The following is a 108,776-nucleotide window of genomic DNA, read 5'->3' on the forward strand; positions in this document are numbered from 1 at the left end:
TATCAGGTGTAACCTGATTAAAAAGCATGTAGTCATAATGCACAGAACACGGTTCAAGAGACAATTAAATATTTACAAATTAAAAAAATATAATCATGGAAGGTATATTAGTCCCCATCTCACTTTTTTTAGGTGCATTCGCAATGGTATTTGGAATACGCTATTTATCAAATAAGGAGAAAATGGCAATGATCGAAAGGGGAATCGATCCTGGAATTCATAAGGCAACTCCAAAACCATTTTTAAGCTTAAAGTTCGGTTTATTATTGGTTGGTTTGGGCATAGGCTTGTTAGTGGCCCTGTTTATTGTAAGGTCTATGTTTGGCAGTAATATGGCGCATGGTGAAGAAGGACAGGCTGTAGCCGTCTATTTTGGCTGCATTGGTATCTTCGGTGGGTTAGGGCTTATCGTTTCTTACCTGGTAGAAAAGAAATGGCTGGATAACAACAAATCGTTTTAAAGATTAGAGAAATTGTGCCGTTGGATGTTACCATTTGATTGGAATAGAGAGAAGTCAGGTTTAATAACACAGTCGTTGTTAAAACCTGGCTTTTTTTGTGGTGTCAGATGGTAACATCTCACACCACATCGAAGCTAAGTTTCTTTTCTATTGCGGCTTATTAATAATCGCTACGGTTAAACGGCTAACACAGTTCATTTTTCCGCGTTCATCGTAAATCTTAATTTCCCATACCTGTGTTTTGGCGCCAATATGCAAAGGTTTACAAATGCCCTTTACCAGTCCGCTTTTTACCGGGCGCAAATGGTTCGCATTAACTTCTAAGCCTACGGCTACATATTTTTCCGGATCAATGCACATATAAGAAGCAATACTGCCCAATGTTTCAGCTAACACCACCGAGGCACCTCCGTGTAATATGCCGGCAGGTTGGTGTGTGCGTTCATCAACAGGCATGGTTCCTGTAATAAAATCTTCGCCAATTTCGGTAAACCGGATATCAAGCAAAGCCCCTAAATGGTTTTTTGGGCGGTTATTTAAATCGTCTACGGTAAAATCTTTAAACCACATGATAACGTTCTTTTAAAATGGAAACATGGTGGATAATATGTCCGCCAACAATAAACAGAATAGATTTTACATTAATTTCCCTGCCCGAAGCAATTCCTTTTCTTTCCAGTTCTTCTACATTTAAAGATTTAAAAAGAAATAAATTGGCTTTACGCAATGCGATAAATTCTTCTATTAAATCTTCCAGCTCACGTTCGGCAAAGCGGGCGTTCCGTACATATTCATCTTCCTCAAAACCAGGCAGATGTTGTTGCTCATTTCTGGCAAAACAGGTTATGCGGTAAGCAAATACACGTTCCGTATCGATAATATGACCCAGCATTTCCTTAAGCGTCCATTTGCCTTCTGCGTAAGCATAATCGGCTTTATCCGCATTTGCCCTAAATAAAGCAGGTAAGCTTTGTACCTGATCGTTTAAAATTTCAAAAATTTCTCTGTCAACTTTACTGATGTAGGCTTCACCCCAAATCGGATACTCGTTAGGCTGTGGTCGGTTCATATCTTAAACTGCTTTTTAATATTATTCTAAAGGTGGTGCCTTTGCCCAGCTCAGATTCTTTTACAAAAATTTCGCCGCTATGGTAATTTTCCACAATACGTTTGGTTAATGATAAACCGAGGCCCCAGCCACGTTTACGGGTGGTATATCCTGGTTGAAAAACCGCATCAAATTTAGATCTTGGAATGCCTTTTCCGGTATCGCTCACATCAATAAATACCTGCTCTTTGGCCAGGTTTTCGATGATATTGATTGAGATAGAACCTTCATTTTCGATGGCGTTGGCGGCATTTTTTAACAGGTTTTCAATTACCCAATCAAACAATGGTACATTAAGCATTGCCCTTACCTGTTCATCACCGGTAATGCTGAATTTAACCTTATCCGAAGTGCGGACTTTAAAATACCGGATAAAATCGCTGATCACAATATAAACCGTATGATCTTCGAGTATGGGTTTAGAACCAATTTTCGAGAAACGGTCGGTAATAATCTCTAACCGTTTAATATCATTTTCCATTTCCGCAATCAAAGGATCGTCCTCTGCATCGAATTTAGATTTCATTAACTCCGTCCAGGCCATAAGTGATGATATGGGCGTGCCTAATTGATGTGCCGTTTCTTTGGCCAAACCTACCCAAACATGGTCCTGTTCATCTCGCCGTGCCGAACTAAATGCAGCATAAGCCGTTAACAGGAAGAGAAAAATTACCCCCATTTGAATGTAAGGGAAATACCTCAACTGTGTTAAAATGAAAGAATCGCGGTAATAAGCTTTAAATTTCCGGCCAAAAATATTCATTTGATCGGGCGGATGTTGTGCTTTCATCTGCTTCAGTTGACGAACAAAGTACAAACTATCGTAAGTAAGCTTAGGATCGGAAATTGGATAGTTAGTTTTGTTACTGTCTAAACCATTGAACGAGGTAATAATTCCGGCAGAATCGGTCATGATCACCGGAGTTTTTGTGTTTTTTCTAACTGTTTCCACTACATCACGATAATCGTCGTTATCGTAAAGAAACATGGCCCTTTCCTGAATTCGTACCCAAAGGTGAAACTGGTCGGCCTCTTCGCGTTCCATTTTTTTTACAAAAGAATCGGTGTAAAATACTGATGCAATGCCAATTAGGATGGCAAAAATGAGAAGAAAAAACTTCCAGCGGCGTTTCTTTTGATAAGGGTTCATGCTTTAGCTAGGCAAATTACAATAACAAAACGAAAAAAACACAAAACCATTATGCTTTTTCATAAACCTTAAGGCAATCATTCAGAAAGCATAATAGCTTCATCATACATCAAAACAGTATAAAATGAATGAAAAACATATCTTTGCAACGTCTTGCGTTTTGCGCAGTGCGGTAAGCGTTTAATCGCCCAACGCCTAACGCCAATCGCTCAACAACCCAATTATGGATAAAAAAGTTAGAGTAAGATTTGCCCCAAGCCCAACCGGAGGTTTGCATTTAGGCGGTGTGCGCACTGCTTTGTTCAATTATTTGTTTGCCAAAAAAAATAACGGAACGTTCGTGCTTCGTGTAGAGGATACCGATCAGAACCGGTTTGTAGAAGGTGCTGAAGAATATATTGTGAATTGTTTAGATTGGTGTGGCATTACACCCGATGAAAGTCCGAACAAACCAGGTGCTTATGGCCCTTATCGCCAGAGCGAGCGTAAGCCAAGTTATGGCAAATTTGCCGAGCAACTCATTAGCGATGGTTATGCCTATTATGCTTTCGATACCCCGGAGGAATTGGATGCCAAACGTAAAGAAATCCCGAATTTTCAGTACGGACAGGCCACGCGTATGCAAATGCGGAACTCTTTAACCCTAACGGTGAGTGAGGTAGAAGATTTATTAGCCGCTAAAACCCCGCATGTGGTCCGCATTAAAGTACCTGCAGATGAAATCGTGCATTTTAACGATTTAATTCGTGGCGATGTGAGTTTCGAAACTTCGTTGGTTGATGATAAAGTATTATTAAAAGCAGATGGTATGCCAACCTATCATTTAGCCGTAGTGGTTGATGATAAGGCCATGGAAATTACTCACGCCTTTAGGGGAGAAGAATGGTTGCCATCAGCACCTGTTCATATTTTACTTTGGAAATATTTAGGCTGGGAAGCTGATATGCCTGCATGGGCGCATTTGCCTTTGATCTTAAAACCAGATGGACATGGAAAATTAAGCAAACGCGATGGCGATCGTTTAGGTTTTCCGGTTTATGCCATGAACTGGGCTGATCCTAAAACTGGCGATGTAACCAAAGGCTTTAAAGAAATGGGTTTTATGCCCGAAGCCTTTATTAATATGCTGGCCCTTTTAGGTTGGAATGATGGTACCGATCAGGAATTATTTTCGTTAAAAGAACTTGAAGAAAAATTTGCTATAGAAAGAATCAGTAAAGCTGGTGCTAAATTCGATTTCGAAAAAGCAAAATGGTATAACCATGAGTGGATTAAATCGCAAAGTGCCGAGCGCCTGGCACCTGGCGTTAAAGCTGAACTGGAAAAAGCCGGTATAGAAGTTAGCGACGATACCTTTTTAAATACAGTTATCGACTTAATTAAAGACCGGTGTACTTTATTGCCTGACTTCGTGGCCCAAAGCAGTTACTTTTTTGCTTCGCCGGCAGAATATGATGTAAACTCGGTTAAACCAAAATGGACAGCAGAAAAAGCAACGTTTTTTAATGTTTTTGCCGAAAATTTAACTTTGACTGATGCCCTGAGTGCTGAAGCTGCCTTTAAAAATTTGGCCGAAGAAAATGGATTTAAACCCGGCGAATTGATGTTGCCTTTCCGCATTATGCTGGTGGGCGGTAAATTTGGACCTGGCGTTTTTGATATTGCTTTATTATTGGGTGTAGCAGAAACCCAAGCAAGAATTGAAAAAGCAATTACTGTTTTTAACAGTTAATATATTTTGTAAGTAAAGAGGTGGTATCATAAATATGGATTTGTCATGTTGAACTGGAATTATCTTTATGATACCACCTCTTTCTTAATTTAATTCTGTTTTCTTGCATAAAATAGCTACAGTTATTCTTGTAGAAATAACAAAGCAGACTTATAATCAACAGGATTCCAGTTGCTGAATGTTTCGTTCGCGTTTATTCCCTTTCTATCTAATATCTCAATACTAATGTTTTTTAACAATTCAGGCTTTTTCTCGTCAAAAATGCGGGTTAGGGGAATTGTTTTTCCATTATCGTTAACATAGGTTGGATTGGCAATTCCATAACCTTTTTCATGTATTGATTTTATAAACTTGATAACCTGTTCTTTCTCATTTTTGCTGTCCTTTACATTTTTTAGCTAGTCCCATTGTGTATTAAAGGAAATATTTATGTTTTTATCAGATGCCATTGTTTTATCTTTATTTTGGTGACAAGACATATTCAGGAATAAAATTATAATGTAGAATATTTTTGCTTTCATGATTAGTGGATGTTTTTTTCTCTTAATGTTTTATTTAACCATGGCATATATATAGCCCGGTGCCTCTGTTTTATCGTTTCACCTGAGTTCATTATAGATTTAGATCTGAAACATAAACTCCCGAGTTGTATTCGTCGTTTAATCCTAACATGTGTCCAAATTCATGAACTGCACTCCTTTCATAAGTCGAGGCACTTTTTTTAACATAATCAAAATCATTTGTATCAAAATTGCCCGTTCTTAAACTGCTTGTAACAAAGCTTTGTGCCCATTCATCTTTTCTTAATTTCACCACATTTAATGTCCAGTGATTATAAGTAAATATGTTAATTTTATTAAGTGAAAATCTGAATTCTAATGAAATAGTTTTTCTACTACCCAGACTAGATAATATCTTAATATTTGATACACTCCACTTTTTATTTATCTTTTCCTTGAAATTTTTCTCAAAGCTATCTTTGTCTATGAAGCTCCAATATTGATTAACACGATCTGCATAATTATTTTTATTCTCATATAAATAATTAGTACATAATTACCGTTTGGACTTTGAACGAGGAGCATATCAAATGCTGGAGTTACCGCATGATTAAAAGATAAGTCTCTCGTTGTCGGCGGGTTTTCTATTGCCGAAATTAATCTTTCCCCATGTTTAAGTACTTCCAAAGTGTTAATCATAATCAAACTTGGTTAAATTACTACTGTATGCCTAGGTATATTTAAAATTAACCAATGCTTTTGATAGTAACCAATTTTTTTGCCACACCCCAAAAGAATAAATCCATCAAAATAATTTATACTTTAGTGCAACAATTGTCCCAAATTAAAGGTTATACATTAAATAAAAAAACTATGCAGTGGTTTGGTAAAGGCAGTAATAATGTAGAAGATGGCAGAAGCGGGGGCGGTGGCAGAACCGTTTTAGGTGGTGGCATCGGTATTATCATTGTAGTACTCGGATTAATTTTTGGGAAAGATTTAACAGGTGTGGTCAGCCAGATTCCGGCAACAACCGGTACCGAAGAAGTAAAACAAGGTGTGCCCGCCAACGATCCACAGGCACAGTTTGTTTCGGGGGTTTTAGAATCTACCGAGCAGGTTTGGGATAAAGAATTTCAGGCCATGGGCAAACAATACGAATATCCAAAATTAAGGTTGTTCCGTAATGCCGTTCAAACTGCGTGTGGCAATGCCAGCGCTAATGTTGGCCCGTTTTATTGCCCTGGCGATCGTAAAGTATATATCGACCTTTCCTTTTATGATGAGTTAAAAAACCGTTTTGGTGCTGCAGGCGATTTTGCGCAGGCTTATGTAATTGCACATGAAGTTGGTCACCACGTACAGAATTTATTGGGCATATCAGAAAAACTTGATCAGGCCCGCGGGCAGGTGAGTGAAAAAGAGTATAACCGTTTATCTGTTAAATTAGAGCTCCAGGCCGATTTCTTTGCCGGCATTTGGGCACACAATGCACAAAACCTTAAAGATTTTAAATTAGACGAAGGCGATATAGAAGAAGCACTTAATGCTGCCAATGCCATTGGTGATGATAAGCTGCAAAAACAGGCTACAGGTGATGTACAGCCTGATTCTTTTACTCATGGTACTTCTGCACAACGCATGTATTGGTTTAAAAAAGGTTTCGAAACTGGCGACATTAAGCAGGGCGATACCTTTAATTCAAATAATTTATAAAAAATTAAAACTTTTTTAAAACACTGTTGTTTGTTTACAGTTAATGAGAATTTTTTCTCAAAACCAAACATAATTATCCCGGCTTCTTATTTGTTTTAATAAAGATGATCCTTATAGTTGATGACAGGCCCGAAAACCTGATCTCGTTACAGAAAGTACTCCAGGCACACAATTTTGAGGTTGATACCGCATCATCCGGCGAAGAAGCGCTGAAAAAAGTTCTTAAAAATAATTACGTCCTGATTATTCTCGATGTACAAATGCCTGATATGGATGGCTTCGAAGTGGCAGAGGCCATTTCGGGTTTCAGTAAGGCAAAAGATACCGCCATTATTTTTCTTTCGGCCGTAAATACCGAGTTGAAATTTATTACAAAAGGCTATCTGAGCGGTGGGCTCGATTATATTACCAAACCTGTTGATATTAATGTTTTATTGCTCAAAATAAAAACATTTTACCGCATTTACGAACAGAACAGAAAGCTGAACGAAGTACAGGAAAAACTGCTGGAGGAAATCGAATTCCGAAAGCAGGCCGAACATAAAAAGGACGAATTTATCAGTATTGCCAGCCACGAATTAAAAACCCCTTTAACCAGTGTAAAGGGCTACATCCAATTGCTGCAAAGGAGTTTGAACAGGGATGATAAAACCATGGCGCAAAACCACCTCGAAAAAGCCAGTATCCAGCTCGAAAAATTAAACGAACTGATTGTTGATCTGCTTGACATTTCTAAAATAGAAAGCGGTAAGATGAAGTTTAATATGAAAAGCTTCTGTGCTGATAACATGGTAAACAACGCCATCGAAATGTTACAGCATGCTAATCCTGATTTTAAAATCACCAAACTCGGCAAAACAGATGAAATGATTTTTGGCGATGAAATGCGCCTCGAACAGGTGGTGATCAATTTTATAACCAATGCCATTAAATATGCCCCAGGCACCAACCAGGTAAATGTTACCATCAATATTAAAGATGAAAAACTCTACCTGGCCGTGAAAGATTTTGGGATCGGCATTTCTAAAGAGCAGCAACATAAAATATTCGATAAATTTTACCGGGTAGAAGAAAACAGCAACCGTTTTAATGGCCTGGGCATCGGTTTATACATCTGTTCCGAAATTATTAACCGGCATGGTGGTACAATCGGCGTAAACAGTGTGCCTGATGAAGGATCGGAATTCTACTTTATCGTTCCCATCACCGAAGAAGAAATCCTTAAAAACCAGATCTAATTATCCTTAGTTAATATAATGAAAACAACTCTTAAAAATAATTTACGTTTGGGCCTCGGCTTATCGCTAATTATTCTGTTTATCAGTTCACTGGCTTCGTACATAAGCATTAGCAACCTGATTAAAAGTACCGAACTGGTAAAACACAGTGATGAAGTAATTCTGAATAGTGAAAGTGTACTTTCTACTTTAAAGGATGCCGAAACCGGTCAACGGGGCTACCTTTTAACCGGGAATAAAATCTTTTTGCAGCCCTACTACGGATCAACGGATACCGCTATGGCAACGCTTAACCGGATTGAGACGCAAACTAAAGATAATGCCCTTCAGCAAAAAAATGTTGCAGAACTCAGAAATATACTCGCCCGAAGGTTAAATATCATCACCTCAACAATAGAAATTAAATCCTTAGGCGGACAGATAGACCCCACGGTACTTCTTGAGGGTAAAACCTATATGGACCAAGCCCGTGATGTGGTTAACCGGATGGTTAAAGAGGAAAAAAGATTGCTCGAAAGCCGTACCGCTGATCTTAATAAACTTACGGCCTATACACCAATCCTGATTTTAATTGCTGCCGTTCTGGCCATACTCATTACCCTGTTTTTTTATCGGAAAGTATCAATCGATTTTGATGAACGGGTTAAACTTCAGAAAGAGATTGAGGATAAAAAGTATGAAATGGAAAAACGCATTGTGGCCATTAAAGAAATTGCACATCAGATTTCTAATGGTAACTATGGCGTAAAACTCGATAGCCAAACCCAGGATGATATTGGCGAACTCTCCGAATCGTTAAATACCATGTCGTCATCTTTGAAAAAATCATTTGATACTTTGGAAGAAAATGAGTGGATACAAACGGGTGTGGCTAACTTAAATGTAAATATGGTTGGCGAAAAAGATGTTTTCCATTTAGCAGAAGATATAATCGAATTTTTAGCCAATTATACCAAAAGCCAGATTGGTGCTTTATATTTATTTAAAGACGATGGATACCTGCATTTAAAAGGTCAATATGCCTTAAAAGGGCAAAACCTGACAGAAACTTTGGAAATTGGACAAGGGCTAATCGGGCAGGTGGTAAAAACAGGCAAATCTATTTTATTGGATGATGTACCTCAAAATGAATTATCCATTACACATGCTACCGGTAGTATTAAACCTGCGCAGTTGATTGTGCTGCCGATTATAAGAAACGAAATTTCTATTGGCGGCCTGGAGCTGGGAACCATTGGTAAATACAGCGATCTGCAACTTCATTTTTTAAACCTCGTATTATCTGATATCGGCACCGCATTATTAGGTGCGCAAAACAGGCAGAAACTGCAGCAGTTGCTGGAAGAAACCCAGGCTCAATCAGAAGAGTTACAGGTTCAGCATAACGAACTGGAGGGATTAAATGCAGAGCTGGAGGCGCAGGCACAGAAACTTCAGGCCAGCGAAGAAGAATTGCGGGTACAACAGGAAGAACTGTTGCAAAGCAACCAGGAGCTTGAAGAAAGAAGTAGTTTGCTGGAGGAGAAAAATGAGCTTATTGAAGAAAGAAATATCGAAATACAGCAAAAAGCAGAAGCTTTAGAACTCAGCACAAGATATAAATCGGAGTTTTTGGCCAACATGTCTCACGAGCTGAGAACACCGCTTAATTCCATCTTGCTGTTATCGCGTTTAATGGCCGAAAATGAAGCGATGGACCGCGAACATCAGGAATATGCAGAAGTGATCCAAAGCTCTGGCCAGGGTTTGTTAAGCTTAATTGATGAGATTTTAGATCTTTCTAAAATTGAAGCGGGTAAAATGGAATTGGATAGGATGAACATTAAGGTTGACGACATCGTTTTCAACATGCGATCGTTATTTAATCCATTGGCAAAAGAGCGGAACCTCAATTTTGTGATCGATAAATCGGCCGAAGTACCTGAGTTTTTCCATACCGATAAAATGCGGTTAGAGCAGATTATTAAAAACCTGTTATCAAATGCCATTAAATTTACAACTGTTGGTTCTGTAACCCTGAATATTAGCAAAAACGAGAAACTGGGTGCCCTTGTATTTAAAGTTACCGATACAGGTGTGGGTATTGCGCCAGAGAAACAAGGTATGGTATTCGAGGCTTTCCAGCAGGCCGATGGATCTACCCGTCGTAAATTCGGGGGTACAGGTTTAGGCCTTTCCATCAGTAGGGAGCTTGCCAAATTATTGGGCGGTTATATTGATTTAAAAAGTACAGAAGGCGAAGGAAGTATTTTTACTTTAACATTGCCTATTGATAAAAACAAAGGTTTTGATGGCGTTATTGCCAATTTCGATAAACCTGTTGTGATTGCCCCCGCTGAGCCTGTTATCAAAAAAGTAAGCCACTTAACCGTTGATAATATTCCACAGGAAATCGAAGACGACCGTGATAACATCCAGCCGGATGATAAGGTAATTTTGATTGTAGAAGATGATACCCCTTTTGCCAAAACACTTTTAGATTTTACCCGCAAACGGAATTACAAAGGTTTGGTTGCTGTTCGTGGCGATGTGGGGATTGAAATGGCCAAAACATTTAAACCACTTGCCATTTTACTCGATATCCAGTTACCGGTTAAAGATGGCTGGCAGGTAATGGAAGAACTCAAATCAGATCCTTCTACCCGCCCGATTCCGGTACATATTATGTCGTCGTTACAGGTTAAAAAAGAGAGTTTGTTAAAAGGTGCGGTAGATTTTATCAACAAACCATTTGCTTTTGAGCACATGCAGGAGATATTTTCGAAACTGGAACATGCCTTAAGCCGTCACCCTAAAAAAGTGCTCATTGTTGAAGAAAACGAGCAACATGCCAAAGCGTTAAGTTACTTTTTAAGCAACTTCAATATCCAGACGGAAATTGTTAACCAGGTAAACGAAAGTGTTTCGGCATTGCACAAACCTGAGGTTAACTGCGTGATTCTGGACATGGGCATTCCGGATAAACATGCTTACGAAACCCTGGAGGTGGTAAAGAAAACTCCCGGACTGGAAAACCTTCCGATTATTATCTTTACTGGTAAAAATCTTTCAAAAGGAGAGGAGAACCGGATTAAACAATACGCAGATTCTATTGTGGTAAAAACAGCGCATTCTTATCAGCGTATTTTAGACGAAGCCGGTTTATTTTTGCACCTGGTGGAAGAAAAGAGCAAGGAAAAAAATAAGGCCCCTAAAAAATTCTCCGAATTGCAGGATGTATTGGTAGGTAAAACCGTTTTGGTTGCTGATGATGATGTACGCAATATTTTCTCTTTAACCAAAATGCTCGAGCAGCACCAAATGAAGGTAATCGCTGCTACTGATGGTAAAGAAGCCCTAAAATTATTGAATGAAAACCCGGAAGTTGATGTGGTTTTAATGGATATGATGATGCCCGAACTCGATGGTTACGAAACCACAACGGCCATCAGACAAGATATTAAATACCGGAACCTGCCTGTTTTGGCGGTTACTGCCAAAGCCATGATGGGCGACAGGGAAAAATGCATTGCTGCGGGTGCTTCTGATTACATCAGCAAACCTGTAGATATGGACCAGCTGATTTCGTTATTACGTGTTTGGCTTTACGAAAACCACCATAAATCATAACCCATTTTTATTAAAATATGCCTCAAAAATTAATTCTCATAATTGATGATGATAACCGAAACATTTTTGCTTTAAAAGCTGTTTTAAAGGCCAAAGGTTTTGATTGTTTATCTGCTATAAGTGCCCAGGAAGGTTTTTCCATTATGGAAAAACATGATGTTTCCATTGTTTTAATGGATATGATGATGCCCGATATGGATGGTTACCAGGCCATTGCTGCCATGAAAAAATCGGCTAAAATGCAGAATATACCTGTATTGGCTGTAACTGCACAGGCTATGGTTGGCGATAAGGAACGTTGCTTATCTGCCGGAGCCTCGGGTTATGTTTCGAAACCGATAAATGTTGATGAATTATTGTTACAGATAGAAAATTTTACAAAATAGCAGGTGATAAGTGATGCGATAGATAACGATCAGGTTGAACTCCTGTTAAATGATGTTTTGGAAACTCACGGTTACGATTTTCTGGAGTATTCGCACGCATCAATAAAACGAAGGATTACCCGCCTTTACGCCCTTGATAATTTTGTGAGTTTTGCCGAATTCCGTTACACCATAAAATCAGATAAACAGTATTTTAAACGATTTTTGGAGGAAATTACCGTTAATGTGACCGAGATGTTCCGCGATCCTTCTTTTTATAAGGCTTTGCGGCATGATGTGCTTCCTGTTTTGGGCACTTACCCTTTTATCAGGATCTGGGTTGCAGGCTGCTCTACCGGAGAAGAAGCTTATTCGCTTGCCATCGTTTTAAAAGAACTTAACCTGCTAGGCAAATCGCTTATTTATGCTACCGATATTAATCCTTCTGTTTTAGATAAGGCAAAAAAAGGAATGTTTCCGCTAAACTATTTAAAGCAGTATTCTGAAAATTACCTGCAATCGGGTGGTTTGAAAGATTTTTCTACCTATTATACCGCAAATTATTCGTTGGCGAAATTTGATGAGAGTTTAAATACTAAGATGATTTTTTCTACCCATAACCTCGTTTCTGATCATTCTTTTAACGAGTTTCAGCTTATTTTGTGTAGAAACGTACTTATTTACTTCGATAAAGAGCTTCAGCATAAAGTATTTAACCTGTTTGATGGAAGCATCGAAAAATTGGGCTATCTTGCCCTGGGTAGTAAAGAGAGTTTAGAGTTTTGGCCGAAAGCCAAAGAGTACAAAAGGGTAAAAATGGAGAAAATATGGCGGAAACTGTAAATTCTATACCTTGCTCTGCATTAATTATTGGTGGCTCTGCCGGCAGTTTAGATGTGCTCCTCGAAATTTTTCCTGCACTACGGAGTGATATCAGTTTTCCAATTGTAGTGATTGTTCACCGCAAGGCCAGCAACGAATCGCTTTTAACCGATTTATTGCAAAGCCGTACCGCATTAAAAGTAAGTGAGGCAGAAGAAAAAGAATTGTTAACAGCCGGAAAAGTTTTTATAGCCCCGGCAGATTACCACATGCTGATAGAAGATAACCACAGCATATCTTTAGATTATTCGGAAAAAGTAAATTATTCCAGACCATCTATCGATGTTACCTTTCAATCAGCAGCTGAGGTGTTTAAGGAGCATGTAGTGTGTGTTTTGCTTTCCGGATCTAATGCGGATGGGGTAGAAGGATTAAAAATTGTAAACAATTATGGGGGTAAAGTGGTTATACAAAATCCAAATACAGCCATAATGCCGTATATGCCCCAGCAAGCGGTACTTAATGTAAAACCGCATATGATATTGAATAGTTATGGTATGGCTGATTTTATAAATAATTTAAATAATTAATTTGCTTTCGGAGGTTAATATGACAGTTGCGAAAAAAGTATTTGTTTTTGATGATAACAGGGATATCCTTGATCTATGTACATTTATTTTGGAAGATGCCGGGTACGAGATCAAAACATCTGAAAATGCCAATAATATAGAAAAACAGGTGGCAGAATACATGCCCGACCTGATTTTTATGGATAACTGGCTGCCTGATTTGGGAGGTATACAGGCTACAAAGGCATTAAAAAACCATCCTGATTTAAAACATATCCCTGTAATCTATTTTTCAGCCAATAATGATATCTCTTCATTAGCCGATGAGGCTGGTGCAGATAGTTATTTATCGAAACCTTTTGATATTGCCGCATTGGAAGAAATTGTAAAAAAACACTTGAGTTAGCCGCAAGGCTCACGGAATTTAATGGCATCTGCCATAGAGAAAGTCTAAGCGTGGGCACTTACTTATGGCTGGTTAAACTTGCAAAGTTTTCACAGGGATAGGCCAGGGCCCAGCTTCGCAAGTTGGCCAACAGCTTATTCCTTCCCCCAAATTCTCGTATTCAGGTCAAGCTCTTTAACAATATCGTACATAAATTTAATTGCAGTAATATCTTCATCAATAATTGCAGGATCAAGCAATGATTTAAAAACAGGGGCTTCAAAATAATTTCTTTGAAGTGGGAAACCGATGTACATTCTTGATTCAATAAACGATAAACTGATGGTATATTTCGACTGTTGATTAAGGTTTAAAATCCTCTCCATCATTGCTGGGGTAAGGATATACCTCGCTTCAACCTGGTTTGAGCCGTAGGTTACAAACGTTTTATCAAAATCGGTATTCTCCAGTTTAACTACATCATTGCTTCCGATTGAAAACAGGTTTTTTGAAAACCACGCACCAAAAGCGGCACCAAAATCTTTTGGCCTTACGATGGTGATGCCGTTAAAGTTTTTATTAAAATCAGCTACAAAAATAATTCCTTTAAAAATTTCGTGCCACTCGGTTCTGGTTCCATCTTTTGTACGTTCAACCGTTTTATATTCAGCGTGTACTTCTGCAAAGTAAAAACCTGTTTTACCAGCCCTTCCCATCACTAAATCTTCCGTTTTATAACGATCAGGATCGGAGTTAAAAAGCTGGCAATGCCTAAACTCATTTTCGCCAATGCCCTTATTGGGTTCAAGGGTAAGGCTGGGATCTAGAAATTTAAGTGCAGTGCCAATCACGTCACGCTTGTACTTATCGCTATAAAAACGCTGTTCAGAATAAGCATTAGAAAGTTTTACCCCTCCAAATATGCCTAAAGCTAAAACGCCAATAAAACCGGGAATAGGAAAACCCAAAACGCAGGCAAGAATTAGTATGGCTATTCCGCCTGCAATAATCAAGTAGCCTTTTTTCTGTCCTGAGGCAATGTTTTTTCGTTGCCCTTCCAATGCAGCCAAAACTTGCTGTAGTGCGGCATTGTTTTCAGTATTTAAAAGCATTAATTGTTGAAAAGTTCTTTAGCGCTTATATTTTTCCGTTCTTCTGTAGTGGTTTCTAATACAGCAATAGGCTGATAGTTTAACATTCCGGCAAATAACCTACCCGGAAACATCATAATCGAATTGTTATAATCTGTTACCGATGAATTGTAAGTTCTTCTTGCTGCTGCAATCTGTTCTTCACTTTCTGTCCAGGTAGTTTGCAGGTTGATAAAGTTGGTATTGGCTTTTAAATCGGGATAATTTTCTACATTTACCATTAAGCCTTTCACACTGCTACTCAATTGAGCATCCAGTTCTGCCTTTTCTGCAGTGCTTACAGTTCCTGAGGTTGCTTTTGCCCTCAGCTCAACAATCTTAGTCAATGTACCTTGTTCGTAAGTGGTATATTGTTTTACTACTTCTACAAGGTTCGGAATAAGATCAAAACGTTTTTTAAGCATTACATCTATAGCCGAGAAGGAGTTGGTAACCTGATTTTTTTTCGCAATTAGCGAGTTGTAGAAAAAAACGCCAATTAGGAGTACAACTACAATAATAATAATAACGATGATCATAATTTAGATTTAGGGTTTAAACAATAAATATAAGAAAAGCTTACAAAAGCTAGCGTTTTTCATTTTCTTCGCGCTCTTTTTTCAAACGGCGCTCTAATCGTTTTTGTTTCCTTAAATTATGACTGGCACGCATAGCTTTAAAGTTAGCAATGTGCTGGCGTACTTCTTTTTGTTTTTCTTCGGTAATGCCGATACTGTATTTTATGCCTGTAAAAAGACTCCTCCAGATCAGGTTAAAAAATGAAGTATTTGATGGCCTGCTGTAATTAACAGCTACGGCAAGCAATTTGCCATCGGCCCCAGGATTTTCGGATTTAATGATGAGTGCATTGGCTAAAAAGGAGAGGAAACCTCTTGTAACCAGATGATCTTTTGTGGGGTCGTTTTTCATCAGCGCCACAGAAAGATCGTAATAAGAAAAAGCAACCGTTCCTTTTGCGCCTAAATCATTCGCTTTAAAATCGAATTTCAATTTATCAACGCTGCCGCGGTTAATGCGTACCAGGCCGAGTGGTTTGGTAATCTGGTTTAAAACCCGTGCATTAAAATTATGCAAAACCCCGTTGTAAGAAAATTCACCATCTTTAGCCCTAAGGTTAAATTTGAAATTTAAATCGAGTTTTCCCTGTCCAAAAAGGTAAGTATTCAGGCTAACCTCCATAATGGGATTTATGGCCTTTATTTTATCGAGGTTGGTGGCATTTTTTATAATCCCTGAAGTATTTTCAAAACTAATCCGCCCCCGCTGGTTACTTGCACTGTTATAAACCGCATAATTAATATTTACATCTTTCAGCTGGATTTTTTGCACCAATATTGGCGCCTTAAGCAATTGTAAAAGCTGGTGTGGGAATTTCCCGATTTTATTTTCCTGTGGTTTGCTTTTGATCCCATTTTGATTAAAAACGGAAATAAAACCATTAGAAATGGCCATTTCCTTTGCCCAAAGCTCTTGTTTGCTAATGTAAAGGGGTAAGTCAATCCCGTTCAGCAAGATATCCCTCATGCCGATATCAAACCGCTCGCGGGCATAACCAGCAACTTTACCAAAGTTCATTTCATCGTAAAGCGGAACCAATGCAAAACTATTAATCCTCAATTTGCCTGTTGTGGCCCTAAAATCCAATTTGTCCAGTTTAATGTCGTACATTTTATCTGGCGTATGATATACATAGTTATTCAGGTTGATTACAATATCCTTAAGCAGGTAAAAACGGTTTGGATCATCAGCAGAGGTAGAATCAACCAGCAAATCCGTTAACGTAATGTTGAGGTCGTCAATATCAAAGGGAATGGAATTGGGAACGTTTTTGTTAATGTATTTAAAACTCACATCTCTAAAACGAATGGTTTTGATGCTAAACTCCTTCAGGTTTTTGGAGATGATATCATAAGGCGATTTAATTGGCCTTGGCGCACGCCCCTCATTAAAGGCAAATTGCTGGTTAACCATGGTTACCTCTGGTTTATCAAAAATGATCTCTTCAAGCTGGAGCTTTTTTTCGCGATATAAGGTTAAAGGATGAAAATGCCTGACCACCAGTTTTTTTAGCGAAACAGTATAAAGGTTGTTTGGCGCCCTTTTTAAAGCAATAAGTTGTTTAAAACGATTGGTATCGGGTGTAATTTTTACATTTTGTAGAGTGGCATTGCCCGTAATAATATTGGTAGAAACCTGGGTAAAGCTTATAGAATATAAACTATCAGTTGATTTATAAAGCAGTGTTTTTATCCTGTCTGTTAGTATTGGCCGCGATTTTACGTTCAGAAACCATGCTAAACCGGCAAGTACAATAAAAATACCGAGCAATATGCCCGCTATCCATTTAAAAGCTTTATAACGGTGTCTCTTAGTATCAGGCATTAAAAAGGGGGAGGCTGTGTTTTATCAGCAATATACGGTTATCGGCTATATTTTAGAAATGTGCTGCTAATTTTTTTCTCTTCGCGCCTTTCTGGCGGCTTTCCGGTCTGCACGTTTTTGTTCCCTTATTTTTTTTGCGATCACTTTTTGTTGCTTTACCGGGTTCTTTTCAGGTACAATGCCAACCCCAACAATATCTTTTATGCCTACAAAAACCGTTTTCCACATCAGGTTAAAAAACGAAGCCGAATTAATCCGGTTATTGGTCATGTTTGCCGTTCTTGGGGCTTCTCCCTGCTTCGGATTTTCATTTTTAACCAGGATGGTATTGGCCAGAAAAGATAAAAACCCTTTTTCTTTGGTGCCTTCACCATCAATGTTATCCGATAACAGCTTTACCTTCAAATTGGTGTATAACATGTTCATCGATCCTGTTGCCGATCTTAAATTTCCGTTTGCCTTAAAATCGATGTGCTGTATATCGCCGCTTTCAATTTCTATCAGTCCCAATGATTTTGAGAGTGGATTTAAGTTTTTAAGGTCAAATTTGCCCATATTCCCACTGTAGGTAAAGGCGCCATTATGATCCGTAAGGTTAAAATCGATTTTCACATTCAGTTCTCCTGCGCCCATTAAAAGTGTGTTTAAATCAGCTATTGCATGGTTCTTTTTGGTGAGCTGCAGGCTATCGTTGGTTACATTTAAAATATTCCCGGTTAGCGCCTTAAAATCAACCGAGCCGATTTTTTTGCTGGCAGGGTTAAACTCCGAATATTTTACGTTTACGCTTCTTAACTTCACCGTATCAATCAGCATCGGGATATTTAACCTTTTAAGCGCCATGTGTGGAAAATTTTGGCCTTTATCAAAACCCGGAGGCGGAGGCGATTCGCGACTCATAAATACTTCAACATTGGCCGGGCCGATCCTTAACGATTTTGCATGCAGTTTCTGGTCGGTATTTAAGCCGATAAAATCTACCCCGTTAAACTCTATTTTTTTGAATGCCAAATTGTAGCGGTCCTTCTGGATCTTGTATTTACGGGCAAAAGTCAGCTCATCGTACAATGGTGTCAGTTTAAAACCTTTAACCGTTATCTTTTTCGATGCGGCAGAGCCTTTAATCGTATCAACCTTCATCGAGTACATTTTGTCTTTAGTAACTGATTTATAACCCGCGAGTTGAAAAGAAATATCTTTAGTATAATAGAAACGGGTAGTATCGTTTCCAGAAAGCGAATCCAGTAAAAAATCATTAACCGTAATATCAAGGTGTTTAATGGAGTTTTTGGTCTTTTTAGCAGCTGTTTTATTAATGTAATCGAAATCGGCATCTACAATTTTAATACTTCTAATACGTACTGATTTAAAGGCTTTCGAAATCTGCTCATAAAGTGATTTTTCGTCTTTCACCGTATCAGGTTTTTTGCTCACCTTATTAAAAACCATATTAATAGAGGGTTGCTGCAAAAGGATTTCGCTTACATCTACACGTTTTTTAAAATAGGCCGTTAATATCCCAACCCTTGTAATCTGTAGTTTCTTTAGTTTAAGTTCGAAAGTATGGGCAGGCGCCAGTTGTTTTTTCTTTAAACTGTCGAAAACTGAAGTATCTGGTGTTAAAGTTACATCACGTAGTGCCAAGCTACCTGTAATTACATTAAGGTTAATGCTTTTAAAATCAATGCGGTACAAATGATGGGAGCCATTATAAACACCGTCTTTTATTTTTTCTGTGAGAATGGGTTTCCAGCGGGCACTTAAAAACATGGCGCCAAAGGCAATAATTAATACCAGTATACCAAGGATACTTCCTATCCAGGTCCAGATTTTGTTTTTACGCTGCGTATTCATAAGAGGGATGGCTTATCGATAGGTAACAGATGGGAGCGCGAAAGGTTTTTTGATAAAAAACGGAAGACCAAAGTAGAAAGGCCAAAGATGGATATTTTTAAAGTGTTTTTGGAGCGCAGGGGGGCAGTACAAGAAACATCATTTGTTCCTTTGCTTCGCTTGTACACTTTGGCCGTCGTTCCTCCTGGCCTGCAGGGTACCGCTTTGCCAGGGGCTAGTTGGCAGGTTGTTGCTAAAATTTTGTTGCTGTGCCGGCGTTTGATAACTACCTCTTGTTGCTAAACCCGATAGGACGAATGCCGGTTTTTTCTGTCGGCAGCAGGGATAGCGGGGCTGAAGCTCGCCACAAGCGCTGAACCATACATTTCCAAAAACTTTTTATTCATCTTCATAAATACAAATCTTAAAAGGATTACTATAATCCATAGTGGTAAGATTGCTTCGTGCCTCGCAATTGATGTGAATGATTGCAGGATCATAATCCCACTGTAAACATTTAAACAAAATATGTCAAATTGTCACTTTTAATTAAATTTATGTATTTTTGCAATCCCCAAAAGTTTTTAAATAATGATTGATTTACAAGTTCCAGATAAGACGCACGATGAGGCCAGGCAAGGTGAAGCTTTAATTTTAGATGCACCAGTAAAAGCCGATGCCCGTAAATTATACATCGAAAGTTATGGTTGCGCCATGAATTTTGCTGATAGCGAGATTGTTGCTTCTATTCTTTCAGAAACAGGATTTGAAACCACCGGGGATTATCATCAGGCAGATGTGATCTTCATTAACACCTGCTCTATCCGCGAAAATGCCGAAACCAGGGTAAGAAACCGGTTATCGCAGTTTGGGGTAGAAAAACGCCGTAACCCGAAACTAATTGTGGGGGTATTGGGCTGTATGGCCGAGCGCTTAAAATCTAAATTTTTAGAAGAAGAACGTTTGGTTGATGTGGTGGTTGGGCCTGATGCTTACCGCGACCTGCCTAATTTAATTGAACAGGTAGAAAGTGGACATAAGGCAGTAAACGTGTTATTATCCCGCGAAGAAACCTATGCAGATATTAGCCCGGTGCGTTTAAACAGCAACGGAATTACCGCTTTTATTTCCATCACCCGTGGTTGCAATAACATGTGTTCTTTCTGTGTGGTGCCTTTTACCCGTGGCCGCGAACGTAGCCGCGATGCCCATTCGATTATTGAAGAAGCAAAAGGATTGTTCGAAGCAGGTTACCGCGAAGTGACGCTTTTGGGGCAGAACGTAGATTCTTATACCTGGACTTCAGAAGACGGTACCGAAACGGTAAATTTTGCAAAACTTTTAGCGCAAACTGCTTTGGTTAGTCCTGATTTAAGGGTGCGTTTCTCTACTTCGCACCCAAAAGATATTACTGACGAGGTTTTATATACCATTGCCAAATACGATAACATCTGTAATTATATCCACCTGCCCGTTCAATCAGGAAATACCCGTATCTTGGAACTGATGAACAGGACTTATACCCGCGAATGGTATATTAACCGCATTGATGCCATCCGGAACATTATTCCGGGTTGTGCAATTTCTACCGATATTATCGCGGGTTTCTGTACCGAAACAGAAGAGGAACACGAAGAAACGCTGAGTATGATGGATTATGTGGAATACGATTTTGCTTATAACTTCACCTACTCAGAAAGACCGGGGACTTTAGCTGCCCGTAAACTGGAAGATGATATTCCTGAGGATGTAAAAAAACGCCGTTTAGCCGAAATTCTGGCCAAACAACAGGCACATTCATTAATGCGTTTGCAAGAGTGGGTGGGTAAAACTGTTCGTGTTTTAATTGAAGGCACTTCAAAAAAATCCGATCTTGATTATTGCGGAAGAGGAGATAGTGGAGCGATGGCCATTTTTCCTGCAATTGAAGGCGTTAAACCTGGCGAATATGCCAATGTGCTGATCGAAAAATGTACTTCGGCCACACTGATCGGTAAAATAGTTTAAAAATGGTTGAGGGTAGAAGGTAAAGGGTGTAAGGTCTAATATCTCAAATCTCAATACTCAGATCTAAAGAATGGATACACAAAATATTAAACAACGGTTCGGTATTATTGGCAATTCGCCTTTGCTTAACCGTGCCATAGATATTGCAAGCCAGGTAGCACCAACCGATATGTCGGTATTGATTACCGGCGAAAGTGGTAGCGGTAAAGAGGTTTTCTCGCAAATTATCCATCAAATGAGCGCCCGTAAACACGGTGCTTTTATTGCCGTAAACTGTGGCGCTATCCCCGAAGGAACCATAGATTCGGAACTTTTCGGTCACGAAAAAGGATCTTTTACCGGTGCCCACGAAGCCCGGAAAGGTTATTTCGAAGTGGCTAACGGCGGTACCATTTTTTTAGATGAGGTTGCTGAGTTGCCTTTAGGCACACAGGCGCGTTTATTGCGTATTTTAGAAAGTGGCGAATATTTACGCGTAGGTTCATCTAAAGTTCAGAAAACAGATGTTCGTATTATTGCTGCCACCAACGTAGATGTATATAACCGTGTTAAAAACGGAAAATTCCGCGAGGATTTATATTACAGGTTAAATACAGTTCCGTTGCGCATACCAGCGCTGCAAGAACGTAAAGAAGATATTTATTTATTGTTCAGGAAGTTTTCTGCCGATTTTAGCGATAAATACCGTAGTCCGGCATTACACCTTGAGCCAGATGCCATTCAGATTTTAACCAATTATAGCTGGCCGGGAAATGTGCGTCAGTTAAAAAATATTGCTGAGCAGATTTGTGTATTAGAAAAAGACCGTAATGTTACCGGACAGGCCATTTTAAACTATATTCCTAACGAGGCTGGTAGTAACCTGCCCATGACCATCAATTCTCAATCAAAAGAAGACTTTACAGAGCGCGATATTTTGTATAAGGTGCTTTTTGATATGAAGAAAGACATGGTTGAACTTAAAAAACTGGTTGCAGAAATTATTCAGCATGGTGGTAATACGGCTACCGTTTTGGCTGATAATCCGCAGTACATCAATCAATTGTATCGTGATGTGGAGCTTCCGGCAGGACAGGAGCACGCTTTTACAATACAACATCCTACACAGGCAAATAATAACGTAAACAATAATAATAATACCGATTATTTTGCACACGAGGCAGAAGAGGTTGAAGAATCGTTGTCGCTGGTTGATAAGGAATCTGATCTGATTAAAAAAGCACTAAAAAAGCATAAAGGCAAGCGCAAATTTGCGGCGCAGGAACTTGGTATATCAGAACGTACACTGTACAGGAAGATTAAGGAATTAAATTTATAATTTATTCAATAACAACAATTCTGAGCTAAATTACGTTTCCTATAATTTTAGAAACCATTTTCGATAATGATGAAAATTAAAATATTTGCCTTAATCCTGCTTACTTCAGTATTAAGTGCCTGCTCATATAAATTTAGCGGGGCTTCTACAACAGGGTTAAAAACAGTGGTTGTTCGTGTATTTGAGAATAATGCACCACTTGTAGTGCCTACATTAAGTAACCAGATTACCGAGTCGTTAAAAACCCGTATCCGTAACCAAACCAAACTGATTATTTCTCCAACAGGCGAGGGAGATGCCTCATTTGAAGGCAAAATAACCGGTTACGATATCAAACCCGTTGCCCTTCAAAACAGCGCTACACCTACATCGGGCGCAAACAGGTTAACCATAACCGTTTCTGTAAAGTATAAAAACAACTTGAAAGAACACGAAAAAGAAAGTTTTGAAGAAAGCTTCACCAAATTTTTCGATTTTCCTATAAATGGTGCGCCAATTCAAACCCTGTTACCCGGTGCTATTGAGAACATTAACAAACAATTATCAGAAGATATTTTTAACCGTGCCTTTGCGCAATGGTAAATAAAGCAGGATTGTAAGAGACAAAATTTTAAAAACCCGTCTACATTTTTTTAACTTAGCGGCAAACCTCGATAATGGATAACAAAAAGCTACTGGCAGATTTACTTGCGCAACCTGGAAAGGTTAGGCCAGAGCATGCGTCCATGTTACAGGAAATGGCGCAGCAATTTCCATATTCACAACCCATTCATTTATTACTGGCAAAGGCTAATGCATCATTTGTACCCAAGGCTGCATTATACGGTCAGGGCCATGTATTGTTCCATGTATTAAATATGGTGCCTGTAGGTGTTGATGAAGAGCAACAAGAAAATGCTGCATCACATATTTCTGATGAACAAGAACTTTTTGAAGAGATAAGCACCCTAACAAGCGAAACCCCAGCACCATTAAAAGAAGAAATTGCCGAAACCGGGTTTAATGCCGCGGTTGCTGAAGATAATCGTGATGAACAAGAGGTTTTTGAAGAGATTGGTGAAATTGACGCTATTGATGCCCCTCTAAATCAAACGGTTGAAGTAGAAACGCCGGATAACCTGCCAGGAGCGGATCATTTAACGGGTTTACCTGCCGTAGATGATTCATTTATCGAAAGCGTAGCTGCCGTTGATTTTTTTGCCTTTGAGCAGAAAATGAGCACTGATTTGGTAACAGAAGCACCTAAAGTCGAAACGGTAGTTCCCGACGATCCGGAACAGCATTTTGTTTCTCAATATAACGACGATAAACTTCCTTATACCTTTTTATGGTGGCTGGCCAAAACCCGTAAAGAGCACGAACAGATTTTTCAGCCTTATGCACCAACAAAACCTGGTACATTAAAGCCACAGCCTCAAAACGTCCAACAGCAGGAGCGGGCTGAGTTTCAGCAGCAATATGTAGAGCATATTTTCCATATTCAAACCCCTTTCGAGGTAGCCGATCACCTGGCCGAATATCCAGCTGCCGAAGTGAAAGATGCTAAAGGTGCTGAAATTATTGAACGCTTTTTGAAAGAAGACCCAACAATTAAGCCGCCCAAGCCAGAGCAGATCGACAATGAAAACAAGGCAAAGAGGAGCGCAGAAGATAATTACGACCTTGTTTCGGAGACTTTAGCCAAAATTTATATCGAACAGATGCTTTATCACAAAGCCATAGATACTTATAAAAAATTAAGTTTGAAATATCCGGAAAAAAGCCGTTACTTTGCCGACCTTATCCAATCTATAGAAAAGAAATTTTAAAAAATATAATATTACCATGGTAACCTTTTTAATCATTTTATTAATTATTGCGTGTGTAGCCTTAGGCTTGTTTGTTTTAATACAAAATCCTAAAGGTGGAGGTTTAGCTACAGGCGGTGGCACCAGTAACATGTTTGGTGTACAACGTACTGGCGATGTTTTGGAAAAAGGATCGTGGGTATTGCTAACCCTGATTGTGGTATTAACTCTTGCTGTTACTACAATTGCTAAAACCAGTGGTGGTTCTGCAGCAGTTGGAAATTCTGCTATACAGGAGCGTTTAGATAAAACACCTGCTCCGTCTCCAATAGGTGGAGGTTTAAACAGCACTAAACCAGCTGCAACACCTGCTCCGGCTAAAAGCGATTCAACAAAAAAATAATTTATAGTTAACTTATTTTAAAAGCTTTCTCCAAAAGGGAAAGCTTTTTTGTTTTAGTAAAATTTGCGCCTACACTTCTGATAATCAGTATATATACGTAATCTATGTCATCAGTTAACACGCATTTAACATAAAAAACTTTAAATTGCAGCATGAAATTAAGTGTGCTGGTTTTGTTTACTGCTCTTGCCGTTGGTGTTTCCATCGGTATGGTTAATTTTTACTTTCAGCATAGTTTGTATTACCTGGCCATTTCTTTTGGCGTATCGTTTCTGTGCAGTTTCCTGGTTTTTTACTACCTGCTCGAAAAATACATTTATACTAAAATCAAACTCATTTACAAACTGATCCATAACCTTAAACTGGGTAAAGATTTAAAGGATGCATTGGGTGAGTATGTAAGTTCTGATCCGATTAATGATGTAGAAAATGAAGTAAAGGAATGGGCGGGGGCAAAGAAAAAAGAGATAGATCTGTTGAAAAAACAGGAACAGTTCAGAAGAGAATTTCTTTCCAATGTTTCGCACGAGTTTAAAACCCCTTTATTCGCGATTCAGGGCTATATTGAAACTTTGCAGGATTGTTTGGTAGACGATCCTGATCAGGCCGTTCTGTTTTTAAAAAAAGCAGAGAACAATGTAGAGCGATTAAGCTACCTGATTAACGACCTGGATGTGATTTCTAAACTTGAAACCGGCGAATCGCCGATTAACTATCAAAAATTCGACTTTGTGCAACTGGCGAAAGAGGTGATGGAAAACCTGGAAGACCGTGCGCAGAGCAAACACCTTAAACTTTTTTTTAAGGATAAATATACTGCAATAACGCCCGTTTTAGCCGACAGGGAAAAGGTAAGACAGGTGCTGATTAATTTGATTGTAAACAGCATTAAATATGGCGTTGATGGAGGTGAAACGGCAATCAAAATTTTCGAACTGCACGATCAGGTTTTAGTGGAGGTTACCGACAATGGAATAGGCATTGAAGAAAAACACCTGTTGCGGTTATTTGAACGTTTTTACCGCATTGATACACACCGTGCAAGAGAGGTGGGGGGTACAGGTTTGGGATTAGCCATTGTAAAACACATTTTAGAGGCGCATCAGCAGACGATCTCGGTAAGAAGTACACCAGGCATTGGTACTACCTTTGCATTTACGCTGCAAAAAGGGGGATAGACCGGGTTTTACCACAAAGCATGCGAACAATCCGTCATTCCCTTGCGCCGTGGTTCGTTTCTCCACAAACCATTATTGTGAAATGTACTTTTCTTTTAATAAAAGGTAAAAGCGCTATGCCGGTAAAAAATCTGTGTACCTGTGGTTAATATTCCAAGCCGTGGTTGTATCCTGTTTCCGTAGTTCGCGCCTCTATGATCCACCTTTGCTTGTCAAAGCCCTGCGTCACCATTACTATTTTCCTAAACCTTTATCCATTTCATTATCAAACACCTAAAAGAAAGTTGAAATGAATAAAATGTGACGAAAAGAGGTAATAATTTCTTAATATAATTAATGAATTAACATTAACTTAACATTGGGCTTGTAGCTTTGCAACATATTAAAAATTAACATGAACAATATTTTTAAGTTCTTTACACCTCAAGACAGAAAGTTTCACCCACTTTTCGAACAAGCTGGTAGCAATGCATTAAAGATTGCAGAAACCCTTTTAGAAATGGTTAGCACGGGTGATGCTGAAAGCAGAAAAACAATTTTTAAAGAAATTGAACGCTTAGAGCATGTTGGTGATGATATTACCCATTCGATCTTTCTTGAATTGAGCAGGAACTTCATTACGCCGTTTGATCGCGAAGACATTCACCAATTGGCTACCGCTGTTGATGATGTTGCCGATTATATTTACGGAACTGCAAACCGCATGCAAATGTATAACATGAACACCATTAACGAACCGATTGTTAAAATCGCTGAGCTTTTGGTAGAAATGTGTACCGATATTGATAAAGCCATCAAAGAATTGCGCAGTTTTAAAAACATCCGTGTAATTGCTGATGCCTGTATCCGGATTAACAGTGGCGAAAATCAGGCTGATTATGTATTTACATTGGCGGTTGCCCGTTTATTTGAATACGAAACCAATGCGATTGAATTAATTAAACAAAAAGAGGTTTTACAAACGATAGAAAAAGCGACAGATAAATGTGAGGATGTGGCGAATGTGCTTGAAACTATCTTGGTTAAAAACGCTTAATAAAAAACAAACATGGTAACTACCTTATTGGTTGTTGTTGTAATTCTGGCTATTGCTTTCGATTACATTAACGGCTTTCACGATGCCGCTAACTCGATTGCAACAGTTGTTTCTACAAAAGTGCTTACGCCTTTTCAGGCAGTTTTGTGGGCTGCGTTGTTCAACTTCGCTGCTTACTTTTATTTTACCGACCACAAAGTGGCCAACACGGTTGCTAAAACCGTAATCGAAAACTACATCACTTTAGAAGTGATTCTTGCAGGTTTAATTGCTGCCATTATCTGGAACCTTTTAACCTGGTGGTATGGTATCCCTTCAAGTTCATCACATACCCTGATCGGCGGTTTTGCTGGTGCCGGTATGACACATGCCTTATTAATTGGTGCAAGCCCTCTTGCAGCTGTTGAAATGGGCTATGTTGTTAAAATTGTTTCATTTATAGTGCTTGCGCCAATCATTGGTATGGTAATTTCAGTGGTGTTAACGCTGATTATTATCAATATTTGTCGCCATGCTAAACCTGCAACGGCTGAGAAATGGTTTAAACGCCTGCAATTATTATCATCTGCAGCATTGAGTTTTTTCCACGGTGGTAACGATGCTCAAAAAGTAATGGGTATTATAGCCACAGCTTTAATTGCAGCTAAAGTTATTCCAAACTTCGAAGCAATGCCTGCCTGGGTGCCAATATGCTGTTATTCGGCGATATCTTTAGGTACCATGAGTGGTGGCTGGAAAATTGTAAAAACCATGGGATCGAAAATCACAAAAGTAACAGCCTTAGAAGGTGTTGCCGCTGAAGGTGCCGGTGCCATTACATTGGGTATTACCGAACATTTTGGTATTCCGGTTTCTACTACGCATACCATTACAGGATCTATCGTTGGTGTTGGGGTGGTAAAAAGTGTATCGGCAGTACGCTGGGGTGTTACCATCAACTTAATCTGGGCATGGATTTTAACCATTCCGGTTTCGGCAACATTAGCAGCCATTATTTATGCTATAATCTACTACTTAAAGTAAAAACAAAATCCTTAATATACTCAAAAGACCAGGGCATTAGCTTTGGTCTTTTTTATTTGGGTGCGCCGGGCATGGCAATCGACTATAGGGTTAGAGTCCCGAACACGCTTAGCAGTAGGAAGTGTTAGCTAGAGACAAGGGTGTCGTGGGTGACTGCGAATCTGAAGGAAGTCCGCGGCAAATATGGGGGCTTACGAACAGAAACTGTATATGAGGCGGATCTAGTCCGGGTGATGTTGCCCAACAAACAGAAGCCCAATACTGCACAGGGACTATTACGTAAATACAGAGGCCACATCCATAGGAAGTAGATTGTCTTACCCCGGGAGATCTGAATGAGTTCTGTCAAGTGTAAGCGCGATTACAGGAGAAGAAACACTTAGCGGGGACGCTAAATGACTCAATCAGAAGTCAGCTGAGGTAGTAGTACTGCATTGCTAATGCAGGAAGGACCAAATGTTAGGATGGCAAAGGAAACAGGAAGTTTATGGCAGAGCGTTTACAGTGGAACCACATTAGAGAACTGCTTATATGAGGGTAGGACGGAATCCGAGAGTAAATTATAAGAGGAGCTGAGCCGAGCCGTGCAACCAATGTGCACAATGCCTGGGAAGGAGTTTTTTTTTAGTATTATGCTTGAAGAAATATTAGACATCCGAAATGTACAAAGAGCCTTTAGGCAGGTTACTGCCAATAAGGGTGCTGGTGGTATTGATGGTATGCAGACCGATGAACTTCGGGACTACCTCAATGCTAACTGGCAGGCATTACGGAGTGATATTTTAGCAGGCCATTACCGACCGAACGCTGTAAGAAAGGTAGAGATACCCAAAAGCAGTGGAGGCGTGAGGATGCTTGGCATCCCAACGGTCATTGACCGGTTGATCCAGCAGGCCATCTCTCAATGGCTGAGCCCCAAGTACGAGGGCGACTTTTCCTCTGATAGTTATGGTTTCCGACCAGATCGCAATGCCCGTCAGGCAGTGCTAAAGGCTCAGGAATATCTTAACACAGGTTACACCTGGATTGTAGAACTTGATCTGGACAAATTTTTTGACCGGGTAAACCATGATAAACTTATGCATCTGCTGTCAGTATAGATAAAGGATAAGCGGACATTGAAGCTTATTCGTCTTTATTTGAGTGGGGGAATCATGGAGAATGGATTGGTAAGCCCAAGAAAAGAAGGAACGCCACAAGGCAGTCCATTAAGTCCGTTACTATCAAATGTTATCCTTCACGAACTCGATGTTAAGCTCGAAGAGCGTGGGCATAGGTTCGTACGTTATGCTGATGATTGCAGTATCTATTTAAGAAGCAGGAAATCGGCACAGCGGGTAATGGCAGGTATTTCAGTATATCTGGAAGACGGGCTGAAACTGAAGGTTAACAGGATGAAGAGTAAGATCAGCAGGCCGAGCCAAAGTAGTCTGCTTGGGTTTTCATTCTATGGTAGCAAAGAGGGATGGAAGATGCGTATTGCATCCAAAGCTTTACGGGCAATCAAATAGAAAATAAGAGAGCAGACCAAAGGCAGCCAACCCGTTCCATTACACCAGCGGATATCGAAGCTAAAGGAGATTATTCACGGTTGGGTAAACTATTTCTCTATTGCCGAGGCAAAGGGTCAAATGTTAAGACTGGACGAACTGATGAGAACCAGACTGCGGATTGTTCTTTGGAAACAATGGAAGAGTATAACGGGCAGAGCTCGGAATTTAATGAAGATGGGGGTGGTAAATCAAGGGCCTATCAGTTAGCCAATACCCGTAAGGGGTACTGTAGGACTGCAAACAGCCCGACATTACTTACAACACTTGACAAGAAGTTCTTTTTGAGGCTTGGACTTGATGGATTTGCCAATTATTACTATTGGAAAACGACACACCAAACGAAGTTATTCTAGCAAACCGCTGTATACCGAACGGTACGTACAGTGGTGTGAGAGGACAGATAGGGAACTAATCCCTATCTTCCTACTCGATTGTTTTTACCACAGAGAATATGGAGTTTTTCACCGGGTTAATACAGAGAAAAATCATCATACTATAGCGTAATCCCGAACTTTTGGATAAAGAAATCTATAAGCGAAAAGTGCTCTGTGTTTCCGTGGCTAGTCTTCGACTCCATCCGGGATGACTATTTAACAAAACTGGCGTCATCTCGACTGAAACGCAGTGGAATGGAGAGATCTATCTTTATAGATCTCCCGGAATACTTTATACTCCGCTCAGCCTGACTAAGCCCCTCTGCGTTCTCTCTGTGTTTTTCCGCGGTGAACTCGGAGGTAAAAAGTGCGGATACTTACAAATTCTTCTTCATCTCTTTCGCTACTGCCTGATCTAAGGCATCATTGCTTTTCTCCAGGTTGGCTACAATACTATCCTGGTTTTTCGCTGAATGGTTCTGGCTCATTTTAAAAACATGATCGATATGGTTTACTAAAACTTCAAAGCCCGTAATCGCTTTTAAATGTTTCTGAATATAGGCTTCATCCATTTTATTAAATGCGGCCGGGCTTGTCTCTGGATTTTCATACTTATTGGTCAGTTCTTTAATTACCTGGTAGGTTTCTTCCGAATCCATGAGTCTCATAATACCTTTAGCCTGAACCGTTTTATAATTCCAGGTAGATGCTACTGCAGGAGTCTCATAAACAGCGGCGCTGATATAAGCATGTGCACCGGTAAAAATGGCCATTACATTCGGATTTCGTCCAAAAGCTTTACAATGGTCTGTTTTGGACATGATATGGCCAATAAGTTTGATTGATTCGCCATTTACTACGGTTTTAACGGGTACTTGTGTAGCAACCGGGTATTCGCCATCAAAGCCAATTAAGGTTACAAAAGTATTTTGGTGCATAAAATCAAGAATTTCATCCTGATTATTGGCTGTAAAGTGTGAGATTTTGTACATGATTGTATTTTTACCACAAAGGCCATTGAGTTTTACACAGGGTAACACTGAGGGGTTTTAACTGTGCTTTTACACCGATCCCAGTGACCACTGTGCTTTTTCTTCGCGTACTCGGTGGTTAATAAAGGAAATTAAAACTTAACGCTGATTTCTACTAAATCAGTTCCTTTTTTGGGTAATACCCAATCCGGACCATTTTGGATAAGCCGCATGGCTTCCGCATCGGCTTTTTTGTTCAGCGATTTTATAACGGAGATGTTGGTGGGGCGTCCGTTCTTTTTAACCTTGAAACTTAAAATAACAAATTGCTCCGGACCTTTTGGGTTATAAAGTTTATTGTTGTTTTCTAAGTATTGTGTGTAATTAATCGTCGAAACCGGAACAGGTTTAGTAATTTCATCTGCTGCCTTTCCATCCAGGTTTTGTTCTGCACGTAAGGTAATTTTCGGTGCGGGGATATTTTCTTTCTTCTGCCCGTTAGAGCCTGTAATCAAAGCAATCTCACTTAATGTTTTATTTCCGCTTAAAGCGCTTTTAATGGCGTTAGGGTCTTGTATGCCAACTACAGGAGCTTCTTTAAAGCCAATGGCATTAATCAGCAGATCTTTATCTTTAGCATTGCTGTCAGCAGGTAAATAAAAATAACCTTTGGCATCTGTTGCGGTTACATTTTTAGAACCAGCCAATTTTACCACAGCACCCTGAATGGGTTGGCCATTGCTCTGATCGACTACGTTTCCGCTAAATGCAATTTTGCTCGAGCCAAATGCTGGTGCAGGTGCTGCTGCTACCACTATTTCATTTAATGCATTTTCTTCTGCCTTTGCTTTATATCGGGCTCCAATGTTTGCAGATTTTGCTACAATTGCCTGATTATAACCTAAAACTGCTTTTTGTTCGGCAACTTCCTTTTCTGAAGGTTGAACAACTGCTTCCGTTCTGGTGTTTTTGGCCAGATCGCCGGTTTTTGCAGCGGCAATTGCCTGATCTACTAAAGCAGATTTGGCAGCGCTTAGAACAGGGGTATCTGCTTTTGGTTTACTAGCAGCAACTGCTGTTGCACTATCTAATCTAACCATTACGCCACCCTGTTTGCGTGCTGCATTTTCTACATTTCTGCGGTTGGTTTCGCGCATAAAGAATAAGATACTCACTGCAATAAAGGCTACTGTAGCGGTTGCGGCAATACTTAATCTTTGCGTAGTAATGCCCCACAGTTTACGTTTTATCGGTTTTTCGGAAACGCGATCGTAGAGTTGCTTTTGTAAAATAGAAAGTGTTTGTTTGCGCTTTGGCGATTGCTTTAATCCTTCCAGTGCTTCGGCTACAAAAGGGTCTTCCAAAGCCTGCCTTTCTACAAAGTGCATGGCTTTGGCATCAAGCTTACCATCAAGGTAATCTTCCAGCACATCAATATCTAACCAATCGTTATTCACTACTGTTTTTCTCTATACAAATCTTTAAATTCCGCTTACCGTTTTGAATGTAACTCTTTACCTTAAGCATGTCGTAACCAGTTATATCGGCTACTTCTTTATAGCATTTTTCCTGTAGATAAAATAAATCTACGCTTTTTCGCTGTTCTTCGGGCAAAGTTTCCATACACTTTTCCATGATGGTAAGCTGGGTTTCTTTCGTGTTGTCTATATCCAGATGCACAAACTCGCTATTTTCCACAAAAGTATCGTCTATTGAAACGTTATTTTGCTTTGCCGATTTCCGGAGCGCCATTAAACAGTGGTTCCGGGTTAACACATGAAGCCAGCTTTTAAAATTCTGTACCTCGTGTACTTTAAGTTTTGTTACCAATTCTTCGAAAATTTGCATCACTGCATCCTTGCTCTGCTCTTCATCTTTAAAGTAATTGAGGCAAACCCCGAAAACCAGGTGCATATATTTGTTATAAAGCGTACCCAATGCATCCAAATCGCCGGTATTTTTATACTGGGCAATCAGTTTGGCATCATCTTGCTGGTTATTTCCAGCTGTATTCTTTATAAATCTCAAAAAATATGGCAGCTATTCGAATTATCTTTCAAGTATAAAAAATATTTCTGAGTGATGGCACATAAACTAATATTTTAGGGGTGATTGCTGGTCAATAATTGTAAATTGACAGCAGATAAACACTTATATTTGAGCTATCAATTTAAATTATGGCAGTTGTTTTGCTAAGCCCAATTAAACACACAATGAAAAAAATCAATATTTTGGCTATATCGATAGTGTTGCTATCTGCGAGCCTTAACGTAAATGCCCAGATTAAACTGAGCGATATTTTTAAAAAAGTGACCGAGAAACAAGGCACAGCCGCAACAAGTGCAACCGGAACGCCATCCACTTTGGAAATTGGGCAGGGGATAAAGGAGGCTTTGCAAATTGGTGTTTCTGCCGGGGTAGACCGACTTTCGGTTAAAGATGGATTTTTGGGCAACCTTGCCGTTAAAATATTAATGCCGCCTGAAGCACAGAAGGTAGAAAAAACGTTACGTGGTATTGGATTAAACAAACTTTGCGATAATGTAATTGTAAGCTTAAATCGTGCTGCAGAAGATGCTGCTACAGAAGCTAAACCTATTTTTATCTCCGCCATTAAACAAATGACTTTAACGGATGCTACTAATATTTTACTGGGCAACAATAACGCGGCGACCGAATATTTTAAAAGGGTAACTACTTCGCAATTGATGGAAAAATTCAGTCCGATTGTAACCACCAGTTTAAGTAAGGTAAATGCTACCAAATATTACAGCGATTTAACTACACAGTATAACCGTTTGCCATTGGTAAAACCGGTAAATACAAACTTAACAGAATATGTTACGCAGAAAGCGATAGATGGTTTATTTGTGGAAGTAGCCAAAGAAGAATTGAAAATCAGGGGCAATTTAAGCTCAAGAAGTTCGACATTGCTGCAGAAGGTATTTGGTTACGCGGATAAGAAAAAGATTTAATATCGTATTGTTCGTGGGGATACGAACCACGGCGGATAGATTAGATTGTATTACAAATGCCATGGTTCGTGTCTCCACGAACCCAAAGACAAAGTTTATTTTAAGTAAAATATTGTCCATCCATGGCATTCTAATCTGCAGAAATAAAAACTATTTGTAAAATTGCACATGATCAAAATCAGTAGTAGATTAGTTTCTATTTTAATTCCCTATGTGGCGTTAATCACTTCGTGTGGCAATAACAAATCTAATGAGGAAAGCACTAAAGCCGTTTTAGATACGGTTTCTTTAAGCGGCAAAAATTTCGCGCTGGCTTATCAGGATGGTGATAAAATTGTGGCAACGAGTATCGATACCATGAAACAGATTTCGTTTGGTGGTGCTACCGACCCTGCGATTTCACCTGATGGAAATAAACTGGCTTATACGCTGAATGATTCTTTAGGAAATAGATCGATCTGGGTTGCCGATATGGAAAATAAAAGCCAGGGCAAACTACAAGTAAACAGTAATAATTATTACGGAGCAGTGTGGTCAGCCGATGGAAACCATATTGCTTTCAGTGTTTTTAACAAGAGTAGTATCTGGAAAATAGGTATAATCAAAACCGATAACTCGGGTTATGTGCTATTGGATAGTGCATCAAAAACAAATGCTTATGGCCCCAGCTGGAAAAATGAAAAGGAAATTATCGCACATGACCTTGAAAACCTTTATACCTTTGATCTTTCGGGAAAGCTGATCGATACCCAATCAATCAAAACCTTAATCGGGAATGAATATTATATCTCGAGCAGCAACAATTTCTTCTACAGCAGAGATGGCAAAAAATTAATCTTTAATGCCAGTAATGGTGAGGTGCTGGATGGCTTACATGATAGGGCCGAGGCAATTTATATTCTTGATTTAGCAAGTAAAAAAATAACGCAGCTTTCTCCAAAAGGCGTTCATGCACCATTCCTTTTTGTTACGGCCGACGACCGCATTTTTTACAGTGGCGAGGTAAAGCCTTATACGCAGAGCAAAATTTATGTGGCTGATTTGAGCGGCAATATTAAAACGGTGGTTGATAGAGGAAGTAACCCAACTGGCGCTTTGAAGTAGGCAGAGACTTACGAAGTCTGTGTGATAGCATGTGTGGTGGAAGCCTTCGTAAGTCTGCATGGAAATTTATTGTTAGCTCTTTTTGGAGCGCAATGCCTGTACAAAAAAATAAGCTGGTTCCCGTGTTCCACTTATACACTTTGGACTCCGTTCCTTCGTCCTTCAGGGTACCGCTTCACCCGGGGCTAGGTGGCAAAAATAGCATTTCATTTTAGAGGTTGCAGGGTGCACCCACTTTGTGCCTAAACCTGATGGCAGCGGCAGCCCCGAAGCATGAGGGCTATAGCAAAGAGCAGGGCTGCAGTCCGCCAAGGCGATGTACCCTTTCATTTTCAAAAAAAGATAATGAAAACTTTATCCTTTCTGCACACAAGGCCTTTTAATACTTTCGAAGTTTGCCCTGCTCTTTCCCAACATCACACTTCGAAAGTTTGCTAAAAAAAATAACAAAAATTTAAAGTAATATTGGGTTTCATCCGTTTACTGAATTATTAAACAAAATTTGGTGCCAACAAACGAATCTCAAAATATCATTTCAACTGTTGCCAATTATGGTAAACGCCTGTTCAGTTTCATCCGTGGAAGGGTGAATACGGATGAGGACGCGGAGGATATTTTACAGGATGTGTGGTTTCAGTTAAGCAATCAGCCTGAAGTTGGCACCATAGAGCAGATTAGTGGCTGGCTGTACCGCGTTGCCAGAAATAAGATTACGGATAAATACCGGAAACAAAAGGAAGAATCGCTGGAAGATTTTAGTTTCGAAGGAGAGGATGGTGAAATTAATTTTAAAGAAATTTTGCTTGCCGAGACTTACTCGCCGGAAGAGGAAAGTTTAAAGAAACTATTCTGGGATCAGCTGTTCCTGGCGCTCGAAGAACTGCCCGAAAACCAACGATATGTATTTATGCAGAATGAACTGGAAGAGCGAACTTTTCAGGAACTGGCCGATGAAAGTGGTGAAAATATCAAAACATTAATATCAAGAAAAGGTTATGCGGTAAAACACCTGCGTAACCGCTTACAAAATTTATATCAGGAATTTATTAACTATTAAATTTGCAGACATGATGAATAGAAATTTTAATCGGCGCAAGAAATTTATTTTCTTTATACCCGTAGCCGTGCTTATTGCAGCGGTTTTGGGCTATGTGGTTATGTTTTTATGGAATTGGATTTTACCGGAGGTAGCACATGCGGGCAAACTAACTTACTGGCAGGCATTGGGTTTATTGGTATTATGCCGATTACTCTTTGGAAACTTTAAAAAAGGAGGCCATGGCGGGCATGAGGGCTTTCGTGAAAGGGCAAAAACCATGCGCGCCAAATGGGAAACCATGGACGATGAGGAACGGGTAAAATTTAAAGAAGAATATAAACGGCGATGTGGCGGATGGGGCCATTATCGCAATAAAGAATAGTTAATAGCTCCGAAGAAATTCGGAGCTTTTTTTGTTTTACTGTCATTGGTAGAGCTTAACATTTTGCAAATACATTGGAGGTTTAATGGCAGTGCGTAGAATCGTCATTGCCAGCTCGACTGGCAATCGTAATGCCTTGGTAGGAGGTGCACGTTGCATTAAGATTAGCTTCGCTGAGCACTTCGTGGTTCCCGCCTGCGCCTATCGTGTGGACACAATTAATTATAAAGATTCTTTTCCCGCTCTATGCCGCGGGGCAAGGTACTTTGGGGCGCCAAAGTACCCAAAGCGCTTTGTCAATCCGGCAATGTGGCTTCTCACCATCCCAGGCTCATCAAAAAAACAGCGGCAATTGTTTTGCTCGTTTCTGCTCAATGAAAGTTTGAGTGATATTTTCACAAAACCACTGCGTTTCAGGTTTGGTAGCGCCATTTGTACTATTGTGCAACTGTTTTTTTGATCCTTCCGCCACTTGGGATTGACGGAGTTCTTCGGTTAGGGCCGGGTTATTTCAAAGCAAGCTAGCATAACGCCACAAAAATTTAAAAACATGTGTCCACACGATAGGCCTGCGCGGGAATGACGACCACTCTTTAGAATCTGTCATTGATAGGGGTATTTTCATCTTGACCGCAGCAACGCGGAGTGGAGAGATCTATTTAGCTCCTAAAAGATCCTTCATTGCGTTCAGGATGACAAAAAACTTAGGAAATAAAAAAAATCAAAATAATTTAAAGTAAAAATAAAGCTGTTCCGTCTTCCTATATAAATAACAAAAACAATAGTGTTAGTAGTCAACCCATTTACAATGAATTGATTACAATGCTTTAAAATGATAGGAAGATGAAAAAAATATTAAAAGCTATAGGATTCGGGATTGTACTTGGTGCAGCCGCTTTCTTTATTCCGTTTATATTCAAATTTATATTGGCCATCATGCTGATTGGTTTTATATTCAAGGCATTTGCTTTGAGAAGAAGCCAATATTTCCACAGCCGGTTTAACGGTTTCGAAAATAATTTTAACCCGATTGTGCCGATCGATAATCAGTGGTACAAACCCACTGTACAAAGTAACGGAACCGTTAATAACATCAACGTAATTATTAAGCCATGAGAACATTTAGATTATTATTGGCGTTGGCTGTTGCTGCAGGAACTTTTTACAGCTTAAATGTATTGGCCATTCAAAATGGATACCGCGATCGCCTGGATTTTAAAAACAGACATTACAATGAAGATTGCGGGCATGAATATAACAGACATCATGGCTTTAGTCACCACAATAGGAAAGCGGATACCATGATTAGTCCAATTGATAGTGTTAACACCGTAAATAGATAAGGTTATGTCGCAGGTACTTTTTTTGAGCGATCCATCTCAAACTGATGTGAATCCAATTTTGGGGATGGCCAATGAGCTGATCAGCCGCGGGGAGAAAGTAACCCTTTTTAGTTCGGGTGAATTTAAAACCCCAATTGAGCAAACTGGTGCTGATTTTAAAGCTTACAATCAGGAGGTGAATATCTTTCAAATGAAAAATACCGACGAGGCAGAAAAGCCCAAATCAGGATTGATTAGTGCGTTACTCGAACCCATGAAATTTATAGATGATATTTTGGTGCAGATAAGGGGTTTAACATTCGATTACGCAGTTTTTTCGCCGGCTTATCCTTATGCAAACATCATTACCCAGCTATTGGGTATACCCAAAACCGAGCAGGCGGTGATCAATTAAACCTGTGAATTAACAATATAAGTAACATTAAATTAAATAAAATGTACAAAGAACATAGATGTCACCAGGGCAAGATGCATGGCCGGTTTGGCGCAGGAGATGGAAGATATGGAAGGCACTTCGGTGGGCCTTTCGGGCATCATAAATTTGGAATGTTTAATCAGGGATTTAGAAAAGTACCGGTAAACATCGAGGAAACAGAAAACAGTTTTATCATCGAGCTTTTTGCTCCGGCCTTGCTTAAAGAAAATTTAAAAGTAGTAACCAAAGATGATGTTTTGACTGTTTCTTACCAGCCAAAAGAAGAGGCCGATACTGCTAAAAAATACAGCCGCAGAGAATACAGTAATGGCGCTTTCGAAAGGGCTTTTGCTTTGAACGGAAAGGTTTTGTCAGAGCATATTTCAGCCAGTTATACTGATGGAATCCTGAAAATTAGCCTGCCTAAAAACCCCGAAACGAATATACCGGAAAAAGATATCCAGGTAGGCTAAGTTTCGTCTATTATAATCTCCAAGCCCCAATTGTTTAAAACATCTGGGGCTATTTTATGGTTTAGCCATGGGCACTTTAAAACCGATAGGTTTTCGAAATCTACAGCGGTTTTACTCCGCTTAAAATACTTAATAAAACGATATTGAAATGCCGTTTGCTATTGGCGGTATTTTAAGGTACTTTTGCTAAAAGACATAAATACAATAGATTGAATTTTAACGACTTTAACTTTAACCCCGATTTATACGAAGGCTTAATGGCCATGGGGTATAAAAGCGCTACTCCAATACAAGAACAAGCCATCCCGGTAATTTTAGATAATCACGATCTGATTGCCTGCGCCCAAACGGGAACAGGAAAAACGGCCAGCTATCTTTTGCCCGTTATGGACAAAATCAGCAGGGCTAAGGACAGGCATAACAATACTCTAATTCTTGCACCAACCCGCGAACTGGCACAACAGATCGATTTGCAGGTTGAAGCACTGGCTTATTTCACCAATATCAGCTCATTGGCTGTGTATGGTGGGGGAGATGGTATTGCCTACGAGCAGCAAAAACGTTCGATGCGTGATGGGGTAGATATTATTATTGCTACTCCGGGCAGGTTAATGGCGCACTTATCATCTGGTGTGTTAAAACTAGAACATTTGCAGCACCTGATCTTAGATGAAGCCGACAGGATGTTGGATATGGGTTTTTACGACGATATTATCCGCATCATCAGCTACCTGCCTAAGAAAAGGCAAACGCTTTTATTTTCTGCCACCATGGCGCCGAAAATAAGAACCATGGCTGGTAAAATTTTGCACGAACCTAAGCAGATTACCATTTCGATTGCAAAACCTGCTGAAGGGATTGATCAACAGGCTTATAATATTCACGATCAACAAAAACAGGCACTACTAACCGAAATTTTCAAAAGCGACCAATATAAAAGCAGTATTATTTTTGTCTCCACTAAAGAAAAGGTGAAGGCATTATATAAAGCTTTTAAAAGTTTGGGCATTAAAGCCGAGGCTTTTCACTCCGATTTAGGGCAGAAAGAGCGTGAAGATATTTTATTGGCCTTCAAAAACAGAAGATTGCCGATTTTAATAGGTACAGATGTGTTATCACGCGGAATTGATGTAGAAGGAATTGATTTGGTCATCAATTATGATGTTCCCGGCGATCCGGCCGATTATGTGCATCGTATTGGCCGTACAGCCAGGGCAGCAACGAAAGGAACAGCCATAACCCTGGTAAATGGCCGCGATAAACGCAAGTTTGATAACATCGAAAAACTAATCGAAAAGGAAGTTCCTCGCATGCCCTTGCCAGAAAGTATAGCGGCAATGGAAATCACCCACGTGGAAGAAAAAAGGCCTCAGCATAAAGGCAAGAAAAAGGTTTGGAACAAAAACAAAAAACCAAAACCTTCTGCTTAAATCATTAAAACGCCATAAGTACATTCTTATTGGCGTTTTTCTTTTATAGATTAACTTTGCGCTATTCAAATGGCAAATTTCATTCTTATCGGTTTATGCATTTTGGCTGGGATTCTTTTCAGAAAGAGCAAATCATTACCCAAAGACGCACACAAGGGCATTAATGCCTGGATTATTTACATCGCATTACCAGCCGTTTCGTTTAAATACCTGCCACATATTACCTGGACAAAAGATTTATTGTTCCCTGCGCTGGCTCCGGTTTGCATCTGGCTGGCAGGTTGGTTATTCATTACCATTTACAGCCACATCAGGAAAATTAACAAAGCAACTTCCGGAGGATTAAAATTAACCAGCTCATTAAGTAATACGTCTTTTCTGGGTTTTCCATTAATTGTGGCTTATTTTAGTGAAAAGGAACTGGGCATTGCCATTATCTGCGATCAGATAACTTTTACACTTTTATCAACCGTTGGTATTATTGTCGCCATCCGTTCATCGCAGAATCAGAAACTAAGTGCAAAGCTGGTGCTTAAAAAAGTATTGACCTTTCCGCCGTTGATTGGATGTATTTTAGCCTTAATTGTGCCGCATTTTGTGGATGTCTCCGCTCTTGATCCGCTATTTGATAAACTGGCCGGAACTGTTGGTCCGCTGGCATTGTTTTCGATTGGTTTGCAGCTCAAATTTGGTGGTTGGTTTAGCGAACTGAAGCACATTAGTTTTGCTTTGTTATACAAGCTGATTTTAGCACCTTTGGTGGTGATGCTGATTGCCGTTGTTTTGGGCATGAGCGGAACAATTACCAAAATCACCATTTTCGAAATGGCCATGCCAACCTTATTAACTGCGGGGGTAGTGGCCGATCAATATAACCTTAATCCTAAACTTTCCAATTTAATGGTGGGGATAGGGATATTACTTTCATTTATTACCACGGGTTTGTGGTGGCTGGTGCTGACTTATTCGGGCTTGGTTTAAGGTTATTTCGGTTTCTTAACCACAGAGGTTACAGAGGAATAGCACAGAGCGCACAGCGTATCATATTTGTCAGTGTGAGGGGCGTTAAAGTAGCAGCCATACGATAGGCGCAGGCGGGAATCTTAATGCAGCAATCCCTACTAAGGCATTACGACTGCCAGTCGAGCTGGCAATGACGATTCTACGCACGATCATTAAACCTCCAATGTTTTTGCAAAATTCTGAGTGCTATTATTGACGGATATCAATAAAGCGTTGTCATCTCGACCGAAGCATAGCGGAGGTGGAGAGATCTAGCTAGATAGATTTAGCTTTGCTGAGCACTTAAGTGTTCCCGGATACGCTCGAAATGAGGATACGAAAGGAATTTCGCCCAGCACCATATGCTTAACGCTCTTCGCGATAAGCAAAAAAGCCGCAAAATCTCTTCTGCGGCTCTTTAACTTGTTTAAGCTTCTGTTACAAAGCTAATTTCTTAGAAATGGCAGCTGGAATACCCGCTTTATTTAATAAAATGGCTGTGGTTTTATATTTAACGTAGTTTTTGGTTACGTATAAATAACCTTTATAATCATTTGTAGCACCCCAAGAGTTTTTCACGATATAATATTCTTTACCGTTCTGATCTTTAGCTAAACCCACAATATGCATCCCGTGATCATCAGTAGTCTGGTAATTATCGAAAGCTGCCTGACGGTTTTCCTGTGTAATTTCCATTTCTGGCTGCGGACCGTTAAACAATTCTGCTTTTTGTTTCATCGTCATATCAGCGAAAGGCGTTTGCGGAACAAAAGCAACACCATTTTTCCAGCTGAAGGTTTTTTCGCTTACATCTGTCGCCCATGCAACAGTATAGCCACCTTTTAAAGCATTATCAATAATGTCTGTCAATTCGTTTACTTTAACGTTTTGAACCTGATCGAACGACCAGTTATCGGGTACCAGCAAAGTAAATTTGCTATAGAAAGGATGATCGTTAAACGATGATAATTCTACATAATGATCAGGATTTAAACCAACCACTTCCTGTGCGAAGGTTTTTGGGGTGTATTTTTTACCGTTGTAGGTAAAGTTTTCAGGTACTGCGCCTAAATAAGCATCAATTACGCCGATATAGGCTTTAAACCAGTTTGGAGTTAACTCGCCGTTCGAGTTTTTAACTACTGCGTCTAAAACACCTTTTTCAATATCGCCAAGCTCTGCGGTTTTATTGATTTTTGTACCATAGTTTAGGCCGGTATATACCTCTTGAGGAACCGCGCCATATTTTCTGTACATGTTGATTACATCGTGCAAAGCACCGCCATCACCTAAAGAAACAGCACCGTGCATGCGCACATAGTTTTTGCCTTTTTCTACATAAGCATTACGGGCTGAGAAAAGAGGCGATAAAGCAACAGGTTGTTTACCTGCTTTAATCATTTCTGATTCTAAAAATGAATTGGTAGAATAACTCCAGCAGGTACCTGAAGAACCCTGGTTTTGAACTGGCGTATTGGCCAGGTTAATTACTTCTGTGAATTTGAAAGAAGCTGCACTGTTTTCGCTCTGGTTATTTTTTAAAGAATTAACAAGATTGTCTTGACCATAAACCGTCGATATAGATAACGACAGGGCCAAACCAATCACACTGATTTTGGTGTAGTTGATCATTTTTTATGAATATTATTAAAAATTGAGCGAATGTAAAAATACTTGCTGATTTAGGATCAAAAAGTTTGTAATAAATCGATAACGCAAGTCATTTAATTGCAACAATGTTGAATTAACATTCTGGCAAACTGATCGGAATATTGGTTGCTAAGCCTCCATCAGAGGTTTCTTTGTATTTCGCATTCATATCCAGGGCGGTTTCCCACATGGTATTTACCACGGCATCGAGGCTCACTTTTGCTTTATCAGGGTTGCTTTGTAGGGCCAATTGACTGGCGGTAATGGCTTTAATTGCGCCCATGGTATTCCTTTCAATGCAGGGAATCTGTACCAAACCACCAATCGGATCGCAGGTTAAACCCAGGTGGTGCTCCATGGCAATTTCTGCAGCCATTAAAACCTGCCTTTGCGAGCCTCCAAGGCATTCGGTAAGTGCTGCTGCAGCCATAGCAGAGGAAACGCCAATTTCGGCCTGACAGCCACCCATTGCCGCCGATATGGTTGCGCCTTTTTTGAAAATACTGCCTATTTCTGAGGCGCAGGCAATAAACTGGATGATTTTTTCTTCACTATAACCATCGCAAAAAGTAATAAAATATTGTAATACTGCTGGAATTACTCCGGCAGCACCATTTGTAGGAGCAGTTACCACACGGCCAAAGGACGCATTCTCTTCATTTACGGCGAGGGCAAAACAGCTTACCCAATCTAAAGTATAATTAAAGCCATTTCCCCCTTTTCTGATCGCTTCTACCCAGTCGTTATAATTGGAGTATTCACTTTTATTGATCAAACGTTTATTCAAAGGGAAAGCCCTTCTGGCAACATTTAGTCCGCCTGGTAAAAAACCAGTGGTATGGCAACCACGGTAAATGCAATCGCGCATTACGGCGAAATGTTGTAAAATACCCTTTTTTGTTTCTGCTTCTGTACGCCAGGCCAGCTCGTTTTCCATTACAATTTCGCTCACCTTTAAGCCTGTTGAGAGGCACCAGTGTAAGAGTTCTTTAGCTTTCTCTACGGGAAAAGGTAAATCTACCTGTGTTTTCTTGCTGTTGTCTTCGCCTTCCTTTACTACGAAACCACCGCCGATAGAGTAATAAGTTTCTGAAAAAGCTTTTCCGTTATTTAAAAATGCCTGAAAAGTTACCGCATTGGGGTGAAAAGGCAAGCTTTCGGTAAAAAGAAAGAGTAAATCTTCGTTGTAGTCGAAATCGATGATTAGATGACCAGCAAGGTTCAGTTTTTGGTCTCTTTGGATGCTTTCGAAGGTTGGCGTAACGGCGTCCACATCAAAAGTTACCGGATCCGCACCGGTTAAACCCAGTAAAATGGCAACATCGGTTCCGTGGCCTTTACCTGTTTTAGCCAGGGAACCATAGAGTAGTATCTTGATGCCTTCCACATCATTAATCAGGTTGTTTTGAGCAAGCGAAGCTGTAAATTGCTGGGCAGCACGCCAAGGGCCTAAAGTATGCGAACTGGATGGGCCTATGCCTATTTTAAAGATATCGAAAACTGAAATTTGTTCCTTGATCATTATGATTATAAGTTATACAAAGCTATGATTGTTTTACGATTTTGGCTAAATTAATTTTGACTAAAGACCTAAATATTTTACCTTAGAAAGATCTAACATAAACGCTCTAAAATGAACTTCAATACAAATTACAACGAAATTAATTTAGATTACTGCCGCGCCAGTACAGGAAAAAGATTTGCTAATTACATTATCGATATCATCGTGTTTTACATTGTTGCGTTCGGCCTGGGAATTGTGATTGGTATTCTAAAGCCAAATCTTTTAGTGGGGGTAGATGACCTGTCTCTGCGTTTAATTCTGATGTTGTTTTATGCGATTGTGATGTTTATGACAGAAGGAATGTCTAATGGAAGATCGATAGGTAAATTAATCACGGGTACAAGGGCCGTTAATGAAGACGGTAGCGATATCTCTTTTCAAAAAGCATTTGTCCGGAATATTGTAAGGGCCATTCCTTTTAATGCGTTAAGTGCTTTAGGCACGCCAAGTCATCCCTGGCATGATCGCTGGTCGAATACTATTGTGATCGATGAGAAGAAACTGGCATTACAAACCCAAAAGGTAGATTTGTTTGATTCGGTTAAAAATCAAACTCTATAATATCATCGTCTTTTAACATTCGCTCTACAAATTTCTGATGGTTTTGCGGGGTGCCTGTGGCTACCCAGTTGCCGGTAATGATATTATCTACCAGTTGATGTTTGCCGCGCTGTGGTTTGAGTTTACTTTCTCTAAAAACTTCTTCGTAGCTTTCTAAATTGCCATGCGTATGCTGTCTTTTAACAATGCGGTAAACCCTTTTGGTAAAACGGCGGTCACCGATTTCTTCTACAAATGGAAAAATAATCAGGGCCAGTAAAACCACAATGGTAACGCCAACGGCCTGCTCATAATAACCAGAGCCAACGGCCATGCCGATGGCGGCAACAATCCAGATGATACAGGCTGTTGTGAGTCCTTTTACACGGTTTTCTTCTTTAAAAATTACGCCGGCACCAAGAAAACCAATGCCTGTAACAATATTCGAGGCAATACGATCCTGACTGGTGGGGCCGATTTTGATGGATAAAATGGTGAATAAGGTAGCGCCTAAACCGATCATCATCATGGTTTTTAAACCGGCAGATTTACTTCTGTATTCGCGTTCTGCGCCAATGATGCCGCAAAGTAAGGTGGCCAATAAAAATTTATTGATTTCGCTTTGTGTAATGAAATGATTTTGATCTAAGATTTCGTTCATTGCTTTCGGTTATCAAAGGCAAATTAATAAAAATCATAACATCTTAGGCCATTTGCACGACCACCATTGGAACTATTTGGAAAATATTTTTCGTAACCCACACCAATTTCAGATGTTCCGCCTGTATTGGAGTAATTAATTTTCGATATGGTAGCATCATGACTGATGCCTAATCTGAATTTTTCGCCATTGGTCCGTCTGTTAAAAATATCGAAGATCACCGAAAAAACAATGGCATCATTTCCATTCGAATTTCCATCGTTGCGGTACCAGATACCTGCATTTATGCCTGCATATTTATACTGCATGCCTGCACTGTATGAGCTTACATTGCCTTGTCTATAGGCCACAATGGAAGGAATGAGGTAATTCCCGTCCCGATCATATTCATCAGGCACCAAGGTAAGCTTGTAACTTAAATTTGCTGAAATACGCATCGGCAGTTTTGCCTGAAAACCCGATAAGGATTCGTCCGGGCGGTTAAGGTGATGGGTAGCCAGCCCCAGCATGAATTTGCCTACTACCAGATTGGCCCCGGCATTGGCGTCGAAATAATACCGGCTATCGATACTCGGGCGTTCGGCACCCGAAATACTCCCGGGAATATAACCGGTACTAATATCGATCTGATCACCAAAAACAAGCTTGTCCCAGTTTAATTTCTGGTTAGTAATGCCTCCCTGCAAGCCGAAAGACAGGGCAAAATCATCTCCGCCGATGATATAAGAATAACTTACCGCAATATTATTTTTTACCAGGTAAGCGGTACCCTCGCTGCTGCGGTTAAAAATGATTCCAATACCGCTGTTTAATCTCTTTAAATTAAGGTCTCCTGAAGCGGTCATGTACGAATAATCGCTAGCCAGCCCCGTCCATTGGTTGCGGTACAGCGCATTAAACCTGAGGTCGCCCTCAAACTGGCCTGTTAAAGCCGGATTTAAATAAATCGGGGCATTGTAAAACTGCGAATAAATGTGGTCCTGCGCCAACGAAATGAGTGGCAACACCCAAAACAAAAATAATATTATCCTTCTCCTCATCATCTTATTAAATATATTACGCCCGTTTTTCTTGGAGGGGATGAATCGTAAGTCATGCCTTTCCAGTCGCTGCCATTAATAAATTTTATATCTACTTTCCAGTAATAAACGCCCTGCGGCTGGTCCTGGCCATTGTAAGTTCCGTCCCAACCCTCTAAAGGCGAGCCGTCATCCAGTTTGGTGGTTTCCCACAATAGCTGGCCCCATTTGTTAAAAATAGACATCTGCCACTCTTTTATACCGCGCCCTTTGGCCTTAAATACTTTGATTTCGTTTTTCGAGCTGGCCGGTATAAATGAATTTGGAATGTTCAAAAAGCCCGGTACGCCAATAATCCTCACCGATTGAAAAATAGTAGAAGAACAGCCCTCTTTGTTCAACACTTTAAGGGTAACCGTGTAAGCACCCTCATTGGCATAGGTATGATTTGGGTTTTGCAAGGTAGACACGGCTCCATCGCCAAAAGTCCAAAGCCAGCTTACCGCATCGGTGCTGATATCCTTAAAGGCAAATGAATAATTCGGAATGGATACTTCATTGCCCGGGGTTACGGTAAAGGTAGCTACCGGTGGGGCTACAATGTTGATGAAGTTGGCCATAGAGGTAGTATTCCTACAACCTTCTGCATTAGTGGTTGTTAATTTTACCGCATAGTTGCTGCCAGAGCCTGTATAGGTGTGCAGCGGCTCAAACTCATTTGAAACCGGCGAACCATCACCGAAATCCCAGGTATAACCGATGGCACCAGTACTGGTGTTTTTAAATTTAACAACAAGGTTAGTACAGCCAACGGTTTGATCGGCACTGAAGCCCGCCGTAGGTTGAGCGAGCACCGTTACGGTTTCAGTTGCGAAGTTTTTTGAACAATCATTTTCGGCATCTAACCTGATGGTATATCTTCCAGGTTTCAAAAAAGTGTAAGGAAAAACGCCTGTACTATTGGTAGGGAGTTGGATCGGTGCATCTCCTGAATCTTCATTGGTAATGGTATAAACGAAACGACTTGCCCCGCTGGTATTATTTAAAAAATTTACGGTCCAGGGGGCGCAGCCTCTTTTCTCATTGCCGTTTACCACCAGTGCGGGTATAATATTATTAGGCGAAACCCTGATGATGACCGGGATTGCATTTGCCTCACCACAGCTATTCTTCGCCGTCATTTTTACTACAAAATCTTTTACCTCCAAGGTTTTAAAAGTATGGCTGATTGTTCTTCTATCGGGAATAGGATCTGAAATGTTACCGTCCCCAAAATCGTAGGTATAGGTGGTGCCTGCGCTTTCCGGTCCGGTGTTGATAAAGTTTACCAGTAAATCAGAACATCCCGTAGTTTTATCAGGAGAAAATATGGCAACAGGTTTTGCATGTACAATAATGGTTACTGTTTTAATAATCGGCGGCCCACAGGGTGTGGTGGTTTCTAAGGTAACGTTGTAAGTTTTGTCTTTCCCTGTGGGGTCGGGTTGAAAAGTCTGCGCTGCTGGTTGTGGCAATGTTGAGGATACTCCATTGTCGAAATTCCAATTGTATGTGGCTCCGGAAAGTGGTGTTGTGGTATTGGTAAAAGTTACGCTAAGCGGGCCACATCCTTCTGTCGTACTTGCGGTAAAAGATGGGTCAACTATTGGTCGTGTGCTGAAAACTTCGCTCTTCTCGTCAGGGTTACAGCCCAGGCTGCTGGTTACCACCAATTTGATGGTTACGCTTTCATTTCCATTAACGATGGTATAACCCGGGAAAGTTGGACCTACACCAATCTGGGTACCATTGGCAAACCAGGTATAAATGGCATTGCGATCCAGATGTAAGGTAGCAGTAATGTTAGTTGCCTCAAGTTTAAAAGGAGCACAATCAATATTTTTAGTATAGTTTAATTCGGCCAGTGCAGGTGGATTAACTGTTATTTTAACCTGATTACTTAAATTATTGCTGCAGGCACCACTGGTTACCGAACGCCTGTAATAAATAGTTGCAGCAGGTATTGGTGGCGTAAAGCTAACACCTGTTGCACTTAAGACATCGGTAAAGGTGGTTCCATTTGTACTCGATTGCCATTGATAAGTATAAGTACCACTACCTCCGCTTGGTGTGCTACCAGTTAAAGAAGTAGCTGCTGAGCCGATACAAATCGTTTGATCGGCAGAAATACTATTATTGGTTAAACCCGGTAAAACGGTAACCTGTATCGAATTACTAATCGAGGTACAAATCGTACTGTTTACCAACCGCCTGAAATAGGTTGATAAGTTTACGGTTAAGGTTAAATCTTTGTTGGTTGCAGTTGCAACGTTTGTCCAGGTATTTCCATCAGCACTGCTCTGCCATTGGTAAGCAAAAGTACCTGTACCGCCTGTTGGGGTATCGCCTGTAATGGTTATACTCTGGCCAGCACAGATCGGGGCCGTTACAGGATTGATATTATTGGTAACCGGTGGATAATAGGTAACCGCTACTTCATCCACAGATGGCGGACAGCCGTTAAAACCAGAAATCGTCCACCTGAAGGTATACATTTGCCCGGGAACTAAACCCGTCACGGTGGTATTGTATAAAGTAGGATTTGTTATCGTAATACCTGTTTGTGCTGATACCAACGTCCATAAGCCACTGTTTGGAGCAGGATTATTTCCGTTTAAGGTAATGCCATTGCCGCTACATAAATTCTGATCCGAACCTGCATTTGCTGCAACCGTTCCAGGATTTACCGTAATGGTAGTTACCGTTGATATGGCTTCGGCACAGCCACCACTTTGCACTACCGCACGGTATTTGGTGGTAATGGCCAGGTTAGAAAAAACAAAGGGATTGGCCGTTGAGGTAAGGGTAGACCATGTTACACCATTATCAATAGAACGTTCCCAGCGCACAATATTGCCAACCTGTCCGGTTAACGTAATGTTACCGCCATTGGCGCCTGCACATACATCTACATCGCCAGCCGTGGTTCCGCCAATGCTTAAAGGGTTAACGGTAATTTGTACATCATCGGCAGATGTAGAGCAACCCGCATCTTTAATGGTCCACCGTAAAACATAAGTATTGCCAGGTTGTAATCCGGTTAAATCAGTCGTTGCCTGTGTATCATCTGTAAAAGTTATTGCAGTTGGGGCCGAAACAATGGCCCATTTGCCCGTACCTACTATGGGGCTATTTCCTTTTAAGGTATAAGTAGCGGCATTACAAATGGCTTCATCGGCACCTGCGTTGGCTAATGTGGCACTTGGCAGTACAGTAATGGTAACAGTTGTTGGTACCCCCGGACAGCCGTTCGAAGATACCGGTGTAATGGTATAAGTTACCGTACCCGAGGTAGTACCTGAGTTGGTTAAAATATCAATAATCTGTGTTCCTGCTGATGCAGTTGTTCGGTTACTATTACCGGTTATGCTGCCGGTTACGACACTGGTATAGGTATAATTTACACTGGTTAAATTAGTTGATAAGGTAATGGCTGATGATGTTTTATTACAAATGGTATGGTCTGGAGTTGCCGTAACAATCGGATTCGGTTTAACGGTAACCACTAAATTAAACGGCGTGCCATCGCAGCCATCAAAATGCGGTGTAATGATATAAGTTATGCTGGCATCAGCATTAAGGTCGGTATTGGTAAGTACGTCATTAATGTTTCCGATTCCGTTAGCCGTAAAACCGGTTGCTGTTCCGGTAGCCGTCCAGGTGTAGGTAACGCCTGCAATTGCCGAATTTGGTGTATAGGCAACACTATTTCCGGTACAGATGGTTTTGGTTCCTGCGCTGGTTAAACTGATATCGGGTTTAATTTTTAAGATAACATCATCATCTATCTGGTTACATGGAGCCGCCAGTGCAGTAGTTACCCTCAGTTTTAAAGTAACTATTCCAGCTCTTTTTTCGGCAGCAGTTGGGGTGTAAACGGCATTTAAATCGTGGTTGTTCGGGGTAAATGTTCCTAAACCACCTATCCAGGTTTGTGTGGTAGTGGCTCCGGTTATGGTGCCGCTTAAGGTAAAACCGGGATCGTTAAAACAGATGCTTTGGTCTGGCCCTGCATTAACCACAGGGGCTGTGCTGAAAGTTAATACCTGCGTATCAGTGGCAGTTCCACAGTTGTTTTTGTGTACAACCGTTACCGTATATGTATCGTAATTATCGAATTTTATAGATGGGAATTTAGAATTTGCTGTAGTACCACTGGTAAAGCTGTAAGTACCAGTTCCTGACGGGATAACTGTCCAGGTGTAGGTATCGGGTAAATCTTTCGAAGTTCCGCTGATGGTGGTTTTGGTTGGTCCGGTTGTGGTGTTGTTAAAGTCGTAAGTAGCAAGGTTACATAATGTGATATCAGGTGAAAGTGTAGCTAAAGGACTTGAATTAACAATCACGGTTTGCGGCAGGCTTACAACCGGGCCACAAGATGGCGTACTGATACTTAAAGTGATGGTATAAGAACCGGGGTTGGTAAAATTGAATTGCGGCTCTTTACTCGTTGCGCTAGTGCCCGCTGCAAAACCCACTGCAGGTGTAACCGACCAGAAATAATTATTGGCCGCATCGCAGATGTTATCTTTTACGGAAAGATCGGTTGGTTTTAAGGTTGTTCCAGAACAGATGGTGCTTGGTATGATGTTAAATATTGGTTTTGGCGGATCCTGGATACAGATTTTCATCTCTACCGGATCGGCATTACAAGCGCCCGAACTGTTAGATTCTAACCGGATGGTATGTTCGCCATGTGTAAGAAATTTATACACAAGACTGTAAGATCTTGGTTGGTTTGCCTTAACCGGTGCATTATCAACATACCAGTTATAAGTTACCTCATTGGGTGTACAGCCTAAGGTATTGGTATTTGGATTTTCGCCAAGAGTAGAAGTATTTACAAAGGTAATATCTGCATTGGTACAGCCCGGGGTATTAAAAGTAAAAGAGTTTATCGGTTTTACCACTACTTTTGCCGAAGATGAAACCGGTGTGCCGATTATTCCGCAAAAAGGATTGGATACATTGATAGAAACATCAAAGGCATTAAAAATGGTACCTGCACTTGAAGTTGAGACACTCCCGCAGGAAGATTTTATATAGGAATGTGCAACAATACCACCGTTGGCAATGATTTCGCAGAGCGTATAGGTGGTTGTGGTTTGGTCTCCCCAGGTAATGGTGTAAATATCGCCAGGGAAGTTATTTTGAATCCCTGCTCCTGATGTTACATCCACATTGAATGTTAAGGCTCCTAAGGGCAAACATACCACAGTATTCCCTGTATTGGCAAAAGCGGTAATGGTTTTGTTATTGATTAGTAAATAGGCTTTGGTGGCCACGGTACCATCGGGCATTACAGCTTTAGTATAAATGGTGTAATGTGATTGTTGCGCGGTAAAACTTTGTATCGATGTAGGGAAAGACATTGAAGTTGTGCCTCCGCCGCTTCCTTCATCGGTTACTGTTGCCGTAACAATGCTGTTTGCTGTAGATTCGTTGCTGATCAAAAAAGAATTATTAGGCTTACTGGTACAGGTGCCAAAAGTTTCCTTATTGTTATTGTTTAAATAGTTTGAAGTCAGCTTGGCTTCAACAGCCGCCCCGGTTTTAACCTCAAAAGGGGTAGAAGCGGCACTTACCGAAGTTGGAGTGGTGGTTTTTACCCTCACCCGATAACCTGTGCCAGGGGTAAGGCCGGCCGGAAGTAAACCGTTGATGTATGTGCTGTAAAAGCCTGTGTATGTACCGATGAGTGTTTCGGCACCAAAATTTCCATTTTGATCTGATAAGTACAGCTGAAACTGATTCCCTTGCGAAATACAGCTTGCGGGTACTGTAAAAGGAACGGCGATGGTACTGCCGGGGGTAAACGGTCCTGGATCTACCGTACCAATGCTTACCTGCCCGAAAACATTTGACGTGAACAAAAATGCCCCAAAAAACAGGACAAAAGAAAGCCATTTCCTTTTACAACGAATCTTCATAAATCTCTAACACTAGGGAATGATTTTATTGCGTTCTGGGAAGCGTTGTTTTGAACCTGCTTTAACCTATGCTCAGAAGTGAGTACCGGACCTAAGACGCGTCAATAAATATTCAGGAGCAAAGAACGTAATTTTTGCTTTACATCTCATAAAATTTTACACCAATATCAACTAAATGAGCAGGTTACAAAGTGCTTAAGTTTCGTTTTTGGTAAGCAGAGGGCATAAAAAACCCCGGATGCCTTTAGGCACCCGGGGAATATTTTTACACGAAATGATTTCGCTATGGGAGTGATATTACATCATACCGCCCATACCGCCGCCGCCCATTGGAGGCATTGCAGCACCACCTTCTTCTGGTTCGTCTGCTAAAACAACTTCGGTAGTTAATAACATCGCTGCAATTGATGCTGCGTTTTCTAATGCAACACGACTTACTTTAGTTGGATCGATAACACCTGCACCAATTAAGTTTTCGTAAACATCAGTACGGGCATTATAACCGAAATCGGCTTTACCTTCTTTAACTTTCTGAACTACGATAGAACCTTCAATACCTGCGTTTTCGCAAATTTGACGTAATGGTTCTTCAATAGCACGACGGATGATCTGGATACCAGTATTTTCATCTTCGTTAGCACCTTTTAGGTCAGCTAAAGCTTCAACCGCACGGATGAAAGCAACACCACCACCAGCAACAATACCTTCTTCTACAGCCGCACGGGTTGCATGTAAAGCATCATCAACACGATCTTTTTTCTCTTTCATTTCAACCTCACTGGCTGCACCAACGTAAAGAACTGCAACACCGCCAGCTAATTTAGCTAAACGCTCTTGTAATTTTTCTTTATCATAATCAGATGTAGTAGTTTCGATCTGAGATTTAATCTGGCTTACACGAGATTTAATATCTTCTGAATTACCAGCACCGTTAATTACAGTTGTATTGTCTTTATCAACAACAACTTTCTCAGCAGAACCTAAATAAGTTAAATCAGCATTTTCTAATTTATAACCTCTTTCTTCTGATACTACGATACCACCCGTTAAGATTGCGATGTCTTCTAACATTGCTTTTCTTCTGTCGCCAAAACCTGGAGCTTTAACAGCAACAACTTTCAACGAACCACGGATTTTGTTTACAACCAAAGTAGCTAAAGCTTCGCCATCTAAATCTTCAGAAATAATTACCAATGGTTTGCCAGTTTGAACAGTTTTTTCTAAAACAGGCAACAATTCTTTCATGTTGCTGATTTTTTTGTCGTAGATTAAAATGTAAGGGTTTTCTAATTCAGCTTCCATTTTATCTGCATTGGTCACAAAATATGGAGATAAATAACCCCTGTCAAATTGCATACCTTCAACAGTTTTTACTTCAGTTTCAGTACCTTTTGCTTCTTCAACAGTAATTACACCATCTTTACCCACTTTGCTCATTGCTTCAGCAATTAACGAACCGATTACCTCGTCGTTATTTGCCGAGATAGAGGCAACTTGTTTAATTTTATTGTTATCATCACCAACTGCTTGTGATTGAGATTTTAAGTTTTCTACAACAGCAGCAACCGCTTTATCAATACCACGTTTTAAATCCATTGGATTTGCCCCAGCAGCAACGTTTTTAATACCAGTAGTAATAATAGCCTGAGCCAATACAGTAGCAGTAGTAGTACCATCACCAGCAATATCAGCTGTTTTTGAAGCTACTTCTTTAACCATTTGAGCACCCATGTTCTCAACCGCATCTTTCAATTCGATTTCTTTAGCCACAGTAACACCATCTTTGGTGATTGCTGGTGAACCGAATTTTTTATCGATGATTACGTTACGGCCTTTCGGACCTAAAGTTACTTTTACTGCATTTGCAAGAATATCAACACCTCTTTTCAGGGCATCGCGTGCTTCTACGTTATATTTTACTTGTTTTGACATTTTAAGATTTGTTTTAATGTTTTAATGTTGGAAGGTTGAAATATTTCAATCCTCCGATTTATATGAACATTACAACGTTTCAACGTTGTAACATTTCAATCTTACCCTACAACCGCGTAAATATCGGTTTCACGCATGATCAGGTAATCTTTGCCTTCGTAAGGAAATTCGGTACCACCGTATTTACCATAAATTACAACATCTCCAACTTTTACGCTCGCTTTTTTACCTTCAGAATCTTCTTCAGACACAGAAACTACAGTTCCTTTAGATGGTTTTTCTTTAGCAGTATCAGGGATATACAAACCCGATGCAGTTTTTTCTTCTGCCGCAGCCGGTTCAACTATTACTCTGTTCGAACTGCCAGCAATTGGTTTAAGGTTTAACGCCATAACTTTTATTATTTTTTATTTTGATTTTAAGTTTTTTAACTATGCATACATTTAACACTTTTTGTGCCAAGAGGTTTTGAGGGACAAATTTTCACCAAACTGTCAATCTTTTTACACGAATGGAGAATGTAGGTGTCAGCATGGCAGTAAGTTTTTAAATTTTGAGCCAGATTTTATCTCTTGCTCGTCATTGCGGGGAGACTTTTTCAGTCGACGAAGCAATCTTAAATAATGGTTATAGCGATTGTTGTAAGATTGCTTCGCCGTTCCTCCCCCGCAATGACGACCTTTTTATATCGCCTTTTCCGTTAAATATTTCCAATACCTTTTGGGTACATGCTGCACATGCAGTTTGGTGTTTTTCCTTGCAACAATATTGGCGCTTTTAAAATAATCTTTCCAAAGTGTTGCATATAACGTTTCACCTTCATCCATTAAAGCCGGGGCTGGGTTTTGCTTATTTATGCCGTGGCTAAAACTAATGGTAATTTCTTCAACTGATGTTAAATTATAATGTAAGCCATATTTTCTTTTCAAATCATAAATTACCCATTGCTGATCGGCATAGCGATTTTTGAAGTGATCGGATATCAAAGGCAGCACGTTAAAATCGGGATCGATACTGGCATAAAAAATCCCATCACCCGTTTTTTGAAAGCGGATAAAGGCCTCCATCCGGTGTTTTTCCCGCTCTACACTTTTGGCATATTTAGCAAGCGCAATTACATGCTCATTGCCATAATTACTTTCTGCCCCCTGTTGATTACGGAAAATATAAATGCTAAACTGAAAAAGGTGGTTATAAACTTCCGGAATTTCGGAGAGGTAACTACAATAGAATTTACGCAGCCAATCTTTTTTAAGTTTCTTTTGTAATCCCGCCCATACCCGATCTGCTTTTTCTGCATCAGTGGTTACGGTAAAACTTTCTACAAAGGCTTCTGGCTGAAAAATTTCGATTGATTTTAGCACAGCTTTTCCAGGCTTACGCTCAAACCATTCGAAAACGGAGGTTAAAAGTCCTTGTAAAGAGCCATCGAAAATGTAGGTCATTAACTTTCTCGTTAAATTGTCATTCTGAACACAGTGAAGAATTCCCAGGGGATGAAAAATGGAACCCTAAAACTGCTCAAATATTAAAAAGATTCTTCACTGCGTTCAGAATGACAGCGCTTTAAAATAATATCATTTGGTTACTATCCGTTTTTAAATATTTACTCTGGCTTTCCGCCAGAATAAAAGCCTTAATCTGCGTACCCTGATAATCTTTTAACTGATATGGACTATCTAAACAGGTGATAAAATGTTTGGCCCGATTATATGCTACGCCAATTTTTTTTAACTGATCGATCCTTAATTTGCCAAACTTACGGGCCTGTACAATTTTTTGAGCCGACATTACCCCAATACCCGGAATGCGGAGAATCATTTTATAGTCGGCCGTATTAATATCTACAGGGAAATGCTGCATATTGCGAATGGCCCAGCTTAATTTCGGATCGATATCCACATCGAGGTTTGGATTGGCATCATTTAAAATTTCCTGCACTTTAAAACCGTAAAAGCGCATCAGCCAATCTGTTTGGTACAAGCGGTTTTCCCTTAATAATGGTGGCTGCGTGCCCAAAACGGGCATCCGTGTATCGTTACTAATGGGCACATAACCCGAATAATACACCCTTTTTAAGGCAAAATTTTTATAAAAAGTATTGGCAGTGTACATAATATCCTTATCACTTTCGGGTGTGGCACCGATTACCATCTGTGTGCTTTGCCCTGCCGGTACAAATTTGGGGATATGTTTGATCAGTTTTTTATCTGCCGAAAATTGACTAATCTGTTGTTGCACAAATGCAAGTGGTTTAATTACGTCCGCGTGGCTTTTTTCAGGAGCCAAAAGTTTTAAGCCTGCTTCGGTTGGCATTTCAAGGTTGATGCTCATCCGGTCGGCATAAAGGCCGGCTTCTTTAATCAGCTCGTCGCTGGCACCCGGAATAGTTTTAAGGTGGATATAACCATTATAATTCTGCTCCAGGCGAAGTTTTTTTACAACCAGGAGCAAACGTTCCATGGTAAAATCGGCATTTTTAAAAATCCCCGAACTTAAAAACAAGCCTTCAATGTAATTGCGGCGGTAAAAATTCATGGTCAGTTCTACCACTTCATCTACCGTAAAAGCTGCACGTTTAATGTCGTTACTCTTTCTTGAAACGCAAAACAGGCAATCGTATATACAATGGTTGGTGAGCAGGATTTTTAGCAGCGAAACGCAACGGCCATCTTCAGTGTAAGTGTGGCAAATGCCGGAGGAGTGGCTATCGCCCAGGCCTTTATTGGTATTTTTTCTTGTGCCGCCGCTTGATGAACAAGAAACATCATATTTAGCGGCGTCAGCAAGAATGTTCAGCTTTTCACGAATTCGATCAGACATAGGGTAGTATTTGCTAACAAATATAGCTATATAGCTAAAAATATTAGTAAATAAATCCAATTAATCTATTCGTTTCCGGAATAAAAACGCAATCCGCTAAAGGTATGTGCTGAAAAAGCTTGCTGAAATACTTATAATTAGGTAATTTTTAACAGGGTCAACTGCCTGTTTACCTGCCTTCCCATTCTTTATAAAACTGTTCGAGGTACTGCAGCATAAAATTATGCCTTTCTGCCGCTATCGTTTTACCGGCACCGGTATTCATCATATCCTTTAAAAGGAGCAGTTTTTCGTAAAAGTGATTAATGGTAGGGGCGGAGGTATTTTTATAGCTTTCCTTATTGAGGTGTTCTTCTGGTTTAATGGCCGGATCGTACAGTACCCTGTTTTTAAATCCACCATAGGTAAAGGCCCTGGCAATACCAATTGCTCCAATCGCATCTAAGCGGTCGGCATCCTGTACAATCTGCATTTCTTTTGAAGTAAAGCCAGTGCCATCAAAGCTGTTTTTGAACGACATGTGCTGAATGATCAACTTAACATGTTCAATAATATCTGCATCTACTGCGAGGGTTGTTAAGAACGAAGCGGCCATATTGGGTCCCAGTTCTTCGTCGCCATTGTTAAACTTAGGATCGGCAATATCATGCAGTAATGCGGCAAAGGCCACCACAAGTTCATCGCCATTTTCTTGCTGATTGATGGTTTGAGCGGTTTTAAAAACGCGCTCAATATGAAACCAATCATGCCCTGCCTCAGCATGGGCTAAGGTTTCTTTAACAAAATCGATGGTTTTCTGAATGGTAGCCTGCATAATCCTTAATTTTTTCCAAAGGTATTGGAATTATCTGCAGGTATAAAAAAATGATATCAACAGCGCCGGTTAAATTGCCGCCGCTGCCCTGTTCTCGTCATCCGCAATAATTTTGATTAAATCACTGTGGTTAAGGGTTAATAAGTGTGATACCTCAACTTCTAAAATTGCTGCAATCTGAAATAAGCGGTCGATTGTTAATTTGCTGTAACCGAGCTCAATTTTGCTATAAGCATTTTGAGATATTTTTAATTTTGCCGCCAGGTAATCTTGAGTATAATCTCTGTATTCTCTAATCTTTCTGATATTCCCGGCAACATTCTTTGTCTTTAACGCCAATACATCTTCCATAAAAAGGGATAATTTTTTAAATGTTCTTTCGCTATTTACGAAACTTTCGACCGGGCAGATTTCTAAAATGAAATTTTTAGCACTATTAGGAATTAAATGAGCAATGGAAAGAACTGATTATGATAACAAAGGGGCAATTCAAATGTTTAATTTTTGATTATCAGTGTTTGATAATCAGTATATTAAAATATTTTAAGTCTGTTGTGTTAACGAAGATGGAGTTTTGATCGGGATTTATTAAGTGGTTCAGGATGAAGAGAAACGGGATGATATTTTTGCCAGTTTGTGGTAACGGTAATTATGGCAGGGGTAAGATAAAGGATAAAACGACGGAAAAATCAGATGCTAAGGATTAATATAATCCCCAGTCATCTTCAAATTCGTCTTTTTCGAAATATTTAACCCATTCGATAAACAGCACACGGAACTTCTCCATTTCGTCTAAAACAATGTCCTTATATTCAGGTGTACAGATTTCGAACATATCCGCTGCCCTTACCTGGGTTTCCAGTTCACGGCAATTGGTGCGGATAATGGATGCATTTTCCATTCTTAAAATATACATATCTGCACCTTCTGCGCCCACAATTTTAGGACAGAGCATCAAGGCATTCTGCATAATTAAATTGGCTGTCATTTCAGCCATTTCACCTTCAAGTGTTTCGCAGAATAAGGCGGCATATTTATAAACTGCCCTTGCCTGGTTGTAAAGGCTTTTTGCCCTGGTTGCTTTTAGCCTAACCTTTTCAGCATCATCACTCGATAGATTTTCTTCATCCTCATCATCGCGGCCAAAACGGCTAAAATGCTCCCATTCGGGCATATGATCCATGTCATCAAATTCCATATTCTCCAAAATTTTCTACGTTATGGTACGTAAGAGAGCGTAATATATTAATTTTCAATTAAAAAGACTATGCCTCAATTAATGGTGCCCTGCGCGAGCCGTCATATAATTCGTATTCCAATAAACGACAATCTAATTTACCATTATAAAATTCAATTTTTTTAGACGCTTTTAAACCTATTTTTTTAGCAAGATCAGGGTTTCCGGTGAAAATATAACCAGAATAACCTTTGCATTTGGTTTTCATAAAATCGCCCATGCGTTTATAAGTAAGTTCTAATTTACTGTGTACACCTAAACGCTCGCCATATTCGGGATTAAAAACCACAACACCTTTACCATCTTCTGGCACCGGCGTTAATTCAAAATCGCAAACCTCAAACTCGATCAGGGTATCAACACCTGCAGTTTTGGCATTTCTTCGGGTTACCTCTACAGCATCCTCCGAAAGATCGGAAGCTACAATTTTTAGATCAACATTTTTAATTACCTGGTCTTTTAAAACCCTGCGCTCTGTAAAAAATGCCTCTTCATCATATCCTAATATGTGCATAAAGCCGTAATTCATCCGGTATAGGCCTGGTGCACGGTTGGTGGCAATCAGCGCAGCTTCAATAGCCAACGTTCCTGAACCGCACATCGGGTTAATAAATGGCGATTTTCTGTCCCAGTTTAATGCCAGAATAACACTGGCGGCCAAAGCCTCTAACATGGGTGCTTTACCAGGAATTTTACGGTAACCGTGTTTGGCAAGGGTTTCGCCGGAAGTATCCATAAATACATCCGCATCGGCATCTTTCCAGTATAAATGTACTACTGCTTTGTTGGCATCTGATCCGGAGTTGGGGCGGATGCCTTTTTTCTCCTTCATGCGGTCAACAATTGCATCCTTAACTTTTAAATTGGCGAAAAGCGGGGTGGTAATATTTGGGTTATCAACATTTGAGGTAACCGAGAAATAGCCCGAAAAATCGATCAGTTCTTCCCACTCAATTGCCGAAATTTCTTTATATAAATCATCAGGCGTAATGGCCTTAAAACTTTTTATTAAATAGAGGATCTGACTGGCACAGCGCAGGTTTAAATTTAGCTTAATACACTCTGTAAGGGTAATATTGAGCTCAACGCCTGTAGCGAAAGCCCGTTCTATTGTATAGCCTAAAGCAGTTACTTCATCTTGAAGATAAGGAGAAAGGCGTTTATTGCAGGTAATAATTACCTTGCTTTTATTGTGGAAAACTTGCATCATAATATATGCGAAGTTATCAATAAAATTATAGAGATTTGATGTTTATAGTACATTAAGTAGTATTAGATATGGAAATTAAAGGAAAGGTGCACGAAGTAGGTGCCACACAGCAAGTAAGTGAAACGTTTAAAAAGCGTGATTTAATAATAGAATACGCAGAAAATCCAACATACCCAGAATATATTCGTTTTGAGGCTTTACAAGATAAAACTGCATTATTAGATACTTTTAAAGCGGGTGATGAAGTTGAAGTGTTCTTTAATTTACGCGGTCGCCCTTGGACAGATAAACAAGGTAAAACATCATATTTTAACAGTTTGGTAATCTGGCGTATCAATGCCGTTGCAGCAGGCGCTCCGGCAGCAGCCCCGGCTTATGCCGCTCCGGTTGATGTAAGCAATGCACCAGGTGAAGATGATGATTTGCCATTTTAAATAAAGAATCTTTTTTAAGCAAACAATTTTGAACCATGCCGGGGCTTTTGCCCCGGCATTTTTTTTGCCCCTGCCAAACTTCCGAAGTTTCTAACACACTGGCAAGGCTAACTCCGGAAGCCGCTCTTCCACAAACTTCGGAAGTCTATCGGTCCCGGCGCTGTTAAAATATGTTAAAAACAAACAGTTAGCTTTGCTATTCAGTATTTTTGATATCTGTTTAGATTTAAAAAGATGGTGTTCTGTTTTTTTAGTTTGAAAATCATTCTGGTTCATGAAGAAAAAGAGTTTTTGGTTGATTACCGTTTTAATGACGGTGGCTTTACTGGGTGTTTTTGTAATGCAGCTGTATTACATCAGGGAATCCTATAAGCTAAAATCACAACTCTTTGATGAACAGGTAAACCAAACGCTAACCACGGTGGTGAATAAAATCCAGCGTAGAAACGTTGCCGATCACCTCAACCGGAAAGACGCTGAAAATAAATTAAAACAGCTTCAGGATTCGAGGCAACGGGCACTGGATATTAAGGATTTAAGACAACAATATACCCAGGAGGTAGAGCTTCGCCAGGTTGAAAGAGAAAATCAGATCGAGAATTATCTTAACCAGCAGGATAGTATTATCCGGGTAGAATACCGCGCGCCCAACGTCATTTCTGAAAAAGAATATGCTTCATTGTCATCAAAAAACGGCGATAAGCTGGATTTGCAGATGGACGCTTTCATTGATATGAAAAGTTTGGTTTTAAAAGGCTACAGTATGCGTACAAAGCCTTTTGCTGCGCCACCAAAAGCATTTGAATTTAAAAGCATGCAAAGTTTGCCCGATACGTTAAGGTATTTGGTTTTTGATCCAAGAGACGGTAATCCAGGTTTTGCCAGTGTGGCAAAAATTCCTAACGATTTAGAGAAAAAATTTAAACGGGAAGATGAGATTTCGAGAAAAACACTGGAACTAAAAATAGCATCGTTAGGTAAAGATACTTTTTCTTATACCCGATCGAGTGTGGTTGAAGATGTATCTAAAGAACTGCAGGAAACCAATGTGCCGATTTACAAACGCATTAATTTTAATTCGTTAGGCGATTTATTAAAACAGGAGCTTGTTGCGAATAACATCACTTTAGAGCCTTCTTACAGGGTTTCTTTAGCAAAAAAAGACTCAACCATTTTTATGACGGCCTCCAACATAAAGGGCGAATTTTTGCCAGAGAATACTTATAAAACGCCTTTGTTCGGAAATGACCTTTTCCGCGATCCGGGGATGCTTTTTGTGAGTTTCCCAAATAAAAACTCGGCAATTGTGGCCAATTTAAGTGTTACGCTGGCTTCTTCTGTTGGTTTATTGCTGGTGCTTGTTTTTATCTTTTCTTATACCCTTTATGCCATTTTAAAGCAGAAGAAATTGACAGAAATGAAAACAGACTTCATTAACAACATGACGCACGAGTTTAAAACGCCTGTAGCCACCATTATGATTGCCAGCGAAGCTTTGAAAGATCCGGAGGTAACCGAAGATAAAGCTCGCCTGAAACGTTTGGCCGGAATCATTTATGATGAAAACGTGCGTTTGGGCAGTCATATCGAACGTGTTTTAAGTATCGCCCGTTTAGAAAAAGGCGAGCTCAAACTGGAGAATACAGAGGTAGACATGAACGATTTGATCGTGATCGTGTTGGATAGCATGGAATTGCAGTTACAAAAGAGAAATGCAATAATCAATATAAATACGGATGCAGAAAGTGCAGTGGTTTTTGCAGATGAACTACATTTATCAAACGTTATTTACAACCTCATTGATAACGCAAATAAATACAGTACTGAAACGCCCGAAATTACCATTACCACGCGTAACAGCCATAAACATATCATTATCGAAATTGCAGATAAAGGTATTGGGATGACCAAAGAGCAATCAAAACGGATTTTCGATCAGTTTTACAGGGTGCCTACAGGTAACCTGCACGATGTAAAAGGTTTTGGCCTTGGTTTAAACTATGTGCAGGACATTATTAAAAAACTGAACGGAACGGTTAAGGTAAGTAGCGAAAAAGATAGAGGAACTACGTTCGAAATATCTTTACCTTTATATACCGGATAACTATCGGCACAAAAGCTCGCTTTGTCGATACATTAAAATATAAGCGGTTTAATTTGGTTAATATAGTGGAGTATTCATTTAATCTACAATATAAATTAAACCGTTATGCATACTCAGAATCAAACTTTCAGTGTAGGTAATGCTACATACGTGAATAAAATTAAGAAAATGAAAAAAATACTTCTGGTAGAAGACGACCCAAATTTAGGTTTATTATTACAAGACTATTTGCAGCTTAAAGGCAAGTTTGATGTGGTGTTGTGCACTGATGGCGAGGATGGATTGAGGGCGTTTAACAAGCAAAACTTCGATCTTTGTATTTTGGATGTGATGATGCCTAAAAAAGATGGTTTTACCCTTGGTAAAGACATTAGAAAGGTAAATACACAGGTTCCGATCATTTTTGCAACGGCTAAAACCATGCTGGAAGATAAATCTGCAGCTTACGATTTGGGCGGTGATGATTACATTACCAAGCCTTTCCGTATTGAAGAATTGCTGTTGCGCATTAATGCGATGTTTAAGCGTGTTGCCAATAAAACCGATAATAATGAGGAAGCCGCAGAAACACAGTTTTCTATTGGTAAATACAATTTTGATTATACTACACAGATCATTACCAGCGACGAGCTACAGCAAAAACTTTCTACCAAAGAAGCGGAGTTGTTGCGTTTGTTGTGTTTAAAAAAGAATACGGTTTTAACCCGCGAAGAAGCGCTATTAAGCATCTGGCATGATGATAACTACTTTAACGGCAGGAGTATGGACGTGTTTTTAAGCAAACTACGTAAATATTTGAGAGCCGATCCGGCGGTAGAGATTATCAATGTGCACGGGAAAGGTTATAAGTTGTTGGTGGGCTAACGTTTTAATGTTAGAATGTTCCGGGTTATGGTTGTTAAAAGTTAGAACGTTGTAAAGTTGAAATGTTCAGGGCGGCGAAACCAACATTTAAACCTTCCAACTTTTCGACCATAATTTATAGATCTCTCTGCTACGGTGGAGATGAAGAACGAGTTAAATATATAAGTTCTGCTGGATAACCGGAATAATCCCTCTTTCCTGTGCAAGTTTAAATAAGGTATCAACTGCTTTTCGACCTTCTTCGCCAAGGTTAATACTGTATTTATTGACGTAAAGTTCAATGTGTTTGTACATTACACTTTCTTCCATGGCCTGAGCGTGCTGGCGGATAAAATCGATACCAGATTTTGGATGTGCAAAGGCAAACTCAACCGATTGACGGATTAAACGGTTTACTTTTAGTTGTACTTCGCGGTCTAAATTGCGGTTAATTACAATACCTCCCAATGGAATAGCACAACCTGTCAGTTTTTCCCAATAATCGCCCAGATCAACAATTTTAGTTAAACCCTTATCCTGATAGGTAAACCTGTTCTCGTGGATAATCAGGCCTAAATCAATCTGATCGTTCAATAGCGCAGATTCGATCTCTGAAAAAACCAGTTCTTGTTTATTTTGTAAGTGCGGATAAGCAATGCCAAGGAGGAAATTAGCAGTGGTGTATTTTCCTGGAATACCGATACTTAGTTCCGAGTTTGGCGTTTGGAGTTCGGAGTCGTCGAAATGTTTCTTGCTGATCAATAATGGGCCAACACCAAAACCAAGTGCACTGCCGGCATCTAATAATGCATATTGGTTGGCTACATAAGCAAACGCATGAAAACTTAATTTGGTGATATCCAGTGCACCCCGCATTGCTTTTTGGTTCAGGGTTTCTACATCATCGTAAGAAACCTCAAATTCTAAACCTTCCGTGTCAATTTTATGGTGAATAAGTGCATCAAAAATGAAGGTGTCGTTAGGGCAGGGAGAAAATCCAAGTGTAAGTTTCATCTATTTATTTTTTGTTTTCAGGTGTTAGATGGAGCCTTTGACAATTAAAATAATTATTTTAATTGTGTCGGGTTCATAAATCAAAATTAACTACTGTGTGATATTAATTAGTCATAATCAGTTCATTTCTCCGATAAAAGCTATGGCCCAATCGTTTAAATTTTTAACTGCAAGGCCAATTTTCCAGTTTTCTTTATTTCTTGGCTCCACGTAGTTGGATATGCTTCTAACCTGCAGGCAATCTATGTTCAATTGTTTGGCTGCATAAAAAACAGCAGCACCTTCCATGCTTTCGGTGGTCGGGTTTAGCCTTTTTATCAGGTTTTTAATGCTTTTTTCGCTTCCGGTTACGCAATTCATCGTAATGCCTTTTGCCAATGGCAGGCCTACTTTTCGCTGGGTTTTGGCGTGATAATGATTCTCCCCGAAACCTAAATCGGTGATGGTTAAAAATTCCTCGCCATTTTCGGCACCAAGTTCGGCAAAGGTATCCTCGGTAATGTTTAGCACCGAGCCAAGGTCAATGTTCCTGTCGAAACAGCCTGCAATACCGAAATTTATCACTAACTCATATTTATTCGAAAGGTGTTTACCCAGGGCAAAGGCAGTTGCCACCATACCTACCCCCGTAATCAGCAGGTCGAAATTTTTACTTTCTACAAAATCCCCTTCCGGCAGGCTAAAATGCTGGTAAAAGAACGCGAGTTCGGCTTTGGTGGCGGCAACAACTAAAGTTTTCATCTGGTAAAGTTAGCAGATTATATTTTAGGTTTTCTTTAAGCTTAGGTCTTTAGTCTTTAAGCTTAAACCTTTATCCGTATATTTGCATTTTATTTTATAGTAATGATTTACATAACGAGAAAAGCATCATTTAATGCAGCGCACAAATTGGCGCGTACCGATTGGGATGATGATAAAAATAGTGAAGTTTATGGTAAATGTGCCAATCCCAACTGGCATGGCCATAACTATTGGCTGTATGTTACAGTAAAAGGCGAGGTTAACCCGGAAACAGGCTTTCTTGTTGACTTAAAGTGGCTTAAAGAGGTGATGAATGATTATGTGGTAGATAAAGTTGATCATAAAAATTTAAACCTCGATGTTGATTTTATGAAAGGCAAACTGGCCTCTACAGAAAATTTAGCCATCGAAATCTGGAAGCAGTTAGAAGCGCCAATTGCAGCAAGCGGAGCCATTTTACATTGCGTAAAAATCTACGAAACCGAAAACAATTTTGTTGAATACTTTGGTTAAAAACCTAAATTAATGATCGATAAAGACATATTAAATGGCGAATCGGGGGGCGGCTATGTAAAAGTAGACCGTTACAACGAAGAAAAAATTGAAGCTGTAGCTACACATTATAAAGATATATTAGGGCAATTGGGCGAAAATCCTGAACGCGAAGGTTTGTTAAAAACACCTGAACGCGTAGCTAAGGCTTTGCAATATTTAACCCATGGTTATGATATTAAACCTGATGAAATCCTTAAATCGGCCATGTTCCAGGAAGATTATAGCCAAATGGTGGTGGTAAAAGACATTGAAGTATATTCGATGTGCGAACACCACATGTTGCCTTTTTTTGGTAAAGCGCATATCGCTTATATTCCTAATGGGCACATTGTTGGTTTAAGCAAAATACCACGTGTAGTTGATGCATTTGCCCGCCGTTTACAGGTACAGGAGCGTTTGACTAATGAAATCAGGGATTGTATCCAGAACACGCTTAACCCAATGGGGGTAGCAGTGGTAATGGAGTGCAGGCACTTATGTATGTCGATGCGCGGTGTACAAAAACAAAATTCAGTGACCACAACATCGGCTTTTACCGGAACTTTTTTAAGCAACGATAAAACAAGAGCTGAGTTTTTAAGGTTAATTACAGCGAGTTTAGATTAAACCCCCAACCCCTAAAGGGGAGTAAGGGCATTAAAATCAATAATTTTTACAAATAGTTAATTTCCCCTTTAGGGGATTAAGGGGTATGAAAGCATATATTTTTCCCGGACAGGGAGCACAGTTTGTAGGCATGGGTAAAGATCTTTACGAAAACCCGAAAGCTGCAGCATTATTTGAACAGGCTAATGAAATTATCGGTTTCCGTATTAGCGATATCATGTTCGGTGGAACAGATGAAGAACTTAAGCAAACCAATGTAACCCAGCCTGCTATTTTTTTACATTCGGTTATTTTGGCTAAAGTTTTGGGTGATGATTTTAAACCTGATATGGTTGCTGGTCACTCGTTAGGCGAATTTTCTGCATTAGTAGCAGCAAATGCTTTAAGTTTTGAAGATGGATTAAGGTTAGTTATTGCCCGTGCAAATGCCATGCAGAAAGCTTGCGAGGCAGAGCCATCAACCATGGCGGCTATTTTAGGGCTTGCAGACGATGTTGTAGAAAAAATCTGTGCCGAAATTGATGCGGTAGTAGTACCTGCTAATTATAACTGCCCTGGGCAACTGGTCATTTCCGGCAGCATTGAAGGGATTGATTTGGCTTGTGCCAAACTAACCGAAGCCGGAGCGAAGAGAGCCTTAAAATTAAATGTAGGAGGCGCATTCCACTCTCCTTTAATGGAACCTGCAAAAATCGAACTTCAGGCGGCTATTGAAGCTACAAATATTTCAGCCCCAATCTGCCCGGTTTATCAGAATGTTGATGCAAAACCCTATACAGATCCGGCAGAAATTAAAGCCAATTTAATTAAACAATTAACTGGCGCGGTACGTTGGACACAAACAGTAGGCAATATGCTGGCTGATGGTGCAACTGAATTTGTTGAAGTTGGACCTGGCAATGTATTACAGGGCTTGGTTAAAAAGGTAAGCCGCGAAGTGCAAACCAGCAGCGCTGTTATCGCTTAATTAAATGCAATAAAATATAACAAATGCCAACGCCATAAACCCAGCTGTTTATGGCGTTACTTTTTATCAATATTTAATATCTTTATCAGTAGATTGATTCATCACCATTTTAAAATACATATAAATGTATCATAATGGCGTTACCTTATTGCTGAAAATACAACTACCCGGATGAAAATGAGCTTTGGCGTAAAAATTAGGTTTCTATTGCTCGTTTTGGGCTGTTGCCTCATGGTAACGTCTATTTCGTTAAGCCATTTTACTACCAAAAGCGAATTGCTGGAACATGATGCTGAACAAATTCAACAAAATCTTTTAGCCAAAGAAAGATCGGTGCAGGCTTTTTTGGCCAATAAAAAAGAAGTGGCTAAGGCCAAGCAATTCCACATCAATCCCAAAAACGCGATAGATTTTATCAATACCTATCGGGCAATAAGCGGTATCAACCTGTTAACCTACGAAAATAACGAGCTTAGGTATTGGAGTACCATTAAAGTTTCTGATATAGATCCTAACACCATTAAAGAAGGTAGTTCGGTGCTTTTTTTTGCCAACGGCTGGTACGAGGTAATTAAAAGTACACAGGGTAATTTTAGTCTTGTTTTCTTAATTTCCATCCAGTCACAGTATCCTTTTAAAGAAACACAATACTTTAAAAACGATATCGACCCGATTTTATCCGCTACAAAATTATTAACCTTTGCATCCTTTACAGATAAGGATGTATATATAATTAAAAGCCTTGATAATAAATTTTTATTCGGGCTTAAGGTAAAGCAGGGTTATGCAGAAACTTATTACTCAGGTACACAGTTATGGTTGTTTATTGCCGGCATATTGTGTATTTGTATGTTTTTTAACTCCCTTAGCTCGCTCATTGCCCGCCGTGGGCATATTGCATGGGGAACCTTTCTGCTGCTCTTTTTCTTTCTTGCCTTTCGCTTATCTGATTTGTATTACGGCTGGTTTAACCACCGTTTTATTTTAGATCTTTTTGATCCAAAGATATACGCCGATAGCTTTATGATGCCTTCATTGGGCGATTTCCTGTTAAATGTAATTGTACTCACCTGGTTGCTGCTTTTTATGTACAACCATAAAGAACAATATAAATTCCCAACGTGGATTAAACGTAATAAAATTGTAGGACTGATTATTCAGGCGGCTTTAATGGTACTCATCGGTCAGATTGTATGGGATACCGACGATATTTTTTTTGGTCTGATTTTTAACTCCAGGATTAATTTTGATATTGTAAACATCTTAAAGCTGAGCGGTACCAGTTGGGTAGGCATTGTAATTTTGTGCCTGGCCTGGTTTCAGATTTACCTCATCACCGTTATTTCTGCCACGGTAAGCAGCCAGCTCAATGTAACCAATAAAGAAAGGCTGATTATCTTTTTGATTGGTTTTGCAGGCGTTTTTGCCTATAAGCTTTTTGTTGATTTTAATGCATTCTTTATTGTTTTTGCGCTTGTATTGTTTATTGTTGCAAGGGCAGTTTACCTCAAAGAAAAACACTTTTCAATCGGTTTATTCGCCATTGTTTTTTTCTGTCTGGCCTTTAATACCTCTATTAAATACACAAGGTATAAAGATATTAAAGAGCGTAGCCTGCGCGAACCATTGGCGCGTAAAATACAATCATCAGAAGATTTAAATGCCATTATTGCTCTGGGCAACTTAGGCAATGAGATTGTTAAAGATGATTTTCTGTCGCGGTATTTTAAGCAGAACAAAACCGCAAATTATGCGGTACTTAAAAACCATTTAAAGGATTATCTTGATGGTTATTTAGGCCGGTATGACTATCAGATTTATCCATATGATAGGTTAGGGGTGGTCATGGGAAATTCGGATAGTCCGCCTATTAATAAATATAAAGGCCTGGTAGAGGTTGGTTCTGTTAAAATAGATGGATCTAATTTTTTCTATCAGGTTAACAATACTTTTGGTTATCAGGATTATTTTGGGATTATTTCGGTTGTAGATCAGGGCAATTTGCTTGGCACGCTTATTATCGAGCTGCGCTCTAAACCATACAATTATAATAACCGCTTGCCCGACCTTTTAGGAGACCAAAAACTGGCAAAGGATGAAGACTTTAAAGGCTATTCGATTGCTTTTTACAGTAATGATAAATTGCTAAATCAATCAGGAAGTTACACCTATCCGCTTGATGGCAGTGTATTTAAAGGCAAAAAGGACGATTTTGTTATTGAGAATGACGATAAACTGCATTACAGTCACATGATTTATAAACCATCTGATAGTAAAATGGTCATTATCAGTAAGGCTAAGGTTGATTATCTAGAACGTTTAGCGGCTTTATCTTTCTTTTTTCTGGTGTTTATTATCTTCTCAATGGTGCTTTATGGCTTAATCTGGCTAATCAAAAACCTCGATGACGATAAAGTTGGCTGGTTCAGCATCAACCGCTCACTGATGATCAATGCCAATAAAATCTTATATAAAACAAGGATTCAGGTTTCTATTGTGCTCTCGGTGGTGGCTACATTGGTTATTGTGGGTTGGGTAACCTATTATTATATGAACCTCGAATATCGCGGCCAGCAGGACGCTATCCTAAAGGATAAAATAAGAAAGGTTCAGCAGAATTTTGAAAAACAGGTTTTTAATAATGGTACTATTTCGAATGATGAAAGTGCCGTAGCTGATTTTAACAATTTTGCAGATATTAACAATGCAGACCTTAATTTATACGATTTAAATGGGAACCTGATTATGACCACATATCCTAAACTTTATAATTACAAAATTATAGGGAAGAAAATGGGGCCATTGGCTTATCTGTCGTTAAATAGCCTTCACCGGTCAGAATACATCAATCCAAATGAGAAAATAGGAAGCTTAACTTATGCAGCCGCATATGCACCGATCAGAAATGCCCAAAATAAAACAATTGCGTATATCGGCCTGCCCAATTACTCAAACGAAGAAGAATACACCGATAAAATTGCCCTTTTTGTAAGTAACCTGATCAATATTTATGCGCTCGTTTTCGTCGCTATCGGAGTACTGGCCGTATTTTTGGCCAATCAGATTACCAGTCCGTTAACATTTATTCAAGAGAGTATCAGTAAAACTAAAATCGGGCAAAGAAACGAACCCATTGTATGGCGCAGGCATGATGAAATTGGCTCGCTGATTAAGGAGTATAATAATATGATTTCGGCTTTAGAGGCCAGCGCGCTTAAACTGGCAAGATCGGAGCGCGAAAGTGCCTGGCGCGAGATGGCGAAACAGGTTGCACACGAAATTAAAAATCCGCTCACGCCGTTAAAGCTGGGGGTTCAGTTGTTAGAAAAATCATGGAAAGAGAAGGACCCTAATTTTGAACTCAAATTTAATAAATTCAGTAAATCATTTATCGAGCAGATTGATAGTCTTTCAAAAATTGCGTCTGAATTCTCAAACTTTGCTAAAATGCCCGATACCAGCCTGGAACGCCTTTCTTTGATTCCGGTGATTGAACGGGCAAGAGAGGTATTTAAAAGTACAGCAAATGTAACCATTGATATTGTGAACAAAAGCGTTGGCGATATTGAGGTAATGGCCGATCACGATCAACTGTTAAGAACTTTCAATAACCTGCTTAAAAATGCGATAGAAGCCATTGATGAAGAATCGTTGTGCTGTATTACCATTGTTATTTATGTAGACCTTCGTAACGCCTATGTCGAAATTAAAGATAATGGGAAAGGCATTCCGCCGTCACTGCACGATAAAATTTTTGTACCCAACTTTACCACCAAAACGTCGGGAACGGGCTTAGGGCTTGCTTTTGTTAAACAGGCTGTAGAAAATGCCGGCGGAACGGTTAAATTTACTTCCATAACGGATTTAGGAACCACTTTTTATTTAAGTTTCCCTTTAGCCTAAAAAAATAATTTGGTTGCGGTTAATTAAGATCGTTTAATTTTACCTCAGTTCTACCTGAGCCTTGCCCATGGTATTGCCATCAGCATATAAAATTACGGTGTAGATACCTTTAATAAAAGGCTTAGGGTTTGCCCAATCGATAACATAAGTGCTGTCATCGTTATTGTAATTGATAAAGATAGAATGACTGTATTGCATGTCCTGTCCGTCGGCCTCAAAACGATTACCCTCATCGGCCAACAGGTTCCCCGCCGGATCAAACACCCTTAAATAGATGTTGTGATGTCCTTTTTCTGCCAGTTGGTTTGGGATAATGGTAAAACGGACACTCAGTTTCTCTGCTGTAGATGATTTGGTTACTTCCACTTTTTTGCCGCTCGATTTTGTTCTGAAGGCAATAATTTCAGCCGTTTGAAGCTTTAAGGCAGCTGCGGTTTTAACCTTCGCATTGAGGTTGGAGTTTTCATTCTCCAAGTTAGCCGCTTTGCTGCTAATGTTTCGAAGGGTGTTTTGTAAACTATCGCGACTATTTTTTAAAAAGATATTGTCCTTTTGTAACTGGATAATCTGGTCGTTGTAATTTTTTACAAATGTTTTCAGCTCATTGATCTGCGCATTGGCTTTATCCAGCTCGCCCTGCGTAATCTGGGCTTTTTCTAAAGCAGTTTTAAGTTCTTCAATTTTAACCCGGGCCAGTTTCTGTTCTTCAACAAGTTTATCATTCAGGTCTAAGTTTAAAGCATTCACCTTATCCAGCTCAACCTCAATCTTTTCTACCTCAAGCCGAAGCTTGTCCTTTTCTGTGCTAACGGTAACAAATCTTTCGCTCTGCTTTCGATCTTTAAAAAACAGGTAAGCATTTGTGCCGATTAAAGCCGCTATAACGATGACCAGGAAGTAAATTTTGTTTCTGTCACCCTTATTAATCTTTTGTGGTTCCATTTTAATAACGCTGTATCTTCTTTAAATTAATATACTTTTGTTCTTCCATAGGTAAATGGGGGTACACAATTAATTTAGCAGGGCGCAAATTAAAATTTTTAATAAACTTATAAGAGTTTTTAAAAAAAATCGTTTAATTGCTAATGTTCATTTGTATTCAAATTAACACAAATACACATCCCGAATAAAAAATAAGACAGAAATAATGCTTAAAAACTTCCTATACGCACTTTTATCTTTAACTGTAGTACCATATATATTAAATGCACAACCTTTATCAAAAATTGCACCAAAAAGGGAGTTTAGAGGCGTTTGGGTCGCCACTGTTACCAATATCGACTGGCCATCTAAACCGGGTTTAAGTGTTGATCAGCAAAAACAGGAGCTGATCGGGATTTTGGAAAGGCATAAAAGCCAGGGCATGAATGCCATTATTTTACAGGTTAGGCCTGCTGCCGATGCTTTTTATGCAAAATCGCGCGAGCCATGGAGTCAATGGTTAATGGGTAAGCAGGGTTTAGCTCCTGCACCAGGTTATGATCCATTGGCCTTTGCCATTAAAGAAGCTCATTTTAGGGGTATGGAGCTGCATGCCTGGTTTAACCCGTACAGGGCAAGCATGAGCAGCTCTGCAGTACTTAGTGAAGATCATGCTTACCGCAAACACCCCGATTGGTTTTTTACCTATGGAGGCAAAAAACAGTTTGATCCGGGCATTCCGGAAGTAAGGGAATACATTGTGCAGGTAATTTTAGATGTGGTAAAGGGATATGATGTAGATGGAATCCATTTCGACGATTATTTTTATCCTTATAAGGTAGAAGGACAAACCATTAACGATGGTAATACTTTTTATAAATACCCCAATAATTTCTCGGATATTAAAGATTGGCGCCGAAATAATGTTGATTTGCTGATTAAAGAACTTGATGATAGCATCCATCATTATAAAAAGTGGGTAAAATTTGGAATCAGTCCGTTTGGCATCTGGAAGAATAAATATGAAGATCCCGAAGGTTCTGCCACCAGTGGCTTATCTAATTATGCCGAGCTTTTTGCCGATAGCCGTAAATGGGTGAGGGAAGGATGGGTTGATTATATCAATCCACAGATTTATTTTACGTTTACCAGAAGGGTGGCGCCTTACGGTGTTTTGGTTGACTGGTGGAGTAACAATACTTTTGGCAGGCACGTATATATTGGGCAGGGGGCTTACCTGGTAAACTCAAGGGCAGAAGCCGCCTGGAAAAACCCAAGCGAAATTCCGAACCAGATCAGGTACCTCAGGGATAATAACAGGATTCAGGGCAGTGTATTTTTCAGTTCAAAATCATTAAGCACCGTTGCAAAGGCCGTTGGCGATTCATTAAAAAACGATTTGTATAAATATCCGGCTTTGCCGCCGCAAATGCCCTGGCTGGATGAAGTACCGCCTAACGAACCGCAAGCCTTAACGGCCGATGCTTTAAAAGATGGAGTACATTTAAAATGGCAACTTCCTTTAAAGGCAAAAGATGGCGAAACTGCTTCGGGCTTTGTTATATACCGGTTTAGCGAAGGAGAGAAAATTTCGGTGCTCGACCCTAAATACATCATCAAAATAAGCTTTGAAGATTACCTTTCGTTTATTGATACGAGTGTGGAAAGTGGAAAGCGCTACAGTTATCTGGTAACGGCTCTCGATCGCTTAAAAAATGAAAGTGAACCTAGCGGACCTGTTGGCATAGAAGTGCCTTTGGCAAAAGAATAGAAGAACTTCGGGTTTACTACCCTCAGAGGCCGTCATTTCGAGCGGAGCGCAGCGTAGTCGAGAAATCTGCCTTGATAGATCTCTCCATTCCACTGCGTTTCAGTCGAGATGACGTCGCCTCATTTTACCCTTTTTTATCAGTCGATTCTCTTTCTATCAGGCTTGGGTTAAGTACAATGTGCTCCATTTTGGCGTAGGGATTTTCCTGGCTGATCATTTTTAGGAACATTTTAGCACACGCTTTACCCATTTGAGGAGCATGCTGATCGATGGTTGATAAGCTGGGCGTAATGTAAGCAGAAAAAGCCTCGTTGGCAAAGCCGATTACGCCAATTTCTGGGGGTGTTTCGCCAACTTCTTTAAGTTTTTGGATTACGCCTAAAGCGGTAAAATCATCTCCTGCTATAATGGCATCAGGTTTATTGTTGCGCATCAGTTTACCTGCACCAAAACGGCCATCTTTTATGGATAATCCTCCTAAAATTAAATGCTCGGGTATAACCGGGAGTTTATGATCTGCAAGTGCCGATTTGTAGCCTTCCAAACGATCGTTAAAAATTTTAACCTGATGGGCTGTAGTAACAAAGGCGATTTTTTTAAAGCCTTTATCAATTAAATGTTTGGTAGCAATGTAACCTGCATTAAAATCATCAAGGGTAATGGTGGGTACTTTTAAGTCAGTATTTACACGGTCGAAGAGGATAAGAGGCTTGTTTTGTTCAATAATTTCGGCAAAGTGAGAAACGTCTTTTGTTTCTAATGAAAGTGAGGCCATTATACCATCTACCTGGGCTTCAAGTAATGTTTTTACCCCGTTAATTTCATTTTCTACAGATTCGTTTGATTGATAGATAATTACCCGATAGCCGCTATCTTTCAGCCCATCTTCTATACAATGGATAATGGATGCAAAAAAATGTGCTTGTACACTAGGCACTATTACCCCGATAATTTGTGTTTTTCCTGATTTTAAAGCAGAAGCAAGTTTATTCGGGCTATAGTTTAGCTTTTTCGCCATTTCTACTACTGCACTTCTGGTAGCATCGCTTATAGCAGGAAAGCCACTTAATGCCCTCGAAACAGTTGATACCGTAATGTTTAGTGCATTCGCGATATCGTATATGGTGGTTTTCTTTTTCAATTAGTCAGGTAAATCATTAAAATAACAGGTAAAATTACTAAACCTTAATAATAATGTTCTTTTTATACATGAAATATAACAGGACATAAAATCCCAGGACATAAGTAATGGCCCAAACCAGAGAGGCATTTATCGGACTGAAAAAGGGGGTGTAACAGGTTTCATAAAACCTCACCAGTAAACCGGTTTTGGTGCCGTCGGGCTTGGTAAGCTGGATAAGGTTAAGTACCCGTGGAGCTAAACCTGCCAAAAAGAATACGGTGATGGCGTTTACCCCATATACGACAAAAGGAGTGGTAAATTTTTTATAACCCTGAACGTCGATTATCCAATAACAAAGTGCCAATCCGATAGAGGCTAGTCCGCCGGCGTATAACACGTAAGAGCTTGTCCAAAGGGCTTTGTTGATCGGGAACTGTAAATCCCATAATAAGCCTAAAATAACCGCTGTAATGCCGGTAGTAAAGAGCCAGGCGACTTTGGTTGGGTTATCGACATCTTTTCTGCGCATCCAAACACCAACTAAAATACCAAACAAACAGGTTCCAATTGCAGGTAATGTGCTTAAAATGCCTTCCGGGTCCCAGGTTTTTGAAGAGGCCCAGGTATGTGCTTCAGTTAAAATGCCACGGTCGATCCATGCGGCCAGATTGGTTTCTTTTTCCATATTGGGATAACCTACTCCCGGAACCGGAATGAACGTCATTAATGCCCAGTAAACCGCAAGGATTACAATTAGTGTTCTAAATATGGCTTTGGTAGAAACTTTAATAAAAATAATACTGCTGAAGATAAAAACGATACCTATTCTTTGTAATACCCCTAGTAACCTTACCGTTTGAAAAGCTTCCCAAATAGATTTATCGTCCATAATGGCGCTGATAATTTTGCCAAAAATGGCTAGAAAAAAACCGAGCAGATAAAGTATAATCCCACGTTTAACGGCTTTGATAATTGTTTTTTGATGTGTAGCGGGATCAGCTTTACTGCTGCTCATCGCAAAAGCGATTGATACGCCAACAATCCATAAAAAAAATGGGAAAATAAGGTCGGTAGGGGTACAGCCATTCCACTCGGCATGTTCTAAAGGTGCGTAAATATGGCCCCAACTGCCAGGATTGTTTACTAAAATCATTGCAGCTACGGTTAGTCCCCTAAAAAAATCAAGGGATAACAATCGTTGTTTGGGTTCGGTCATGGTGAGGTGGTTTGGTTCAGCTAACTAATTTAGAGTATTGTTTTTAGAAAGAGAAATAAATACCGTGTTGAGGAGGAAATGTAGGGGGCGATAAATGGCCTTATGAAAGCCAAATTTTACAACTCGTAAGGAATGAGTTTGTTTTTTACCACGAAGACTCAGAAAACACGGAGAACTTCACTAAATCTTGATGATCATAACAACGACCTTAAGTTTAATAAGCCTGACCGACAGCGTTATCCCGATCTAAGCGTGATTGTTTGATCGTTTTTTACCGGGATTAAGCAAAGGGCAGGGCTACCGGAACCGAAGCACCATATACCTTGTTTTCCAAAAAAAAAAGGAGATTTTGGACTAGACCTGGATTAGGTTGGTGTGACACCAGCCAGTAGAGAAAAATTGTTAAGAAAATATATTGCGAGGGCTTCGAAAGTTAAATTAACTTAAAAACCTGCGAAGTCCTGCCGGCTTTTGGCCTTGGAGACTTCGCAGGTGGAAAAATCTAGTCTTCAAACTTCCAGCGTACAAAAGCTTCCATGGCTTCATACTCTGCAAGGCCTAGTTCATCATAAGCTTTTGCCGTATCGCGGTTGCGATCTTCGGCACGTTGCCAGAATTCTCTTGCATCATCACCAGGGAAAACTGCTCTGTCTTTCTGGCTTTGGTGTTTAAAGATTGCATATTTTTTGCGCTCAAGTTCTTTTGGGGAAATTGGAACGGCCATTTCGATTTCATGGGTTTCAAACTCATACCACGCACCACGGTACATCCACAACCAGCAATCCTGAGCCCAGGCTTCTGTTTTGCGCAGGCGTTTTAATGCAGCAAGAATAATGTTGAAACAAACAATGTGCGTGCCATGCGGATCTTCAAAATCGCCGGCAGCATAAACCTGATGTGGTTTAACTTTTTGCAATAACTCTATCGTAAGTTCGATATCGGCATCTGTTACCGGGTTTTTCTGAACTTTACCACTTTCGTAAAAAGGAAGCGCCTGAAAATGGATATGATCATCTTCCAAACCGCAATAACGTGCTCCGGCAATGGCTTCACCTTTTCTGATCAGCCCCTTAACCGTCTGGATTTCCGGCGTATCTACCTGGTTTGGTTTTTTGTGCGCTATAAAAGTCCTCATGTTGTTATAAAGATCTTTCAGGTGGGTATTATCCATTCCCATTTTCTCTGTAAAATCTACATTGAACTCTACAAAACGAAGCGCATCATCATCCCAAACCGCTGTATTTCCCGAAGTTTGGTAAGCTACGTGTACATCATGTTTCTGATCAACCAGGCGAATAAAAGTACCACCCATTGAGATCACATCATCATCAGGATGTGGTGAGAAAATAATTACCCGTTTTTTTGCAGGCTCGGCCCTTTCCGGACGTTGCGAATCATCTGCATTTGGTTTACCACCCGGCCAGCCTGTAATGGTATGCTGTAGTTTATTAAAGATATGGATATTGATGTTATAAACCGGCCCTTTTTCGGTAGCCAGTTGCGCCATACCATTGTTGTTATAATCGTCTTCTGTTAATTTTAAGATCGGTTTTTTAAGGGTGTTGGCCAGCCATATTACCGCTTTGCGGATTAGTGCATCTGTCCAAACACAATCTTTTACCAACCATGGCGTATCAAAACGGGTCAGTTCAGAAGCGGCAGGGGCATCAAGAATAAACTCTACATGGTCAGAAAGCTGGAGGAAGGTTGCCGGCACATCGCCAGAAATTTCACCTTCAACGGCTTTTTTAATAATCGAAGCTTTTTTGCGGCTCCAGGCCATTAATATAATTTCCCTTGCTTTAAAAATGGTACCAATACCCATGGTAATGGCTTTGGTAGGTACAAAGCTTTTTCCACCGAAATCGCGTGCAGCATCACGGCGGGTAAGGTCATCTAAAGTAACCAAACGGGTACCCGAGTTTGGGGCCGAACCCGGCTCATTAAACCCGATGTGCCCGGTACGTCCAATACCCAGGATCTGGATATCAAGTCCGCCAAGATCACCGATTTTCTTTTCATATTCCAAACAGAAAGCCGGAATCTCCTCCAATGCAAGTGTCCCGTCAGGAATGTGAACGTTGTTCTTGTCAATGTCGATATGATCGAAAAGGTTTTCGTTCATAAAGGTAACGTAACTCTGTACGGCCGTAGGTGCCATTGGATAGTATTCATCCAGGTTAAAAGTAATTACGTTTTTAAAACTTAAACCCTCTTCTTTATGCAGTCTAACCAGTTCGGCATAAACGGCAATTGGGGTAACACCTGTTGCTAAGCCCAGTACTGCAGGTGCGTTGTTTGCTTGTTTTGTTTTAATGAGCCCGGCGATGCGGTGTGCTACATTAATGGAAGCAATTTTTGGATTTTCGAACACGCTTACGGGTAGTTTTTCGAAACGTGTCTCCTCCAGTAAATTTAATCTAGCCATGTTTTTTATATGGATTTTAATTGTACGGAGCAGTAAATATAGGCAGTTATGCCCGATTTGTAATAAATGATATTTACTTTTATTGGAAGTATTTACATAAAATTCGATTAAAGGGGCAGACAAACGTTTGATCTTTTTAAGATACAAATCAATATGAACGCACAAATTCAAAAGTTGTATAGCAAAGCCGCAAAACCCGAACGCTTAATTATCGGTTTAATGAGTGGAACTTCGATGGATGGACTGGATATTGCACTTTGTTCGGTTAGTGAAAGCGGTGCGGATACCAACATTCAGATCCTTAAATTTAAAACAGGTGAATATACCGATGATTTCAGGGCAAAAATTAAAGCTGTTTTTTCTAAAAAGGAGGTCGATTTACAGTTGGTTTGCCTGATGAATGAACATATTGCCAATACACATGCAATACTCATTAATGAAACTTTGGCCGAGTGGGATATTAAAAATGAATCTGTTGATTTTATTGCGAGCCATGGACAGACGATTTTTCATGCCCCAAAATCATTGCATCAGCTGGCCGATTATCCTAACGGAACATTACAGATCGGTGATGGAGATCATATTGCCATAAAAACAGGGATTATTACCCTTTCTGATTTCAGGCAAAAACATTTAGCCGCGGGTGGTGAAGGGGCTCCTTTAGCTGTTTATGGCGATTACCTGATGTTTTCGAAAGCAGGTGAAGACCGCGTAATGCTGAATATTGGTGGAATTGCAAATTTTACTTACCTGCCGGGAAATATGGATGCCGGTGCAGTTTTTTCAACAGATGTTGGTCCGGGTAATACCTTAATGGATCAGTATATGCAAAAACATTTCAATCAGTTTTATGATAAAAATGCAGCTGTAGCCTTAAGGGGTGAATTAAATCCTCAGCTTTTATCCGCTTTGCTGGATTGTGGTTTTTTTGGTCTGGATTTTCCCAAAACCACAGGTCCGGAACTATTTAACCTGGAATATTTAACAGAAGCCCAGGAAACGTCTTCAACAACAAATATCAGCAAGGAAAACGTAATGGCCACTTTATGCCATTTTTCGGCAGAAACCATCGCCAATGCCATAAAGCGCTGTTTTGGGGTAGATGCCCATGCGCAGGTTTTTATGAGTGGGGGTGGAATGCATAATCCATTACTGGTAACACTTCTTCAAAAAAAATTGCCTTTTTGTAATTTTCTAACCACTGATGATTTAAACATCAATCCTGATGCTAAGGAGGCCGTTTTATTTGCGGTACTGGCCAATGAAACACTTTGTGGCAAACCGATCAACTTTGGCGATCGTAAAGGTGTACCTTCGGTTTGTATGGGGAAGATTAGCCTACCGGAGTAAGTTTGGAGTTTGGGGCTGTGAGTCTATAGTCTTGAGTCCGGATTAACTTTTCAACATACAGCCTTTCAACTTTTAACGATATAACCTCCGAACTTTTCAACATCCTAAGCTTTCAACATTCTTTGTGCGGTATTTTGTTAAATTTGTTTTAACACTAATCATCTAACACAAAACCAAATTTTATGGAAAAAAGTTACCTAAAATGGTCAACAGGATTTTTTGCAATTTTGTTGATCCCATTTCTGCTGCTTCTGTTTACAGAAACGGTTCAGGCACAGAACAAACGCTATACCATTAGCGGCAAAGTGACTGATGCTGCAAACAATAGCCCGGTTCCGGGCGCTGTTGTAAAAATCCTGAATACAAATCTCGTAACCAGTACAAGTTCTAACGGAACTTATACCTTTTCGGTTGATTTAGCCCCGGGCAAATACCAACTCCAGATTTCTTTTATCGGGTATAAATCAAGTGTTGAATCGGTAACGCTTGGTGATAATGCAACCGTTCAGGCAAACAGCGCACTTGGCGGCGATGCCGTTGGCCTGGATGAGGTTATTGTTACCGGTACTTCTCAGGGAACAACCAGAAAGCAACTCGGTAGTTATGTAAGCACGGTTAAAGGCGATGATTTAAATAAAGCGCCCAGTGGAAATGCCTTAGCATCTTTACAAGGCAAAACGCCAGGGGCACAGATCAGCCAAAATTCTGGAGACCCGGCTGGTGGAATTTCTGTCCGTTTAAGAGGGGTAAGCTCTGTTAATTCATCATCAGAACCACTTTACATTATTGATGGTGTAATTGTAAACAATTCAACTACGAGGGTAACCAACACCTCGGGTAATTACGATAATATTAATAATGGTGTTCAGATTGGAAATATCGGACAGAATAGGATGGTCGACATTAGTCCATCCGATATTGATCATATCGAGGTTTTAAACGGTGCTGCGGCTGCAGCAATTTACGGTTCGAGGGCAAATGCCGGTGTTATCCAGATTTTTACCAAAAGGGGTAAAAGTGGTGAGCCTCAGGTGAGCTTTAGTACAAGTTTAACCATTAGCGAGCTTCGTAAGCAGATTGACGTAAACCAGGCGCCTGTTAGGTTTGGACTAAATGCTAATTCTGTTACTCAGGATATCATTCAAACTGTTGTACTTATTCCTAATACCGATCCTGTTTTACAAACAACAAAAATTCCGGTTACCAGGTATAATTATCAGGATTATATCTTTCACACCGGAGTAGGTACAGATAATTCCGTTTCTGTTTCTGGCGGAAATGATAATACCAAGTTTTATACCTCCGCGGGTTATTTTTCTAATCAGGGCATTATTAAAAATACAGATTTCAAAAGAATGAACTTTAGGGCAAATCTGGATCAGAAAATTAATAACTGGGCTAAAATGACAGCTGGTTTTAACTATGTGCACAGTGATGCTAATGAAAAACCTGATGGAAATTCGTTCTTCTCGCCAATGAACTCGGTAACCATTATCGGCAATTTTCACGATATTTTTGCAAGAGACATCCTTGGTAATTTACAGGCAGTTGGTGAGCGTGGACGTGTAAATCCGGTATCGGTTATTGAAGATATTCAACAACGTGAATTTACCAACCGCATTATTGCCAATTTAGGTTTAAAACTTAATCCGGTAAAAAACCTGACGATCGATTATACCATGGGGGTTGATAATTCTATCCAGAACGGAACAACATTTATTCCGCCCTTTACCTATAATGTAAGCACCGCTTTTTATGGTGGCGGAGCAAATTTAGATCCATCATTAAATGGTTATGCCAGTGCGGGTAATGCAACAACCACATTGTTTAATAACGAATTAAATTTTACCTATGATGCAAAAATATCTGATCTTTTAGGTTCTACAACGCAATTGGGCGGATCTTATCAATATCAGAAAGATTTATTCAGTTTAATCAATGGCAGGGGGCTTGCACCACTTATCCAAACGGTTAATGGAGCGAGTACGGTGTTGCTTAATAACGATAACCGCTCTGAATTCTCGATCAGCGGGGCATACCTGCAACAAAATTTTAAATACAAAGATCACCTTTTTGTAACCGGAGCAATCAGGGTCGATCAGTCGACTGTTTTTGGCGAAAGCAACAGAACGCAGTTTTATCCCAAAGCAAATGTAAGTTATGTATTATCGTCTGCTAATTACTGGAAGGATTTTGGCGTGTCTTCATGGTGGAATGCATTTAAAATCAGGGCTGCTTACGGCGAATCGGGTAATTTAACGGGGATTGGTGCTTACGATCGTTTTAATGTGTATTCACCTAGTGCATTAAATAGCAAAACATCGCTGGCATCCAGCAGCACGCTTGCCAATACCGATGTTAAGCCAGAGCGTCAGAAAGAGTTAGAAGTAGGTACTGATATGTCGTTTTTTAACAACCGTTTGGGTTTAACTTTTAGCTGGTACAACAAAAGTGTTAAGGATCTGTTGCTGAACGTGGTAATAGCACCAACTACCGGGTATTCCAGCCTGCTGGATAATATCGGCGGATCACTTAAAAACAAAGGGGTTGAGCTGATGTTAACAGGAGTGCCGGTAAAAACGAAAGATTTTACCTGGACCACTACTGTAATTTACAATAGAAACCGGAACAAAATTATCGGATCTGGTGCGCAACGTTTAATCAATACCAATGCAGGTGCACCGGTTTCTATAACAGATGGTTATCCGGTTGGTGTTTTTTACGGAACTTTTTTTGCCAGAAAGGCTGACGGAAGTTTATTAACTAATGCACAGGGAATTCCATTAACAGAAAGAGGGGTTCAAAAGTCGCCTACTGACTATGCTGTACTGCGCGATGCGAATGGATTGCCTACGGGAGATCCTTTACGTAAGGTTCTTGGTGACCCAAACCCTGATTATACCGGATCGTTTGTAAACGATTTTACTTATAAAAAATTAAGCCTGCACATCCAGTTAGATGCTGTACAAGGAGGAGATGTTTGGAATGCCGATTGGAGAACCCGCCAGGGTGTAGGTAATGGTAAAGTAGCCGAGGCCGAGTATTTAGGTCAGTTGCCCCGTGGTTATGTTGCCGGAGCCTACAATGTTGAAGAATGGCGTATTGACGATGGTTCTTTCGTAAAACTGAGAGAGATTTCTTTAAGCTATAATATTGGTAAGGTGAAGTTTGTAAAGGACCTTACAGTAAATATTAGTGGTAGAAACCTGATTTCGTGGGATAATTATAAGGGCTACGATCCGGAGTTAAATGCAGGTGGACAATCTACTATTTTAAGGAACATCGATTTTGGATCGGTTCCTATTCCACGTACCTTTTCTTTTGGTTTACAAGCTAAGTTCTAATTCATTGAAAAAATAAATTATGTTAAGATGAAAAATTCAAGATCAAAATATATTCGCTACACATTTTTCTTTGCAATGGCTGTTTCGCTGGTTGCTTGCAAAAAAGAATACCTAAATCCTAACGGAGCTGTATCCGAGGATGTACTCCTTTCTGCAAGAGGTTTAACCGGAATTACGGTGGGCCTGCAGAAAAATTTCTCCACAACGCGGGCAGGGCTGCTCTATGCCGCAATTACCGTAAATGGCATTACCACTAACGAACTGATTTCTATTAATACAGGAAATACCAATGAAGACCGGTTAATGACAGGTGGGGTGCTGGTAGATGGTACAAATTCGGTTTTACTTAATGTTTGGACCAGTTCGAATAAGATCATTTTCGATGCAGATAACGTAATTAACAATGCTGCCAAACTTGCTGATAAAAGTTTGGCCTCGGGCTTAATTGCACATGCCAGTATTTTTAAAGCTTTAGCATTGGGTAATTTGGCCGAATTTTGGGAGAAAGTTCCGGCCGGAACGGGGCAGAGCGTAACTTTTATAACCAGGATAGAAGGTTATAACAAAGCTATTGCAACCATTGATAATGCTTTGGCCTTAATAGCAGCAAATCCAATTAATGCTTCGTTTTTGAATAACATTCCAGCAGGGGTAGATATTCCGAATACGTTAAATGCATTAAAAGCACGTTATGCCTTATTTGTTGGTAATTATACCCTGGCTTTAACTAGCGCCAATGCTGTAGATTTAACCAAAAGATCGTCGCTCACATACGATGCGCAAAATCTCAATCCCATTTTTGATGTAGCTACTTCTACTAATAATGTAATTCAACCTAAAAATATAAATTTAGGACAAACAGGTGCTAATATCCCGGATGCAGGCGATACAAGGATTCCTTTTTATACGGCAATAAGCGGTACAGTGCGTATCAATGGTTTTGGTGCAACCAGTTTAGCCCCGGTTCCGGTTTATCTTCCAGGTGAAATCACTTTAATTAAAGCTGAAGCTTATGCCCGGCAGGCTACCCCTGATCTGGCATCATCTTTAACTGAGTTAAACAAGGTTGTAACGCGGCCGGCAACTGGGAATGCACTCGATGCCAATTATGGTATGGGAGCAGGCTTAACTGCTTTAACAGGTGCTTATAGCCAACAGCAGCTTTTAAATTTGATTTACAAACACCGTTGCATTGAGTTGTTTATGTCGGGCTTAAAACTCGAAGACATGAGAAGGTTTAATCAGCCTTTAACCGATCGCAAACGGAATTTTTTCCCTTACCCTTTCCAGGAACGGGATAACAATACCAACACGCCTGCTGATCCTGCTTTTTAGCAGATTATAAAAAAGGTCCCGATTTTCATCGGGACCTTTTTTATAAAATATTCAGCTCCTTTTCGCGGTAGCGCGAAAGCGATTCGTGACCTAAATCCAGCTCTGTAATCAGGTAGCTAATGCTTTCTATCGGGCAAACCCTTAACCTTAGGGCAATATCCAGTTTTTCGGAAATGCAAAGTACAGCCGTTCTTTTTGCACAAGCCAGCATGGCTTTTTTAAGCTGGTTAATTTCCCAGTAAGTATCCGTTAAACCTTCATCGGGATGGATGGCACTGGTTCCCATTAAACATAAATCGGCTTTTATTTCCGATAGTTGGGTAATTACCTGTCCGCCGTAGGTAACCTGTGAGTTTTTAGAGAACAAACCGCCGATCAAAATTACTTCTATGTTATTGTATTTGGCCAGCTCTACTGCAACCAAAGGGCTAATGGTAAAAAAAGTAGCCGATAAACCTTGCGGAAGTAGTTTAACAAACTCTAAAATGGTAGTTCCGCCTCCCGTTAAAACCACCATGCCATCTTTGATCAGCTGAACGGCTTTTTTCCCGATGGCAATTTTACTCTCTCTCGCATAAACCGTACTGTCATCAAAAGAACTGTGGTACGACTTAGATAAGGCACCTCCATGTACCTTATAGAGCAGGTTTTCATCTACAAGCTCTTGCAAATCCCTTCTGATGGTATCTTCAGAAACATTGAGTAATTGCACCAGATCAGAGGTTAATACACGGTTGTGCAGGTTAATCTGTCGCATGATGAAGTCGTGGCGTTCTTTTTTCAGCATAGTAGATGTTTGGTTTTAAAACGAATGTATAAAAGATTTTTAGATTTTCTATATGTTGCGCGTTTCTGCGTGTTTATGCAATAAAATTTTATTATTGCTTGGTAAATAGTTTGTTAAATACTTTTTTATTCCAAATTATTTATGATATTAGCATAAAAATGCGTTATTGTGCGTGTTTTTGTAACTAACTAAAAACAACTAAACAAATCATTTCATTCCCTAAACTGGCAGTTTATGAAAAAAAAACTACTACTAATTTTTATTGGTACGTTTTTGTTGCTGGCTCATGCCATTGCGCAACAAATAACCATTACCGGTAAGGTTACGTCAACAGACGGACCGATACCCGGTGTTTCCATCCGTGTGAAAGGAAGCACTGTAGTTTCACAAACCAATGCTGATGGAAATTATTCCATCAAAGCCCTAAAAGCAGATGTGCTTGTTTTCTCTTACATTGGATTTAGAACACAAGAGAAAGCTGTAGGTGCAAATACCGCTATTAATGTTAATCTTTCAGCAGATGCCGGCAACCTGAATGAGGTTGTTGTTACGGCCTTTGGTATAAAAAGATCGAAAGATGCATTAGGATATTCGGCACAAACCCTAAAGGGATCCGATATTGCAGATACGCAGCGTGATAACTTTTTAAACGCCCTGCAGGGCAGGGTTGCGGGCGCTACCATTACCCCAACAATGGGAACGCCGGGGGCATCTGCAACGATGATTATCCGTGGGGGTATTTCTCTTGATGGCGATAACCAGCCACTTTTTGTGGTAGATGGATTACCCATTTCCAACCGTACTTTTAGCGAGTATAATCTGGTAGGGCAGGGAACTTTTAACCGTCAGAATGATTATGGTAACAGGGCCATGGATATTAATCCTGAGGAGATAGAATCGCTTACTATTCTGAAAGGACCTGAGGCTTCTGCTTTGTATGGAACCGATGGTGCATCTGGTGCTGTAGTCATTACTACAAAAAAAGCAAAAGCAGGAACCGCACGGGTATCCTATAGTAACTCTTTTCGTTTAGAAAACACTTACCGTTATCCTGAAGTACAAACTACTTACGGTGGCGGTGCAGGTGGGGTTTTTGATGAAGAGCAGAGGACGAGAACTTTCTTTGGCTCAAAATATCCGGCAAATAAAACAATGTACGATAACATCGGTAATTTTTATAAAACCGGTTTTACCCAAAAACACAATGCAACTGTTGAAGGCGGAAGCGATAAACTTTCTGTTAGAACAACCGTAAGTTACACCGATCAGAAAGGTATTATACCGGGTACAGCCTACAATACAATTAACGGTAAAATAAATGCGAATTCTAAAATTAGCGATAAGATAAGCATGAATGCATCGCTAAACCTGATTTCATCAAGAACCGATAAAACGTATAAAGGTGTAAGTAGCCCAATGCTAAGTGCTTTATCGTGGCCGTTAACCGATGATATGCGGAATTATTTAACTCCGCTTGGCGAAAGGAGAACGATTACCGGAAGTTTAAGTGGTGAGCTTGATAATCCTTACTGGGGGGTAGAAAGAAATCCAAACTACGATAAAATGAATCGTGTACTGGGTAACATCGGGTTTGTATATACCCCAACAAACTGGTTAAGCATGCAGGGAACGGCCGGTGCGGATATATTTTCTCAAACCGGGCTTTCAGCATACGATGTTCAGTCGTACGAGGCAAACAAAGCGCAAACCACCAATGCTGGTGGTGGCTTAAACACCTACAATGCTAATGAAAGATTGGTTACAGCAAATTTTGTAGCCACTGCAAAAAAGGATTTCGGCAAATTTAAACCAGTTATCAGGGTTGGTACAGAGATAAAAGACGATTCTTATCAGGTAAATGCTCAGTTCGGTACGCGTTTTTATCAGGCCAATTTTTTCAGCATGAACAACATCGATCCTACCACACAAAGGGTTGCCTATACAGATGAGCTGAAACGTAAAGTTGGTTTTTTTGCTAACGCAGAGTTAGGATACGACAATTATCTCTACCTAACCTTATCTGGCCGTCAGGATTTATCTTCAACATTGCCACAAAAAAATAACACCTTCTTTTACCCTGCAACATCATTAAGCTTTGTGTTTTCTAATTTGCAGGCAGTAAAAAATCTAGGCTGGTTATCGTACGGTAAATTAAGAGGTTCGTGGGGCCAATCTGGTAAAGATGCCAGGGTAGCGTATGTTACAAACAATAAACTTGTTGCCCAGCAAACTACTGGCGGAGGCTATGCATTGGATGTAAATATGGGTAACCCGAATTTGGAAGCCGAATTTACCACGGCTAAAGAAATTGGTATGGAACTGGGTTTCTTTAATAACCGTTTATCGTTTGATTTCTCTTATTACCATAATCTTTCTGATAAACAAATTACTGCCCCACGTTTAAGTTATGCATCAGGAGCAGTTTTACAGTACATTAACAGTGGAAAAATCAGGGTTCATGGTTTTGAACTGTTAGTAAAAGGTACACCAGTTAGAACGCCAAACTTTAGCTGGGATATCTCGGCAAATGCATCAAGATCAAGAGGTAAAATTTTATCATTACCTGCCAATCAGGATGTGTTTTATGTATCAGACAGCTGGCTTTTTGATAATGTTAGGGCGCAATATGCTGTTGGAACATCGATCTCAGCTTTTGCAGGGATAGATTATTTAAGAAATAAAGACGGACAACTCCTGATTAACCCGGCAAACGGAATGCCGATTAAGGACGCTAATTTTACACAAATGGGCGACCGTGCACCTGATATTATGATCGGTTTAACCAATAGTTTTACCTATAAAAACTTTAACCTTTCTTTCTTGCTCGATCTGCGTAAGGGTGGAGATATCTATAACGCAACAGAATTATATTTATATTCCAGAGGTTTGTCTAAATTAAGTACCGACCGTGAAGTGCCCCGTATTATTCAGGGCGTAATGCGCGATGGACTGGAGAATTCTGCCAACCCAACCAAAAACAATGTGGTGGTTATTCCTTACATCACCACTACTTATTATTCAACCTTTTACAATACCGCCGATTTCCTTGAAAAAGATATCAATTGGATCAGGTTGAAGGATATTACCTTAAGTTATAACCTGCCAAAGGCCATTTTCGAAAAAAGCAGGGTGATTAAAAGCGCCAGCGTTTTTGCAACCGGAACCGATTTATTATTGATTACAAATTACAAAGGTGTAGATCCATCAGTTAACGGATTAAGTGCTGCTTCTGGTGGTTTAGGAGGAACGGGTATCGACTTTGGTTCTGTAGGCTTGCCAAGAGGTTATAATTTAGGAGTGAAAATTGGTTTTTAAAGATTAAAGAGATGAAAAAGATATATTTATTATTATCAGTTTTTGCTGCATTAATAACTACTTCGGGCTGTAAAAAATACCTGGATGTAAATACAGATCCAGCTACTCCGCAAGAAGTTTCGAGCAAAACATTAACACCGCCGCTGTTTGCCCAGATGGAGCGTGGTGTTCAGTTCGATTCAAGGTATTTGGGTGGTCTTATCCAGTATTTTGGCGGCGCCGTAAATGTGGGAGAGCAACACGGCTGGATTTCTGGTAGCGATGCCATGGGCGAAATATGGAGAACCAATTATTTTGGTTTAGGTGCAAACTTAAACTTAATTATTAACGACTCTGAGGCAAAACAGGAATGGAATTATGTAGGAATGGCACAGGCATTAAAAGCCTGGAGCTGGCAAACTACAACCGATTATCATGGCGAAATTATTTTAAAACAAGCCTTTGATGTTAACCGGTACGTTTACGATTACGATACACAACCGGAAGTTTATGCCGAGGTAGTAAGGTTAGCCAACCAATCGATAGCTAATTTTACCAGAACAGATGGTACAGGTACGGTGGTAAAGTTTGGCCCTGCCGATTTAATCTATGCTGGTGATAACACTAAATGGGTAAAATTCAATTATGGTATTCTGGCCAGAAATGCAAATAACCTGGTTAATAAAGCAACTTACGATCCGGCAAAAGTGATCGAATACGTTGATAAATCTTTAGCTGCTAATGCAGATAACTTTATTGTACCCAATACCGGAACTACCGCCGCAAATGGAAATTTCTTTGGTCCGCTAAGGGCAAATATGGGTTCCTATCGCCAAACTGCAATCATGGTTGCCTTGCTTGATGGTTCTACTTTTGCCGTTGCCAATGCACCATTGGTTATCGATCCCCGTCGTAACAATATGGTAACCATATCGGCTGATGGTATGTTTAGAGGTGCTGCGCCTTATACGCTCGATGCCGGAACTGCCGTAAATAAAAATCAGATTCCAAACGTATGGGGGGTATTGGGAGGTGCTAATCCCGGCCCAAACCAAGGTAAATATTTATTTAAAGATAATGCCGGTTTCCCGATCATGACTTTTAGCGAAATGCAATTTATCAAAGCGGAAGCAGCATTTAGAAAAGGCGATTTAGGCTTAGCTTATACTGCTTACCTAAATGGCATAAACTCGAGTATCGATTTTGTAAGTGCTTTAGGAACTGCTATTACCCCAGCCGAAAAAGCGGCTTATCTCGCAAGTACATCAGTAAAACAAACCGCTGCAGCATTAACTTTAAAAGATATTATGCTACAGAAGTACCTTGCACTTTATGGCTATGGATTTGTAGAAACCTGGTGCGATTTAAGAAAATATAACTATAATGTTGGAGATGCTGCCGGAAACAACCCTTACCTAAACGTGTACCGGTTTCCAACCAGTTTCTTTACCGATAATGGGGGTAAACCTGCACAACGTTACCGCCCACGCTACAATTCTGAATATTTATGGAATGTAGAGGCACTGAAGAAAATAGGGGCCGATAAAAACGATTATCACACCTATAAAATGTGGTTCTCTCAACCATAATTTCACCATTTATCAAAAGAAAAAATGAAAAAAATATTATATTTTATTGCGGTAAGTATTGGATTATTTTCCGCTTGTAAAAAAGGTGATCTTGTAGAAAATACAGCCTACGAAAAAATAAGCCCTGCAGATCCTAAATATTCATACCTTAAAATCTTAAATCTTACGCCGGGTAGCCCTGCGCTTACTTTTTATATGGATGGCACTAAGTTTTCTTCATCTTTATCCAGTTTAGGTGTAGAAAATGCAGGTTATGCTTATAATGGCTTGTTTCCTGATCTTGGTTATGCCGTTACAACTCCTGGTTCGCACAATTTAACGGCTAAAATTATTCCAACGGTTAAACCTGATGCCAATTTGGAGGTTTTTAATACAACCATCGCCCCGGAGGCCGGAAAGTATTATACCATTTACACAACAGGTCAGTACACCGATGCCAGTAAGAAAATCCCTTCATCTTTAATGGTAGAAGATAGCAGGCCCATGTTAGATACCTCTAAAATTTATGTGCGTATGGTTAACCTGTACAATGGCAGCCCCAATTTAGATATGGTTAAAGATGCAGTTAACGGAACCAAGATAATTTCGAATGTTGCTTATGGCACAGCTACCACATGGACCGAAATACCAAATTTAGGTCCTGGTACAGCACCTGCTCCAAAGCTGTTTGTTAACATTGCCGGAACGAACACCCCTTTAATTGCGTCTGGTTCAACATTTACGCTTACCAAGGGTAGGGCATATACCATTTATATACGAGGGGTGGCAGGCAATACCACCTATCCACTTGCTGTTACCTTTTATACCACTTTTTATTAGGAAAAACCCGCAAAAAAGCCATCATTTGGCTTTTTTGCGGGTTTTTAAATTTGCTTTACAGCAACTTCCAGCTGGTTGGCTGTTTTTACAAAATCTTAAATCCTAAACTCAATTGGAAAAGGTTAGGTTTTTGGCTGTATTTTTCGCTTTTACTTATGTTCGATAAACCAGCTTCGTAACGTAGATCAACAGAAATACTGCCTACATCTACACCTGCACCAAACTGTGCGCCCAATGCCTGGTTTTTGTAATTGCTAAAATCAGTTGCCTGTTGGTAAGCCGAACTAAAAGTCGAATTTTCATCCAGGATAAAAGAAATCACCGGACCGGCCATTAAACGGAAGTTTAGGTTTTTAGCACCGAATTTTGTTCCAAATAAAACAGGAACATCCAAAGTGGTAAATTTTACTTTTCCTTCGGCCTGTACTTCATTCCCGTTATCCTGTTGAAAACTGATAAATTTATTGCCTTTACTGCCAATATAAGCCTCAGGCTGTACATAAAAACTTGCACCGCCAATACGGGCCCAGGCACCGATCTGGTAACCTAAACGGTTCTCTTCACTCGCAAAATCCGAATTCAGTTTGGCTAAATTTACACCTGCCTTAACCCCAAGGTTAAACGTTTGTGCCTTTGATGTTGCCCAACCCAGGGTTAGGAAAACAATAGAGAAGATGATTTTTTTCATGTTGTTTAATTTTGTTTTTAAAGGTTATAAAAGTAGCAAGCTATGCCCAGGTATAATTTAGGTGTGTTTTTTGTTCTTATGGTTTCTTTAAAATTATGCCGGCAATTTTTACGCTTAGATTTTATAACGCCGGTTTAACACAATTATCGTGCAGAAATTACCTTAGGATGTTTAATTTTTTAGCTGAATGAACAAAAAGGTATTAACCTGAGCAAATATTTTTTACTTTTGCATCAAATAAATATGCCATGGCTAATTTTCAACTGACTTCAGAAACTGCATTTAAGGTAAAAACAAAGTTCTTAAGGAAATATCGCGATTTAGCGAACGAGCCTTTAGAGTTTACCCCGGGCAAAGAAGATCAGTTAATCGAAGATTTAATGCGTTTGGTTAAACGCGATCGTACTTACATCGAATTTACCATTCAAAAAGCACTTGCCGATACAAAAGGTAACAGGCTTTAATCTGATTTTTACTGTTTTATCCTTCCTTTTAGCGTAACGCTTAATTTACGCATGCCCTAAATAAGCTGTTTTTAATATTTGCAGCTTTTTGTACATTTACTTTCGTACTATATCAAAAATAACCGTCCAAAAACAGGCTTTTCTTTAACCTGTACCGTTGGAAATAATACATAAGGGAATGAAAAAACTAAAATATGGTCTTTTAGCAGCTGGATTTGGTGTTGCTGTTTTATCTTTTTCTTTCAAAGAAGACTTATTCCTGGTGTCTAAAAACCTCGATATTTTTGCTTCGCTCTATAAAGAAATCAACATCAACTATGTGGATGATACCAATGCCCCTAAACTGATGAAAACTGGGATTGATGCCATGTTGGATAGTTTAGATCCTTATACCGAGTATGTTCCCGAATCAGAGATTGAGGATTATAAACTAAAATATGTGAGCACCCAGTACGGTGGCATAGGTGCTGGTACCCTTTTTATTGATGGCAAATTGTTTATCAACGAAGTGAGTGAGGGATACCCCGCAAATAAAAGTGATATTAAAGCCGGCGACCAGGTGGTGAGCATCAATGGCATTGCCGTTAAAGGTAAAGACAGACCAGAAATCAGCCAGTTATTACGTGGCCCTAAAGGTACATCGGTTGATTTGTTGTTAATCAGGGAAGGAAAAGAAATTACTAAAAAAATCGTTCGGGAAGAAATCAAACAACCTAATGTATCCTATTCAGGGATGGTTGGCGATGGCATTGGCTACATTAAACTTGATAAATTTCTCGAAAACTCTGGTCAGGAAGTAAAAGATGCGCTGTTGGCCATTCAAAAAGAAAACCCTAAAGGTGTAGTGTTGGATTTAAGAAACAATGGTGGTGGTATTTTACAGGAAGCCGTTAAAATTGTAAATCTATTTGTCAACAAGGATCAACTGGTTGTTACCCAAAAAGGTAAAAATGTAGAGAAAACCATTACCTATAAAACCCTTTCGACACCGGTTTCTACTGCAGTGCCTTTGGTGGTGCTGGTAAATGGAAATTCTGCTTCTGCATCCGAAATTGTTGCAGGTTCTTTACAGGATTTAGACCGCGCTATTGTAATCGGACAACGCAGTTACGGTAAAGGCCTTGTTCAACAAACCTTCAACCTGCCTTACAACAGTCTGGTTAAAGTCACTGTAGCCAAATATTACACTCCATCGGGCAGGTGTATTCAAAAACTGGATTATGCCCATAAAAATGCTGAAGGTGTGGCTGAGCGTTTTGCCGATTCTACCATGGTGATGTATCAGACTAAAGCAGGCAGAAATGTGTACAGCGGTAACGGCGTTTATCCAGATATTGTGGTTAATGCCGATAAATTAAGCCCGATTACCATTTCGATGCTCAATAAAAGCCTTTTCTTTAATTATGCAAATCTGTACAAAAAAGAAAAACCAAGCTTAGCTTCCGCTAAATCTTTCCAGTTATCAGATGCTGATTATAACGTTTTTTCCAATAGCCTGGCTGATAAAGACCTCACTTACCTGAGCCGTACTGAAAGATTATTGTCTGATTTACGCGCAGAGGCCGAAAAAGAAAATAAATCGGCAGAAGTAAAAACCGATCTCGAAAACCTGAAATACAAACTTACCTCATCTAAAAAAACTGATCTGGTGAGTCACAAGGCAGAAATTAAAAGGGTTTTAGAAACGCAGATTGTGAGCCGTTATTTCTACGAAAAAGGACGAATTGAGCAGAGTTTCCAATACGATAAAGAACTGGCTGCGGCGAAAAACCTGTTTACCAACCAATCGCAAATCCTGGCCATTTTAAAAGGTGATGGAAATTACAAAGTGATCGGTAAACCGACAAAAGCCACCGCATCTATTGATTAAGCAAAACCTAACCAGATATCTACCAACCTTATGAAAAAATTAGCAATCATCGGCTTAATGCTTTGTTTTGCCCTACAGTTAAAAGCGCAGGATTATGTGCCGGCAGCATCAAATTTAAACCAGCGTGCCTGGTTTGCCGATGCCCGTTTCGGCCTGTTTATCCACTGGGGGCCTTTCAGTATCCCAGGAAGCGGCGAATGGGTAATGAATGAACGAAAACTAAATGTTCATAATTATACCAACCTTAAAGATTTTTTTAACCCCACCGAATTTAATGCGGCACAATGGGTAAGCATGGCGAAAAATGCCGGGATGAAGTATATCACGCTAATTACCAGGCATCACGATGGTTTTAGCATGTGGGATACCAAATATTCCGATTTCAACATAATGAATACGCCCTACAAAAAGGATATCGTAAAAATGATGGCTGATGAATGCCATAAACAAGGCATAAAACTCTATTTATATTACTCTTTATTGGATTGGCGCAGAGAAGATTATCCGCACGAAACTGGTCGCACGGGACAAAATTCTGGCCGTACAGGCAAAGGAGATTATGCCAGTTATTTACAATTTATGAAAAACCAGCTTACCGAGTTGTTAAGCAATTATGGCGAAATAGGCGGAATCTGGTTTGATGGCCATTGGGACCAAACCGAGCCCGAAGGGTCAAAAGACAGGACCTCGCGTATTGACTGGAAATACAACGAAATTTATGGTTTGATCCACAAATTGCAGCCGCAATGTATGATTGGTAATAACCACCACCTCACACCCTTTGCAGGCGAAGATTTCCAGATGTTCGAACGCGATTTGCCAGGTGAAAATAAATCAGGCCTGAGTTTTCAGAAAGCATCTGATCAATTACCGCTAGAAACCTGTGAAACCATTTCCAACTCATGGGGCTATAATTTAAGTGATACATACTACAAATCGAATAAAGAACTGGTGCACATGTTGGTTAAAGCGGCAAGTTTGGGCTCCAACCTTTTGTTAAACATTGGCCCAATGCCGAACGGAAAAATACAGCCGGAGTTTCAGGATCGTTTAGCAGGTTTAGGCGACTGGCTTAAAATTTATGGCGAAAGTATTTATGGTACAAAAGGCGGATTTATTAAACCCCAAGCCTGGGGAAGCATTACGCAAAGCGATAAGAAAATTTATATCCATATTGTAGATGGAAAAACCACTACGCTTGATTTAGATAACGTTCCGTTCAAAAAAATCAAAAAAGCATTTTTGTTAAAAGATAAAAGTGTGGTAAACTTTAGTTTCAAAAAATCAAAATTAACCATTACCACCGCATCAAATGACAAAGAGCCCGATCAGGTAATTGTTTTGGAGATTGGGTAAGAGGATCATTTATTTTATGCGGTCATCCTGAACGCAGTGAAGGATCTTTCGAATACTCGTAGTTTCGATCGTTTTGGAGAAATCTTTGAACTGTCCAATACATTGGTCAAAGATCTTTCCATTTCTCTGCCATTCGATCCGATCCCTTGTTTGCACTCGTTTCCAAACGAGTGCAGCAATAACATAACGATTATATCGTTACAAACGATAAGATATTTTACACTCGTTGGAAACGAGCGTTAGCGCTAAATCAATTGTTTGCGCTATAGATTTCTCGATCCCTTGTTTGCGCTCGTTTCCAAACGAGTGCATGAATAACATAACGATTATATCGTTACAAACGATAAGATATTCTATACTCGTTGGAAACGACCGTTAGTGCTAAATCAATATGAATGACAGATCTTTTTGGCAAATGATAGGCTGCGGGGAATCGTCATTCCCAACGTGATTGGGAATCGTAATGCAAACGTTTTAAGATTCCCTCCTGCGCCTATCGTGTGGACACATCTTTTTTAAATTTTTGTGGCGTTATGCTAGCTTGCTTTGAAATAACACAGCGCTTACCGAAGCACGCCCGTCAATCCCCAGGGCCAGGAAAATCAAAAAAAACAGGCTTACAGCAGTACAAATGGCACTATCAAGCCTAAAACGCAGTGGTTTTGTGTTTCATGTTTGCAAAAACTTTTCACCCAGCCCTAATAAACAAAACAATTGCCACTGTTTTTTTGATGTGTATGGGGGTTGTGTAAAAGGCCCCTTGCTGGATTGACAAAGCATTTTTGCATACTTTTGATGCCTCAAAAGTTTGATGCCTTGCGGCATAGGAGCAAATAAAACTATTCCTTGTTTGCGCTCGTTTCCAAACGAGTGCAGCAATAACATTAACGATTATATCGTTGCAAACGATGAGAAATTCAACACTAATAGGATATAAGCTTTAGCGCTATAGATTTCTCCATTTCACCACGGTACAGTCGAAATGACGAGTCTTTGATGTAATTCTTTCCCTTTTTATAAGAAAATAACGTAAAACGTTTTACTTTTAGATTTTTAAATCTATTGTAGGAAATTATAAGCACACATGCAGTTCAGGAAAACCTCATCGATTCTATTTCTAACCGTCTCTCTATTTACTTTTAATGCCTTTGCGCAGCAGAAAAACAAACTTACCCAATATGTTGATCCATTGATTGGATCGGCAAAACACGGACACGTTTTTGTGGGTGCCAATGTTCCTTTTGGGGCAGTACAGCTTGGTCCGAATAATATTTTTGAAGGCTGGGATTGGTGCAGTGGTTATAATTACGCCAGTAATACCATCACTGGTTTTGCGCATACCCACTTAAGTGGTACAGGTATCGGCGATTTGGGCGATATCTCTATCATGCCTGCAACCGGTAAATTATTACTCGAGAAAGGGAAAAAGGCCGACGATCAGGAGGGCTACCTGTCTAAATTTTCGCACCAAAACGAAGTTGCAAAAGCAGGCTATTATAGCGTATTGCTTGATAAATATGACATTAAAGCTGAATTAACCGCCACCGAAAGGGTAGGTTTTCATCAATATACTTTTAAAAAAGGTGCCGAAAACCCACATATCATCATCGATTTAACCGAGGGTATTGGCTGGGATGCTCCGGTATCAGCATCCTTTAAACAACTAGATGCAACAACCATCATTGGCCACCGGAATTCGACCGGTTGGTCTAATGATCAGCGCCTGTTTTTTGTGATCAAACTTTCTCAGCCCATTAAAAACCTGGTATTATATGATAGTACCGTGGTTAAAAATGGCACCGGCCTATCTGGTAAAAAGTTAAAGACCGTGGTAAATTTTAATGCTATTAACAACGAAAAATTACAGATTAAAGTCGCTTTATCTCCGGTGAGCACCGAAAATGCCATTTTAAACCTGAAAACAGAATTACCAGGCTGGGATTTTGCTGCTACCATTAAAAACAGCGATGCCAAATGGGAAAAAGAACTGTCTAAAGTTAATGTAAACGCATCCAACACCACCAAAAAAGTGTTTTACACCGCATTATACCATACCATGATTGCGCCATCTTTATTTAACGATGTAAACAAAGATTACCGCGGAACGGACAAAAAGGTGTATAAAAAGGCAAATTTTAGTAACCTCACTACTTTTTCGCTGTGGGATACTTACCGTGCCGCCAACCCATTGTATACCATTCTGCATCAGGATAAAGTAAGTGATGTGGTAAACACCATGCTGGCCATTTATAAACAACAGGGGAAATTGCCGGTTTGGCATTTAATGGGGAGCGAAACCAATACCATGGTTGGCTACCATGCCGTGCCGATTATTGTTGATGCTTATTTAAAAGGATACCGTGGTTTTGATGTAAACCTGGCCTACGAGGCCATAAAACAATCGGCCATGCAAAAAACAGATGGGATCGAATACATTCAGGAGCTTAAATACATTCCGGGCGATAAAATAAACGAATCAGTGGGTAAGGCTTTAGAATATGCTATTGATGATTATTGCATTGCGCAAATGGCTAAGGCATTAAACAAAACAGCAGATTACACTTACTTTAGCAAAAGATCAAAACTGTACAGTTTGTATTTCGATCCGAGCGTTCAGTTTATGAGGGGTAAACTAGCCAACGGAAACTGGAGAAGTCCTTTCGATCCTTTTTCATCCAAACACCGTGAAGATGACTATGTAGAAGGAAATGCCTGGCAATATACCTGGTTGGTGCCGCAAGATGTAGAAGGGCTGATTAAGCTATTTGGAGGAGATAAAGCTTTTACCAATAAACTTGATTCGCTATTTACCATACCCTTAGATTTAGGAACCAATGGTTCGCCGGATATTAGTGGATTGATTGGTAATTATGCACAGGGAAATGAACCCAACCACCATATTCCTTATTTATATACCTACGCTGGTCAACCATGGAAAACTGCCGATCTGATCCGTAAAATCGACCATGATTTTTATTCTTCAAAACCTGATGGTTTGTGTGGAAACGAAGATGTAGGCCAAATGAGCGCCTGGTATGTTTTTACGGCCATGGGCTTCTATCCCGTAAATCCGGCAAACAGTGCCTATGTTTTTGGAACACCTTTGCTAAACGATGCAACCATTACACTGGCTGGAAATAAAAAATTCAGCATTAAGGTTATTGGCAACAGTGCAGAAAACAAATACATTCAGAAAATTGTACTGAATGGTAAACCTTATAGCAAGTCGTATATCCTGCACAAAACCATTGTTACTGGTGGAAACATAGAGATTTACATGGGCAATAAACCGTCCGAAACCTGGGGCGTAAAACCTGAGGACAGACCCATTTCAAATAGATAATGACTGAATTTTGAAATGATCGAATGAGAGAATGGTTGCAGATCAAAAGTAAAAATAATCAATCAATACCTCATTCAATAATTCACTCATTCATTTAATAACCCTAAAAATAATGAAGAAAATATTTTTGCTTTTTTTATGCTTTTCAGTCCTGATTGTAAATGCGCAGCAGCGTTACGAGCTTAACTCAGGCTGGGTATGTACCAATATTAAAGATGCCAGTGCATCAGGCCTGGAGATCTCGAAAACAGGTTTTTCAATCAGCAATTGGATGCAGGCAACAGTTCCGGGTACGGTTTTAACCACTTTGTTGAACAATAAAAAAGTGCCTGATCCATTTTATGGCATGAACAATGAAAAAATTCCTGATGTATATAAAACAGGAAACGATTATTATACCTATTGGTTTGTAAAAGATTTTGAGGAACGGGCTACAGGTAACGAGCAGGTTTGGCTACAGTTTAGGGGAATAAATTACAAAGCCGAAATTTACCTGAACGGGAAAAAAGTAAACCCCAAAACGCAGGTAGGGATGCACCTTAGGACGCAATATAACATCACCAGGTTATTATCCGCAAATGGGAAAAACAGGTTAGCTGTAATTGTTTATCCGCCTGATTTTCCAGGTAACCCGAATGGAGGCCAGGGTGGCGATGGAACGATTGCCAAAGGTTTAACCACGCAATATACCGCTGGCTGGGACTGGATCCAACCCACCCGCGACCGTAATACCGGAATTTGGGATAAGGTAACGATAGAGAAAACCAAAAGCATCAATATCCAGAACCCGCAGGTAGTTACTTTGGTTCCGGGCAAACGTTTGCCAGAAGGTAAGCAAAACCCTGCCACCGTTAAGGTTTCAGTTGAAGTAGAAAACCCAACCAATCAGCCTGTTTCAGGTACTTTGCAGTATCAAATTGCAGGTAAACTGGTTAAGCAGGCTACCACCATTGCAGCCAATAAAACCACCATCGTTAAACTCCCTGATTTATCGCTTGAAAATCCAAAATTATGGTGGCCAAGCGGATATGGGCCGCAAAACCTATACGATGTAAAAATCGAATTTGTTGCGGCAAACCAAATATTAGACCAGGAACAATTAAAAGTTGGGGTGCGTCAGATTGATAATATATGGAATGAACATACCAAAAGTATGGGGGCTTTTGTAAACGGACAAAAGATTTTTATTAAAGGTGGAAACTGGATTATTTCTGATGCGATGCTCCGTTTTAGTGATGCCCGTTATGATGCCGAAATCCGTTACCATAAAGATATGAACCTCAACCTGATTCGCATTTGGGGAGGCGCAATTTTAGAAAGGCCGGAGTTTTACAATGCCTGCGATAAATACGGTTTACTGGTATTTCAGGATTTTTGGTTCAGCGGCGATTGTAACGGCCGTTGGGTAGATCCGATGAAAAAAGAAGATCAGTGGACGCGCAGAAATTACCCGGATGACCATAACCTTACCTTAGCGGCTATTGAAGATCAGATTAAAATGATCAGAAACCATGCTTCACTTGCTTTTTGGTGTGGTGGAAACGAGATTACACCACCTGAAGATATTTTAGAACCCCTGAAAAACGAGATTCTGCCACGATTAGATGGTACCAGAAAACTTTTCGATTTCTCTAACAGTGATGAAATGTCGTTCAACTCAATCGGCGGAAATGGCGATGGTCCTTACGGCATACAGGATATTAAAACTTTTTGGGGTACCAGAACCTTTCCCTACAATTCTGAAGTAGGCTCAGTAGGGGTGGGTGATTATGCTTCTTTATTGCGTTTTATCCCAAAAGAAAACCTGATTGCACCGCAGTACAAAGGTAAGCCCGATTCGGTGTGGGACTATCATAAATACATTTCGTACGAGCAGTACCTTAATCCTTATGGCAAGCCAAAAAGTGCAGAAGACTTTGCGATGAAAGCCCAATTGGCTAATTATGATCAATACAGGGCGTTAATGGAAGGTTTCTCGAACAAAATGTGGGATTGGTATACGGGTTCCATCATTTGGAAGACCCAAAACCCCTGGACAGCCATGCGCGGACAGATGTACGATTATTACCTCGATCCTAATGCCTGTTTATATGGTTTAAGGAAAGGCAGTGAGCCCCTACACGTAATGATGAATCCTTTGGATAGCATGGTTACCATTGTAAACAACGGTTTTACTACCAAAAATAACTTAATGGTACAGGCGAAAGCTTACGATATGGATGGGAAAGATTATTTCTACTCGCAGGTGTTTAATTCTGTTGGTCCATCTTCCGTGAGAAGACTTTTCCCGATGAACGAATTTTTAAGCAAACTGGATAAAAAAGAAGGTGTATTTGTTTCGCTGAGGATTTTAGATCAGAAACAAAATATTTTAAGCGAAAACATTTATTGGCTGGCCGGAAAAGACGGTGAATATTCAGGGCTAAAAACCATTAAACAGGCACCATTAAAAGTTGCCGCTGTTGATCAGAAAAATGGTAAAGTAGCTATAACTTTAAGTAATGCAGCGGGAAATCCGGTCGCGTTTTTTAACCGTGTGGCTTTAATAAATGGCAATACCGGCGAGCGTGTGCTTCCTGCTTTTTATGATGATAATTACGTGAGTATTTTACCGGGTGAGAGTAAAACGGTAACCGTAGAATATACCGGTAAACAAAATAATATGGCTGTAGAAGTTTACGGATGGAATGTAGAAAAGCAGAAGGTAAATATTCAATAGATAAATTGTTCGTTGGGATTTTTAATCCCAGTTTTGGTTAAAAAATGCCAAATTTTTTTTGGAAATAATGGGTTCTGCTTCAATGGCCGATTTTAGCCCTGCTACCGCTTCAAGTCCTCTCCCGATGAAAATATCGGGATCCGGGCTTTTCGCTTTATCAGGTTTAGCCACAAGGGGCGCTGCTCCAAATCGCGATGGGGTCCGCGTTAGGGATTGTAAGGGTTAGTGCCGATTTTTCATCGGGATTGAGGTAACGCCCAAATCAGTTAGCAGTCTTCAGTTTGCAATTCATGGTCTATTAAATGAAAAAAGGCGACACATTACGTATCGCCTTTTCTATTTAATATGTTTTACAACCTAGCTTACGCCGTGTAGTTTTACTTTTAATCCTTCCATATTGTTGTTTAACTGCAATTGGCAGGCTAAACGCGAGTTTGGTAACAGATCAGGCAAAGTATCCAGCATGGCATACTCATCGTCTGTCATTTCGTTCAATTTCTCTTCACCTTCTAAAACATCAACACAGCAAGTGGCACATAAAGCCATTCCGCCACAGGTAGCAAGGATATCATATTCTGATGCCTTTAAAAATTCCATCAGGCTTAAGCCCATGTCCGTTGGGGCAACGTGTTCAGTAACCGAGCCATCCGGCTCCTGCATATATATATTGATATTGTTTTCCATTTCTAGTTCTCTTATTATTGAATAGCAAATATAAGAGAAAGCTTAAAATTCTGAAACTCCGTTTACCGTTGTATATTTCATAGTGTATTTTACACCCGGGTTCATATACGAATAAGCGCTGTGGCTCATTAACGCAGCCTCGTGGAAACCGCAAAGAATCAGCTTTAATTTATTGGTGTACGTGTTAATATCGCCAATAGCATAAATTCCAGGGATGTTGGTCGAATAATCATCAACATTTACCTCAATTGCACTTTTGTTGATATTTAAATTCCACTCTTCAATCGGACCTAATTTAGGACTCAAACCAAACAAAGGAATTAAATGATCAGCTTCAACAACTGTTTTTTCCATGGTACGGTTCTGAACAATCTCAACCTGCTCTAATTTATCGGTTCCCTGTACGGCCTGAAGATTGCTGTTTAAAACCAAATTGATTTTACCACTTTCGGCCAATGCCATTACTTTAGATACTGAATCGGGAGCACCACGGAAACTTTCGCTTCTGTGAACCAAAGTTAATTCAGAACAAACTTCAGCCAGGTAAATCGTCCAGTCTAATGCAGAATCACCTCCACCGGCAATTACCATTTTCTGATCGCGGTATTTCTCCGGATCAAGGATCATATAATTTACCCCTTTACCGTTCTCAAATTTCTCTAAGTTTTCTACAGCAGGTTTACGCGGTTCAAAACAACCTAAACCACCGGCAATTACCACAACTTTAGCTTCGATAACGGTGCCCATGTTCGTAGTTAAAACGAAATCGGCTTCGCCACGTTTTTCTAAACCTTCAATACGCTCGCCTAAAGTAAACGTTGGATGAAAAGGTTTGGCCTGCTCCATTAAGTTATCGATAAGTTCCTGAGCCAATACAGATGGATAACCAGGAATATCGTATATCGGTTTTTTAGGATAAATTTCAGACAGCTGACCACCAACCTGAGGAAGGTAATCAATTAAATGACAACGCATTTTTAATAAACCGGCTTCAAAAATGGCAAATAAACCAACCGGACCAGCGCCTATTACGGCTATATCAGTAGTGATCATTAAAGAAAAATTTGACGCAAAGTTACAAAATAAAGTCTTATCAATTCTGCTATTTAGAAATATTCTAGATAATTTTGCAATCCTATTATATTCAGTATTTTATATGCTTTGAGCTAATTAAAAACAAAAGTTAAAGGTTTTTAGCGTTTTAAAGCAAATTATAATTGGTCTATGGATTTAATGGGATATAGGAGATTGTTATCCTGAGGAACGAAAAATTTTTAAGCGACGTTCTCCAATAGATAAGATTCTTCACTGCGTTATCATTGACAGGTCTATTTGAAAAAGTCGTCATTGCGAGGCACGAAGCAATCTTACAGCGATCGCGCTTAGCTTATCCTCTTTCCAAGAAATCCGCTGTCACTAATATTGATTTTTATACAATAAATTATCCCTCAGGATTGACAAAATCAATTACCAGCCCATCTCTAAATTCTGAAAAACAAAACTCCACACATCAGCAGCCTCTTCAATTAATTTGGTGGTAGGTTTACCAGCCCCATGGCCAGCCTTTGTTTCAATTCTGATTAAAACCGGGTTTTCGCCCTTATATTTTTCCTGTAAAGTTGCCGCAAATTTGAAAGAATGTGCTGGTACCACGCGGTCGTCATGATCGGCTGTGGTGATCAGCGTAGCAGGATAATTAACGCCATTTTTTACGTTATGGAGCGGCGAATATTTAATCAGATAATCAAAATCTTCCTTTTTATCGCTGGTTCCATATTCAACAGCCCAGCCCCATCCAACCGTAAATTTATGGTAGCGAAGCATATCCAATACACCAACGGCAGGTAAGGCTACTTTAAAAAGATCGGGCCGTTGCGTCATACAGGCGCCAACCAAAAGTCCGCCGTTTGAGCCACCAGAAATGGCAATTTTAGATGGATTAGTATATTTTTCCTTTACCAGGTATTCTGCTGCAGCAATAAAATCGTCGAAAACGTTTTGTTTTTTGGCTAACATGCCGCCTTTGTGCCAGGCTTCGCCATATTCGCTTCCGCCGCGTAAACTTGGCTGCACGTAAATACCGCCATGCTCTAAAAACAACATTCTCGAAAGGCTAAATGCAGGCGTTAAGCTGATCTGGAAACCGCCATAAGCATAAAGATAAACAGGATTATTGCCATCTAGTTTAATTCCTTTTTTATGCACAATGAACATGGGTACTTTTGTTCCATCCTTTGATGGGTAGAATACCTGTTTGGTTTCGTAATCATCGGTATTGAGTTTGATTTCCGATTTTTTGTATAAAACCGATTCGCCCTTGCTTACATCGTAACGATAGGTGGTGCTTGGGGTGGTGAAATTAGTAAAAGTATAAAAGAATTCTTTGTCCTCTTTATAGCCACCAAAACCACTAACAGTGCCAATGGCAGGTAATTTTACATCGCCGGTTTTTTTTCCGGTTAAATCAAACTGGATGATGTTTGTACTGGCATCTTTTAGGTAGGTAGCCCATAAAAACCCGCCACCAGTACCAATACCTTCCAGGGCTAACTTTGATTCCGGGATAATTTTTTGCCAGTTTTTTGGATCAGCATTTTTAGGGTCAATTAGAACAATCTGTTTGTTTTCTGCACCCAAATCGGTGTTTACCAGTAATTTGTCGCCTATATTATCAACAACGTTATGGTTATTTTCATAGCCCTTAATTAATGGTGCTATTTTGCTGTCAGGTGTTTTTAAGTCCTGATAATACAGTGCGTTACCTGATGTACCCGCATTGGCATATATTATTAAAAAGCGCTCATCTTCAGTAACGCTAGCCCCGAAATATAAGTTGGGGTTGGTTTTATCTTCAAAAATTAACAGATCGTTTTTTTGTAGATCGCCTAATTTGTGGTAGTACACTTTTTGGTATTTGTTGGCGGCAGAAAAATCGGTTCCTTTAGCCGGCTCATCAAACTTGCTGTAATAAAAGCCATCACCTTTCCAGGCTGCACCTGAAAATTTGGTCCATTTTAATTCATCGCCCAATTTCATTTTAGTGGCAATTTCCATTACATAAATATTGCTCCAGTCTGATCCGGCCTGAGCTATAGAATATGCCACATATTTTTTATCGTGCGAGAAACCAAGAAGTGAAACCGCCGCTGTTCCATCTGCAGTAAGTGTATTTGGATCGAGAAAAACCTCCTCTTTGCCTTCCAGTCCTTTTTTAATAAACCAGATGCTTTGGTTTTGCAATCCATCGTTTTTGGCAAAGAAATAATATTCGCCTACCTTAAATGGGGCGGATTCTTTTGGATAGTTCCAGATTTCGGTTAAGCGTTTTTTAATGTCTGGACGGTAGGGGATTTGCTCGAGATAATTTTGGGTTACTTTATTTTCGGCGGTCACCCATGCTTTAGTTTCGGCAGAGGTATCGTTTTCCAGCCAACGGTAAGGGTCGGCAATGGTGGTGCCGAAATAATTATCGGTAGTGCTGTCTTTTTTGGTTTCAGGATATTTCATCAATGTTATTTTTTCTGCCGGTTTTTGGCCAGTGTTACAGGCGAATAGGTTTAATGCAAATAAGCTCAATAGAATTTGTTTTTTCATCTTTGGTGAGATTTATTTACTAATATATGTCTTTTTTCCTTTCAGGTTGATTACACAGATTATAGCGATTCAACCTTTAGTCTTTCCGCTTTAGTCTTTTTGCTATTTTTCCTGGCGGATTAATTACACAGATTATAGCGATTTAGGGTTTAGTCTTTCCGCTTTAGTCTTTGAGCTTTTTGCGTTACCTTTGAACCCGTACATGGCTAAGAACATTTATTTCGCTTCCGATTTTCATTTAGGCACGCCAAACGATGCGGAGAGCCGTGCCCGTGAAGCGCGTATTGTAAGCTGGCTGGATTTTATAACGCCAAATTGCAGCGAACTCTTTTTAATGGGCGATATTTTCGATTTCTGGTTCGAATACGCTACCGTGGTTCCGAAAGGTTTTATCCGCTTGCAAGGGAAATTGGCCGCCATGGCCGATGCGGGAATAAAAATCTATTTTTTTAAAGGTAACCATGATATGTGGGTACGTGATTATTTTACGCAGGAAATCGGGATGAAAATCATCAGTGATGAATTGATTATAGAACGTGGTGGAAAGAAATTTTACCTGCACCATGGAGATGGTTTAGGTCCTGGAGATCGTAAATATAAATTCTTAAGGAAGATTTTCAGAAGTAAAGTTTGCCAATGGTTATTTGCCCGTTTACATCCAAATTTAGGCATTGGCATTGCCAATGGCTGGAGCAAGGGAAGCAGGGCGGCACAAACAGAAAAAGAAGTGTTTTTAGGGGAAGATAAAGAATGGCTGGCCATTTATGCCAAAGAACAGTTGCGGAAAACACACTTCGATTATTTTATTTTTGGGCACAGGCACCTGCCGCTTGATATTGATTTGGGTAAGGGGAGCAGGTATGTGAATATTGGCGAATGGCTCAATTATAATTCTTACGGGGTTTTTGATGGGCAGGACCTAAAGCTCGAATACTACACAACAAATCAGTAATTTTTTTAGAAAGTAAAGCCTGAAGCTTCGGTGAATGTTCGTAGGTCAGTTTATGCTGCTGTTTAAGGTCGCAAGGCGCTGAACCGCACCTCACACTAATTATAAACCCGATAAAACGGAAAGCCCGGATCCCGATATTTTCATCGGGAGAGGACTTGAAGGGATAGCGGGACCACCGACTGCCACGGGCTCAGAACCTTTCATTTTCGAATCAAACCAGGATACTTCTAACTTATGCTTAATCAATTCAAACAGTTAACCAATTAACCCTCCATCCTAAACAAACAAATTCAGCTTTTTTCCTTATTTTTGCATTTCCTGAATTTTTGGGCCTATGCCAACCTTCAGGGAATTTCAACAAGAATAAATATGTTAGATAAATTAGAAGCTATAAAGCTGCGTTGGGAAGATGTAGAAGAATCGTTGAGCAATCCGGATGTAATTCAGGATATGAAACGTTTTGCGGCTTTAAATAAAGAATATAAAGACTTGGGCAAAATTGTAGATGAGTACAAAATCTACAAAAATGTGATGAGCAACATTGATGCGAACAAAGAAATTTTAGCCACGGAGAAAGACGCTGAAATGCGCGAAATGGCAAAGGAAGAACTGGATATGCTTTTGAAGCAACAGGAAGAAATGGAAAGCAATATCCGTTTAATGTTGATTCCTAAAGATCCGGAAGATGCCAAAAATGCCGTGTTTGAGATTAGGGGTGGTACCGGTGGTGATGAAGCTGCTTTATTTGCCGGCGATTTATACCGCATGTATACCCGTTATTTTGAAACCAAGGGCTGGAAAGTGGAAACCGTTGATGTTACTGAGGGTACTGCCGGTGGTTATAAAGAGGTGATTTTAAAAGTAAATGGCGATGATGTTTATGGTCAGCTGAAGTACGAAAGTGGGGTACACCGTGTACAACGTGTGCCTGATACCGAAACACAAGGCCGTGTGCATACATCAGCTGCATCTGTAGCGGTTTTACCTGAAGCAGAAGAAATAGATCTTTACATTAATCCTGCCGATATCGAACTGCAAACTTCGCGTTCAGGCGGTGCAGGTGGACAGAACGTAAACAAGGTAGAAACTAAGGTGCAGTTAACGCACAAACCATCGGGTTTAGTGGTGGTGTGCCAGCAAGAACGCTCGCAATTAGGTAATCGTGTTATTGCTATGGAGATGTTACGGAGCAAGCTGTATGATATCGAATTGCAGAAGAAAAATGGTGATATTGCTGCCAAACGTAAAACAATGGTATCAACAGGAGACCGTTCGGCTAAAATCAGAACCTATAATTATCCTCAGGGTCGCGTTACCGAACACCGTATCGGATTAACGATGTATAACCTTCCATCTATCATGGATGGAGATATTCAGGAGATTATTAGTGCACTTCAGTTTGCTGAAAATGCAGAAAAGATGCAGGAAGGTGCTGTAGGATAAGCAGTTAAATATTTTTGAAAAAAAAGTTTGCAAATTAAGATATACTCTCTATATTTGCAACCTCGAAAGAGACAAGAGGTTCTAACTTTAAAGAAGAACAAAAGGAGTGGTAGTTCAGCTGGTTAGAATGCCTGCCTGTCACGCAGGAGGTCGCGGGTTCGAGTCCCGTCCATTCCGCGAAAATAGTTTTAAATTTAACTAAAAGCCTGTAAAGTAAATGTTTACAGGCTTTTTCGTTTTCTAGAAATACCAAAATATTCATTTTT

The 108,776-nt window shown here is 39.9% G+C and carries 85 protein-coding genes, 1 tRNA gene and 1 pseudogene; 53 read left to right on the forward strand and 34 right to left on the reverse strand.

Going from position 1 to position 108,776, the window contains the following annotated elements; all coding sequences use genetic code 11:
• The first annotated feature begins 95 nt into the window (after window positions 1–95).
• Window positions 96–461: a DUF6249 domain-containing protein gene (locus R2R28_RS24650; protein ID WP_316828319.1), complete on the forward strand. Its 366-nt coding sequence runs from the start codon at window positions 96–98 to the stop codon at window positions 459–461.
• A gap of 147 nt (window positions 462–608) precedes the next feature.
• On the opposite strand, the gene R2R28_RS24655 is transcribed toward R2R28_RS24650, so the two are convergent.
• From R2R28_RS24655 to R2R28_RS24665, 3 genes are read right to left on the reverse strand one after another with little or no spacing between them, the layout of a single operon-like run.
• Complete coding sequence (locus R2R28_RS24655) at window positions 609–1,031, reverse strand: hotdog fold thioesterase (protein WP_316828320.1); 423 nt, start codon at window positions 1,029–1,031, stop codon at window positions 609–611.
• Entirely contained in the window at window positions 1,021–1,530 is a 510-nt protein-coding gene (locus R2R28_RS24660; protein ID WP_316828321.1) for a DinB family protein, read from the reverse strand. Before R2R28_RS24660 ends, R2R28_RS24655 begins: the two co-directional genes overlap by 11 nt.
• Window positions 1,511–2,719, reverse strand: coding sequence for a HAMP domain-containing sensor histidine kinase (locus tag R2R28_RS24665; RefSeq protein ID WP_316828322.1), 1,209 nt, complete (start codon window positions 2,717–2,719; stop codon window positions 1,511–1,513). Before R2R28_RS24665 ends, R2R28_RS24660 begins: the two co-directional genes overlap by 20 nt.
• Before the next feature lie 223 nt (window positions 2,720–2,942).
• On the opposite strand from R2R28_RS24665, the gene gltX reads away from it, so the two are divergent.
• The 8 genes from gltX (at window position 2,943) to R2R28_RS24705 (ending at window position 13,676) form a co-directional block, all read left to right on the forward strand.
• Window positions 2,943–4,451: a glutamate--tRNA ligase gene (gene gltX, locus R2R28_RS24670; protein WP_316828323.1), complete on the forward strand. Its 1,509-nt coding sequence runs from the start codon at window positions 2,943–2,945 to the stop codon at window positions 4,449–4,451.
• A gap of 1,373 nt (window positions 4,452–5,824) precedes the next feature.
• A complete protein-coding gene (locus tag R2R28_RS24675) occupies window positions 5,825–6,667 on the forward strand; it encodes a neutral zinc metallopeptidase (protein ID WP_316828324.1) in 843 nt (280 codons plus the stop codon).
• Between the two features lie 104 nt (window positions 6,668–6,771).
• Window positions 6,772–7,905 carry a hybrid sensor histidine kinase/response regulator gene (locus R2R28_RS24680; RefSeq protein ID WP_316828325.1) on the forward strand — a complete coding sequence of 378 codons (1,134 nt, stop codon included), beginning with the start codon at window positions 6,772–6,774 and terminating at the stop codon, window positions 7,903–7,905.
• A gap of 18 nt (window positions 7,906–7,923) precedes the next feature.
• On the forward strand, window positions 7,924–11,514 hold the full coding sequence (locus tag R2R28_RS24685) for a response regulator (RefSeq protein ID WP_316828326.1): 3,591 nt from the start codon (window positions 7,924–7,926) through the stop codon (window positions 11,512–11,514).
• A 17-nt stretch (window positions 11,515–11,531) separates the two neighbouring features.
• Window positions 11,532–11,900 (forward strand): two-component system response regulator, encoded by a 369-nt coding sequence (locus tag R2R28_RS24690; protein ID WP_316828327.1) that lies wholly within the window; start codon window positions 11,532–11,534, stop codon window positions 11,898–11,900.
• A 3-nt stretch (window positions 11,901–11,903) separates the two neighbouring features.
• Window positions 11,904–12,722, forward strand: a complete 819-nt coding sequence (locus R2R28_RS24695) for a protein-glutamate O-methyltransferase CheR (protein WP_316828328.1) — start codon at window positions 11,904–11,906, stop codon at window positions 12,720–12,722.
• A complete protein-coding gene (locus R2R28_RS24700) occupies window positions 12,707–13,291 on the forward strand; it encodes a chemotaxis protein CheB (protein ID WP_316828329.1) in 585 nt (194 codons plus the stop codon). The genes R2R28_RS24695 and R2R28_RS24700 overlap by 16 nt, the downstream gene beginning before the upstream one ends.
• Before the next feature lie 19 nt (window positions 13,292–13,310).
• Complete coding sequence (locus R2R28_RS24705; protein ID WP_316828330.1) at window positions 13,311–13,676, forward strand: response regulator; 366 nt, start codon at window positions 13,311–13,313, stop codon at window positions 13,674–13,676.
• A 134-nt stretch (window positions 13,677–13,810) separates the two neighbouring features.
• On the opposite strand, the gene R2R28_RS24710 is transcribed toward R2R28_RS24705, so the two are convergent.
• The 4 genes from R2R28_RS24710 to R2R28_RS24725 all read right to left on the reverse strand — a co-directional run bounded on the left by R2R28_RS24710 (window position 13,811) and on the right by R2R28_RS24725 (window position 19,042).
• The gene (locus tag R2R28_RS24710; protein ID WP_316828331.1) at window positions 13,811–14,767 is read right to left on the reverse strand and encodes a DUF3137 domain-containing protein; all 957 of its coding nucleotides are present in this window, start codon (window positions 14,765–14,767) and stop codon (window positions 13,811–13,813) included.
• Window positions 14,767–15,324, reverse strand: coding sequence for a LemA family protein (locus tag R2R28_RS24715; protein WP_316828332.1), 558 nt, complete (start codon window positions 15,322–15,324; stop codon window positions 14,767–14,769). The genes R2R28_RS24710 and R2R28_RS24715 overlap by 1 nt, the downstream gene beginning before the upstream one ends.
• Window positions 15,325–15,373: 49 nt before the next feature.
• Window positions 15,374–17,188, reverse strand: a complete 1,815-nt coding sequence (locus R2R28_RS24720; protein WP_316828333.1) for a hypothetical protein — start codon at window positions 17,186–17,188, stop codon at window positions 15,374–15,376.
• Window positions 17,189–17,254: 66 nt separating this feature from the next.
• Window positions 17,255–19,042 carry a hypothetical protein gene (locus R2R28_RS24725; protein ID WP_316828334.1) on the reverse strand — a complete coding sequence of 596 codons (1,788 nt, stop codon included), beginning with the start codon at window positions 19,040–19,042 and terminating at the stop codon, window positions 17,255–17,257.
• A 570-nt stretch (window positions 19,043–19,612) separates the two neighbouring features.
• Here R2R28_RS24725 and miaB point away from each other — a divergent pair.
• From miaB to R2R28_RS24775, 11 genes and pseudogenes are all read left to right on the forward strand, one after another.
• Window positions 19,613–21,028, forward strand: a complete 1,416-nt coding sequence (gene miaB / locus R2R28_RS24730) for a tRNA (N6-isopentenyl adenosine(37)-C2)-methylthiotransferase MiaB (protein WP_316828335.1) — start codon at window positions 19,613–19,615, stop codon at window positions 21,026–21,028.
• 70 nt (window positions 21,029–21,098) lie between these two features.
• Entirely contained in the window at window positions 21,099–22,346 is a 1,248-nt protein-coding gene (locus R2R28_RS24735) for a sigma 54-interacting transcriptional regulator (protein WP_316828336.1), read from the forward strand.
• Between the two features lie 66 nt (window positions 22,347–22,412).
• On the forward strand, window positions 22,413–22,928 hold the full coding sequence (locus R2R28_RS24740) for an LptE family protein (protein WP_316828337.1): 516 nt from the start codon (window positions 22,413–22,415) through the stop codon (window positions 22,926–22,928).
• Between the two features lie 74 nt (window positions 22,929–23,002).
• Window positions 23,003–24,154 carry a hypothetical protein gene (locus R2R28_RS24745; protein ID WP_316828338.1) on the forward strand — a complete coding sequence of 384 codons (1,152 nt, stop codon included), beginning with the start codon at window positions 23,003–23,005 and terminating at the stop codon, window positions 24,152–24,154.
• 16 nt (window positions 24,155–24,170) lie between these two features.
• Window positions 24,171–24,536 (forward strand): preprotein translocase subunit SecG, encoded by a 366-nt coding sequence (gene secG / locus R2R28_RS24750; protein ID WP_316828339.1) that lies wholly within the window; start codon window positions 24,171–24,173, stop codon window positions 24,534–24,536.
• 152 nt (window positions 24,537–24,688) lie between these two features.
• Window positions 24,689–25,714 (forward strand): sensor histidine kinase, encoded by a 1,026-nt coding sequence (locus tag R2R28_RS24755; RefSeq protein ID WP_316828340.1) that lies wholly within the window; start codon window positions 24,689–24,691, stop codon window positions 25,712–25,714.
• Window positions 25,715–26,108: 394 nt separating this feature from the next.
• Window positions 26,109–26,750 (forward strand): DUF47 domain-containing protein, encoded by a 642-nt coding sequence (locus R2R28_RS24760; protein WP_025141776.1) that lies wholly within the window; start codon window positions 26,109–26,111, stop codon window positions 26,748–26,750.
• Window positions 26,751–26,762: 12 nt separating this feature from the next.
• Window positions 26,763–27,773, forward strand: coding sequence for an inorganic phosphate transporter (locus tag R2R28_RS24765; RefSeq protein ID WP_316828341.1), 1,011 nt, complete (start codon window positions 26,763–26,765; stop codon window positions 27,771–27,773).
• A 719-nt stretch (window positions 27,774–28,492) separates the two neighbouring features.
• A pseudogene (ltrA, locus tag R2R28_RS24770) lies at window positions 28,493–29,284 on the forward strand (group II intron reverse transcriptase/maturase).
• A 51-nt stretch (window positions 29,285–29,335) separates the two neighbouring features.
• Window positions 29,336–29,533: a group II intron maturase-specific domain-containing protein gene (locus R2R28_RS29240; RefSeq protein ID WP_410479197.1), complete on the forward strand. Its 198-nt coding sequence runs from the start codon at window positions 29,336–29,338 to the stop codon at window positions 29,531–29,533.
• Window positions 29,461–29,679, forward strand: a complete 219-nt coding sequence (locus tag R2R28_RS24775; RefSeq protein WP_316828342.1) for a hypothetical protein — start codon at window positions 29,461–29,463, stop codon at window positions 29,677–29,679. Before R2R28_RS29240 ends, R2R28_RS24775 begins: the two co-directional genes overlap by 73 nt.
• Window positions 29,680–30,077: 398 nt before the next feature.
• On the opposite strand, the gene R2R28_RS24780 is transcribed toward R2R28_RS24775, so the two are convergent.
• The 3 genes from R2R28_RS24780 to R2R28_RS24790 all read right to left on the reverse strand — a co-directional run bounded on the left by R2R28_RS24780 (window position 30,078) and on the right by R2R28_RS24790 (window position 32,699).
• The gene (locus R2R28_RS24780) at window positions 30,078–30,692 is read right to left on the reverse strand and encodes an FMN-binding negative transcriptional regulator (RefSeq protein ID WP_316828343.1); all 615 of its coding nucleotides are present in this window, start codon (window positions 30,690–30,692) and stop codon (window positions 30,078–30,080) included.
• A 131-nt stretch (window positions 30,693–30,823) separates the two neighbouring features.
• A complete protein-coding gene (locus R2R28_RS24785; RefSeq protein WP_316828344.1) occupies window positions 30,824–32,128 on the reverse strand; it encodes a carboxypeptidase-like regulatory domain-containing protein in 1,305 nt (434 codons plus the stop codon).
• Window positions 32,121–32,699: a sigma-70 family RNA polymerase sigma factor gene (locus R2R28_RS24790; RefSeq protein WP_316828345.1), complete on the reverse strand. Its 579-nt coding sequence runs from the start codon at window positions 32,697–32,699 to the stop codon at window positions 32,121–32,123. The genes R2R28_RS24785 and R2R28_RS24790 overlap by 8 nt, the downstream gene beginning before the upstream one ends.
• Window positions 32,700–32,884: 185 nt before the next feature.
• Here R2R28_RS24790 and R2R28_RS24795 point away from each other — a divergent pair, with 185 nt between their 5' ends.
• The 10 genes from R2R28_RS24795 to R2R28_RS24840 all read left to right on the forward strand — a co-directional run bounded on the left by R2R28_RS24795 (window position 32,885) and on the right by R2R28_RS24840 (window position 40,813).
• Window positions 32,885–33,646, forward strand: coding sequence for a DUF4197 domain-containing protein (locus R2R28_RS24795; protein WP_316828346.1), 762 nt, complete (start codon window positions 32,885–32,887; stop codon window positions 33,644–33,646).
• Window positions 33,647–33,814: 168 nt separating this feature from the next.
• Window positions 33,815–34,750 carry a hypothetical protein gene (locus R2R28_RS24800; protein WP_316828347.1) on the forward strand — a complete coding sequence of 312 codons (936 nt, stop codon included), beginning with the start codon at window positions 33,815–33,817 and terminating at the stop codon, window positions 34,748–34,750.
• 505 nt (window positions 34,751–35,255) lie between these two features.
• On the forward strand, window positions 35,256–35,807 hold the full coding sequence (locus R2R28_RS24805; protein ID WP_316828348.1) for an RNA polymerase sigma factor: 552 nt from the start codon (window positions 35,256–35,258) through the stop codon (window positions 35,805–35,807).
• 10 nt (window positions 35,808–35,817) lie between these two features.
• Window positions 35,818–36,171 (forward strand): hypothetical protein, encoded by a 354-nt coding sequence (locus R2R28_RS24810; RefSeq protein WP_316828349.1) that lies wholly within the window; start codon window positions 35,818–35,820, stop codon window positions 36,169–36,171.
• Between the two features lie 843 nt (window positions 36,172–37,014).
• Window positions 37,015–37,287 carry a hypothetical protein gene (locus R2R28_RS24815; RefSeq protein WP_316828350.1) on the forward strand — a complete coding sequence of 91 codons (273 nt, stop codon included), beginning with the start codon at window positions 37,015–37,017 and terminating at the stop codon, window positions 37,285–37,287.
• Window positions 37,284–37,514, forward strand: a complete 231-nt coding sequence (locus R2R28_RS24820) for a hypothetical protein (RefSeq protein ID WP_316828351.1) — start codon at window positions 37,284–37,286, stop codon at window positions 37,512–37,514. The genes R2R28_RS24815 and R2R28_RS24820 overlap by 4 nt, the downstream gene beginning before the upstream one ends.
• Window positions 37,515–37,518: 4 nt before the next feature.
• Window positions 37,519–37,908, forward strand: coding sequence for a hypothetical protein (locus R2R28_RS24825; RefSeq protein ID WP_316828352.1), 390 nt, complete (start codon window positions 37,519–37,521; stop codon window positions 37,906–37,908).
• Between the two features lie 41 nt (window positions 37,909–37,949).
• On the forward strand, window positions 37,950–38,402 hold the full coding sequence (locus R2R28_RS24830; protein WP_316828353.1) for an Hsp20/alpha crystallin family protein: 453 nt from the start codon (window positions 37,950–37,952) through the stop codon (window positions 38,400–38,402).
• A 209-nt stretch (window positions 38,403–38,611) separates the two neighbouring features.
• Entirely contained in the window at window positions 38,612–39,832 is a 1,221-nt protein-coding gene (locus tag R2R28_RS24835) for a DEAD/DEAH box helicase (RefSeq protein WP_316828354.1), read from the forward strand.
• A gap of 69 nt (window positions 39,833–39,901) precedes the next feature.
• Window positions 39,902–40,813 carry an AEC family transporter gene (locus R2R28_RS24840; RefSeq protein ID WP_316828355.1) on the forward strand — a complete coding sequence of 304 codons (912 nt, stop codon included), beginning with the start codon at window positions 39,902–39,904 and terminating at the stop codon, window positions 40,811–40,813.
• A gap of 459 nt (window positions 40,814–41,272) precedes the next feature.
• Here R2R28_RS24840 and R2R28_RS24845 read toward each other — a convergent pair whose 3' ends face one another.
• A complete protein-coding gene (locus tag R2R28_RS24845) occupies window positions 41,273–42,466 on the reverse strand; it encodes an aminopeptidase C (protein WP_316828356.1) in 1,194 nt (397 codons plus the stop codon).
• 112 nt (window positions 42,467–42,578) lie between these two features.
• The gene (locus R2R28_RS24850; protein ID WP_316828357.1) at window positions 42,579–44,006 is read right to left on the reverse strand and encodes an L-serine ammonia-lyase; all 1,428 of its coding nucleotides are present in this window, start codon (window positions 44,004–44,006) and stop codon (window positions 42,579–42,581) included.
• Between the two features lie 111 nt (window positions 44,007–44,117).
• On the opposite strand from R2R28_RS24850, the gene R2R28_RS24855 reads away from it, so the two are divergent.
• On the forward strand, window positions 44,118–44,609 hold the full coding sequence (locus R2R28_RS24855; protein ID WP_316828358.1) for an RDD family protein: 492 nt from the start codon (window positions 44,118–44,120) through the stop codon (window positions 44,607–44,609).
• Here the strand turns inward: R2R28_RS24855 and R2R28_RS24860 are convergent.
• From R2R28_RS24860 to R2R28_RS24910, 11 genes are all read right to left on the reverse strand, one after another.
• On the reverse strand, window positions 44,590–45,249 hold the full coding sequence (locus R2R28_RS24860) for an MgtC/SapB family protein (RefSeq protein WP_316828359.1): 660 nt from the start codon (window positions 45,247–45,249) through the stop codon (window positions 44,590–44,592). The two genes, R2R28_RS24855 and R2R28_RS24860, sit on opposite strands and share 20 nt — an antisense overlap.
• Window positions 45,250–45,272: 23 nt before the next feature.
• Window positions 45,273–46,292: a PorP/SprF family type IX secretion system membrane protein gene (locus R2R28_RS24865; protein ID WP_316828360.1), complete on the reverse strand. Its 1,020-nt coding sequence runs from the start codon at window positions 46,290–46,292 to the stop codon at window positions 45,273–45,275.
• Window positions 46,289–52,237: a PKD domain-containing protein gene (locus R2R28_RS24870; protein WP_316828361.1), complete on the reverse strand. Its 5,949-nt coding sequence runs from the start codon at window positions 52,235–52,237 to the stop codon at window positions 46,289–46,291. Before R2R28_RS24870 ends, R2R28_RS24865 begins: the two co-directional genes overlap by 4 nt.
• A 297-nt stretch (window positions 52,238–52,534) precedes the next feature.
• Entirely contained in the window at window positions 52,535–54,169 is a 1,635-nt protein-coding gene (gene groL, locus R2R28_RS24875; RefSeq protein ID WP_316828362.1) for a chaperonin GroEL, read from the reverse strand.
• A 101-nt stretch (window positions 54,170–54,270) separates the two neighbouring features.
• The gene (gene groES, locus R2R28_RS24880; protein ID WP_025141798.1) at window positions 54,271–54,561 is read right to left on the reverse strand and encodes a co-chaperone GroES; all 291 of its coding nucleotides are present in this window, start codon (window positions 54,559–54,561) and stop codon (window positions 54,271–54,273) included.
• 291 nt (window positions 54,562–54,852) lie between these two features.
• The gene (locus R2R28_RS24885; RefSeq protein WP_316828363.1) at window positions 54,853–55,614 is read right to left on the reverse strand and encodes a TIGR03915 family putative DNA repair protein; all 762 of its coding nucleotides are present in this window, start codon (window positions 55,612–55,614) and stop codon (window positions 54,853–54,855) included.
• Window positions 55,615–55,735: 121 nt separating this feature from the next.
• Complete coding sequence (locus R2R28_RS24890; protein WP_316828364.1) at window positions 55,736–56,992, reverse strand: putative DNA modification/repair radical SAM protein; 1,257 nt, start codon at window positions 56,990–56,992, stop codon at window positions 55,736–55,738.
• A gap of 169 nt (window positions 56,993–57,161) precedes the next feature.
• On the reverse strand, window positions 57,162–57,806 hold the full coding sequence (locus tag R2R28_RS24895) for an HD domain-containing protein (RefSeq protein ID WP_316828365.1): 645 nt from the start codon (window positions 57,804–57,806) through the stop codon (window positions 57,162–57,164).
• A gap of 69 nt (window positions 57,807–57,875) precedes the next feature.
• Window positions 57,876–58,157, reverse strand: coding sequence for a helix-turn-helix domain-containing protein (locus R2R28_RS24900; protein ID WP_025141802.1), 282 nt, complete (start codon window positions 58,155–58,157; stop codon window positions 57,876–57,878).
• A gap of 352 nt (window positions 58,158–58,509) precedes the next feature.
• On the reverse strand, window positions 58,510–59,004 hold the full coding sequence (locus R2R28_RS24905) for a hypothetical protein (RefSeq protein ID WP_316828366.1): 495 nt from the start codon (window positions 59,002–59,004) through the stop codon (window positions 58,510–58,512).
• A gap of 67 nt (window positions 59,005–59,071) precedes the next feature.
• The gene (locus tag R2R28_RS24910; RefSeq protein WP_316828395.1) at window positions 59,072–60,250 is read right to left on the reverse strand and encodes a class I SAM-dependent RNA methyltransferase; all 1,179 of its coding nucleotides are present in this window, start codon (window positions 60,248–60,250) and stop codon (window positions 59,072–59,074) included.
• Between the two features lie 71 nt (window positions 60,251–60,321).
• On the opposite strand from R2R28_RS24910, the gene R2R28_RS24915 reads away from it, so the two are divergent.
• The 3 genes from R2R28_RS24915 to R2R28_RS24925 all read left to right on the forward strand — a co-directional run bounded on the left by R2R28_RS24915 (window position 60,322) and on the right by R2R28_RS24925 (window position 63,655).
• Window positions 60,322–60,687 (forward strand): DUF3127 domain-containing protein, encoded by a 366-nt coding sequence (locus R2R28_RS24915; protein ID WP_025141805.1) that lies wholly within the window; start codon window positions 60,322–60,324, stop codon window positions 60,685–60,687.
• A 274-nt stretch (window positions 60,688–60,961) separates the two neighbouring features.
• Window positions 60,962–62,791: a HAMP domain-containing sensor histidine kinase gene (locus R2R28_RS24920; protein WP_316828367.1), complete on the forward strand. Its 1,830-nt coding sequence runs from the start codon at window positions 60,962–60,964 to the stop codon at window positions 62,789–62,791.
• Window positions 62,792–62,959: 168 nt separating this feature from the next.
• Complete coding sequence (locus tag R2R28_RS24925) at window positions 62,960–63,655, forward strand: response regulator transcription factor (protein WP_316828368.1); 696 nt, start codon at window positions 62,960–62,962, stop codon at window positions 63,653–63,655.
• A gap of 153 nt (window positions 63,656–63,808) precedes the next feature.
• On the opposite strand, the gene R2R28_RS24930 is transcribed toward R2R28_RS24925, so the two are convergent.
• Both R2R28_RS24930 and mqnB read right to left on the reverse strand, forming a co-directional pair.
• The gene (locus tag R2R28_RS24930; protein WP_316828369.1) at window positions 63,809–64,648 is read right to left on the reverse strand and encodes a 1,4-dihydroxy-6-naphthoate synthase; all 840 of its coding nucleotides are present in this window, start codon (window positions 64,646–64,648) and stop codon (window positions 63,809–63,811) included.
• Between the two features lie 117 nt (window positions 64,649–64,765).
• The gene (gene mqnB / locus R2R28_RS24935) at window positions 64,766–65,389 is read right to left on the reverse strand and encodes a futalosine hydrolase (RefSeq protein WP_316828370.1); all 624 of its coding nucleotides are present in this window, start codon (window positions 65,387–65,389) and stop codon (window positions 64,766–64,768) included.
• A 102-nt stretch (window positions 65,390–65,491) separates the two neighbouring features.
• Between mqnB and R2R28_RS24940 the strand changes: the two genes are divergently transcribed.
• From R2R28_RS24940 to R2R28_RS24955, 4 genes are all read left to right on the forward strand, one after another.
• A complete protein-coding gene (locus R2R28_RS24940; protein WP_316828371.1) occupies window positions 65,492–65,902 on the forward strand; it encodes a 6-pyruvoyl trahydropterin synthase family protein in 411 nt (136 codons plus the stop codon).
• A 12-nt stretch (window positions 65,903–65,914) separates the two neighbouring features.
• Window positions 65,915–66,550 (forward strand): GTP cyclohydrolase I FolE, encoded by a 636-nt coding sequence (folE, locus tag R2R28_RS24945; protein ID WP_316828372.1) that lies wholly within the window; start codon window positions 65,915–65,917, stop codon window positions 66,548–66,550.
• An 85-nt stretch (window positions 66,551–66,635) separates the two neighbouring features.
• A complete protein-coding gene (gene fabD, locus R2R28_RS24950; RefSeq protein WP_316828373.1) occupies window positions 66,636–67,517 on the forward strand; it encodes an ACP S-malonyltransferase in 882 nt (293 codons plus the stop codon).
• Between the two features lie 171 nt (window positions 67,518–67,688).
• Window positions 67,689–71,420 carry a HAMP domain-containing sensor histidine kinase gene (locus tag R2R28_RS24955; protein ID WP_316828374.1) on the forward strand — a complete coding sequence of 1,244 codons (3,732 nt, stop codon included), beginning with the start codon at window positions 67,689–67,691 and terminating at the stop codon, window positions 71,418–71,420.
• A gap of 39 nt (window positions 71,421–71,459) precedes the next feature.
• On the opposite strand, the gene R2R28_RS24960 is transcribed toward R2R28_RS24955, so the two are convergent.
• Entirely contained in the window at window positions 71,460–72,362 is a 903-nt protein-coding gene (locus R2R28_RS24960) for a hypothetical protein (protein ID WP_316828375.1), read from the reverse strand.
• Between the two features lie 205 nt (window positions 72,363–72,567).
• Here R2R28_RS24960 and R2R28_RS24965 point away from each other — a divergent pair, with 205 nt between their 5' ends.
• A complete protein-coding gene (locus R2R28_RS24965; RefSeq protein WP_316828376.1) occupies window positions 72,568–74,112 on the forward strand; it encodes a glycoside hydrolase family 10 protein in 1,545 nt (514 codons plus the stop codon).
• A 124-nt stretch (window positions 74,113–74,236) separates the two neighbouring features.
• On the opposite strand, the gene R2R28_RS24970 is transcribed toward R2R28_RS24965, so the two are convergent.
• The 3 genes from R2R28_RS24970 to nagB all read right to left on the reverse strand — a co-directional run bounded on the left by R2R28_RS24970 (window position 74,237) and on the right by nagB (window position 78,879).
• On the reverse strand, window positions 74,237–75,253 hold the full coding sequence (locus R2R28_RS24970) for a LacI family DNA-binding transcriptional regulator (protein ID WP_316828377.1): 1,017 nt from the start codon (window positions 75,251–75,253) through the stop codon (window positions 74,237–74,239).
• A 37-nt stretch (window positions 75,254–75,290) separates the two neighbouring features.
• A complete protein-coding gene (locus R2R28_RS24975) occupies window positions 75,291–76,451 on the reverse strand; it encodes a DUF5009 domain-containing protein (protein ID WP_316828378.1) in 1,161 nt (386 codons plus the stop codon).
• Between the two features lie 502 nt (window positions 76,452–76,953).
• A complete protein-coding gene (gene nagB / locus R2R28_RS24980) occupies window positions 76,954–78,879 on the reverse strand; it encodes a glucosamine-6-phosphate deaminase (protein ID WP_316828379.1) in 1,926 nt (641 codons plus the stop codon).
• Between the two features lie 153 nt (window positions 78,880–79,032).
• On the opposite strand from nagB, the gene R2R28_RS24985 reads away from it, so the two are divergent.
• From R2R28_RS24985 to R2R28_RS24995, 3 genes are all read left to right on the forward strand, one after another.
• Window positions 79,033–80,229, forward strand: a complete 1,197-nt coding sequence (locus tag R2R28_RS24985) for an anhydro-N-acetylmuramic acid kinase (RefSeq protein WP_316828380.1) — start codon at window positions 79,033–79,035, stop codon at window positions 80,227–80,229.
• Between the two features lie 182 nt (window positions 80,230–80,411).
• Entirely contained in the window at window positions 80,412–83,573 is a 3,162-nt protein-coding gene (locus tag R2R28_RS24990; RefSeq protein WP_316828381.1) for a SusC/RagA family TonB-linked outer membrane protein, read from the forward strand.
• A gap of 27 nt (window positions 83,574–83,600) precedes the next feature.
• A complete protein-coding gene (locus tag R2R28_RS24995) occupies window positions 83,601–84,908 on the forward strand; it encodes a RagB/SusD family nutrient uptake outer membrane protein (RefSeq protein ID WP_316828382.1) in 1,308 nt (435 codons plus the stop codon).
• Window positions 84,909–84,948: 40 nt separating this feature from the next.
• Here R2R28_RS24995 and R2R28_RS25000 read toward each other — a convergent pair whose 3' ends face one another.
• Window positions 84,949–85,695 (reverse strand): DeoR/GlpR family DNA-binding transcription regulator, encoded by a 747-nt coding sequence (locus R2R28_RS25000; RefSeq protein WP_316828383.1) that lies wholly within the window; start codon window positions 85,693–85,695, stop codon window positions 84,949–84,951.
• 234 nt (window positions 85,696–85,929) lie between these two features.
• Here R2R28_RS25000 and R2R28_RS25005 point away from each other — a divergent pair, with 234 nt between their 5' ends.
• Genes R2R28_RS25005 through R2R28_RS25015 form a run of 3 tightly spaced genes read left to right on the forward strand, consistent with a single transcriptional unit; the run spans window position 85,930 to window position 91,397 of the window.
• Window positions 85,930–89,010 carry a SusC/RagA family TonB-linked outer membrane protein gene (locus R2R28_RS25005; RefSeq protein WP_316828384.1) on the forward strand — a complete coding sequence of 1,027 codons (3,081 nt, stop codon included), beginning with the start codon at window positions 85,930–85,932 and terminating at the stop codon, window positions 89,008–89,010.
• An 11-nt stretch (window positions 89,011–89,021) separates the two neighbouring features.
• Window positions 89,022–90,578, forward strand: coding sequence for a SusD/RagB family nutrient-binding outer membrane lipoprotein (locus R2R28_RS25010; protein ID WP_316828385.1), 1,557 nt, complete (start codon window positions 89,022–89,024; stop codon window positions 90,576–90,578).
• Window positions 90,579–90,602: 24 nt separating this feature from the next.
• Entirely contained in the window at window positions 90,603–91,397 is a 795-nt protein-coding gene (locus tag R2R28_RS25015) for a DUF4397 domain-containing protein (protein ID WP_316828386.1), read from the forward strand.
• 85 nt (window positions 91,398–91,482) lie between these two features.
• Here the strand turns inward: R2R28_RS25015 and R2R28_RS25020 are convergent, their stop codons facing one another.
• Window positions 91,483–92,085 carry a porin family protein gene (locus R2R28_RS25020; protein WP_316828387.1) on the reverse strand — a complete coding sequence of 201 codons (603 nt, stop codon included), beginning with the start codon at window positions 92,083–92,085 and terminating at the stop codon, window positions 91,483–91,485.
• Between the two features lie 248 nt (window positions 92,086–92,333).
• Here R2R28_RS25020 and R2R28_RS25025 point away from each other — a divergent pair, with 248 nt between their 5' ends.
• The 5 genes from R2R28_RS25025 to R2R28_RS25045 all read left to right on the forward strand — a co-directional run bounded on the left by R2R28_RS25025 (window position 92,334) and on the right by R2R28_RS25045 (window position 101,837).
• Window positions 92,334–92,549, forward strand: a complete 216-nt coding sequence (locus R2R28_RS25025) for a hypothetical protein (RefSeq protein WP_025141830.1) — start codon at window positions 92,334–92,336, stop codon at window positions 92,547–92,549.
• Between the two features lie 178 nt (window positions 92,550–92,727).
• On the forward strand, window positions 92,728–94,419 hold the full coding sequence (locus R2R28_RS25030; protein ID WP_316828388.1) for a S41 family peptidase: 1,692 nt from the start codon (window positions 92,728–92,730) through the stop codon (window positions 94,417–94,419).
• Between the two features lie 30 nt (window positions 94,420–94,449).
• Window positions 94,450–95,775 (forward strand): alpha-L-fucosidase, encoded by a 1,326-nt coding sequence (locus R2R28_RS25035; protein ID WP_316828389.1) that lies wholly within the window; start codon window positions 94,450–94,452, stop codon window positions 95,773–95,775.
• Between the two features lie 1,084 nt (window positions 95,776–96,859).
• Window positions 96,860–99,118, forward strand: coding sequence for a GH92 family glycosyl hydrolase (locus tag R2R28_RS25040; protein WP_316828390.1), 2,259 nt, complete (start codon window positions 96,860–96,862; stop codon window positions 99,116–99,118).
• A 112-nt stretch (window positions 99,119–99,230) separates the two neighbouring features.
• Window positions 99,231–101,837, forward strand: coding sequence for a glycoside hydrolase family 2 protein (locus tag R2R28_RS25045; RefSeq protein WP_316828391.1), 2,607 nt, complete (start codon window positions 99,231–99,233; stop codon window positions 101,835–101,837).
• 357 nt (window positions 101,838–102,194) lie between these two features.
• Here the strand turns inward: R2R28_RS25045 and R2R28_RS25050 are convergent, their stop codons facing one another.
• The 3 genes from R2R28_RS25050 to R2R28_RS25060 all read right to left on the reverse strand — a co-directional run bounded on the left by R2R28_RS25050 (window position 102,195) and on the right by R2R28_RS25060 (window position 106,115).
• Window positions 102,195–102,521, reverse strand: a complete 327-nt coding sequence (locus tag R2R28_RS25050) for a 2Fe-2S iron-sulfur cluster-binding protein (protein ID WP_116250525.1) — start codon at window positions 102,519–102,521, stop codon at window positions 102,195–102,197.
• Window positions 102,522–102,563: 42 nt separating this feature from the next.
• Window positions 102,564–103,574, reverse strand: coding sequence for an NAD(P)/FAD-dependent oxidoreductase (locus R2R28_RS25055; RefSeq protein ID WP_316828392.1), 1,011 nt, complete (start codon window positions 103,572–103,574; stop codon window positions 102,564–102,566).
• Between the two features lie 414 nt (window positions 103,575–103,988).
• Window positions 103,989–106,115 carry a prolyl oligopeptidase family serine peptidase gene (locus tag R2R28_RS25060; RefSeq protein ID WP_316828393.1) on the reverse strand — a complete coding sequence of 709 codons (2,127 nt, stop codon included), beginning with the start codon at window positions 106,113–106,115 and terminating at the stop codon, window positions 103,989–103,991.
• 202 nt (window positions 106,116–106,317) lie between these two features.
• Between R2R28_RS25060 and R2R28_RS25065 the strand changes: the two genes are divergently transcribed.
• The 3 genes from R2R28_RS25065 (at window position 106,318) to R2R28_RS25075 (ending at window position 108,687) form a co-directional block, all read left to right on the forward strand.
• The gene (locus R2R28_RS25065) at window positions 106,318–107,067 is read left to right on the forward strand and encodes a UDP-2,3-diacylglucosamine diphosphatase (protein ID WP_316828394.1); all 750 of its coding nucleotides are present in this window, start codon (window positions 106,318–106,320) and stop codon (window positions 107,065–107,067) included.
• A gap of 369 nt (window positions 107,068–107,436) precedes the next feature.
• Window positions 107,437–108,510 (forward strand): peptide chain release factor 1, encoded by a 1,074-nt coding sequence (gene prfA, locus R2R28_RS25070; protein WP_116250528.1) that lies wholly within the window; start codon window positions 107,437–107,439, stop codon window positions 108,508–108,510.
• Window positions 108,511–108,613: 103 nt separating this feature from the next.
• A tRNA-Asp gene (locus tag R2R28_RS25075) sits at window positions 108,614–108,687 on the forward strand.
• The last annotated feature ends 89 nt before the right edge of the window (window positions 108,688–108,776 follow it).

The sequence above is a fragment of the Pedobacter miscanthi genome, assembly GCF_032678605.1.
Taxonomy (GTDB): domain Bacteria; phylum Bacteroidota; class Bacteroidia; order Sphingobacteriales; family Sphingobacteriaceae; genus Pedobacter; species Pedobacter miscanthi_A.

What these genes read in the sequence shown, in the direction of transcription:
- R2R28_RS24650 (WP_316828319.1), top strand. Translation starts at nt 96, where the DNA reads ATGGAAGGTATATTAGTCCCCATCTCACTTTTTTTAGGTGCATTCGCA.
- R2R28_RS24655 (WP_316828320.1), bottom strand. Translation starts at nt 1,031, where the DNA reads ATGTGGTTTAAAGATTTTACCGTAGACGATTTAAATAACCGCCCAAAA.
- R2R28_RS24660 (WP_316828321.1), bottom strand. Translation starts at nt 1,530, where the DNA reads ATGAACCGACCACAGCCTAACGAGTATCCGATTTGGGGTGAAGCCTAC.
- R2R28_RS24665 (WP_316828322.1), bottom strand. Translation starts at nt 2,719, where the DNA reads ATGAACCCTTATCAAAAGAAACGCCGCTGGAAGTTTTTTCTTCTCATT.
- gltX (WP_316828323.1), top strand. Translation starts at nt 2,943, where the DNA reads ATGGATAAAAAAGTTAGAGTAAGATTTGCCCCAAGCCCAACCGGAGGT.
- R2R28_RS24675 (WP_316828324.1), top strand. Translation starts at nt 5,825, where the DNA reads ATGCAGTGGTTTGGTAAAGGCAGTAATAATGTAGAAGATGGCAGAAGC.
- R2R28_RS24680 (WP_316828325.1), top strand. Translation starts at nt 6,772, where the DNA reads ATGATCCTTATAGTTGATGACAGGCCCGAAAACCTGATCTCGTTACAG.
- R2R28_RS24685 (WP_316828326.1), top strand. Translation starts at nt 7,924, where the DNA reads ATGAAAACAACTCTTAAAAATAATTTACGTTTGGGCCTCGGCTTATCG.
- R2R28_RS24690 (WP_316828327.1), top strand. Translation starts at nt 11,532, where the DNA reads ATGCCTCAAAAATTAATTCTCATAATTGATGATGATAACCGAAACATT.
- R2R28_RS24700 (WP_316828329.1), top strand. Translation starts at nt 12,707, where the DNA reads ATGGCGGAAACTGTAAATTCTATACCTTGCTCTGCATTAATTATTGGT.
- R2R28_RS24705 (WP_316828330.1), top strand. Translation starts at nt 13,311, where the DNA reads ATGACAGTTGCGAAAAAAGTATTTGTTTTTGATGATAACAGGGATATC.
- R2R28_RS24710 (WP_316828331.1), bottom strand. Translation starts at nt 14,767, where the DNA reads ATGCTTTTAAATACTGAAAACAATGCCGCACTACAGCAAGTTTTGGCT.
- R2R28_RS24715 (WP_316828332.1), bottom strand. Translation starts at nt 15,324, where the DNA reads ATGATCATCGTTATTATTATTATTGTAGTTGTACTCCTAATTGGCGTT.
- R2R28_RS24720 (WP_316828333.1), bottom strand. Translation starts at nt 17,188, where the DNA reads ATGCCTGATACTAAGAGACACCGTTATAAAGCTTTTAAATGGATAGCG.
- R2R28_RS24725 (WP_316828334.1), bottom strand. Translation starts at nt 19,042, where the DNA reads ATGAATACGCAGCGTAAAAACAAAATCTGGACCTGGATAGGAAGTATC.
- miaB (WP_316828335.1), top strand. Translation starts at nt 19,613, where the DNA reads ATGATTGATTTACAAGTTCCAGATAAGACGCACGATGAGGCCAGGCAA.
- R2R28_RS24735 (WP_316828336.1), top strand. Translation starts at nt 21,099, where the DNA reads ATGGATACACAAAATATTAAACAACGGTTCGGTATTATTGGCAATTCG.
- R2R28_RS24740 (WP_316828337.1), top strand. Translation starts at nt 22,413, where the DNA reads ATGATGAAAATTAAAATATTTGCCTTAATCCTGCTTACTTCAGTATTA.
- R2R28_RS24745 (WP_316828338.1), top strand. Translation starts at nt 23,003, where the DNA reads ATGGATAACAAAAAGCTACTGGCAGATTTACTTGCGCAACCTGGAAAG.
- secG (WP_316828339.1), top strand. Translation starts at nt 24,171, where the DNA reads ATGGTAACCTTTTTAATCATTTTATTAATTATTGCGTGTGTAGCCTTA.
- R2R28_RS24755 (WP_316828340.1), top strand. Translation starts at nt 24,689, where the DNA reads ATGAAATTAAGTGTGCTGGTTTTGTTTACTGCTCTTGCCGTTGGTGTT.
- R2R28_RS24760 (WP_025141776.1), top strand. Translation starts at nt 26,109, where the DNA reads ATGAACAATATTTTTAAGTTCTTTACACCTCAAGACAGAAAGTTTCAC.
- R2R28_RS24765 (WP_316828341.1), top strand. Translation starts at nt 26,763, where the DNA reads ATGGTAACTACCTTATTGGTTGTTGTTGTAATTCTGGCTATTGCTTTC.
- R2R28_RS24775 (WP_316828342.1), top strand. Translation starts at nt 29,461, where the DNA reads ATGGAAGAGTATAACGGGCAGAGCTCGGAATTTAATGAAGATGGGGGT.
- R2R28_RS24780 (WP_316828343.1), bottom strand. Translation starts at nt 30,692, where the DNA reads ATGTACAAAATCTCACACTTTACAGCCAATAATCAGGATGAAATTCTT.
- R2R28_RS24795 (WP_316828346.1), top strand. Translation starts at nt 32,885, where the DNA reads ATGAAAAAAATCAATATTTTGGCTATATCGATAGTGTTGCTATCTGCG.
- R2R28_RS24800 (WP_316828347.1), top strand. Translation starts at nt 33,815, where the DNA reads ATGATCAAAATCAGTAGTAGATTAGTTTCTATTTTAATTCCCTATGTG.
- R2R28_RS24810 (WP_316828349.1), top strand. Translation starts at nt 35,818, where the DNA reads ATGATGAATAGAAATTTTAATCGGCGCAAGAAATTTATTTTCTTTATA.
- R2R28_RS24815 (WP_316828350.1), top strand. Translation starts at nt 37,015, where the DNA reads ATGAAAAAAATATTAAAAGCTATAGGATTCGGGATTGTACTTGGTGCA.
- R2R28_RS24820 (WP_316828351.1), top strand. Translation starts at nt 37,284, where the DNA reads ATGAGAACATTTAGATTATTATTGGCGTTGGCTGTTGCTGCAGGAACT.
- R2R28_RS24825 (WP_316828352.1), top strand. Translation starts at nt 37,519, where the DNA reads ATGTCGCAGGTACTTTTTTTGAGCGATCCATCTCAAACTGATGTGAAT.
- R2R28_RS24830 (WP_316828353.1), top strand. Translation starts at nt 37,950, where the DNA reads ATGTACAAAGAACATAGATGTCACCAGGGCAAGATGCATGGCCGGTTT.
- R2R28_RS24840 (WP_316828355.1), top strand. Translation starts at nt 39,902, where the DNA reads ATGGCAAATTTCATTCTTATCGGTTTATGCATTTTGGCTGGGATTCTT.
- R2R28_RS24845 (WP_316828356.1), bottom strand. Translation starts at nt 42,466, where the DNA reads ATGATCAACTACACCAAAATCAGTGTGATTGGTTTGGCCCTGTCGTTA.
- R2R28_RS24850 (WP_316828357.1), bottom strand. Translation starts at nt 44,006, where the DNA reads ATGATCAAGGAACAAATTTCAGTTTTCGATATCTTTAAAATAGGCATA.
- R2R28_RS24855 (WP_316828358.1), top strand. Translation starts at nt 44,118, where the DNA reads ATGAACTTCAATACAAATTACAACGAAATTAATTTAGATTACTGCCGC.
- R2R28_RS24860 (WP_316828359.1), bottom strand. Translation starts at nt 45,249, where the DNA reads ATGAACGAAATCTTAGATCAAAATCATTTCATTACACAAAGCGAAATC.
- R2R28_RS24865 (WP_316828360.1), bottom strand. Translation starts at nt 46,292, where the DNA reads ATGATGAGGAGAAGGATAATATTATTTTTGTTTTGGGTGTTGCCACTC.
- R2R28_RS24870 (WP_316828361.1), bottom strand. Translation starts at nt 52,237, where the DNA reads ATGAAGATTCGTTGTAAAAGGAAATGGCTTTCTTTTGTCCTGTTTTTT.
- groL (WP_316828362.1), bottom strand. Translation starts at nt 54,169, where the DNA reads ATGTCAAAACAAGTAAAATATAACGTAGAAGCACGCGATGCCCTGAAA.
- groES (WP_025141798.1), bottom strand. Translation starts at nt 54,561, where the DNA reads ATGGCGTTAAACCTTAAACCAATTGCTGGCAGTTCGAACAGAGTAATA.
- R2R28_RS24885 (WP_316828363.1), bottom strand. Translation starts at nt 55,614, where the DNA reads ATGACCTACATTTTCGATGGCTCTTTACAAGGACTTTTAACCTCCGTT.
- R2R28_RS24890 (WP_316828364.1), bottom strand. Translation starts at nt 56,992, where the DNA reads ATGTCTGATCGAATTCGTGAAAAGCTGAACATTCTTGCTGACGCCGCT.
- R2R28_RS24895 (WP_316828365.1), bottom strand. Translation starts at nt 57,806, where the DNA reads ATGCAGGCTACCATTCAGAAAACCATCGATTTTGTTAAAGAAACCTTA.
- R2R28_RS24900 (WP_025141802.1), bottom strand. Translation starts at nt 58,157, where the DNA reads ATGGAAGATGTATTGGCGTTAAAGACAAAGAATGTTGCCGGGAATATC.
- R2R28_RS24905 (WP_316828366.1), bottom strand. Translation starts at nt 59,004, where the DNA reads ATGGAATTTGATGACATGGATCATATGCCCGAATGGGAGCATTTTAGC.
- R2R28_RS24910 (WP_316828395.1), bottom strand. Translation starts at nt 60,250, where the DNA reads ATGCAAGTTTTCCACAATAAAAGCAAGGTAATTATTACCTGCAATAAA.
- R2R28_RS24915 (WP_025141805.1), top strand. Translation starts at nt 60,322, where the DNA reads ATGGAAATTAAAGGAAAGGTGCACGAAGTAGGTGCCACACAGCAAGTA.
- R2R28_RS24920 (WP_316828367.1), top strand. Translation starts at nt 60,962, where the DNA reads ATGAAGAAAAAGAGTTTTTGGTTGATTACCGTTTTAATGACGGTGGCT.
- R2R28_RS24925 (WP_316828368.1), top strand. Translation starts at nt 62,960, where the DNA reads ATGAAAAAAATACTTCTGGTAGAAGACGACCCAAATTTAGGTTTATTA.
- R2R28_RS24930 (WP_316828369.1), bottom strand. Translation starts at nt 64,648, where the DNA reads ATGAAACTTACACTTGGATTTTCTCCCTGCCCTAACGACACCTTCATT.
- mqnB (WP_316828370.1), bottom strand. Translation starts at nt 65,389, where the DNA reads ATGAAAACTTTAGTTGTTGCCGCCACCAAAGCCGAACTCGCGTTCTTT.
- R2R28_RS24940 (WP_316828371.1), top strand. Translation starts at nt 65,492, where the DNA reads ATGATTTACATAACGAGAAAAGCATCATTTAATGCAGCGCACAAATTG.
- folE (WP_316828372.1), top strand. Translation starts at nt 65,915, where the DNA reads ATGATCGATAAAGACATATTAAATGGCGAATCGGGGGGCGGCTATGTA.
- fabD (WP_316828373.1), top strand. Translation starts at nt 66,636, where the DNA reads ATGAAAGCATATATTTTTCCCGGACAGGGAGCACAGTTTGTAGGCATG.
- R2R28_RS24955 (WP_316828374.1), top strand. Translation starts at nt 67,689, where the DNA reads ATGAAAATGAGCTTTGGCGTAAAAATTAGGTTTCTATTGCTCGTTTTG.
- R2R28_RS24960 (WP_316828375.1), bottom strand. Translation starts at nt 72,362, where the DNA reads ATGGAACCACAAAAGATTAATAAGGGTGACAGAAACAAAATTTACTTC.
- R2R28_RS24965 (WP_316828376.1), top strand. Translation starts at nt 72,568, where the DNA reads ATGCTTAAAAACTTCCTATACGCACTTTTATCTTTAACTGTAGTACCA.
- R2R28_RS24975 (WP_316828378.1), bottom strand. Translation starts at nt 76,451, where the DNA reads ATGACCGAACCCAAACAACGATTGTTATCCCTTGATTTTTTTAGGGGA.
- nagB (WP_316828379.1), bottom strand. Translation starts at nt 78,879, where the DNA reads ATGGCTAGATTAAATTTACTGGAGGAGACACGTTTCGAAAAACTACCC.
- R2R28_RS24985 (WP_316828380.1), top strand. Translation starts at nt 79,033, where the DNA reads ATGAACGCACAAATTCAAAAGTTGTATAGCAAAGCCGCAAAACCCGAA.
- R2R28_RS24990 (WP_316828381.1), top strand. Translation starts at nt 80,412, where the DNA reads ATGGAAAAAAGTTACCTAAAATGGTCAACAGGATTTTTTGCAATTTTG.
- R2R28_RS24995 (WP_316828382.1), top strand. Translation starts at nt 83,601, where the DNA reads ATGAAAAATTCAAGATCAAAATATATTCGCTACACATTTTTCTTTGCA.
- R2R28_RS25000 (WP_316828383.1), bottom strand. Translation starts at nt 85,695, where the DNA reads ATGCTGAAAAAAGAACGCCACGACTTCATCATGCGACAGATTAACCTG.
- R2R28_RS25005 (WP_316828384.1), top strand. Translation starts at nt 85,930, where the DNA reads ATGAAAAAAAAACTACTACTAATTTTTATTGGTACGTTTTTGTTGCTG.
- R2R28_RS25010 (WP_316828385.1), top strand. Translation starts at nt 89,022, where the DNA reads ATGAAAAAGATATATTTATTATTATCAGTTTTTGCTGCATTAATAACT.
- R2R28_RS25015 (WP_316828386.1), top strand. Translation starts at nt 90,603, where the DNA reads ATGAAAAAAATATTATATTTTATTGCGGTAAGTATTGGATTATTTTCC.
- R2R28_RS25020 (WP_316828387.1), bottom strand. Translation starts at nt 92,085, where the DNA reads ATGAAAAAAATCATCTTCTCTATTGTTTTCCTAACCCTGGGTTGGGCA.
- R2R28_RS25025 (WP_025141830.1), top strand. Translation starts at nt 92,334, where the DNA reads ATGGCTAATTTTCAACTGACTTCAGAAACTGCATTTAAGGTAAAAACA.
- R2R28_RS25030 (WP_316828388.1), top strand. Translation starts at nt 92,728, where the DNA reads ATGAAAAAACTAAAATATGGTCTTTTAGCAGCTGGATTTGGTGTTGCT.
- R2R28_RS25035 (WP_316828389.1), top strand. Translation starts at nt 94,450, where the DNA reads ATGAAAAAATTAGCAATCATCGGCTTAATGCTTTGTTTTGCCCTACAG.
- R2R28_RS25040 (WP_316828390.1), top strand. Translation starts at nt 96,860, where the DNA reads ATGCAGTTCAGGAAAACCTCATCGATTCTATTTCTAACCGTCTCTCTA.
- R2R28_RS25045 (WP_316828391.1), top strand. Translation starts at nt 99,231, where the DNA reads ATGAAGAAAATATTTTTGCTTTTTTTATGCTTTTCAGTCCTGATTGTA.
- R2R28_RS25050 (WP_116250525.1), bottom strand. Translation starts at nt 102,521, where the DNA reads ATGGAAAACAATATCAATATATATATGCAGGAGCCGGATGGCTCGGTT.
- R2R28_RS25055 (WP_316828392.1), bottom strand. Translation starts at nt 103,574, where the DNA reads ATGATCACTACTGATATAGCCGTAATAGGCGCTGGTCCGGTTGGTTTA.
- R2R28_RS25060 (WP_316828393.1), bottom strand. Translation starts at nt 106,115, where the DNA reads ATGAAAAAACAAATTCTATTGAGCTTATTTGCATTAAACCTATTCGCC.
- R2R28_RS25065 (WP_316828394.1), top strand. Translation starts at nt 106,318, where the DNA reads ATGGCTAAGAACATTTATTTCGCTTCCGATTTTCATTTAGGCACGCCA.
- prfA (WP_116250528.1), top strand. Translation starts at nt 107,437, where the DNA reads ATGTTAGATAAATTAGAAGCTATAAAGCTGCGTTGGGAAGATGTAGAA.